The sequence below is a fragment of the Aliarcobacter faecis genome (assembly GCF_013201705.1).
Taxonomy (GTDB): Bacteria; Campylobacterota; Campylobacteria; order Campylobacterales; family Arcobacteraceae; genus Aliarcobacter; species Aliarcobacter faecis.
This window is the reverse complement of record NZ_CP053837.1, coordinates 1,672,476-1,787,818: the sequence shown is the minus strand read 5'-3', so window position 1 is coordinate 1,787,818 and position 115,343 is coordinate 1,672,476. Positions and strand designations below refer to the sequence as shown.

At 25.2% G+C, this 115,343-nt stretch carries 105 protein-coding genes, 1 tRNA gene and 3 pseudogenes (2 of these 109 cut by a window edge); 74 read left to right on the top strand and 35 right to left on the bottom strand.

What is annotated here, in order from left to right:
* Window positions 1-1,459, top strand: the 3' portion of a protein-coding gene (locus AFAEC_RS08985) for a translocation/assembly module TamB domain-containing protein (protein ID WP_026805263.1). It extends 1,310 nt beyond the left edge of the window; 1,459 of the gene's 2,769 nt are visible here — the last part of the coding sequence; its start codon lies off the left edge, out of view; it ends in the stop codon at window positions 1,457-1,459.
* Here the strand turns inward: AFAEC_RS08985 and AFAEC_RS08980 are convergent.
* The 7 genes from AFAEC_RS08980 to AFAEC_RS08950 form a co-directional block, all read right to left on the bottom strand.
* Window positions 1,456-1,611 (bottom strand): hypothetical protein, encoded by a 156-nt coding sequence (locus AFAEC_RS08980; protein ID WP_154656339.1) that lies wholly within the window; start codon window positions 1,609-1,611, stop codon window positions 1,456-1,458. The genes AFAEC_RS08985 and AFAEC_RS08980 overlap by 4 nt on opposite strands.
* A gap of 195 nt (window positions 1,612-1,806) precedes the next feature.
* On the bottom strand, window positions 1,807-2,451 hold the full coding sequence (locus AFAEC_RS08975; RefSeq protein WP_172658650.1) for a tetratricopeptide repeat protein: 645 nt from the start codon (window positions 2,449-2,451) through the stop codon (window positions 1,807-1,809).
* A gap of 170 nt (window positions 2,452-2,621) precedes the next feature.
* Window positions 2,622-3,647: a hypothetical protein gene (locus tag AFAEC_RS08970; RefSeq protein ID WP_172658649.1), complete on the bottom strand. Its 1,026-nt coding sequence runs from the start codon at window positions 3,645-3,647 to the stop codon at window positions 2,622-2,624.
* Window positions 3,648-4,478 carry a tetratricopeptide repeat protein gene (locus tag AFAEC_RS08965; protein WP_026806906.1) on the bottom strand — a complete coding sequence of 277 codons (831 nt, stop codon included), beginning with the start codon at window positions 4,476-4,478 and terminating at the stop codon, window positions 3,648-3,650.
* A gap of 15 nt (window positions 4,479-4,493) precedes the next feature.
* Window positions 4,494-7,682, bottom strand: coding sequence for a ligand-binding sensor domain-containing protein (locus AFAEC_RS08960; protein WP_172658648.1), 3,189 nt, complete (start codon window positions 7,680-7,682; stop codon window positions 4,494-4,496).
* Window positions 7,683-7,696: 14 nt separating this feature from the next.
* Window positions 7,697-8,725, bottom strand: a complete 1,029-nt coding sequence (locus AFAEC_RS08955; RefSeq protein ID WP_026806904.1) for a tetratricopeptide repeat protein — start codon at window positions 8,723-8,725, stop codon at window positions 7,697-7,699.
* A gap of 14 nt (window positions 8,726-8,739) precedes the next feature.
* Entirely contained in the window at window positions 8,740-12,408 is a 3,669-nt protein-coding gene (locus tag AFAEC_RS08950) for a ligand-binding sensor domain-containing protein (RefSeq protein WP_172658647.1), read from the bottom strand.
* A gap of 164 nt (window positions 12,409-12,572) precedes the next feature.
* Here AFAEC_RS08950 and AFAEC_RS08945 point away from each other — a divergent pair, with 164 nt between their 5' ends.
* The 20 genes from AFAEC_RS08945 to AFAEC_RS08855 all read left to right on the top strand — a co-directional run bounded on the left by AFAEC_RS08945 (window position 12,573) and on the right by AFAEC_RS08855 (window position 35,934).
* Window positions 12,573-14,090: a TssA family type VI secretion system protein gene (locus tag AFAEC_RS08945; RefSeq protein ID WP_026806852.1), complete on the top strand. Its 1,518-nt coding sequence runs from the start codon at window positions 12,573-12,575 to the stop codon at window positions 14,088-14,090.
* Window positions 14,091-14,107: 17 nt separating this feature from the next.
* Window positions 14,108-14,599, top strand: a complete 492-nt coding sequence (tssB, locus tag AFAEC_RS08940) for a type VI secretion system contractile sheath small subunit (RefSeq protein ID WP_026806851.1) — start codon at window positions 14,108-14,110, stop codon at window positions 14,597-14,599.
* Window positions 14,600-14,608: 9 nt separating this feature from the next.
* The gene (tssC, locus tag AFAEC_RS08935) at window positions 14,609-16,081 is read left to right on the top strand and encodes a type VI secretion system contractile sheath large subunit (protein WP_026806850.1); all 1,473 of its coding nucleotides are present in this window, start codon (window positions 14,609-14,611) and stop codon (window positions 16,079-16,081) included.
* Window positions 16,082-16,084: 3 nt separating this feature from the next.
* Entirely contained in the window at window positions 16,085-16,495 is a 411-nt protein-coding gene (gene tssE / locus AFAEC_RS08930) for a type VI secretion system baseplate subunit TssE (protein WP_026806849.1), read from the top strand.
* Window positions 16,496-18,268: a type VI secretion system baseplate subunit TssF gene (gene tssF, locus AFAEC_RS08925; protein WP_026806848.1), complete on the top strand. Its 1,773-nt coding sequence runs from the start codon at window positions 16,496-16,498 to the stop codon at window positions 18,266-18,268. It begins immediately after the preceding gene.
* 4 nt (window positions 18,269-18,272) lie between these two features.
* A complete protein-coding gene (gene tssG, locus AFAEC_RS08920; RefSeq protein WP_026806847.1) occupies window positions 18,273-19,274 on the top strand; it encodes a type VI secretion system baseplate subunit TssG in 1,002 nt (333 codons plus the stop codon).
* Window positions 19,264-21,789, top strand: coding sequence for a type VI secretion system ATPase TssH (tssH, locus tag AFAEC_RS08915; protein ID WP_051487661.1), 2,526 nt, complete (start codon window positions 19,264-19,266; stop codon window positions 21,787-21,789). The genes tssG and tssH overlap by 11 nt, the downstream gene beginning before the upstream one ends.
* A gap of 22 nt (window positions 21,790-21,811) precedes the next feature.
* Window positions 21,812-21,934 carry a hypothetical protein gene (locus AFAEC_RS12320; protein ID WP_257119366.1) on the top strand — a complete coding sequence of 41 codons (123 nt, stop codon included), beginning with the start codon at window positions 21,812-21,814 and terminating at the stop codon, window positions 21,932-21,934.
* Window positions 21,935-21,937: 3 nt separating this feature from the next.
* The gene (tagH, locus tag AFAEC_RS08910) at window positions 21,938-23,206 is read left to right on the top strand and encodes a type VI secretion system-associated FHA domain protein TagH (RefSeq protein WP_026806845.1); all 1,269 of its coding nucleotides are present in this window, start codon (window positions 21,938-21,940) and stop codon (window positions 23,204-23,206) included.
* A gap of 8 nt (window positions 23,207-23,214) precedes the next feature.
* The gene (gene tssJ, locus AFAEC_RS08905; RefSeq protein WP_026806844.1) at window positions 23,215-23,670 is read left to right on the top strand and encodes a type VI secretion system lipoprotein TssJ; all 456 of its coding nucleotides are present in this window, start codon (window positions 23,215-23,217) and stop codon (window positions 23,668-23,670) included.
* Between the two features lie 2 nt (window positions 23,671-23,672).
* The gene (tssK, locus tag AFAEC_RS08900; RefSeq protein WP_026806843.1) at window positions 23,673-25,001 is read left to right on the top strand and encodes a type VI secretion system baseplate subunit TssK; all 1,329 of its coding nucleotides are present in this window, start codon (window positions 23,673-23,675) and stop codon (window positions 24,999-25,001) included.
* Window positions 25,002-25,009: 8 nt separating this feature from the next.
* Complete coding sequence (gene icmH, locus AFAEC_RS08895) at window positions 25,010-25,855, top strand: type IVB secretion system protein IcmH/DotU (RefSeq protein WP_026806842.1); 846 nt, start codon at window positions 25,010-25,012, stop codon at window positions 25,853-25,855.
* On the top strand, window positions 25,855-29,193 hold the full coding sequence (gene tssM, locus AFAEC_RS08890) for a type VI secretion system membrane subunit TssM (RefSeq protein ID WP_026806841.1): 3,339 nt from the start codon (window positions 25,855-25,857) through the stop codon (window positions 29,191-29,193). The genes icmH and tssM overlap by 1 nt, the downstream gene beginning before the upstream one ends.
* Before the next feature lie 2 nt (window positions 29,194-29,195).
* A complete protein-coding gene (locus AFAEC_RS08885) occupies window positions 29,196-29,819 on the top strand; it encodes a protein kinase domain-containing protein (RefSeq protein WP_026806840.1) in 624 nt (207 codons plus the stop codon).
* Between the two features lie 22 nt (window positions 29,820-29,841).
* Window positions 29,842-32,112 (top strand): type VI secretion system Vgr family protein, encoded by a 2,271-nt coding sequence (locus tag AFAEC_RS08880; RefSeq protein ID WP_172658646.1) that lies wholly within the window; start codon window positions 29,842-29,844, stop codon window positions 32,110-32,112.
* On the top strand, window positions 32,112-33,149 hold the full coding sequence (locus AFAEC_RS08875; protein ID WP_051487612.1) for a hypothetical protein: 1,038 nt from the start codon (window positions 32,112-32,114) through the stop codon (window positions 33,147-33,149). The genes AFAEC_RS08880 and AFAEC_RS08875 overlap by 1 nt, the downstream gene beginning before the upstream one ends.
* Window positions 33,128-33,712 (top strand): hypothetical protein, encoded by a 585-nt coding sequence (locus tag AFAEC_RS08870; protein WP_026806285.1) that lies wholly within the window; start codon window positions 33,128-33,130, stop codon window positions 33,710-33,712. Before AFAEC_RS08875 ends, AFAEC_RS08870 begins: the two co-directional genes overlap by 22 nt.
* A gap of 144 nt (window positions 33,713-33,856) precedes the next feature.
* The gene (locus tag AFAEC_RS08865; RefSeq protein WP_051487610.1) at window positions 33,857-34,360 is read left to right on the top strand and encodes a lysozyme inhibitor LprI family protein; all 504 of its coding nucleotides are present in this window, start codon (window positions 33,857-33,859) and stop codon (window positions 34,358-34,360) included.
* Window positions 34,361-34,371: 11 nt separating this feature from the next.
* The gene (locus AFAEC_RS08860; protein ID WP_026806283.1) at window positions 34,372-35,001 is read left to right on the top strand and encodes a hypothetical protein; all 630 of its coding nucleotides are present in this window, start codon (window positions 34,372-34,374) and stop codon (window positions 34,999-35,001) included.
* Between the two features lie 12 nt (window positions 35,002-35,013).
* Window positions 35,014-35,934 carry a tetratricopeptide repeat protein gene (locus AFAEC_RS08855; protein ID WP_051487609.1) on the top strand — a complete coding sequence of 307 codons (921 nt, stop codon included), beginning with the start codon at window positions 35,014-35,016 and terminating at the stop codon, window positions 35,932-35,934.
* Between the two features lie 209 nt (window positions 35,935-36,143).
* Here AFAEC_RS08855 and AFAEC_RS08850 read toward each other — a convergent pair whose 3' ends face one another.
* From AFAEC_RS08850 to AFAEC_RS08840, 3 genes are all read right to left on the bottom strand, one after another.
* Window positions 36,144-38,015, bottom strand: a complete 1,872-nt coding sequence (locus AFAEC_RS08850; RefSeq protein ID WP_026806281.1) for a glycoside hydrolase family 17 protein — start codon at window positions 38,013-38,015, stop codon at window positions 36,144-36,146.
* Between the two features lie 8 nt (window positions 38,016-38,023).
* Window positions 38,024-39,259 (bottom strand): glutamate-5-semialdehyde dehydrogenase, encoded by a 1,236-nt coding sequence (locus AFAEC_RS08845; RefSeq protein ID WP_026806280.1) that lies wholly within the window; start codon window positions 39,257-39,259, stop codon window positions 38,024-38,026.
* A 64-nt stretch (window positions 39,260-39,323) separates the two neighbouring features.
* Complete coding sequence (locus tag AFAEC_RS08840) at window positions 39,324-39,557, bottom strand: hypothetical protein (RefSeq protein WP_026806279.1); 234 nt, start codon at window positions 39,555-39,557, stop codon at window positions 39,324-39,326.
* 282 nt (window positions 39,558-39,839) lie between these two features.
* Between AFAEC_RS08840 and AFAEC_RS08835 the strand changes: the two genes are divergently transcribed.
* Together AFAEC_RS08835 and AFAEC_RS08830 are read left to right on the top strand one after the other, a co-directional pair.
* Window positions 39,840-40,154 carry a hypothetical protein gene (locus AFAEC_RS08835; RefSeq protein WP_026806278.1) on the top strand — a complete coding sequence of 105 codons (315 nt, stop codon included), beginning with the start codon at window positions 39,840-39,842 and terminating at the stop codon, window positions 40,152-40,154.
* Between the two features lie 8 nt (window positions 40,155-40,162).
* Window positions 40,163-40,555 (top strand): hypothetical protein, encoded by a 393-nt coding sequence (locus tag AFAEC_RS08830; protein ID WP_026806277.1) that lies wholly within the window; start codon window positions 40,163-40,165, stop codon window positions 40,553-40,555.
* 142 nt (window positions 40,556-40,697) lie between these two features.
* Here the strand turns inward: AFAEC_RS08830 and AFAEC_RS08825 are convergent, their stop codons facing one another.
* From AFAEC_RS08825 to AFAEC_RS08795, 8 genes and pseudogenes are all read right to left on the bottom strand, one after another.
* Window positions 40,698-41,867, bottom strand: a complete 1,170-nt coding sequence (locus AFAEC_RS08825) for a tyrosine-type recombinase/integrase (RefSeq protein ID WP_026806276.1) — start codon at window positions 41,865-41,867, stop codon at window positions 40,698-40,700.
* Complete coding sequence (locus tag AFAEC_RS08820) at window positions 41,864-42,124, bottom strand: hypothetical protein (protein WP_026806275.1); 261 nt, start codon at window positions 42,122-42,124, stop codon at window positions 41,864-41,866. Before AFAEC_RS08820 ends, AFAEC_RS08825 begins: the two co-directional genes overlap by 4 nt.
* 105 nt (window positions 42,125-42,229) lie before the next feature.
* Window positions 42,230-42,538 carry a hypothetical protein gene (locus AFAEC_RS08815; protein WP_026806274.1) on the bottom strand — a complete coding sequence of 103 codons (309 nt, stop codon included), beginning with the start codon at window positions 42,536-42,538 and terminating at the stop codon, window positions 42,230-42,232.
* A 43-nt stretch (window positions 42,539-42,581) separates the two neighbouring features.
* Window positions 42,582-43,319 carry a hypothetical protein gene (locus tag AFAEC_RS08810; RefSeq protein WP_026806273.1) on the bottom strand — a complete coding sequence of 246 codons (738 nt, stop codon included), beginning with the start codon at window positions 43,317-43,319 and terminating at the stop codon, window positions 42,582-42,584.
* Window positions 43,320-43,391: 72 nt separating this feature from the next.
* Window positions 43,392-43,664: pseudogene (locus tag AFAEC_RS12440) on the bottom strand (hypothetical protein); the annotation flags it as partial.
* Complete coding sequence (locus tag AFAEC_RS08805) at window positions 43,610-43,849, bottom strand: hypothetical protein (RefSeq protein WP_026806272.1); 240 nt, start codon at window positions 43,847-43,849, stop codon at window positions 43,610-43,612. The gene AFAEC_RS08805 and the pseudogene AFAEC_RS12440, both read right to left, overlap by 55 nt.
* An 82-nt stretch (window positions 43,850-43,931) precedes the next feature.
* Window positions 43,932-45,254, bottom strand: coding sequence for an FtsK/SpoIIIE domain-containing protein (locus AFAEC_RS08800; protein ID WP_026806271.1), 1,323 nt, complete (start codon window positions 45,252-45,254; stop codon window positions 43,932-43,934).
* A gap of 167 nt (window positions 45,255-45,421) precedes the next feature.
* Window positions 45,422-46,360: a hypothetical protein gene (locus AFAEC_RS08795; protein WP_026806270.1), complete on the bottom strand. Its 939-nt coding sequence runs from the start codon at window positions 46,358-46,360 to the stop codon at window positions 45,422-45,424.
* 281 nt (window positions 46,361-46,641) lie between these two features.
* On the opposite strand from AFAEC_RS08795, the gene AFAEC_RS08790 reads away from it, so the two are divergent.
* Window positions 46,642-48,036: an NACHT domain-containing protein gene (locus AFAEC_RS08790; protein WP_026806269.1), complete on the top strand. Its 1,395-nt coding sequence runs from the start codon at window positions 46,642-46,644 to the stop codon at window positions 48,034-48,036.
* A 15-nt stretch (window positions 48,037-48,051) separates the two neighbouring features.
* Window positions 48,052-49,998 (top strand): NACHT domain-containing protein, encoded by a 1,947-nt coding sequence (locus AFAEC_RS08785; protein ID WP_026806268.1) that lies wholly within the window; start codon window positions 48,052-48,054, stop codon window positions 49,996-49,998.
* A 375-nt stretch (window positions 49,999-50,373) separates the two neighbouring features.
* Here AFAEC_RS08785 and AFAEC_RS08780 read toward each other — a convergent pair.
* Both AFAEC_RS08780 and AFAEC_RS08775 read right to left on the bottom strand, forming a co-directional pair.
* Window positions 50,374-50,457 (bottom strand) — tRNA-Leu (locus AFAEC_RS08780).
* 150 nt (window positions 50,458-50,607) lie between these two features.
* Window positions 50,608-50,919, bottom strand: a complete 312-nt coding sequence (locus tag AFAEC_RS08775; RefSeq protein ID WP_026806267.1) for a F0F1 ATP synthase subunit C — start codon at window positions 50,917-50,919, stop codon at window positions 50,608-50,610.
* Window positions 50,920-51,087: 168 nt separating this feature from the next.
* Between AFAEC_RS08775 and AFAEC_RS08770 the strand changes: the two genes are divergently transcribed.
* The 8 genes and pseudogenes from AFAEC_RS08770 to AFAEC_RS08735 all read left to right on the top strand — a co-directional run.
* Entirely contained in the window at window positions 51,088-53,151 is a 2,064-nt protein-coding gene (locus tag AFAEC_RS08770; protein WP_026806266.1) for a hypothetical protein, read from the top strand.
* An 86-nt stretch (window positions 53,152-53,237) separates the two neighbouring features.
* Window positions 53,238-54,590, top strand: coding sequence for an imelysin family protein (locus tag AFAEC_RS08765; RefSeq protein ID WP_026806265.1), 1,353 nt, complete (start codon window positions 53,238-53,240; stop codon window positions 54,588-54,590).
* Between the two features lie 9 nt (window positions 54,591-54,599).
* Window positions 54,600-55,964 carry a di-heme oxidoredictase family protein gene (locus AFAEC_RS08760; RefSeq protein WP_026806264.1) on the top strand — a complete coding sequence of 455 codons (1,365 nt, stop codon included), beginning with the start codon at window positions 54,600-54,602 and terminating at the stop codon, window positions 55,962-55,964.
* On the top strand, window positions 55,964-56,908 hold the full coding sequence (locus tag AFAEC_RS08755) for an imelysin family protein (protein ID WP_225442371.1): 945 nt from the start codon (window positions 55,964-55,966) through the stop codon (window positions 56,906-56,908). Before AFAEC_RS08760 ends, AFAEC_RS08755 begins: the two co-directional genes overlap by 1 nt.
* Before the next feature lie 2 nt (window positions 56,909-56,910).
* Entirely contained in the window at window positions 56,911-57,873 is a 963-nt protein-coding gene (locus AFAEC_RS08750) for a sterol desaturase family protein (RefSeq protein ID WP_051487607.1), read from the top strand.
* Window positions 57,812-58,939, top strand: a complete 1,128-nt coding sequence (locus tag AFAEC_RS08745) for a cytochrome-c peroxidase (RefSeq protein WP_026806262.1) — start codon at window positions 57,812-57,814, stop codon at window positions 58,937-58,939. The genes AFAEC_RS08750 and AFAEC_RS08745 overlap by 62 nt, the downstream gene beginning before the upstream one ends.
* A gap of 106 nt (window positions 58,940-59,045) precedes the next feature.
* A complete protein-coding gene (locus AFAEC_RS08740; protein WP_051487604.1) occupies window positions 59,046-60,128 on the top strand; it encodes a TonB-dependent siderophore receptor in 1,083 nt (360 codons plus the stop codon).
* A gap of 24 nt (window positions 60,129-60,152) precedes the next feature.
* Window positions 60,153-61,223, top strand: a pseudogene (locus tag AFAEC_RS08735) (TonB-dependent receptor); the annotation flags it as partial.
* Window positions 61,224-61,240: 17 nt separating this feature from the next.
* On the opposite strand, the gene nhaA reads toward AFAEC_RS08735, so the two are convergent.
* On the bottom strand, window positions 61,241-62,461 hold the full coding sequence (gene nhaA, locus AFAEC_RS08730) for a Na+/H+ antiporter NhaA (RefSeq protein WP_051487600.1): 1,221 nt from the start codon (window positions 62,459-62,461) through the stop codon (window positions 61,241-61,243).
* Window positions 62,454-62,828 (bottom strand): Fur family transcriptional regulator, encoded by a 375-nt coding sequence (locus tag AFAEC_RS08725; RefSeq protein ID WP_026806260.1) that lies wholly within the window; start codon window positions 62,826-62,828, stop codon window positions 62,454-62,456. The genes nhaA and AFAEC_RS08725 overlap by 8 nt, the downstream gene beginning before the upstream one ends.
* A 111-nt stretch (window positions 62,829-62,939) precedes the next feature.
* On the opposite strand from AFAEC_RS08725, the gene AFAEC_RS08720 reads away from it, so the two are divergent.
* The 3 genes from AFAEC_RS08720 (at window position 62,940) to AFAEC_RS08710 (ending at window position 66,595) form a co-directional block, all read left to right on the top strand.
* On the top strand, window positions 62,940-63,836 hold the full coding sequence (locus tag AFAEC_RS08720; RefSeq protein WP_026806259.1) for a metal ABC transporter solute-binding protein, Zn/Mn family: 897 nt from the start codon (window positions 62,940-62,942) through the stop codon (window positions 63,834-63,836).
* Window positions 63,833-65,296, top strand: a complete 1,464-nt coding sequence (locus tag AFAEC_RS08715) for a HoxN/HupN/NixA family nickel/cobalt transporter (RefSeq protein ID WP_026806258.1) — start codon at window positions 63,833-63,835, stop codon at window positions 65,294-65,296. Before AFAEC_RS08720 ends, AFAEC_RS08715 begins: the two co-directional genes overlap by 4 nt.
* Window positions 65,297-65,404: 108 nt before the next feature.
* The gene (locus tag AFAEC_RS08710) at window positions 65,405-66,595 is read left to right on the top strand and encodes an ATP-binding protein (RefSeq protein WP_026806257.1); all 1,191 of its coding nucleotides are present in this window, start codon (window positions 65,405-65,407) and stop codon (window positions 66,593-66,595) included.
* A 214-nt stretch (window positions 66,596-66,809) separates the two neighbouring features.
* Here AFAEC_RS08710 and AFAEC_RS08705 read toward each other — a convergent pair whose 3' ends face one another.
* The 3 genes from AFAEC_RS08705 to AFAEC_RS08695 are packed head-to-tail and all read right to left on the bottom strand — an operon-like array spanning window position 66,810 to window position 70,020.
* Window positions 66,810-67,364 (bottom strand): GNAT family N-acetyltransferase, encoded by a 555-nt coding sequence (locus AFAEC_RS08705; RefSeq protein ID WP_026806256.1) that lies wholly within the window; start codon window positions 67,362-67,364, stop codon window positions 66,810-66,812.
* A complete protein-coding gene (locus AFAEC_RS08700; RefSeq protein ID WP_026806255.1) occupies window positions 67,361-68,863 on the bottom strand; it encodes an aminotransferase class I/II-fold pyridoxal phosphate-dependent enzyme in 1,503 nt (500 codons plus the stop codon). The genes AFAEC_RS08705 and AFAEC_RS08700 overlap by 4 nt, the downstream gene beginning before the upstream one ends.
* Window positions 68,860-70,020: a PLP-dependent transferase gene (locus AFAEC_RS08695; protein ID WP_026806254.1), complete on the bottom strand. Its 1,161-nt coding sequence runs from the start codon at window positions 70,018-70,020 to the stop codon at window positions 68,860-68,862. Before AFAEC_RS08695 ends, AFAEC_RS08700 begins: the two co-directional genes overlap by 4 nt.
* A 121-nt stretch (window positions 70,021-70,141) precedes the next feature.
* Here AFAEC_RS08695 and AFAEC_RS08690 point away from each other — a divergent pair, with 121 nt between their 5' ends.
* The 9 genes from AFAEC_RS08690 (at window position 70,142) to folE (ending at window position 77,914) form a co-directional block, all read left to right on the top strand.
* The gene (locus AFAEC_RS08690; RefSeq protein ID WP_225442370.1) at window positions 70,142-70,849 is read left to right on the top strand and encodes a L,D-transpeptidase; all 708 of its coding nucleotides are present in this window, start codon (window positions 70,142-70,144) and stop codon (window positions 70,847-70,849) included.
* A gap of 11 nt (window positions 70,850-70,860) precedes the next feature.
* Window positions 70,861-71,226 carry a hypothetical protein gene (locus tag AFAEC_RS08685; protein WP_026806252.1) on the top strand — a complete coding sequence of 122 codons (366 nt, stop codon included), beginning with the start codon at window positions 70,861-70,863 and terminating at the stop codon, window positions 71,224-71,226.
* Between the two features lie 61 nt (window positions 71,227-71,287).
* Window positions 71,288-72,175, top strand: a complete 888-nt coding sequence (gene era / locus AFAEC_RS08680) for a GTPase Era (protein WP_026806251.1) — start codon at window positions 71,288-71,290, stop codon at window positions 72,173-72,175.
* 75 nt (window positions 72,176-72,250) lie between these two features.
* Window positions 72,251-73,123, top strand: a complete 873-nt coding sequence (locus tag AFAEC_RS08675) for a hypothetical protein (RefSeq protein ID WP_026806250.1) — start codon at window positions 72,251-72,253, stop codon at window positions 73,121-73,123.
* Entirely contained in the window at window positions 73,104-73,838 is a 735-nt protein-coding gene (locus AFAEC_RS08670) for a hypothetical protein (RefSeq protein ID WP_026806249.1), read from the top strand. Before AFAEC_RS08675 ends, AFAEC_RS08670 begins: the two co-directional genes overlap by 20 nt.
* The gene (locus AFAEC_RS08665) at window positions 73,810-75,165 is read left to right on the top strand and encodes a GspE/PulE family protein (protein WP_026806248.1); all 1,356 of its coding nucleotides are present in this window, start codon (window positions 73,810-73,812) and stop codon (window positions 75,163-75,165) included. The genes AFAEC_RS08670 and AFAEC_RS08665 overlap by 29 nt, the downstream gene beginning before the upstream one ends.
* Entirely contained in the window at window positions 75,162-76,349 is a 1,188-nt protein-coding gene (locus AFAEC_RS08660; protein ID WP_026806247.1) for a type II secretion system F family protein, read from the top strand. Before AFAEC_RS08665 ends, AFAEC_RS08660 begins: the two co-directional genes overlap by 4 nt.
* Window positions 76,350-76,366: 17 nt before the next feature.
* Entirely contained in the window at window positions 76,367-77,317 is a 951-nt protein-coding gene (corA, locus tag AFAEC_RS08655) for a magnesium/cobalt transporter CorA (RefSeq protein WP_026806246.1), read from the top strand.
* 24 nt (window positions 77,318-77,341) lie between these two features.
* Window positions 77,342-77,914, top strand: a complete 573-nt coding sequence (folE, locus tag AFAEC_RS08650; RefSeq protein ID WP_026806245.1) for a GTP cyclohydrolase I FolE — start codon at window positions 77,342-77,344, stop codon at window positions 77,912-77,914.
* A 20-nt stretch (window positions 77,915-77,934) separates the two neighbouring features.
* Here folE and AFAEC_RS08645 read toward each other — a convergent pair whose 3' ends face one another.
* Window positions 77,935-79,125: a peptidoglycan DD-metalloendopeptidase family protein gene (locus AFAEC_RS08645; protein ID WP_026806244.1), complete on the bottom strand. Its 1,191-nt coding sequence runs from the start codon at window positions 79,123-79,125 to the stop codon at window positions 77,935-77,937.
* Between the two features lie 80 nt (window positions 79,126-79,205).
* Here AFAEC_RS08645 and AFAEC_RS08640 point away from each other — a divergent pair, with 80 nt between their 5' ends.
* The 6 genes from AFAEC_RS08640 to AFAEC_RS08615 all read left to right on the top strand — a co-directional run bounded on the left by AFAEC_RS08640 (window position 79,206) and on the right by AFAEC_RS08615 (window position 88,722).
* Window positions 79,206-80,165, top strand: a complete 960-nt coding sequence (locus AFAEC_RS08640) for a L,D-transpeptidase family protein (protein WP_026806243.1) — start codon at window positions 79,206-79,208, stop codon at window positions 80,163-80,165.
* Between the two features lie 63 nt (window positions 80,166-80,228).
* Window positions 80,229-82,442, top strand: a complete 2,214-nt coding sequence (gene purL / locus AFAEC_RS08635) for a phosphoribosylformylglycinamidine synthase subunit PurL (RefSeq protein WP_026806242.1) — start codon at window positions 80,229-80,231, stop codon at window positions 82,440-82,442.
* A 77-nt stretch (window positions 82,443-82,519) separates the two neighbouring features.
* On the top strand, window positions 82,520-84,052 hold the full coding sequence (purH, locus tag AFAEC_RS08630; RefSeq protein WP_026806241.1) for a bifunctional phosphoribosylaminoimidazolecarboxamide formyltransferase/IMP cyclohydrolase: 1,533 nt from the start codon (window positions 82,520-82,522) through the stop codon (window positions 84,050-84,052).
* A 102-nt stretch (window positions 84,053-84,154) separates the two neighbouring features.
* Window positions 84,155-86,770 carry an ABC transporter substrate-binding protein gene (locus AFAEC_RS08625; protein ID WP_034216582.1) on the top strand — a complete coding sequence of 872 codons (2,616 nt, stop codon included), beginning with the start codon at window positions 84,155-84,157 and terminating at the stop codon, window positions 86,768-86,770.
* Window positions 86,771-86,773: 3 nt separating this feature from the next.
* Window positions 86,774-88,045 (top strand): adenosylmethionine--8-amino-7-oxononanoate transaminase, encoded by a 1,272-nt coding sequence (bioA, locus tag AFAEC_RS08620; RefSeq protein ID WP_026806239.1) that lies wholly within the window; start codon window positions 86,774-86,776, stop codon window positions 88,043-88,045.
* Window positions 88,046-88,053: 8 nt separating this feature from the next.
* On the top strand, window positions 88,054-88,722 hold the full coding sequence (locus AFAEC_RS08615; RefSeq protein ID WP_026806238.1) for an NUDIX hydrolase: 669 nt from the start codon (window positions 88,054-88,056) through the stop codon (window positions 88,720-88,722).
* Here the strand turns inward: AFAEC_RS08615 and AFAEC_RS08610 are convergent.
* Window positions 88,715-89,056 (bottom strand): DsrE family protein, encoded by a 342-nt coding sequence (locus AFAEC_RS08610; RefSeq protein WP_026806237.1) that lies wholly within the window; start codon window positions 89,054-89,056, stop codon window positions 88,715-88,717. The genes AFAEC_RS08615 and AFAEC_RS08610 overlap by 8 nt on opposite strands.
* 63 nt (window positions 89,057-89,119) lie before the next feature.
* Between AFAEC_RS08610 and AFAEC_RS08605 the strand changes: the two are divergent.
* Window positions 89,120-89,476: pseudogene (locus AFAEC_RS08605) on the top strand (methionine-R-sulfoxide reductase); the annotation flags it as partial.
* 441 nt (window positions 89,477-89,917) lie between these two features.
* Window positions 89,918-91,672, top strand: a complete 1,755-nt coding sequence (locus AFAEC_RS08600) for a site-specific integrase (protein WP_026806236.1) — start codon at window positions 89,918-89,920, stop codon at window positions 91,670-91,672.
* A gap of 92 nt (window positions 91,673-91,764) precedes the next feature.
* Here the strand turns inward: AFAEC_RS08600 and AFAEC_RS08595 are convergent, their stop codons facing one another.
* Complete coding sequence (locus AFAEC_RS08595; RefSeq protein WP_026806235.1) at window positions 91,765-92,010, bottom strand: helix-turn-helix domain-containing protein; 246 nt, start codon at window positions 92,008-92,010, stop codon at window positions 91,765-91,767.
* Between the two features lie 97 nt (window positions 92,011-92,107).
* On the opposite strand from AFAEC_RS08595, the gene AFAEC_RS08590 reads away from it, so the two are divergent.
* From AFAEC_RS08590 to AFAEC_RS08560, 7 genes are all read left to right on the top strand, one after another.
* The gene (locus AFAEC_RS08590; protein ID WP_034216580.1) at window positions 92,108-92,749 is read left to right on the top strand and encodes a tetratricopeptide repeat protein; all 642 of its coding nucleotides are present in this window, start codon (window positions 92,108-92,110) and stop codon (window positions 92,747-92,749) included.
* Window positions 92,746-93,333 (top strand): hypothetical protein, encoded by a 588-nt coding sequence (locus AFAEC_RS08585; protein WP_026806234.1) that lies wholly within the window; start codon window positions 92,746-92,748, stop codon window positions 93,331-93,333. The genes AFAEC_RS08590 and AFAEC_RS08585 overlap by 4 nt, the downstream gene beginning before the upstream one ends.
* A gap of 32 nt (window positions 93,334-93,365) precedes the next feature.
* On the top strand, window positions 93,366-93,743 hold the full coding sequence (locus AFAEC_RS08580) for a hypothetical protein (protein WP_026806233.1): 378 nt from the start codon (window positions 93,366-93,368) through the stop codon (window positions 93,741-93,743).
* A gap of 621 nt (window positions 93,744-94,364) precedes the next feature.
* Entirely contained in the window at window positions 94,365-94,730 is a 366-nt protein-coding gene (locus tag AFAEC_RS08575) for a hypothetical protein (RefSeq protein WP_026806232.1), read from the top strand.
* A 10-nt stretch (window positions 94,731-94,740) separates the two neighbouring features.
* Complete coding sequence (locus AFAEC_RS08570) at window positions 94,741-95,604, top strand: hypothetical protein (protein ID WP_026806231.1); 864 nt, start codon at window positions 94,741-94,743, stop codon at window positions 95,602-95,604.
* Window positions 95,605-95,669: 65 nt separating this feature from the next.
* Window positions 95,670-95,852: a hypothetical protein gene (locus AFAEC_RS08565; RefSeq protein WP_026806230.1), complete on the top strand. Its 183-nt coding sequence runs from the start codon at window positions 95,670-95,672 to the stop codon at window positions 95,850-95,852.
* Window positions 95,842-96,357, top strand: coding sequence for a hypothetical protein (locus tag AFAEC_RS08560; RefSeq protein ID WP_026806229.1), 516 nt, complete (start codon window positions 95,842-95,844; stop codon window positions 96,355-96,357). Before AFAEC_RS08565 ends, AFAEC_RS08560 begins: the two co-directional genes overlap by 11 nt.
* Before the next feature lie 11 nt (window positions 96,358-96,368).
* On the opposite strand, the gene AFAEC_RS08555 is transcribed toward AFAEC_RS08560, so the two are convergent.
* Window positions 96,369-96,833 (bottom strand): hypothetical protein, encoded by a 465-nt coding sequence (locus tag AFAEC_RS08555; RefSeq protein ID WP_026806228.1) that lies wholly within the window; start codon window positions 96,831-96,833, stop codon window positions 96,369-96,371.
* Between the two features lie 767 nt (window positions 96,834-97,600).
* Between AFAEC_RS08555 and AFAEC_RS08550 the strand changes: the two genes are divergently transcribed.
* Window positions 97,601-98,746 (top strand): replication initiation protein, encoded by a 1,146-nt coding sequence (locus tag AFAEC_RS08550; protein WP_026806227.1) that lies wholly within the window; start codon window positions 97,601-97,603, stop codon window positions 98,744-98,746.
* A gap of 388 nt (window positions 98,747-99,134) precedes the next feature.
* Window positions 99,135-99,623, top strand: coding sequence for a peptide-methionine (S)-S-oxide reductase MsrA (msrA, locus tag AFAEC_RS08545; RefSeq protein WP_034216579.1), 489 nt, complete (start codon window positions 99,135-99,137; stop codon window positions 99,621-99,623).
* On the opposite strand, the gene AFAEC_RS08540 is transcribed toward msrA, so the two are convergent.
* Window positions 99,616-99,954 (bottom strand): hypothetical protein, encoded by a 339-nt coding sequence (locus AFAEC_RS08540; protein WP_026806225.1) that lies wholly within the window; start codon window positions 99,952-99,954, stop codon window positions 99,616-99,618. The two genes, msrA and AFAEC_RS08540, sit on opposite strands and share 8 nt — an antisense overlap.
* Window positions 99,955-100,025: 71 nt before the next feature.
* On the opposite strand from AFAEC_RS08540, the gene AFAEC_RS08535 reads away from it, so the two are divergent.
* On the top strand, window positions 100,026-100,340 hold the full coding sequence (locus AFAEC_RS08535) for an MTH1187 family thiamine-binding protein (RefSeq protein ID WP_026806224.1): 315 nt from the start codon (window positions 100,026-100,028) through the stop codon (window positions 100,338-100,340).
* A gap of 56 nt (window positions 100,341-100,396) precedes the next feature.
* Complete coding sequence (ppk2, locus tag AFAEC_RS08530; protein WP_026806223.1) at window positions 100,397-101,293, top strand: polyphosphate kinase 2; 897 nt, start codon at window positions 100,397-100,399, stop codon at window positions 101,291-101,293.
* 16 nt (window positions 101,294-101,309) lie between these two features.
* Here ppk2 and AFAEC_RS08525 read toward each other — a convergent pair whose 3' ends face one another.
* Window positions 101,310-101,882 (bottom strand): ribonuclease HII, encoded by a 573-nt coding sequence (locus tag AFAEC_RS08525; protein WP_026806222.1) that lies wholly within the window; start codon window positions 101,880-101,882, stop codon window positions 101,310-101,312.
* Between the two features lie 120 nt (window positions 101,883-102,002).
* Between AFAEC_RS08525 and AFAEC_RS08520 the strand changes: the two genes are divergently transcribed.
* The 8 genes from AFAEC_RS08520 (at window position 102,003) to AFAEC_RS08485 (ending at window position 109,667) form a co-directional block, all read left to right on the top strand.
* Window positions 102,003-104,585: an ATP-dependent Clp protease ATP-binding subunit gene (locus AFAEC_RS08520; protein ID WP_026806221.1), complete on the top strand. Its 2,583-nt coding sequence runs from the start codon at window positions 102,003-102,005 to the stop codon at window positions 104,583-104,585.
* 73 nt (window positions 104,586-104,658) lie between these two features.
* Window positions 104,659-104,793 (top strand): 50S ribosomal protein L34, encoded by a 135-nt coding sequence (gene rpmH, locus AFAEC_RS08515; protein ID WP_024775877.1) that lies wholly within the window; start codon window positions 104,659-104,661, stop codon window positions 104,791-104,793.
* Window positions 104,781-105,116, top strand: coding sequence for a ribonuclease P protein component (gene rnpA / locus AFAEC_RS12435; protein WP_081754528.1), 336 nt, complete (start codon window positions 104,781-104,783; stop codon window positions 105,114-105,116). The genes rpmH and rnpA overlap by 13 nt, the downstream gene beginning before the upstream one ends.
* Window positions 105,113-105,445 (top strand): membrane protein insertion efficiency factor YidD, encoded by a 333-nt coding sequence (gene yidD, locus AFAEC_RS08505; protein ID WP_026806220.1) that lies wholly within the window; start codon window positions 105,113-105,115, stop codon window positions 105,443-105,445. The genes rnpA and yidD overlap by 4 nt, the downstream gene beginning before the upstream one ends.
* A complete protein-coding gene (yidC, locus tag AFAEC_RS08500) occupies window positions 105,438-107,018 on the top strand; it encodes a membrane protein insertase YidC (RefSeq protein ID WP_026806219.1) in 1,581 nt (526 codons plus the stop codon). Before yidD ends, yidC begins: the two co-directional genes overlap by 8 nt.
* A gap of 17 nt (window positions 107,019-107,035) precedes the next feature.
* Window positions 107,036-107,899 (top strand): Jag N-terminal domain-containing protein, encoded by an 864-nt coding sequence (locus tag AFAEC_RS08495; RefSeq protein WP_026806218.1) that lies wholly within the window; start codon window positions 107,036-107,038, stop codon window positions 107,897-107,899.
* Entirely contained in the window at window positions 107,874-109,244 is a 1,371-nt protein-coding gene (gene mnmE / locus AFAEC_RS08490; RefSeq protein WP_051487595.1) for a tRNA uridine-5-carboxymethylaminomethyl(34) synthesis GTPase MnmE, read from the top strand. The genes AFAEC_RS08495 and mnmE overlap by 26 nt, the downstream gene beginning before the upstream one ends.
* Before the next feature lie 12 nt (window positions 109,245-109,256).
* Window positions 109,257-109,667 (top strand): hypothetical protein, encoded by a 411-nt coding sequence (locus AFAEC_RS08485; RefSeq protein ID WP_026806216.1) that lies wholly within the window; start codon window positions 109,257-109,259, stop codon window positions 109,665-109,667.
* Between the two features lies 1 nt (window position 109,668).
* Here the strand turns inward: AFAEC_RS08485 and AFAEC_RS08480 are convergent, their stop codons facing one another.
* On the bottom strand, window positions 109,669-110,154 hold the full coding sequence (locus tag AFAEC_RS08480) for a SixA phosphatase family protein (protein ID WP_026806215.1): 486 nt from the start codon (window positions 110,152-110,154) through the stop codon (window positions 109,669-109,671).
* Between the two features lie 105 nt (window positions 110,155-110,259).
* Between AFAEC_RS08480 and AFAEC_RS08475 the strand changes: the two genes are divergently transcribed.
* A complete protein-coding gene (locus tag AFAEC_RS08475) occupies window positions 110,260-110,943 on the top strand; it encodes a TIGR02117 family protein (RefSeq protein WP_026806214.1) in 684 nt (227 codons plus the stop codon).
* Here AFAEC_RS08475 and AFAEC_RS08470 read toward each other — a convergent pair.
* The 3 genes from AFAEC_RS08470 to AFAEC_RS08460 form a co-directional block, all read right to left on the bottom strand.
* A complete protein-coding gene (locus AFAEC_RS08470; RefSeq protein WP_026806213.1) occupies window positions 110,917-111,579 on the bottom strand; it encodes a response regulator transcription factor in 663 nt (220 codons plus the stop codon). The genes AFAEC_RS08475 and AFAEC_RS08470 overlap by 27 nt on opposite strands.
* A gap of 15 nt (window positions 111,580-111,594) precedes the next feature.
* A complete protein-coding gene (locus AFAEC_RS08465; protein WP_026806212.1) occupies window positions 111,595-113,256 on the bottom strand; it encodes a sensor histidine kinase in 1,662 nt (553 codons plus the stop codon).
* Between the two features lie 113 nt (window positions 113,257-113,369).
* Window positions 113,370-114,833, bottom strand: coding sequence for a flagellin N-terminal helical domain-containing protein (locus AFAEC_RS08460; RefSeq protein ID WP_051487594.1), 1,464 nt, complete (start codon window positions 114,831-114,833; stop codon window positions 113,370-113,372).
* A gap of 268 nt (window positions 114,834-115,101) precedes the next feature.
* Here AFAEC_RS08460 and AFAEC_RS08455 point away from each other — a divergent pair, with 268 nt between their 5' ends.
* Window positions 115,102-115,343, top strand: the 5' portion of a protein-coding gene (locus AFAEC_RS08455) for a hypothetical protein (protein WP_148294539.1). Its footprint extends 157 nt past the window's final position; 242 of the gene's 399 nt are visible here — the first part of the coding sequence; its start codon is at window positions 115,102-115,104; its stop codon lies beyond the right edge, outside the window.

The window sequence follows — 115,343 nt, the reverse complement described above, 5'->3', positions numbered from 1 at the left end:
GGAGTTTAAAGAAAATCTCTCTTTAAATGCAGATTTAGTTTTAAATGACTCATTTTTTATAAATTCAATTTTTAAAACAAAAAAAGATAGTTTTGAAGCCACAGTAAAAAATAGTTCAATTGTTGCAAATATAGATAAAAATGAGGAAGTTACAAATATAAAAACTAATATAAAAGAGCTTAAAAATCTTGAAGTTGAACTAAATAAAATTTTGGAAATACCAGCTTTAAATCTTTTGGGTTCAGTTGATAGTAGTTTACAAATCTCTCCAAATAGTATAGATTTTGAACTATCTAGTCCAAAAATATCACAAGAAAATGAGAGTTTAGAAAAAATAAATATAAAAGGGAAACTAAAAAATGAAACTATTGTTTTTGATAAACTAGATTTTATTATAGGAAAAGTTTATGATATAAATTTAGAAAAAAACTTTACTCTTTTAAAACCTGCATTTTTTAATATCTCTAATTTTAATGGAAATTTTGAATTTGATAATATCCTACTAAAAACTTTAAAACAAGATAAAAATATACTTTTAAATATAGTTACAAAGAACTTATTTTTAGAACATAGCTCTTATGGAAATGGTTTTTTAAATTCAAATTTACATATAAATATAGATGAAGAGAGCAAAATTCTAATTTCAGGAGATATAAAAGTAGATAAACTAAAAGCTTTTTATAATATCCCAGCTCTTAGTATTAGTAAAGATAAAGATATTATTATAGTTTCAAAAAAAGAAAAATTAATAGAAAAAGATTATTTTTTAGAAAATATTGCTTTAGACCTTTCGATACAATCAGATGATATAAAATATAGTGTAAAAAATATTGATTTAAAAGCTAAAGTAGCTTTAAATATAAAAAAAGAGTTCTCAAAATCTCTTAGAATTTATGGTTCAGTTCACGATGTAGCAGGAACATTTAGTGAACTTGGAAAAACATATACTATTGATGATTCAAGTATCCATTTTAAAGGATTAGAGCAAATAGACCCAATTTTAGATATAAAAGCTTCTACAAAAGTTGAGGATATACAAATCTCTATTTTAATAAGTGGAACTTTGAGTAATCCAAGGGTTAATCTAAACTCAAATCCAATGATGAATCAAAAAGATATCTTATCTTATTTGATTTTTGGAACTAACTTTGCAAGTGATTCAAAAAATTTACAAAGTAAACAATCTCAAGCTTCACTATTTTTATTAAATGAACTATCAAAAGATTATGCAAAAGAGTTGGGAGTTGATATGATATATTTTCAATATGACCCAACAACTCAATATATTGAGACTCATATAGGAAAAAATATTGGTGAAAAAAATAAAGTTGTACTAAAAAATAAATCTCAAGGTGGACAAATAGTCTTGATGAGAGAACTCACAAAACTTTGGAATGTAGAACTAGGTTTTGAGGAAAAAACTCAAAGTTTAGATTTGATTTATAAAAGAAGATATTAATTTAAAATATCAGTATGAGACGGGATTTCTTTATTTGATATTTTTAAAACACTATTAACTATTTTAAATAGTACAATAGTGTCATTTGCAAAGTTTGCATAATCTATAAGCTTTTTATTCTTTTCATTTACAAGAATAATTTCTAAAGCCATATTTTATTTGATAATTTTTTATTTTAAATTATAGTTTTCATCATAAAAGCCTCTTTTCTTTTTATTGTCTATGTACTTTATTACATCTTCATAATCTTTTGTGGTAAAAATAGATAAATCTTCATTATTTTTATAAGGGAACTCATCTGAAGTTAATTGTAATTCTCTACCTTTTACAATATCTTCAACAGGAATTCACCAATTATAAGCTAATAATTCTACTACACTTGTAATATCAAAAACATTACCAACTCCAGCAATAGCCCAAGCACTAGCTTTTACATTATCTTTTAACTTATCATGATAGAAGTTTACAAGATTACTTACAGCTACATAATCTTTTGGGAAATCTTTTATAGCTTTTAAATAGTATTTTTCTGCTTCTTTTAAATACTCTTTATTTAAATTATCTATACCACTTAATTGGCTATACACCATACCCAAGTTTGTAGCAGCTCCATCTTGTTTTAGCTCATCTCCTTTTTTAAGCCATACAAGTGCATTTTCATAATCTTTATCTCTAGCATATACAACACCTAAACCAGCTATAGCTTTTTCATATCCTAAATCAACAGCTTGTTTGCACCACTTTATAGCTTCTTTAAAATCACGTTTTGCACTATATACTGTACAAGCTTGGTCTGAGTTTTTTCCTGTTGGTTTAATAGAGTTTGAATACTCTAACCACTCAATAGCTTTCTCATAATCTTTTAATTTTTCATAGTATGCCATTGCTATTTGCGTTGCTGCTTCTGGTTTTCCGTGTTGTACGGCTTGATACCAAAGATTATTAATTCCCATCTGTCTTAATTCATTATCTCTTTCAGCTGGTTCTTCCATATCAGTATGTTTAGGAAAATCTCTTTCCGCATCTTCTTTATGTTTTAAATAAGCTTTTCTTGTATTTTCTGGATTGGCATATTCTTTTTCTTGCTCACAAGCTGCAAAGTTTAAAGTTATTGTAATTAAAATTATTAGTTTAAATATATTTTTTATAAGATTTTTCCTTTTTATTTAAAGCTAGTTTGCTTAAAGTTTTTTATTTCATAATATTCTGATTGAGGATTTTTATTAATTGCATATAAATCATAATCATAAGAGTATTTATATTCAAACTCATATTTTAAATTTACCATTGAAGATTTTAAAATGATAGTATGAATTCCTTTATCATAGTATCTATATAAATCAAATAGAACATCATCATTATGCTTTATAAATAAATCTGAATTTTCTTTAGTATCAAAAGCTCTATTATCTAAAAATAGTTTAAAGCTATCATCAATTAATATTTTTGGGATTTTCAAATTAGTTTGTTTTGTAATATTTAAAGAAGATAGTTTTTTTCCTAAAGAAGTGAAATAAGAGTTCTTTTCTCTTAAGATTTTTTCATATTTTTCATCAATTTCCAACTTCATACCAACTAAAGTAGTATATAAAAACTGTAATTCATTTTTAAAAGCTAAATTAAATATATCTTTATTATCTTTATAGTTTTCTCCTATATAAGTTATTAGTTCTTTAGGAGTTGCTAATTCTAAATATATATTTTTATCACTATTCTTAAAAGCTTCATTTAAAAAATATGGTCTATATTTTGTTCTATCTACTGCTAATATTGTCCTATTTAAAAATATTACTAGTTCACTACTTTCTAGTAGTCCTCTTGCTATTAGTAATACTATTCCTACAAATATCAAAGGAGTAGATACAAATCCACCAATTATAATTAAAGATGAAGAGAAGAGTGTTAAATTTGTAGCTGTAAAATCTCTTTTTTCTTTATAATCAGCAGTTTCTAAAACAGTTATAATTACTTGCATAAATATATTTAATCTAATAGGATTTATTACATTTATAAATATATTTTTACCTTTTAATTTATTTATAACAGCTTTTATAAAATCACTCTCTTTCATACTATTTGATATTTTTAAAACACTATTAACTATTTTAAATAGTACAATAGTATCATTTGCAAAGTTTGTATAATCTATAAGCTTTTTATCTTTTACTATATCATTTAATGAAGACATTTATTTATTATTTTCTTGTTTCTTTTTTCTATAACTCTCTAATCTTTCATCGTAACCACTTTTATGTAGCATTCCTAATCTTCTTTCCTTTTGTTCATAGTTATAAGGAAATTCATCAGAAGTTAATTGTAACTCATATCCTTTTTGTAAATCTTCTAAAGGTATTTCCCAGTCTCCAACTAGCAATTCTGTAACACTTAAGGCATCAAATATATTATTAACTCCAGCAATAGCCCAAGCACTAGCTTTTACATTATCTTTTAAATCATTATGATAGAAGTGAATAAGGTTACTTACAGCTAAAACACTTTTTGGGAAATCTTTTACAGCTTTTTTATAATATTTATAAGCTTCTTCTTTGTTTCCTAATCTATTATATGCAAATCCTAAACTTGTAGCAGCTCCATCTTGTTTTAACTCATCACCTTTTTTAAGCCAAATAATAGCATTATCATAATCTTTTGCACTATTATATACTAAGCCAAGACCAGTAATAGATTTTTCATATCCTAAATCAACAGCTTGTTTACACCATTTTATAGCTTCTTTAAAATCACCTTTTGCACTATATACTGTACAAGCACTATCACTATTTTTCCCTGTTGGTCTTATTGTATTTGACCTTTTTATTAAGTGTAAAGCATCATCATATTTTTCTTGACGAATATAATTATCTACATCTCTTTTAATCCATTCTAAATCATAATTATCTTTAGCCTCTTTTTTTTCTGCTTCTTTTTTAGTTTTTTCTTCTATATAAACTTTATTTCCAAATATTACTAATGTACATAAAATAATTGTAATTGAAGTTATTGTAATTAATTTTTTCATATTATTTGACCTTTTTTATTTATTGAAATTTGTTTGTTTAAAATATTTTATATTTAAATAACAACTGCTCATTGGGTCAGTTGTAATATTTGTATCGTATATAAAACTATATTTAAGATTTACGATAGAAGATATTATTTCTAAATTAGCATTTTTTACTTTATTAGCATTTAATATATTTTTTTCAAAACTATTTAATTCAAGCTTATCTAAATCAAATAAATAATAATCTCTCTCTTTATTAAAATATTCTTTATTCTTTAAAAAAGAGAAATCATTTAATATAAGTTTGAATTTATCATCATCTACTAATAAAGCAGGAATTTTTAAGATAGTTTTTTTATAAAGTTTTTTTGTTACACCACTAACACTAATTATTCTATGAGTAACTCTCTCATCAATTTCCAACTTCATACCAACTAAAGTAGTATATAAAAACTGTAATTCATTTTTAAAAGCTAAATTAAATATATCTTTATTATCTTTATAGTTTTCTCCTATATAAGTTATTAGTTCTTTAGGAGTTGCTAATTCTAAATATATATTTTTATCACTATTCTTAAAAGCTTCATTTAAAAAATATGGTCTATATTTTGTTCTATCTACTGCTAATATTGTCCTATTTAAAAATATTACTAGTTCACTACTTTCTAGTAGTCCTCTTGCTATTAGTAATACTATTCCTACAAATATCAAAGGAGTAGATACAAATCCACCAATTATAATTAAAGATGAAGAGAAGAGTGTTAAATTTGTAGCTGTAAAATCTCTTTTTTCTTGATAATCAACAGTTTCTAAAACAGTTATAATTATTTGCATAAATATACTTAGTCTAACAGGATTTATTACATTTATAAATATATTTTTACCTTTTAATTTATTTATAACAGCTTTTATAAAATCACTCTCTTTCATACTATTTGATATTTTTAAAACACTATTAACTATTTTAAATAGTACAATAGTATCATTTGCAAAGTTTGCATAATCTATAAGCTTTTTATCTTTTTCATCTATTAAAAAATCTACTACTTTTAAAACTGCAAAAACATTTGAGAAGTTTTTTAAACTTGCTTGGTATTTTAATATAGTTTCGTGTTTAGTTTTAGATTGTTCATCTTTTAAAACTTTATCTAAAGCTTCTTCTACTTTTGAAGTAATACCCTCAACATTTTTTATAAATTCAAAACTCTCTTTCATTATCTTTATTTTTTCTACTTCTGCAAATCTATGAAGTTTTGGTTCATTTTGTTTATCTATTTCTTTTTCTATTTTACTTGCTTCTTTTTTATAAGTTTTTTCAAACTTCTCTGCATTTGCTCTAAACTCTTTTCCTTTTAGCATTGCAAATATATATGACTTTTGAAGTAAATAACTATGGGCTTGATTGATTTTATAATCTGTGATTTTTTTAACTATTGTATCTTCATCTAGTGTTTTAATTTGTTCTATAATATACTCTTCAAACTCCAATATATGTTTTAGTTCAGAACTAAAGATATTATTTACTTCTTGTTCTTCATCTATATTTAATCTCGAAGCACAAAGAAGATGGACTATATTTTTAAGTCCTAAAATATAGGATAGTTTTTCTTCATCTTTTTCATACTCTATCTCTTTATAGGTATTTAAGATATATTTTAATTCAGCACTTACAAGCAAAGCTTTTATCTCATCTAAAATCTCTTTTGGAACTCTAAACTCATTATTATCTTTTGCTTTTTTATAAAACTCTATTTCATTACCTTGTGAAAACCCAAATAGTTTTGATAAAAGGCTATTTTCTTTATCATTACTTTGCTCTTTTGTTGGAAAATGAAGGTAGTTTGATTTAAAGAGTTCTTTTACTATTTTTCCTTCTTGAGTAAATGAATTTTTTCTACAAACCAAATCCAATCTAGCATAATCATCTAAATAGCTATCTTTCCCATTATTCTCTTCTAAAGATAAGACCTCTTTATAGATTTCATTTTTATTTATCTCAGCTTTTAAATCTTCCTTTTTATCATCATTCAAATATGGAGTTGGTTTTAGTTTTTGTAAAATCTTATCTATCTCTTTTGCAAGATTTAATATCTCATTATTTAATAACTCATCAAACTTCTCACTAAATATTGTTGCAAATATTACACTTGCTAATAGTTCATTTGCATTATCTTTTATTAAAGTAAATTTTGAATCACTATTATCTAAAAATATAGTACTCTTTAGATAATCTTTTGAATTTCTTGTATGATAAGAGAAGTTATAACCTACGGCTTGAAATCTATTTTTATCAATTTTATAATAAGTACTCGGATTTTTATTTGCTGGATTTATCTCAAACTCTTCAAATAAACTATATTTTATTTGTTTAAACTTTAATATATAAGCTAATCCTGTATCAAACTCATCTTTTTCAAATATCCAATCAAGTTTTCCATTATCTTTTACAAATATATTTTTTATTATAGTTTCATCTGTAAGATATATCTCTACAACTCTTTTATATTTCTCTTCAAGCTCTTCTAAAAGTTTCTCATCTTTCTCTTTTAAATAAAAATAATCTAGTATTGATGTAATAGTTACAGGATAACTATTTATCTCTTGAACTTTTGATATATAACTATTATTTAGTTTATAAGCATATTTAAAACTATCTTCAAGTTCAAAATATCTATCTTCAATCTCTCCTAATATATCATCTATTACACAAAAAATATTTATGTTTTTATCACTCTTTAAATCTGGTTTATGATTTGAATAGCTTTTAAATATAGGTTCTTTTATATCTAAACTTTTAAAGTTTAATCTACTAGCTTCGGTACTATAAAAAGCTTTTTCTTTAATATTCCCTATATTTGATGGTTTTATAGTAGTTTTATCTAATTTATCTATTATAGATTTATCTTTAGTAATATTTAGTTTAAAATTACTATAAGATATTTTTATTTCACTATCTTTTTCTATTGGAATAAAATCTAATTTATGATTGTTTTCATCTATAAAGTATATATCAAGAAATGTTTCATTATATGCTTGTCCCTTGTATGCTACTTTATACTCTTTTATAATATTCTCTTGTGTAATATATAAATATGCAAATGTATGTGTATATACTTGATATGTAAGTAGTGTTTCTTCTTCTATTTGACTTGTCTCTTTTGCATTTCTAAAAGCTCTTGTTGGTCTTAAAGGTTTTAGTAAATCATTTAATGAAGACATTTTTAGTTTTTAGTTTATTTTTGTTGTTTTTCTTTTTCTTCTATATCTCTTTGAACTCTTTCATTAAACTCTTTTACAATTTTTCTTTGAGCTTCTTCATATTTTATAGTCTCTTGTTCTCTTTGTTTATCTTCTTTATACATTCTTAACCAACTTTCATAACCACTTTTTTTTATCATTGCTAAATTATTTTCACTATAGTTATAAGGAAATTCATCTGAAGTTAATTGTAACTGATGACCTTTTTGAATATCTTCTAAAGGTATTTGGAAATCTACAATTAATAAATCAGCTACACTATTAGCTAAAAATATATTATTAATTCCAGCAATAGCCCAAGCACTAGCTCTTACATTATCTTTTAAAAATTTATGATAAAAATGTATTATATTACTAACATTTACTATATCTTTTGGATAGTTCTTTATAGCTTTTAAATAGTACTCTTCAGCTTTTTTTAAATCTCCTAATCTACTGTAAACAAATCCTAAATTAGTAGAAGCTTTTGGTTGATTTAACTCATCACCTTTTATTAGCCATATTAGTGCATTATCATAATCTTTATTACTAGCATAAACAGTACCAAGACCAGTAATAGATTCTTCATATCCTAAATCAACAGCTTGTTTGCACCACTTTATAGCTTCTTTAAAATCACCTTTTGCACTATATACTGTACAAGCTTGGTCTGAGTTTTTTCCTGTTGGTTTAATAGAGTTTGAATACTCTAACCACTCAATAGCTTTCTCATAATCTTTTAATTTTTCATAGTATGCCATTGCTATTTGCGTTGCTGCTTCTGGTTTTCCGTGTTGTACGGCTTGATACCAAAGATTATTAATTCCCATCTGTCTTAATTCATTATCTCTTTCAGCTGGTTCTTCCATATCAGTATGTTTAGGAAAATCTCTTTCCGCATCTTCTTTATGTTTTAAATAAGCTTTTCTTGTATTTTCTGGATTGGCATATTCTTTTTCTTGCTCACAAGCTGCAAAGTTTAAAGTTATTGTAATTAAAATTATTAGTTTAAATATATTTTTCATAAGATTTTTCCTTTTTATTTAAAGCTAGTTTGCTTAAAGTTTTTTATTTCATAATATTCTGATTGAGGATTTTTATTAATTGCATATAAATCATAATCATAAGAGTATTTATATTCAAACTCATATTTTAAATTTACTATTGAAGAGTTTAAAATGATAGTATGAATTCCTTTATCATAGTATCTATATAAATCAAATAAGTAATAATCATTGTCGTTAGGATTTCTAAATAGCTTTCTATCTTTTACATCATATTTTCCACCATTCAGTAAAAACTCAGCATTCTCATCATCAATTAACATTTTTGGGATTTTCAAATTAGTTTGTTTTGTAATATTTCCTTCTTGAATTCTTCTTTCATCAATTTCCAATTTCATACCAACTAAAGTAGTATATAAAAACTGTAACTCATTTTTAAAAGCTAAATCAAATAACTCTTTCTTATTTTTATAATTATTCCCTATAAACTTTATTAACTCTTTAGAAGTTTTGAACTCTAAAGTATTATTAGGTTTCTCTTTAGTTTTAAAAGCTTTATCTAAGAAATAGGGATTATATACTATTTGATTATAGTTTTTATCTTTGTCTATATATGGACCATAAGCAATAAACTCCGTTGAAATACCAGTTTTAGCGAATATAGTTCTTTTTAAAAATGTAGTTAATTCACTATCTTTTATTAATCCTATTGATATACTAAAAATGATTGATGAGAGAGCAGTAACAATTACTACAAGCGTAGTAGGATTAGGGATTAATATTAGTAGAGCTAAAGAGACACTAGAAGCTAAGATAGTTAAATTTGTAGCAGAATAATCTCTTTTTTCTTTGTAATCATTTACTTCTAAAATAGTTATTATTGTTTGCATAAAAATATTTATTTTCATATAAGGAGCTAAATTAGAATAGATATTATTACCTTTTAATTTATTTATAACAGCTTTTATAAAATCAATCTCTTTCATACCATTTGATATTTTTAAAACACTATTAACTATTTTAAATAGTACAATAGTATCATTTGCAAAGTTTGCATAATCTATAAGCTTTTTATCTTTTTCATCTATTAAAAAATCTACTACTTTTAAAACTGCAAAAACATTTGAGAAGTTTTTTAAACTTGCTTGGTATTTTAATATAGTTTCGTGTTTTGTGTTTAAAGTGTCATCTTTTAAAACCTTATCTAAAGCTTCTTCTACTTTTGAAGTAATACCCTCAACATTTTTTATAAATTCAAAACTCTCTTTCATTATCTTTATTTTTTCTACTTCTGCAAATCTATGAAGCTTTGGCTCGTTTTCTTTTGCTATATCTTCTTTTATTTGATTTGCTTCTTTTTTATATTTTTCTGTAAAATTCTCTGCATTTGCTCTAAACTCTTTTCCTTTTAGCATTGCAAATATATATGATTTTTGAAGTAAATAACTATGGGCTTGAGTTATTTTATAATCTATGATTAATTTAGCTTTAAATTCTGTTTCTAAAGTATTTTTCTCTTTTATAATATACTCTTCAAACTCTAAAATATGTTTTAGTTCAGGATTAAAGATACTGTTTATCTCTTGTTCTTCATCTATATTTAGCCTCGAAGCACAAAGAAGATGGACTATATTTTTAAGTCCTAAAATATAGGATAGTTTTTCTTCATCTTTTTCATACTCTATCTCTTTATAGGTATTTAAGATATATTTTAATTCAGCACTTACAAGCAAAGCTTTTATCTCATCTAAAATCTCTTTTGGAACTCTAAACTCATTATTATCTTTTGCTTTTTTATAAAACTCTATTTCATTACCTTGTGAAAACCCAAATAGTTTTGATAAAAGGCTATTTTCTTTATCATTACTTTGCTCTTTTGTTGGAAAATGAAGGTAGTTTGATTTAAAGAGTTCTTTTACTATTTTTCCTTCTTGAGTAAATGAATTTTTTCTACAAACCAAATCCAATCTAGCATAATCATCTAAATAGCTATCTTTCCCATTATTCTCTTCTAAAGATAAGACCTCTTTATAGATTTCATTTTTATTTATCTCAGCTTTTAAATCTTCCTTTTTATCATCATTCAAATATGGAGTTGGTTTTAGTTTTTGTAAAATCTTATCTATCTCTTTTGCAAGATTTAATATCTCATTATTTAATAACTCATCAAACTTCTCACTAAATATTGTTGCAAATATTACACTTGCTAATAGTTCATTTGCATTATCTTTTATTAAAGTAAATTTTGAATCACTATTATCTAAAAATATAGTACTCTTTAGATAATCTTTTGAATTTCTTGTATGATAAGAGAAGTTATAACCTACGGCTTGAAATCTATTTTTATCAATTTTATAATAAGTACTCGGATTTTTATTTGCTGGATTTATCTCAAACTCTTCAAATAAACTATATTTTATTTGCTTAAACTTTAATATATAAGCTAATCCTGTATCAAACTCATCTTTTTCAAATATCCAATCAAGTTTTCCATTATCTTTTACAAATATATTTTTTATTATAGTTTCATCTGTAAGATATATCTCTACAACTCTTTTATATTTCTCTTCAAGCTCTTCTAAAAGTTTCTCATCTTTCTCTTTTAAATAAAAATAATCTAGTATTGATGTAATAGTTACAGGATAACTATTTATCTCTTGAACTTTTGATATATAACTATTATTTAGTTTATAAGCATATTTAAAACTATCTTCAAGTTCAAAATATCTATCTTCAATCTCTCCTAATATATCATCTATTACACAAAAAATATTTATGTTTTTATCACTCTTTAAATCTGGTTTATGATTTGAATAGCTTTTAAATATAGGTTCTTTTATATCTAAACTTTTAAAGTTTAATCTACTAGCTTCGGTACTATAAAAAGCTTTTTCTTTAATATTCCCTATATTTGATGGTTTTATAGTAGTTTTATCTAATTTATCTATTATAGATTTATCTTTAGTAATATTTAGTTTAAAATTACTATAAGATATTTTTATTTCACTATCTTTTTCTATTGGAATAAAATCTAATTTATGATTGTTTTCATCTATAAAGTATATATCAAGAAATGTTTCATTATATGCTTGTCCCTTGTATGCTACTTTATACTCTTTTATAATATTCTCTTGTGTAATATATAAATATGCAAATGTATGTGTATATACTTGATATGTAAGTAGTGTTTCTTCTTCTATTTGACTTGTCTCTTTTGCATTTCTAAAAGCTCTTGTTGGTCTTAAAGGTTTTAACTCATCTTTGCTTCTTCTTAATAAATATAGTCTATATTTTGTGCTATGTATCTTTTCAATATCTTCTTGTGAACTCTCTATAATATCTTTTTCAAAATCAACAACACTATTTTCAGATGTAGGAGTAGGTGGAATAGAAGAAGTATGCTGACCAGGATCTATAAGAACAATCTCTCTTCCTTTGTTAGATTTAAAACCATCTGTTCTTAATAAAAAACTGCTAGAACTATCAGCTACATTTTTCTCTGTTCCTAAACTTGTGATTGTAGATACTTTTGTGCAAGGATTATTACTAGGACAATTCTCTATAGTTGCCCCTAGTAAATCTTTCCAATATAGGGGTTTGGAATCTCCTATTACCATATTTGGTGAAGAAGATTTTAAAACAACCTTTCCTCCACAAGCACATTTTATAGAACCTTTCTCTACTACTTGATAAACATTCCCCATACAATTCCTATTTTAGTAATCTTTAAAATTATTGTATCGTATCTAAAAATAAATTAAAAATAATGAAAGTATGATATTATTTAATAATAAAATACTATATAAATAAATAGAATTAAAGGAATAAAATACTAAAATCATATTTAATTTTTTTTATTTAGGTAAAAATGGTAAGAGAATCAATTTTAGAAGAGTTATCTGGAACTATTGTTGGAAAAGATTGTAAGTATGAAGATAGATATTTACAAGTTGAGTTAGAAATAGATAAAATTTCAAGTGTTACGCAAGAAGCTTGTAATTTTAGACAGATAATTGAAAACTGTGAATATTTGCTTTCTAATGAGACAAAAGATTTTAAACTTGCTTCTTGGTGGTTTTATGCAAATTTTAAGATGAATGATATAAAAGGGCTAGATTATTCAATAGATTGTTTTATCAACTTTATAGATAAATTTCATACATCTTTCTATCCAAAGTTAAATAACTCAAAATTAAATATAATAGATTGGTTAGAAAGTAATTTTTCAAAGGATTTTGAAAATAGTTTAGATTTAAAGAATAGTATAAAAAATACAAATTTATATGAAAAGTTTTTAACTTTGTCTTCAGTTTTTGTAAAAGTGACTAAAGAAGATAGAGAATATTTTAAAGATGTTAAAAAATTTTTACAACCTTCTATTTTGGAAATAGTTGAAAAATTAGAAGAGAAAAAAGAGAATATAGTTGAAGTTACTGAAAAAAATATAAAAGAAGAGATTCCAAAACAAAATAGTGAACTTCAAATTGTTGAAATAACAACAGAATTCGAGGCAAATAAAGTTTTAAGGAATCTAAGAAAAAGTGCTTATTTGTTATCAAAATATTATAGAAAAAATGATTTCTCTAATTTTAAGTCTTTAAGAATTTCAAGATTTTTGTTTCTACTAGATTTTGAAGATATTCCTGCTTCAAATGGGAAAAGAACAGCTATTTATCCACCTTTAATAACGGAGATAGATCTTGTAGAGAGTTTAATAAAGCAAAATAAAAATGCTGAAGCATTAATTTTAGCAGAAGAGATTTTAGAAGATTGTCCATTTTGGATAGATGGTCATTTTTACACATATCAAGCTTTGAAAAATACAAATTTTCATAGACAAGCAGAAGAAGTAAAATCGAATCTTATCCATTTTATAAATATAAATAAGCAGATTCTAAATTTAACATTTATTGAAGACACTCCATTTGTATCTATAAAAACAAAAAACTGGATAGAAAAGGAGAAAAAAGAAAAAGAGTTACAAGTAGTAAATCAGAATATAGAAGTTAAAGAAGAGAGTAATTTTTTTGAGAAAATAGATAATTTTATCTCTGATAATAATATTAATGAGGCAATAAAATTTTTTGAAGAAAAAATTAGTTTATCAAAAAATTTTGAAGAAAAATTTAATTGGAGATTGAAATTCTCAGAATTTGCAATAGGAATTGGGAAAAAAGATATAGCAATAATATTTTTAGAAGAACTAATAAAGGAAATTGAATTTTTTAATCTTTTAGATTGGAATTCTAAATTAGCTTCAAAAGTATATGTTTTAGTTTTAAGTAATTTTTCATATTTGGAATATGAACAAGAGAAGATAAAAAATATCTATAAGAATTTATGTAAAATTGATATAAATAGTGCATTTGAGTTAAATTTAAATTAAAAAGGAGAAATAAATAAATGAAACAATCAGAATCCCCAAAAGAGAGAATAAATGTTACATATAAGCCAGCAATAGGAGATGCTTTAGAAGATGTTGAAATACCTTTCAAACTAACAGTTTTAGGTGATTTCAACCCAAATGAAGAAAAAAAATTGTTAGAAAATAAAAAAGCTATTAAGGTTGATAAAAATAACTTTAATGAAGTTTTAAAGGCTCAAAATATTTCACTAGATTTTAGTGTAAAGAATAAATTAAGTGAAGATGAAAATGATAGTTTAAATGTAGGATTAAAAATAAATCATATTAGTGATTTATCACCAGAAAAAATTGTTGAAAATGTTCCTGAACTGAAGAAGTTAATGGAATTAAGACAAGCTTTAGTTTCTCTAAAAGGACCTCTTGGAAATGTGCCTGCTTTTAGAAAATCTATTGAAAGTGCTATTTCAGATGAAGAACAAAGAAAAAAACTACTTAGTGAACTAAATTTAGTTTTAGATGATATTAAATAAGGAATAAATATGCAAGAACAATTATCTAGTCAAAATACTAAACATAATAATTCAAGCCTACTTGATAGTATAGTTTCTCAGACAAATATTACACAAAATGATGATGGATATAGTATTGTAAAATCTGGTGTTGAAGCTTTAATTCAAGAACTTATTAAAACAGATAATAAAGATGAAAAAATAAATAAATCTTTAATAGATAAATTAATAGCTCAAATTGATGAAAGAATTTCTTTACAAATGGATGAGATAATACATAATCAAGAATTTCAAGCAATAGAATCAAGATGGAAAGGTTTACATTTATTAGTTGAAAGAACTGATTTTAGACAAAACATTATAATGGAAATTATTAATGTTTCAAAAGAAGATTTAATGGAAGATTTTGAAGATAGTTTAGATATTACTCAATCTGGTCTTTATAAACATATTTATACAAGTGGATATGGACAGTTTGGTGGACAACCTGTTGGAACAATAATAGCAGATTATGAAATTTCTCCTTCAAATTATGATATGAAATTATTAAATAAAATATCTTCAATAGCTGCTATGGCTCATGCTCCAGTAATTACAGCAGCTGGACCAAAATTTTTTGGTTTAGATAGTTTTGAAGGCTTACCAGATTTAAAAGATTTAGATGATGTTATGAACTCACCACAATTTGCAGCTTGGAGAGGTTTTAGACAAAATGAAGATTCTAAATATGTAGGATTAACTCTTCCTAGATTTTTATTAAGACCGCCATATCACCCAGAAGATAATCCAATTTCAAAATTTGTTTATAAAGAAAATGTTAGTGCTAGCCATGAAAACTATCTATGGGGAAGTACTGTTTATGCTTTTGCAAGTAAATTAACAGAAAGTTTTGCAAGTTATAGATGGTGCACTAATATTATTGGACCAAAATCAGGTGGAGAAGTAAGAGATTTACCTGTACATACTTTTGAAAGTATGGGTGATATTGAGATGAAAATTCCAACAGAAGTTTTAATTTCAGATAGAAGAGAATATGAGCTTTCAGAACAGGGATTTATTCCATTAATTATGAGAAAGGGGAATAACTCAGCAGCATTTTTTGCAGCAAGTTCAGCACAAATTCCAAAAGTTTTTCCAGATACTCCTGAGGGAAATGTAGCTCAATTAAACTATAAATTAGGAACTCAACTTCCATATTTATTTGCAATTACAAGAATGTCACATTATATAAAAGTTCTTCAAAGAGAGCATATTGGTTCTTGGAGAGAAAGAGCTGATTTGGAAAGAGAGTTGAATAAATGGGCAAAACAATATGTTGCAAATCAAGAAAACCCAAGTGCTGAAATAAGAAGTAAGAGACCATTTAAAAATATGAATATAGAAGTTAATGATGTGGAAAATGATCCAGGTTGGTATAAAGTAAGATTGTCTTTAAGACCACATTTTAAATATATGGGTGCTAGCTTTGAATTATCATTAGTTGGAAAATTAGATAAAGAGTAATTTATGTATAAGGGAAGTTTATTTGAAAGATTATTACCAACTGAGTATGAAACTGTGAAAAATTTAGATTCTTTTTATAGTTCTATTGCAAATAATTTATCAAGAATTTTTTCAACAAATGCAGGAAGTGCACAAATTCTACTTGATTATGGAAAACCTGATTTAAATAATATAAATTTAAGTATGAAAGATTCTATAGAAAAGTTAGAAATGGATTGCGAAAGATGTATCAATAAATATGAACCAAGACTTATCAGAACTAGGGTTCGTATTGATAAAGATTCATTAAAAGCAAACAGAATGGATATTATAATAGATGGATTTTTAAAAATGTCTAGTAAAAATACAGAGCATATTATTTTTAAAGCAAATCTACTAAGTAATGGTAAAACAAAAATATATAAAGAAATATAGATGAAATTTAATGATTACTATAAAAAAGAGTTGATTTCTTTAAGAACTAAAGGATTAGAGTTTTCTAAAAAAAATCCTGGACTTTCTTCGTATTTATCAAAAGAGGGGCAAGATCCTGATGTTGAAAGACTTCTTGAAGGTTTTGCTTTCTTAACTGGAAATTTAAATCAGTTATTGGATCAGGAATTACCTGAGGTTGCACATACTTTAGTTCAAATATTGTGGCCAAATTATAACCGAGTAATTCCATCTTATAGCATAATACAATATGAAGCTAATAAAGATTCAAGCGAAAATATTTTAATAGAAAAAGATACAGAAATATTAAGTAAGGTAAAAGCAAATCTAAAACAGTGTACATTTAAAACAGTTTATGATACAAATATTTTACCAATAGAATTAGGAAATATTGAATATTTTACAAATAATAAAAAAAGTTCAATAGAGTTTTTTTTTAAAACTACAAATTCTTCTACCTTGAATGAAATTAACTTTGATAAATTAAGATTTTTTTTAAATGGTTCAAAATTTATAGCTTATGATTTATATCTATACTTAATAAAATATGTTGAAAATATTACAATATTATTAAAAGATAAAGATAATGAGACATTAAGAAGTATAAATATTGATAAAAATTCTATAAAATCTGTTGGTTTAGATGATAAAGAATATATGCTACCTTATTCAAAAAATCTTTTTAAAGGGTATATCCTATTTCAGGAGTATTATTGCTTTAGAGATAAATTTTTATTTGTTGATATAGAGAATTTAGAGCAAATTAAGAATATAGATGAAAGTATATTAAATAAATGTAGAAATTTTGTAATAAAGATTAATTTTTTAAAAACATTTACAAATCAAGAGATTCCTACAAAAGATAATTTTGTTCTATATGCAACTCCTATAATAAATATTTTTAATACAGATGCTGTTCCTATTAAAAAAAGCATTGAAAATGATGAATATTTAATAGAGCCTATTGAATTAACAAAAGAAGAAGGTGAAGTCTTTGCTGTTGAAAAAGTAAGAACTTGGTCTCATAAAACATCTTCTTATCAGGATTTATTACCTTTTGAAGAATTTGAACATTCATTACAAAATAAAGATTTTTATTCAATTAGAACAAAAACTTCAAATCAAGGAGATAGAACAAATAGTTATATTAGATTTTCAAATATAACAAGAGAGACAATTTTTTCAAATATAAATACAACAGTATCTTTAAAACTTCTTTGTACGAATAGAAATATACCAAGTAGTTTAGGAATAGGAGATATTAATATAGCAAGAATGGGAATAAATACTAAAAATAGAGCTTTTAAAAATATAAGTATTCCATCAATAAGTTATCCTCCTCCAATAGCAAAAGATTTTTTATGGAAAGTTATTTCAAATATGTCCTTAAACTATCTATCTTTAACTGATATAAATACATTAAGAAGAATTTTAGAAGTTTATGATTTTTATGGAGCTTATGATTTAAAGCAAAGAGAGAGAAATGCTAGAAACTTAGAAGGTTTAGTCTCTATTGAATATTCAAAATGTGAATATATAGATAAAGGTTTTCCAATAAGAGGAAACCATATAAACATTAAAATAGATAAAAATAAGTTTTCAACTCTTGGTGAAATATATCTATTTTGTAATGTTTTAAATGAGTTTTTTTCACTTTATAGTAGTATAAACTCTTTTCATAAATTAACTGTTGAAGTATTAAATGAAGATACTTTTGAATGGCCTATTAAAATTGGCAGTAAAAATATAATTTAAAAAAATGTTATTAGAAAAAGTTAATGATAAATTAAATAAGACTATAAAAAATATTAAATTAGCACAAGTTATTAGAATAGCTATTGTATTTTTAAAGCCTTTTTATCCAAATGAAACTGAGAAGGATTTATATAATAATTTAATTTTTAAAGCAAATCCAAGTTTATCATTTCAAAAATCAGATGTATCTAATATAGAATTTAAAGAAGTAGATAAAAAAATTGTTGTGGAAATAACTTTAAATTTTTTATCTATTTTTGGAAGCCAATCACCAATGCCATCAAATTATAGTGAGATGGTTTTAAGAAGTTATGAGACAGATAAAATTTTATATGATTTTTTGAATTTATTTAATCATCATTTACAAAAATTTATCTATCCAATCTGGGAAAAACATAGATATTACGTACAGTATCAAAAAGATTTAAGCGATACTTTTTCTAAATATATTCTCTCTTTTCTTGGTTTAAGAATGAATTTTATAGATAAAAAGTCAAAAATAAATTTGTCAAAACTTCTTTGTTATTCTGGGTTATTAAATATGCGTTTCCAATCAGTAAACAATATAAAATCTATTTTGGGACATTATTTATCACATAATGATTTAGAAATAGTTGAGTTTATTCCTCAAAAGTATAATATTCCAATTTGGCAAAAAGCCAAACTAGGATTAGAAAATTCTAAATTAGGGGAAGATTTTTTAATAGGTGATTATGTTGTTGGTAGAAATAACAAATTTAAAATATTATTAAATAATTCAAAGTTTGAAGATCTTATAGATTATAGTATTTTGGGAGAAAAAATTTATGAACTAGAAGAACTTATTAATTTTATGATGCAAGAACCTCTTAGTTATGATTTGGTTCTACAAATAAAAAAAGATGAGAAAAAAGAATTTATTTTAAAAGATGGAAGTGATTTTTATTTAGGAATTAATTGCTGGATAGGTCAAAAAACAATGGATGAAGAGATACTCATGATAAGAAGGGGCGATAATGAAAATTGAATTAAAAGAATTAATTGATAGTTTAGATATAAAAACAAAAAATTATTTAGAAGAAGGAGCAAAAAGATGTATATCTAGAGGTGGGAATGAGATTATACTTGAAGATATTTTTTATGTTATGTTAATAAATAAAGATAGTTTGCTCTCTAAACTATTTTTACAATATAAAATAGATGATAAAAAATTGTTAAATATATTAGAAAGTAGCTCAAAATTAGTAACAGAAAGTAATAATCCAATTTTTTCAATAGCTTTCATAAATTTTCTAGAGGAGTCATATTATACAGCAGTAATTGAATTCTCTACAAAAATAATAAATGAAGAGTGTATGATTTTGTCTTTTCTTGAGAATTTATTTAAATATTCTAATACTAAATATTTTGAATTTTTTAAACAAATTGATAAAGAAGAGGCAAAAAGTTTAATAAAAGGGCTTAAATTAAAAGATATTGAGATAGATAAATCAAAAAACAATATAAAAACAGAGCTTGAAAAATATACTACAAATTTGACACAATTGGCAAGAGACGATAAGCTAGATATAGTCTTATGCAGAGAAGAAGAGATAAAACAGGCTATAGATATTTTATTAAGAAGAAGAAAAAATAATCCAATTTTAGTTGGAGAAGCTGGTGTTGGAAAAAGTGCGATAGTTGAAGGTTTAGCTTTAAAAATTATTAATAAAGAAGTACCAATTGAACTTTATGATTCTGAAATATTAACTTTAGATATAGGTGCATTACAAGCAGGAACTAGTATTAAAGGAGAGTTTGAAAGAAGGCTTCAAATGATTATACAAGAGGTTCAATCTAGTTCTAAACCAATAATTTTATTTATAGATGAAGCTCATACTTTAATGGGAGCAGGTGGAAGTGAAGGAACTTCTGATGCTGCAAATTTATTGAAACCTGCACTTGCAAGAGGAGAACTTAGAACAATAGCAGCTACAACATGGCTTGAATATAGAAAATATTTTGAAAAAGATCCAGCATTATCAAGAAGATTCCAGAAAATTGATATTTTTGAACCTTCAATTGATGATACTATTACAATTTTAAGAGGTTTATCTAAAAAATATGAAGAAGTACATAATGTCTATATAGAAGATGAAGCTTTAAAAAATACAGTATATTTATCTGCTAGATATATAAATGGAAGACAACTACCTGATAAAGCAATTGATGTTTTAGATACTGCTTGTGCAAATGTAAAAATTAGTAAAACTAATATACCTTTTGAAATACAAAAACTAGAGATAAAAATTAAAGAGAAAAAAAGAGAGCAAGATTCTTTAGAAAGAGATGATAAAAATAGTATTAAAGATTATAAAAAATCAATTATAGAACTTAAAAGTGATATAGAAAGACTTGAAAAAGAGCTAGAAGAATTTACTAATAATTTTATAAAAGAGAAAGAGTTATTAGAAAAACTACAAAAAGAAGATGATAAAAAAATAAGAAAAACTCTTGAAAATGAGCTAGTAAAACTTCATAAAAAAAGTAAGTTTATCAAAGAAAGAGTTTCAAAAGATGAGGTGGCAAAAGTTATATCATCATGGACTGGTGTTCCTCTTGGAAGTATGATTAGTGAACAAATAAAAAATGTAATGGAACTTGAAAAGAATTTACAAAGTAGAGTTATTGGGCAAAATAAAGCAATTGAATATTTAAGTCAGTTTTTACAAATATTTGTATCTGGACTAAAAAAAGAGAATTCTCCTTCAGGAGTATTTTTACTTGTTGGACCAAGTGGTGTTGGAAAAACTGAAACAGCAAGAGCAATAGCTGATTTTATGTATGGTGGAGAAAATTTTTTAACAGTTATTAATATGACAGAATTTCAGGAAAAACATACTATTTCAAGATTAATTGGCTCTCCTCCAGGATATGTTGGATATGGAGAAGGTGGAGAATTAACTGATGCTGTAAGAGTTAAACCATATAGTGTTGTATTATTTGATGAAATAGAAAAAGCACACCCTGATATTTTGAATCTTTTTTATCAAATTTTTGATAGAGGGGAGATTAATGATTCAGAAGGAAGAGTAATTGATTTTAGAAATACAACTATCTTAATGACATCAAATTTGGCTACAGATTTAATAACAAATCTATATTTAAGTAATAAAAATATTAGTTTTGGAGAGCTTACAAATACAATTATTCCAACTTTATCAAACTACTTAAAACCAGCACTCTTAGGAAGAATGAATGTTGTTCCTTATTTAAATCTAGATGAAGAAGCTTTAAAAAATATTGTGAAAGTAAAACTAAAACATATTATTGAACAATTTGCTAAAAAAGAGATTGAATTAAAACTAGATGAAAATTTATTAAATCATATTGTATCTTTGTCAAATAGTATTGATACAGGGGCTAGAAATATTGATTTAATTATAAATTTAAATATTTTACCAAAGTTATCAAAGTTTTACTTAGAATCTATTGTAAGTAAGAGAAAGATTACAGCAATAAAAGTATCTATTGATAAAAATAAAGAGATTCAAGTTAGTTAATTTTATATTATAGGAGAAAAAAATGAAAAAAATTTGTTTAGTTATATTAATTACTTATTTTTTTTCAGGTTGTGCAAAAATGAGTGAAAATTATAAACCACTATATTTAGCAAAACCTGAGATTGAAAATGTAAAGGAAAAATAAATTATGGAATTAGTTTTAGAGATAGTTAAGGGTGAAAAACTATATATTAATTCATATAAATTTAATCAAAAAAGTGGTTTTGTTGGAAGATCAAATGAAGCTAATTTTACACTTGAAGATAAAAGTAGCCATATATCTTCCAAACATGTTTTAATAGAATATAAAGATAGTTTTTATTTTATAACAGATGTTAGTACAAATGGTACATATCTAAAGAATCCTTATAGAAAATTACCAAAAGATATGCCTATTAAAATAAATAATTCGGATATCTTTATTATCGGAGATTATGAAATAAAAGCCAGATTACTTGATAATGAAATTAATACTTTAGGTTTTAATAGTTTCAATCATCTTTTAGGAAATAATAGTGGATTATCTTCAAGAATGCTTATACCTGATGATGATTTTTTATCAGGAAATAATAGTATTATGAAAAATAGTTTTTTAAAAGAAGAGAAATTTGAACCATTAAATAATATTATGGATATATATGAACAAAAAGATAGTTCAATACTTAGTATGCTCAATAATACAACTTCTATGCAAAAAAGTGAAGAGATATTTATTGATGAAACTATTAATAATTTAAATGAACATATTGAAGAAAAATATTTTAATTTAAATGTTTTTGATGAAGGTTTAGAGTGTGAATTAGAAGATGAAATTGAAAACCCGCCACTCTTAAATAGTAGTAGTGTATCTTTTGAAATTTTAGAGAAAAGTTTGGGAATAAATATAAGTTCTTTACAAAAAGAGGAACAGGATAAAATATTAACTGAAATTGCTCAAATAGTTTTATATAGTATTAATTTCCTAAAAATATCTCTGGATATAAAAGATAAAATTTTAAATGATTTATCTTTAGATAAATCAGGTTCTAGTAGTGAAGCTTTAAATCCTATTAGAAGGGATAAAAAAGAGGCTTTAATGGTATTAAGTAATTCAAAGAATGAGGTAATACTAATATCAGAAGCTATTAAAAAATCATTTACAGAAATAGATAATCATAATCTTGCTCTTGCAAAATCTTGTGAAGTTTTAGTTAATTCTTTCTTAAAAGAGTTTGAAGTTGATAAGCTTGAAGATAGTTTTTATAAAAATTATAACTTTAAATCTTTTATTCCCAAAAAGTTTCAATTGTGGGATGCTTATATTTCAAATTATAATAAGCTTCTAAAAAATAATCAAGAAATGGTTTTAGCTTTAAAAACTGACTTATCAAAAGAGTATGAAAATCAAATAAATTGTTTTAAAACAATATCAATATAGGAGAAAAAATGTTTAAAAAATTTAGAAATTTAATGTTTGTATTATTTGTAATAGCTTTTGCAACAGGTTGTGCAAAAAATCCAACTCATTTAGAATTAGTAATAAAAACAACAGAAGATTTAAATAAAGATGTAGATGGAAGGTCTTCCCCATTAATGCTTACTTTTTATGAATTAGAATCTGCTGAAAAGTTTTCAAAGTTTGATTATTGGACTCTTCTTGAAAAGTCGGGTGATAATTTAAAAGATGATTTAGTTTCTCAATCAAAACATATAATTTTAACAGAACAAAAACAAAATTATAAAGTTTCTTTTGCAGATAAGACAAAATATTTAGGAATTGTAGCTAATTTTAGAGTAATTGATAATGATTATGTTTGGAAAGATGTAGTTGAATTAAAAAAAGGTTCTTACAATTATAGTGAATTTGAAATTAGAAAATTCAATATTGAAAGAGTTAAATAATTATGGAAAACAATAGAGTAGTTTGGAGAGAAGGGTTATTTATAAGACCACAACATTTCCAGCAAAATGATAGGCATTTTGATTTTGAAATAATGAATAGAACAAAAAGTTTAATATCAAATAATTGGGGTTTCTTTCAATTAGAATTAGATGAATATCTTTTAAATAGTGGGAAAATAGTTATAAAAAGAGCATCAGGAGTTTTTAAAGATGGAACAGTATTTGATATAAATGGATTAAATAATAGTTTAGTTTTTGATATTAAAGCAAACCATATAGGAAAAATTTTATATTTATCTTTACCTATTTATATAGATAGTAATGATGAAATACATTTTGAAGAGCAAAAAAATCTTCAAACAAGATTTAGGGCAAGAACAGCATCAAATATACCAAATATAAATTCTGGTGAAACTAGTAGTTGTGATTTATTACTTGCAAGTTATAATTTTAAACTCTCTTTTGAAGAAGAGAATGAGGCATATGTAACTCTACCTATTTGTAAAATTTCAGATGTTACAATAAGTGGAAGCATATCTTTAGATAAAGAATTTGCTCCCATATATTTATATTTCAACTATTCAGATTTACTTTCTTCACAAGTTAAAGAGTTAGTAAGCACAATTGTTTTTAGGGCAGAAAAATTATCAGAAAAGATTACAGATTCTTTGATGAAAACAACAGAAATAGGTGATTATTTATTACTACAATTATTAAATAAAACAGAAAGTCAATTAAATTTTTTATTAACTCAAGATAAAATTCATCCTGATAAAATATTTTATGTTTTAATATCTTTTGCTAGTGAGTTATCTGTTTTTATGAAAAAAGAGAAAAGGCTAGCTAATCAAATAAATTATAAACATGAAGAGCAATATGAAAGCTTCCAAAATATTTTAAAAGAAATTAAATCGATGCTTACAACTGTATTAGAGCAAAATAGTATCTCACTACCTATAAATAAAGTAAAATATGGAATACATATTTCACAAATAAATAATAGAGAACTTTTTGATAACTCTACTTTTGTATTCAGTGTATCTTCTGATATTAGTTCTGTAAAGCTTAGAGAACTTTTAGATGTTAGTTTAAAATTTGGTACAGTTGAAACTATTAGAAATTTAGTAAACTTTCATCTAGTAGGATATAAATTAAAACCTCTTTCAAATGCACCTAAAGAGATCCCTTATAAAGTAAATCATTTATATTTCAAATTGGAATTAACACAAGAGAACTTAGAAGAGTTAAAAAAATCTTCTGGTTTTGCATTTCATCTATCAACAGAAATTCCAAATATTGAATTTAGCCTCTGGGCAATAAAAAATAATTAAGGAAAGCTATGGAAAAAACACAAGTTATTACAAGAGATGTAAATAAAAATAATCTTACAAACTCCTCAAAAAGAAGAGAAAATAGTTTTGAAGAGTTTCAAAAACAGGAAATTGTAAAAAATCTAAATTTTGATAATAGTAAATATAATTCAAGTATAAATCCATTTATTACAGCTTCTACTCCATTATTTGAAGCAGTTTTAGATATAGAGGAAAATAGACAAAATTTAAATGTAGATCAAATTAGAGATGAATTTATATCAAGAGTTAATAGTTTTAATGAGAAATGTGTTGAAAATAAAACAGAGAATATGGAAATTTTAGTTGCAAGATATATTTTATGTACTTTTATTGATGAGAAGCTAAATGAGAAATTATCAGATAATGATAACTGGTTTAATAGAAGTTTATTAAGTGTTTTTCATAATGAAACTTATGGAGGAGAGAATTTTTTTCATTTACTTGATAAATTTCTGAAAACTCCAGCAAAATATATAAATATACTTGAACTTATGTATATATGTTTATCATTGGGTTTTTTAGGTCGATATAGAGTTGTAAATAAAGGGGAAATAGAGATAAGTAATATAAAAGAGAGTTTATATAGACAAATTAAGATTGTACAAGGAAGAGAACCTTTAACATTTTATAAAAAAGTTGAACCATCTCAAAATAAATTTAAATTGTTTAATAAAATTTCATACCCTTTATTAATCTCTTTAATAATCATTTTAATAGTTTTAATTTATCTATTTTTATCTTTTAAACTTTATGAAAGAAATATAAAAATATCACAAGATATAGATAATATTGAATTAAACAAAATAGAAAATATAAATAAGGAAAATAAATAATGAATGCTTTAAATTATAAAAAAATATTTTTATGGACAATATTGTCAGCGTTTATTTTGTCATTGTTCATTATTTTTGTAATGCCTTTTATTTCAGATAGCTTTAAAGAGTTGTCTTTTAGACTTTTAATTGCCTTTTGTATTTTTTTCGGTACTGTAATAATAATCTTATTAATATTATTATTTAGAAAAAAAGAGACTCAAGAAATGTTGAGAGAAAAGGCTCTAAGAAGTGAATATAAAAAGAGTATAGATAAAAAAGTAAAAAACCTAAAACAAAAATTTAATAAAGCTCTAAAAATTGTTAAAAGGGCATCTTTATATAAATTTAAATCAAGATATGAACTACCTTGGTATTTAGTTATGGGTGAAGAGAAAGAGGGAAAAACATCTCTAATTGAATATTCAGGACTTGACTTTCCAATAAATTATGAAGATAGATTTAGTGAAGATGATGAAAACTTTAAATGGTATTTTGCAGAAAAATCTGTTTTTGTAGATTTACCTGGAAACTATATAGAACAAACAAAGAATCCAGAAGACCCGATAATTTGGAAATATTTTTTAAATTTTTTTATAAAAAGAAGATGGAGAAGACCTATAAATGGGATTATTTTAACTATTAGTGTAGATACACTTTTAAATAAAAATAATAAAGATTTAGAAAATTTTGCAAAACAGTTAAGAGATAGATTTGATGAACTTTCAAGAGTATTTATGTCTAGTGTACCTATTTATTTGATTATTACCAAAAGTGATAAAATAAGTGGATTTAATGAATATTTTAATCTTTTAAATCAAGATGAAAAAGATGAAGTTTTTGGAATTACTTTTGAAAATGAAAATTTTGAAAAAGATAATATAAATGAGAAATTTGAAGAGTTAATAAAAAGGTTAAATAGTTCAGTTATTGATAAAATGCACTTTGAGTGGACAGAAAAAAAAAGAGGGAAAATATTTTTATTTACTGAAAAAACATCACAACTTCTCTCAAAAATTACATATTTTACAAATGTATGTTTTTCTGAAACTAGATATAGAAAACCTTTAATGTTAAGAGGAATATATTTTACTACTATTGAGAAAAATTATGGTTCAAATGAGAAAGCAAAGGCATTATTTGTTAAAAAACTTTTAGATGAACTTATTTTTCAAGAAGCTGAGATTAGTAAAATAGATGAGAATTATAGAAATAAAATGAAAAAAATACAAATTTTGAGTTATGTAGCTTCACTTTTGATTGTAGTTTTTGTTGGATTTTTTATGATTAATAGTTTTATTAATTCAAATGATAGTTTAACAGAGTATAAAAGTAAGATTGATGAATTAGTAAACTTAAAAAAGAGTGTAAATCAAAATAGTAGTTTTGAAGATATATCAAAAGTTTTAGAACAAGTAAATATTTTAAGTTTAAATGAAAATAAATTAAAAAATGAGAGTTTTTTCAATAAATATATCTTTAAATTTGAAGATAAATCAAAGCAGCTAAAAGATATTTACAACAATGAGCTTTTAACTTTATTATTAAATAAAAATGCAAGTCAAATAGAAAAAAAGATTACTAATGAATTAGGTGATTTCTCTAAAACTTGGGATAATACAAAAGCATATTTAATGCTTGAACTTGTTGAAAAAAGAGATAAAGAATTTTTACAAGATTATATGAAAAAAAGTTGGGAAAAAGTAGTACAAAATATTGAAACTCAACAAAAATTAGCAAAAAATTGGCAAAATTTACTAGATTTAGGATTTGATTCATATAAGATAAATCATTCTCTAATTGATACATCAAGGGCAAGATTAGTTGAATTAAGTGCAGAACAACTAACTTATGAAGATTGGAAGAGTAAATTTAGTTATTTAAATACAAAGAGCTTTTCATTTTCAGATATTTTAGGTGAGAATATATCTTTATTTGATGGCTCTGGATATAAGATAGATGGTCTTTATACAAAATCTGGATATGAAGCAGTATTAAAAGATGGGAAAAGAGTTTTAGATGAGATACTTTTAAATAATTGGGTAATAGGGAAAAAAGCAAATCTTACAAGTGATGAAAAAGAAGAGTTTTATGAAAAAATTATGCAATTTTATTTTTCTGATTATAGAAAATATTGGTATGAGGCTCTTTCAAATTTAAGTGTAGTTTCATATAATGAATTAACAGAATTAAATCATCAATTAGCTATTTTAACTTCACCTGAGTCCCCTGTTATTTCAATATTAAAGAGTTTAAAAATAAATACAAATTTATATTCTCCAACAGAACAAATACAAACAAATCTTCCTATTGAAAATAGATTAGTTGAAACTATTAGTTCAAAAATTCCTAAAGAAAAAATAGAGCAAATTGATATTGTAGATGTGAAGAGTGTACGAACTTTAAGAGAATTTTATAAACCGTATCATGAACTTTTAGATGATAATTATCAGCCTAGAGGAACACTTACTTCACTATTTAATGAATTTAGTAAAACTTATGAAATAATGAGTAACATAAATGGATCTGTAAATTCAGAAGAAGATGCTTTTAAAATAGTATCTAGTAGAGTTCATGGTAAATTAGCCCCTATGATTGCTCAGTTAAATTTGATGCCAATTCAAGTTAAAAGGTGGTATGAAAATATTATTCAAGGAAATTTAGGATTTATTGCAAAAGGTGCTAAAAACTATATTATAAAAAAATATAAAAAAGATGTAGTATCCTTTTATAATGAGAGACTAAAAAATAAATATCCATTAAATAAAACTAGCCAGGTAAATGTGAAATTAGATGATTTTAGTGAATTCTTTAGAAAAGATGGTATTTTAGATAGCTTTTATAATCAATATGTTGCTGGTTTTATAGAAATAGATTATCAAAAAGCTGTTGCTAAACCTAGAAGTATAGATGGGAATAGATTAAACTTCTCAAAAAACTTTATTGCTAATTTGATTAAGTCTGAACAAATAAGAAAAGCTGTGTTTAAAAATGATGGAACATTAGGAACAAATTTAGCAACAGTTGAATTAACTTATGATGCAAGTACAGTTCTTTATGAGCATGGTCCAATTTTAACAAAAAGAGTATCTTGGCCAAATAATTCAAGTGATGCAAGTGTAAAATTTAAACTATATGATATCTCAAATAAAATTGTAATTGAAGATTATATAGATAATGATGAATGGAGTTTATTTAAGTTTTTGGATCAAAATAGCTTAAGTAGAGGAGATAATGGTACTTTAAATATTACTTATGAAAAGTATGATTTTAAAAGTTCATTTCTATTAGATGGTTCAATTGCACCACTATTTTTAAATAATAATGGCTTTAGTTTTGAACTATCAGAAGGGTTGTAATTTTGGTAAATACTCTATTAAATAACAGATATTTTATAACACAAAAGCTTGATAATGGTGGGTTTTGTGATATTTATAAAGCATATGATATTTATGATGAGTATTTCAATAATAAGAAAGATATTGTTATTAAGATGCCAAATGAAGAACTTAAAAAAAAAGATGATATTCAAGAATTTATATATATGGAGTATAAAATTTTGAGGAAATTATCAAATGATAATATTATAAAAGTTTTTGATTTTGGAATTGATAATACTTTAAATATTTCTTATTTAGTTCTTGAATATTTAGATGGAATACTTTTAAGCGATATTAAAAAGAGTAGTTTAGATAAAAAACAAAAAGATGAAATTTCAGAAAGTTTGAGAAAAGCTTTAAGATATATACATAAAAAAAATATTATCCATGCAGATTTGTCTCCTAATAATATAATGATAGTTGAAAATAGAGCAGTTATTTTTGATTTTGGAGTATCTTTTGATATAAAAGATACTTTGAAATTAGATTACAAAGTAAATTCTTATATAAATAAAAACTATTCCTCAAAAAATATAAAATCTGGAAAAAAACCTAGTTTTGATTGTGATAAATATTCACTATCTTTAATATTAGATGAATTGTAATTAATTAAAAAAGGAAACCTAAATGATAAGTCAAATAAAAGATATCAAAGATACAATAATGAATAATCAAAAAGAAGTTCAAGAGATAAAAGCAAGGTTAAAACTTTTAAACTATAAAAGTAATGATTTATATGGGAATACAGATGGGAATTATTCAATCTATAATTTAGAAGGGAAAAGTGGAGTAAATAAAGTATATGAATATGAGATAACCTTTATAAGTAATGAAAGAATAGAAGTAGAAGATATAGTAGATACAGATGTAGAGATAGTTTTAGAGGATTTAGTAAATTTAAAATCTTGTAAAACAATCTTTGGAAAGATTTATAAAGCTAGTGAAGATAGTATAGTATCAAATAAATATATGTATAAAATAGAAGTGGTACATCCAATATACTATTTGGGATTAAATAATAAATATGAGATATATCATAGTCTAAGTGCAACAGATATTATAAATAAAATAGTAACAAGATATAGAGCCTTATTAAATATTTCATTAGAGATAAGAGTAGATAATATAAAATATCCAATAAAAGATTATACAACCCAATATAATCAAAGTGATTTAGAGTTTATCTTAATGCTTTGTGAAGAAGAGGGATACTCTTTAATATTTAAAGAAGATGATAATAGTAGCTTTAAAATAGTATTGTGTGAATTAAATGATTATGTAGAGAAAATAGATAGTAAGATATTGTGTACATATAATCATAAAATAGAGTTTAAAGCAAGTAAACATATAGAAGATTACTATGATAAGAATAATCCAAGCCAAGAGTATAAAATAGAGAAAACAAAGGTAGTAACTAGTAGTAAGATAAAAGATAATGCAAGTAGTAAACAATTAAGAAATGATATAGAAAAAGAGAGCTTTAGAGATAAACTAAACTTGTTAAATGAAAGCTTGTATGAAGATTTAAATAGATACACAAATATAGATACAAATAAAGAGTATAGTCAATCAAATATAATAGAAGCAGTTTCAAATGAATTAATAGTAAAAGATAGTTTAAATGCCTTAATAGTAAGTGAAAAAGAGAATAAAGAAGAAGATGTAATAATAATAGAAGTAAACTATAAAGCATACTTTCCAAATGCCTTAGAAGAGTATTCAAAACTAAATGATATAAAAGATATAAACTCAAATATGCAATATAGTGTAGAGTTTAAAGCAATCCCAAAAGATATAATATATAAACCCAAAGTTACAATAAAAAAACCAAAGATATATGGAGTACAAACAGCAATAGTAAGCTCTCAAGATGTAAATAACTCACCAATAAACCAAAATCAAAATAGTATAGATGTAGATGAAGAAGGAAGAGTAAGAGTTCTGTTTCATTTTGAAAGAAATAAAACAACCTCTTGTTACTTAAGAGTATCAAATCTATCTAGTGGAAATAATTATGGCTCACAATTTATTCCAAGAGTAAATAGTGAAGTAATAGTAAGCTTTGTAAATGGTAACCCAGATTGCCCAATAATAATAGGAACTTTGTATAATGGTGAGAATAAAATACCTTACCCACTCCCAGCTAATAAAACAAAAAGCTATATAAGAACATATACAACTCCTCAATATGAAAATGAGGAAGGATATAATGAAATACTCTTTGAAGATAAACAAGGAAATGAAGAGTTAAATATAAAAGCTCAAAAAGATATGAATACTCTAATACTAAATGATGAGACAAAAATAGTTAAACATAATCAAAGTAATCTAATAGAGAATGATAAAAAAGAAGATGTAAATAATAACTCAAACTTAAATGTAAAATCAGACTATACAATAAATGTAAATAAAAACCTAATACAAACTGTAGAAGAAGAGAAAATAACAACTGTAAATAAAGATTATAATATCTATGCTAATGAAGATTTAAATATAAGAGTAAAAAATACAATAAAACAACTAATAGAAAAGGATTTTATACAAAGAGTAAAAGGTAATAAGATTACTTATGTAGAAAATGATGTAAAACTAAAATACCTTCAAAATCTCTTTAAACAAATAGATAAAGATTTTAGAATTGATGTAAAAGAGAACTTTCACACTATTGCAAATACAATTAAAATAGAAGCCCAAACTATAGAGTTAATTTCAGATACAGAAGTAAACCTAAAAGGTGCTAATAATAATCTAATAGTAAATCCAAATGGTATTTTTATGAATGCTCCTTTGGTAAATACAAACTCTATTTACTTTGGTGCTTTTGCTAATGAAGTTGAAAAAGTAAATATAGATGAACCTATTAGAAAAAATCAACTTAGTAATTTAGGATTTGAATAATGTTAAAAAAAACTATTTATGAAAATATAACATTAGGTGTAGATGCAACATTTGATGATGGTAAGAAAATAAAAGGAAGTATTGCTTTTCTAACGAAAGATTATAATATAGAACTTACAGAAGATGAAAATAATAAACAATTTATTTTAGCTAAAGAGGAGTTTACAGTAGAAGTAAAAGATTATCGAGCAGAATATAAATTTATAATAAAAGAATTAATAGATAAATATAATATAAATCAAAAAGATATAACTTATGTAAAAGGCTGGATGGATAGCGATGGAGATGACAAATATAATAGGCTATATGATTTAGAAGTGTTTTTGGAAGTTTGTCAATGCTCGTTGAATGTTAATAAATTTATCGAAGAGTATAAAAAAGTACATCATAATAAAATAGGTTGGTATGAGAAAGACAAAGATACAAAAGAATTTCAAAAAACTAATATAAATACATTAAATAATATTTCTGAAAGTAATTTAAATAAATTAGTAAAACACTTAATAGATTACTACAAAAAATCTAATTATGTTTGTTCTATTGAAAAGCTTGCATATATACTAGCAACAATAAGATTAGAATCTTATCAGTGGAAAAATAAAGAATTTTACGGTATTACTAATGAAGACATATCTTATGAACAAGCAGAATTTGATTATGGTTGTGGAAATAAAGCTAAAAATCAAGAAAGAGCTAAAAAAAATGGTTGTGAAAAAGTTGGAGATGGTTATAAATATAGAGGTAGAGGTTTTGTTCAAATTACTTGGAAAATAAATTATAAAAAATTTAATGGTATAAATGGTATTAATTTTGAAAAAGAACCTGAAAAAATGTTAGATTTTAATACACAAATTGCAGTAACTATCGAAGGAATGGAAAAAGGTTTATTTTCAAAAGGAAATACTATATCAAAGTATATAAATGAAACAAAAAAAGATTATAAAGGAGCAAGAGCCATTATAAATGGAAATGATAAAGATTTTATTATAGAAGATTATGCAAAAGGAATAGAAGAATGTTTAAAAAAATCTATATAATTTTAATTATATTAATATTAAATTCTTGTGGTAAAGAACTAGAATTAACAGAACATGGAATATTTGAAAAAGATACAAGTAAATTAATAACTGAACAGATAAAGTTTAATGAAGCAGTTTCATATTCTTTTGAAATAATAAACAATTCACCAATTTATGGAAATTATATATTTTATGAAGAATTTAATAATTATAAAAAAAGTTGTTATATACCAATTATAAATTACGATGATTTATATACTATAAATAAAATTATTTGTTTTCAATTAAGTTTCCCTTATAACTCAACTCCTTATTGGTCTTCAACACAAATAGACTTAAATAAAAAATATAATTTGAATGAAATAGATATTAAAAATTTAATTGATAATCAAGATAAAGAAAAAGTACAAAGTGTTTATACTTATGATAGTAAAATAGATGAAAAACAATCCAGTATAAAATTCCCAAAATTAAGATTATATAATTCTAAAAATATTGTTATATCAGAAGAAGCTATTTTCAAAATAAAAATATCTAATAACTTAGTATACTTTAATATTGAAGATATGATTTTAAAATAATATTGTAACTATTAGAAAGAAATATTATTATGACTTGTCTTATGATGAAAAAGGAAATCCAAAAATAGATAAATTTGGTAGAAACCAATCAGTTTTTTATAAAGGTTTGATAAATAGAGTAAATACAGTTTTAGGAGTTAAATTTTGAGAATTAGAAAAACTATACTTGTAATTTTTGGAATACTTGTTTTTTGTGTTAGTTCTTTTGCTTTTGAACAAAAAGATATTAATGATTTAAAAAAATTAAGTGATTTTGAAACAGTTGAGCAATTTGAAGTTTATTATGAAGACTATACTCAAACTTGTTTAGATAATGGATATGGTGGAACAGACTCAATACCTTGTTTTATAACATATGAATTATGGGATAGAGAGCTAAATATTTATTATCAAAAACTATACGAAATATTGAATGAGAATCAAAAAAAAGAATTAAAAAAATCTCAATTAAAATGGCTTGAAGCTAGAGATTTAACAATAAATTTCAACTCTATTATGCTAGATAACTATTATCAAGATAAAGAAGGCACAATGTATATGCTTATGCGTGCTAGAGATGCAGATGATACAATTCATCATTTAGTAAAGGAAAGAGCATTATTCTTAAAATCATGGTTTGTACAAAAATCTGAACCAATTGAAAAGTAATTTTAAAATAAATGAAAAAACATTTAATATTTATATTTTTATTTGTATTAAATTTATTTGCAAATAATAATTTATTACTTTCTGGTAATTGGACAATGTCTGAATATACAGCTAATAGAATTGATATTCCATATCACTTATTAAATATGAATATTTCTATTGATAAAGAGAAGAATGTAACAGGTACATTTGAATATTATTATAAATGGACTACTCATATTGATGGGGCTGAATTTACTTCAAAACTAAAAAATAACTATTTTATTTTTTCGTTTGATAGTAATTTTGGCGGAGAAAATGGAAAAGTAAAAATTACAATAAATGATAATTGTAGTTTAAAATGGGATTTAATACAAGAACCAAATGGAGACTTTTTCGCACCTTATGAAGCTAATCTTGAAATTGAAAAATTAGAAGTTAATAGTTTTTGTAAATATAATAAAAAATCTAAAATCCAAATTGAAAAACAACCCTTATACAAAGAACCAAATGAAAACACAAAAACAAAGATGTATTTAATAAAAAATGATGTTGTAGAAATAATGGAAGAAAAAGAAGATTGGATTTATATTTTGTATATCACAAAAGATAATAAAGAGATAAAAGCTTGGATACCAAAAAATGCTTTGATAAATGACTAAGATATTTAAACTATGAAAAATGTAATAATAAGAAATAAGATATTTACATTATTATTTATAATCTTTTCAATAAATGTTTATGCAAATGATTTATATAATAAATTGTTATCAAATAAGAATGAATATTTTAGTATAGATATAGATATAAATAATGATGGGGTTTTAGATAAAATAATCAGTGGGCAACCTTATGAAAATAATGAAATATATTTTTTTATAAAAGAAAAAGAGGATTATAATTTATTTTTAAAAGGATGGAATTTTTCTGAAGATGGTGGAAACTATATTTATCAAATAGAAAAAACATCTGGAAATATGATAAAAATAGTTACTCTGTCTCAGAATGGAAACTATATAGAGGAATATTTTTTAAATTATGTTGGAGAAGATGAATTGTATTTAGATAAAGTTATTTATATCAATGATGATTATTTAGATCCAGATAGAAAAACATCTATTTGTATTGTAAAACAGAATATAAAATTAGTTGATATTTATGATAATAACTTAAAGATAAAAGTACCTGATTTATTGTCAAAAGAAGAAAAATGTAAGATTACATATAGTCTAAATAATATATCTTTAAATGAAATTAAAACTAGAATACAAAATAATAATCGAAACAATTTTTCAACAGTTAGTAGATATGAAGCAATATTAAATGAAATTCCTATTTCAATAAAAACTTTAACACAATACAACGATATAGCATATTATCTACAACAAGCAAATGCAAATGAAGAAGCTATTTTCCTTTTAGAAAAAATTATAGAAAAATACCCAAATAGAACAGTTGCATATCTAAATCTAGCAGATGCTTATCTTGGAAAAAATAATAAAGAAAAAGCAAAAGAAAATTATAAAAAATATATAGAACTAATGAAACAAGATAATAAAGAAGAAAAAATCCCAAAAAGAGTTTTAGAGTTTTAAAAGGGAATAATAAATTTAGAATATAAATATTTTATGATGAATAAAATAATATTTATATATAGTTAAAAAAAATTCTTTATTTATTGATTATTTAAATGTCAGATAAAGTGTAGGGATAAATTGAAAGAAAAGTTGAGCTTTAAAATTTAAGTTACTTTTATATGTAAATCTAGATTTATTTTTTAAGGAAGATAAAAATCTTCCTTTTTTTATTTTTTATATATTAGTTTTGAAATAGAATAACTTACAAGTATAAATGCAATACTTCCTAAGAAAGTATTTGTAAGAATAGTTGCAAATAAACTTATAAATAGAGCTAAAATTGTAAATTTCTTATTATTTAAAATTAGGCTTAAGATACCAAAAACTAAAGCAATAACTCCTAAATATCCAAAATAGATATATGACCACATAGAGCTTCTTAAAGCACAAGATAATCCACTTCCATCATTATTACAAGCAGTTGCTAGTTCATTGTTAGTGATAAGTCCATTTTTAAATAGAGTTATAAGAATAGCAAAAATTATAGTAAAGAAAATATACTCTTTTACTTTTAAAATTGACTCTTTCCCTACCATTAAAATAGCAGCAAAAACTAAAGTTATTATAAACCAAATATTTGAGAAAGTATTTAAAATAGTCTCATTATATAGAGTAATAACTGCATTTACTAATAGTGCTGAAGCTAAAATTTTTTCAAATAAACCAAAATGTAACTCTTTAAATTTTCCAAATAAAGTATAGATAAATCCTAAAGCTAATAAGATAAATCCATATATCTCAAAATTCTCATATCTTCCATTATAAGCTAAATTTGTAGAGATAATAAATACTAAAAAAGATGCTAGATAAAAAGCAATTTTAGGGATAAAATTATCTTTAGTTGTTTGTAAAATTTTGATAAGTACAAAATTATAAATATATAGACATAACCCTAAAACTATTATTGCCCAAGCAGTTTCAAAATGGTTTCTTGAAATTATGTAGTATTGCTCTATTTGAAGAGTTAAAAGTAGTGCAAAAATAGTATTTACTATACTAAAAGCAACTATTCTTGTTTTCGATAATTTTTTCTTTCTAAGCATTAAAGAGTTAACTAATACTAAAGCTAAAGAGATAAAAGCTAAATATAGATAATTTGGAAAGTTTGATACATCTCCTGCAAATACATTTTTATCTGCTCTATTTTCATCAAAAAGCCCCCAATAACCACCAACTGCACCTTCACTAACTCTTTTCCAAGGTTGATCAAATGCTTCAATAATATTGTAATTCCAGTTTTTTTCATTTGCTAGTTTTACAAATTCTCTTATATATTTTGCTTGATTAATTTTACTAGGAACAGCATCTTCTCTTGCTCTTCCTTCACTTGGCCATCCTGTTTCACCAATTAAAATATCAGAAGTTCCTAACTCTTTTTCAACTTTTACTCTAACATCTGCTAAGTGATTAATTGATTTTTCTATGCTCATTGGTAAATCTTCCCAATAAGGTAAAATATGAATTGTTACAAAATCTGTAATATTTTTCATATTTGGATGTTTAAGCCAAAATTCCCAAACATCTGCATATGTTACTCTTACATTTGGTAAAGCTTGTTTTACTTCAAGAATATATTCAGTTAGTTTTTTCTCACTTAAATCACCTCTTAAAAGTACCTCATTTCCTACAATAATAGCTTTTATAACTTCAGGATATTGTGAAGCTAATTTTTTTAAAGTATCAATTTCATCTCTTGATTGTTTTTCATCTTTGCTAACCCAAACACCCATTAACATCTCAAGATTAAACTCTTTTGCATATTTTGGGATTGCTTCAAGTCCAACTGTTGAGTAAGTCCTAATACAATTTGTATATTTTGAAAGAAGTTCTAAATCTTTTTTGATATTTTCCTCTTTTAAAATTAGTCCTTTATCAAATAAGAAAGGTGATTCATCTTTTCCAAATGGAGCATAAGATACACATTGTAGCTTTGAAAAATGATTTGAATCATCTTTTAAAATAGCTTTTTCTCCTAAAAAAAGCCAGAAAAACATAATAGCTAAAGAGCTAAGAAATGTTAAAAAAAGTCTAGTTGTCATAAAAATTCCTATTTTCTAGTTTGGCCATGGCCATAGATTTTATATTTAAAAGTTGTTAAGTCATTTATTCCCATAGGTCCTCTTGAATGAAGTTTATTTGTAGAAATCCCAACTTCAGCACCAAGTCCAAACTCTCCACCATCAGTAAATCTTGTACTTGCATTTGCATAAACACAAGCTGCATCAATTTCATTTAAAAATTTATTAACAGCTGTATAATTTTCACTTAAAATTGCTTCAGAGTGACCAGAACCATGTTTTTGTATATGGTTTATAGCTTCATCAATATTTTTTACAATTTTGATATTTAAAACATTATCTAAATACTCTTTATCAAAATCCTCTTCAATTACAGGAATAGCTTTGATATATTTTAGTGTTTCACTACAAGCTTTTATTGTAGTATTTTGCTCTTTTAAAGCTTCATCAAGACCATTTAAAATATGAGGTGCTATATCCTCATGGATTAATAGTGTTTCCAAGGCATTACAAGCACTAGGTCTTTGGCATTTTGCATTTATTACAATATCAGCTACCTTGCTAATAGCCGCATCTTGATCAATATAAGTGTGGCAAACACCTTTATCATGTTTTATCACAGGAATAGAAGAGTTTTCACTAATAAATCTAATAAGTGCTTCTCCACCTCTTGGAATTATTAAATCTACAAATTTATCTTCTTTTATTAGTTTTGCAACACCTTCACGGCTACTATCAGGAATCAAAGATATTACCTCTTTTGGAAGATTGTTTTTCTCTAACACAGTTTGTAGAATTTTTGCTATTGCTTGATTTGAGTTTTCAGCCTCTTTCCCACCTTTTAATACACAAACATTTCCACTTTTAAAACATAAAGCAGCTGTATCACTTGTAACATTTGGACGGCTTTCATAAATAATTCCAATAACACCAATAGGAATAGATACTTTTTGAATATTTAAGTTATCTTTTGTTATCCAACCATCAAGAATTCTTCCCACTGGTTCAGTTTGAGAAGCAATTTGCCTTATTGCATTTGCCATATCAAGAACTCTTTTTTCATTTAAAAAAAGTCTATCTTGCATAGCCAAACTTAAATTATTCTCTTTTGCAAATGTCATATCAAAGCTATTTGCTTCTAAAATCAAAGAGGTAGAACCTACAAGTTCATCAGCCATTTGAAGTAAGATGTCATTTTTTATTGCAGTTCCTAAAGTAGCGATAATTCGGCTACCTTGTTTAGCTTTTTGTAAAAAATCACGCATATATTTTCCTGTAAATTTTTTCTTAATATACAAAAAAAAGGCTTTGTTACGGCTTTTATAGGAATTATTTTATATTTAATTCTTCACAAATATTACTATTTCTTAGAAATATTTTTAAGTTTTCATATTCCATATTTAAAATATACAAATGTAGCCAAGATTTTACCCAATAAGGAACTCCTCTACTATTGTTTCCCCATGTATTTACACTTTGATATTTTAGTCCTAAAAGCTTTGAAAATGACGATTTTGTAAGCTTTGCTTTTTTTAAAAGCTCTTTAAACTCTTCTTTTTCCATATTGCTCCTAATTAATATATAAAAGTATATCATATTTTAATAAAATATATATAAATATATATTAAATTAAGCAAGAAATTAGTTTTATTTATATAAAATAAATTATTATTAAAGAAAGGATTTTTATGAAAATTAAAGCTTTTTTAGAAAGTGGAAGATTCGTTTTTATTAAGGTTTTTTGTTGTGAAGAGTTAAAAGAGTTAGCTGCAAAATATAAAAGATGGGAATACCTTTCGTAAATCTTTCTATGTTAGAATCTTTTTAAATTTTAAAAGGTAAAAAATGGGAATAAAAGATATTTTAAAAGAGAAATCAAAAGAGCTTGTAAATATAGCAAGTGAAAGTACAACTAAAATTTTTGACTATCCAAAAATAAAAAGTCAACAATTAAAAGATATGATAAGTTTAAAAATTAGAGAAAAAGCGATTATTGCAACAAAAGCAAGATTAATTGAAAATGGAAAAACTTTAAATGATTTTAGCGATGAAGATTTAGAGATAATTATTGCAGATGAAGAGAGAAAAATTGTTGATGATTTAAAAACAAAATCCTTAGTTGTAGCCCTTGCAGCTTTAGGAATAAACTTTTTTGTATAAGGCTAAAAATGTTTAAGCAAGTAAAATCTGCACTATTTTGGTACTATTTATATAAATTTAGGAAAAGAGCTATTTTAATCTTTTTTCTTCTTTTAGTTACTCTTTTCTCTGGGCTTATTTATGGTGATGTAGTTGAGTATTTAAAGCTTACACAAAATATAGAGTACTTAAAATATGTACTTTTTGCAAAATGGTTTATTATTATTTTTAATATACTTTTTTCTATTTACTTAATTTTAACAATTTTTAAAAAAGAGTCAGAAAAGAGTGCCAAAGAGAGAAAAAAAGAGGAAAGAAAAGATTTTAAAGTAGCAAAAAATGATGATTTTTCACAAAGAGAAAAAGAGCTTTTACATAAAAAAAAGTTAAAAACAAAAGTAGATATTTTACTTGAAAAATAATATAGATATATAAATTTAAGTTTATATGGTGCGGCTGACGAGACTTGAACTCGTACAGCTGTTGCCACTACCACCTCAAGACGGAGATTTCTCCATTAAATAGGTACTTTGACTACTACTGTGCAATGTGTGTGCAGTAGAATTATGCTAGTTTTGGTTTAAAATTTTCACTTTCAGTTTTAACCATCATATTAAAAATATTTTGTTGTTTCTGTGCATTCAGTTTATCGTGTTCAAGTTTTAAAATTCTTGGGTCAATGTAATGTTTTTCAGTAATTTTAGAACCTTTTGAATGTCCCATTACTTTTTGAATATCTTCTAAATTTTCACCACCAAAACTCATAACTGATTCATAAGACCTTCTTGTTGCATATAATGTTTTATACTCAACATTTATTTCTTTTAGTAATGGTTTTAAATGATAATCCACAATAGTCTTTGACTCCCTGTAATATCTACCATCTTTATTAATAAAAAGCCATTCATCTGATGGTCTTACTTCATAATAGTTTTTTAGTAGTTTTACTAAATCTGGGAAAAGTTGTATTTTTCTAAAATGATTTTTATTACTTAATGACTTTTCATTTTGTTCTGAAATGATACCTTTTGTTATACTTCTTTTAAGTGATAATTTTTCTGTTTCGAAATCAAAATCACTCCATTTTAAAGCCATACACTCACCAGTTCTAAGTCCTAATTTAAAAGATAGTTCCATAAAAATTTTAAACCAACCTTTTGCATTATTTAGAATAAGAGATATTTCTTCTGTTGAGTAGGCTTTAGTATTTTTTGGTATGTAAAATAAATCAACAGATTTAACACTTCTAGTTTGAACTGGATTTTTTTCCACTAAATCATTATCATATGCATAGTCAAATATAATATTTAAAATATTTTTTATTCTTTTAACTCTATCATTACAAACTTCTTTTTTTTGCTTTTCCAAAAGATTAACTATATCAAGAGGTTTAATATCTTTTAATGTAAATCTTTTAAAGCTTGGTAAAATTCTATTTTGGAAAAGTCTTTCTAGCTCTTCTTGACTAGATTTCTGCCTTCTTGAACTTGTGAGTTCTAAAATCATATTACCAAATTCTTCAAAGTTGATTGCTTTGTTAACATTTTTCTCTATATTTAAAAGCTTTGCAAGCTCTTCTAATGGATTAGCTTTTTTTATCCATTCTTTAGTTATTGGTGTTACCTTTTTACCTGTAGATTTTCTATAAAAAATTCCATCAATTGAACCATGAAGATAAATAACACTGTTTCTAATTTTAAAGACCCCATCACCTTTTATCTTAATATTACTCATTTTGAACTCCTCATCAAAATAGTAATTGCTACTTTCTGTGATACACATATTCTACCATTAGTAATCCAAAAATCAACTTCTGGTTCAAAATTGTTTATTAGAAATTGTCTTATAGATTGTCTACTTCTTCCTGTGATACTAGATAAATAGCTAATACTAGCTTTTTGAGGTGTCAGCATTTTAACCATATTAGTAAGTTCACATAACATATTTTTTATTTCTAAATATTCAATTGAATTTAAATTATTTTTATTCATTATATATCTTTTGTTTATTTTAAGTAGTTAGCAAAGATAAAAAATTATATCTTTGCTAAAATATAATTGCATAATATATTAAGCGTCGTCAAAAACTTTTTTATATTATGCACCTTTAATATTTTCAATTTTTACTAAACTAATATCAGGACAAGAATAGTAAGTATTAAAATCTACTTTAGAAACATTTACATTAGTAATCACAACATATTGATTAATAAACTTTTGTAAATCTTCTTCTCTCGAAGCTTCAACTTTTACATCAATTGTTTGAAGTCCTTTATTTGTAATTGTCGCAAATTGCAATTGAGCACCTTTTTTTTCTGAATTCTGATTAGCTGGGCGAATTGCAACAGCAACACCTTTTATTGTTGTTTCTATACTGAAACCTTTTTCGAATAGTTCTTTACTCACAATTTAATCCTTTTTAAATAAGTTTATATATTGTTACTATGCACTATTGCAGGGAGTTTGTTCTTATCCAGTCTTTTTTATTAAAAACTAAATCAAATTTTGAATTTGAATGATGTTTTTTGTATATTTGAAAGTTATTAAATTTATAGATATATCTTTTTTTGTTTTTTAACGTTTGTAAAAAAATCAATAGATAAAATCTAAATGTTATTTCTTTTAGTTGAAAACAATTAGTAGATAATTCTTGAGCTATAAAAAAATTAAAGTTATTATATAAATTGTATTTATTTAATTTTTGAATCAAAAATTTTAATTCAGAATTAAATACGTATTTTTGAATTTCAATTATTTTATGATTATCACAATTCTCAACAGTTTGTCTATTTTTTGAAAGGTTAACAATGAACATATCATCTTCATCAGATATTTTTTCTTTTTTAGTTATTTCACCAGTTACAGTATTTATTATTTGTTGATTGAGTTGAGTAAAATTATTTATCAATTTATATAAATTTTTTGTTTCAAACACATCAAATGAATCTTCATCAAATACAAAATTCTTTGAAAAATGAAAACTTATTTTGTTAAATAAGTCTCTTGAAATAAATTGTCTAGTAAAAGTATAAGCTCTAATTTTATTTGCAAGTCGCCAACCATAATAGACTTTAAAATTATTATTTGTAAAATCAAAACTCTTTTTAGCATACTTTAGAATATAAGAGGAACTTTTTGTAATATTTTCAATTATCTCTATTTTATAAATACCAATATTTTCATTCATTTTGATTTTATTTTTTAAATATTTTTCAAAAAGACTTAAGTGTTCTTTTTTTATATAAATTAAAGAATGTAAATGAGGTGTAAAATCTGCATGTGCTTCAAAAACACGTATAAACTCTATTTTTTCAAATTTATTATTAACTTTAAAATCTTTATATACAGATTTAAAAAATATATTTAATATTTTATATCCAAGATTTATCGAATTACCTTCTATATATTTATAATTTCTAATTAATTTTTTATTTCTATTTTCTTTAAATTGGTGAAAAGGACTATTAAGAGTTAATGTTAAGAATAATGTACAATAATTATTATTACTTTCAAATTTCTCCTGTAAACCAATAGAGTTAAATACAAGATAAAGATAATCATTTTTATCATATATTCAATATTATTATTTAAGTTTATTAATTCATTTTTCTCTAAATCTTTAATTCTTAATTTTGATAAATATGCATTTTTTACTTTCATTTTTTTGTTAAAAACATCTTTATAGTAATTAGCCATTTTTTTTATTTTTTTACTCATTTTTTGAACCTCGCGAACTTTTTGTATCTATTAGTCAAGAGTAAGAAAAAAGCAACAGAGTCACTTTTTTCTTACTAAATATTTATATTTCAACAATCTTTTTATATTCATAATAATCTATTAACGGAACTTGTATTAACATTTTTTCACTAGTAATTCCATTTTTTACTATTGCTCGTCCGAATGGAAATGAATCAGCATCTACTTTTGTGATTTTTGCTACTTGCTCTTTTGTGCCACATGTATTATTTATATTAAAATCACTATCCGTTCTCATTAATACACTTGATTGAATATTAGTTAGCACATTTGTAGGAATATTCACAGAATCAATCTTCTGAGAAAAAATTAGAAATATTATTTTTGATGCACGTCCTTTTTGTAGAAGTTCAGTTAAATTTGCAAATATTTCATCTTTTATTTTTTTATCATTTTGAGTGTTAATCGTTCCTATTTCATCGATAACACAGTAAATGTATGGGCCATCAAATTTTATAAGTTCTTTTTCAATCATATAGTCATAACGTTTTTTCATAATTTGATTTAATTCTTTAATTATTTTTAAAACATTATCAATATCTTTTACAAATGAAATTTTGTTTAATTTAGAATATCTGGCAAGCTCAACTCCTTTGAGATCTATTAAATATAAATGTTCAATTAAATCTAAGTTATATAAAGTAGAAGCCATCAATACATTTAAAAATGTGCTTTTACTTGATCCGCTTTCACCAGCAACTACAACCGATGTTTGTTCACTTAGAGGTAATGAATATTTACCATTTTTAGAATAGCCATAAAATAATTTACCTTTTTCAAGTTCTTTAATGTCAAAGTTTATTATTTTTGGTAATTTATAAAATTCTAATAAAACACCTTTCTGTCCATATCTAGTTACATCTAATTCATAATCAACTGGTAATTTTAAATATTGAATAATTTCTTCTTTCAAATTTTGATACTTTTCAATATCAATTGAAACGGAATTTGTATAAAAAATTTTATTATTTTTTAGTTTATTAAATTTATCATGACTAATTTTTACAGAATTTTTTTGCCACCAATAATTTTTAACTGATTGATAAAAGCTCAAAGAAAATGGTAAATTTATCTCTTTTCTAAAAATAATTGCTTTAAAAAAAGCATAAAAATTAATGTATATTAGGCCGAGAAAAAAGATTGTTAATACATAACTATTTTTAAATCCATTTATTAAAGATTCTAAAACTAAATTTAAATTTTGAGAGATAGAATTTGAGTTAACATATTGAGATAAACTATCAATTTGAATATTTTTTAAATTGCTATAATCTAAAAAGATTAGACCTATTGATACCAAAAATATACTTGTATATACAATACTCTTAAATAAACAATTTCTGATTAGATAATCTATAATTCCCATTTTTTGTTCCTTTTTTATTTTGATTTTTGAAATTTTAAGAGAATATGTTTTTTTTGTAAATGGCTTTAGAATGCTTATAATGTAGGGATGTGGTAAAATATAGCTTTTTTTACAAATGAATTTTAATTGAAATAAAAGCTATTTTTAGGAGTGGTGGTAATTTTTCTTTATTTTAAGAAATTTATATTTTTATTTAGTTTCTTTATATTTTTTGGATTTATTTCTATATTTCCAGTCATTGCAAATTTAGCTAGTTCATATTCATTGAATAAAATATGCATTATAAATTCTTCAATTGATATTTTATAATCAATTTGAGATATACATCGTTTGTATTTTTTTAATATATCATTTCTTATTTTAGTTAAGTTATTACTAATTCTTTTTTGTTTCATTACAATTGATTTATAAATATAAATTAAAATTAGTTCATATTTTTTGCAATAAAGAGTAATAATTTTAGAGTAATTTTCATTGTGATAATCTTCTTTATCCAATTTAATTTGTACACGTATATTTATTAATAAATTATTAAACTTTTCAATATAACTATATCTTTCATAGGTCATTTGCTCAAATCTAAAATTTGAAAATCTTCTATAATCTAATTCTTCTTGAATTAATTCTTTATATGTATTTATATCATTTATGATAGATACAAAATCTTTTAATAATAAATTATTTATTTCAAAAATAGAGTTTTTATGAATTGAAAAAGGGAGCATAAATTCATTTTGTGTATCAATATCCATATTCCATTCTATAGGATAATCAGTAATATCAAAAATATAAATAAATAATTCTGGATTTATTACAAGTAAATTAATAATTTCCCTTAAATAATATGATATATTTTCCAAAGAATATTTAACTTTATAAGATTTCCATAATGTAATATGACATGTTGTATTATCTTCTGATAATTTGTTTATATATGTATTTCCACCTCTAAATTTAATGATTTTGTCTATTTCTGGAAAATTACTATAATAAATAAAATTTTCTAAAAAAAGATTATGATTTACATTATATACAACTTTTAGAATTCTTTTAAATTCTTGCCAAATTTCTTTATCAATTCTTATAGCAATTCTTTTATTAGCCATAACTAGCCTTTTGAATAATAAATTTTTATATGAGAAGTTTATACTATTATTTGAATAAGTAGTTAAAATATTACATTTTGAAATATTATTTATTATATCACTTTAATGATTGAAACTAATTTTAATATAGTATTTTTCTATGTCTTGTTTCGTGTAGCCAGATCAAACAAATAATATTTGTATTTTAAAACATTAAAAATAATGATTCTTATAGGATAATATTGATATTATTAACTTAATTATATAAAATGTATTCATTATGAAGAAAAGGAATTTTAATTATGGGATTTTTAGAATATTTTGTTATACCGTACAGTGTAAGTTTATTTGCAAATAAAACAACAGATAAATTAAATAGTTTGTTTAGAGATAATGAAAAGACACTAAAAAAAATATTTGTAGAATCTTTTATTAAAGCACTTAAAAATGAAAATGTTGGAATTTTACGTGATAATAGTTATTATATAAAATTAATAGCTGAAATTAAAAAAGATGATGAAAAATTATTTAATGTAATAAATAATTTTTCAAATCAAAAGAATACGAATTTTTTTAATATAATTCAAAATGAGAATATCTCAGAAGAATTTTTAGAAATTATTTTTATTGAATATGGAATGGATTTTAATAAAATTCATAAGAATAGTATAGTTTATTTTTCTTTCAAGAATTTAATGAAACATTATGAAATATTATTTTTTAAAGATATTTCGTCTAATGATGCTATTTCAATAATTCTTAAAGAAACACTTAAAATAGACAACTTAGCAAAAATGATTAATGTTATAGCTGATAAAATAATTGGATTTGATAATATACAAAAGTTATTAGTATCTAACTATTTAAAAGATAATTCTTCTTATATGAAAAATAGAGTAGATTTCGATTCATTTATGATTAGAAAATATGAACTTTTGGAATTAGCAGGTTTTTCTCCAAAAATATCAGGGAAAGATATATACATGAAATTGACTGATATTTTTATACCTTTAAAAATTAACTCAAATAAATTAAAAAATAATATAGAAGATGAAACATATATTGTAGAAGATATTATTTTTGATGAAGAAAAATCTGAAAATAATTCATTATCTTTATTACAATCAATTATTAATATCTTAGATAATAGAGCTCTTGTAATATTAGGAGACCCTGGTTCTGGTAAATCTACATTATTAAAATATATTACAAGATTTATAGCAGATAATAGAGAAACCGATTGGCCTTATAACAATATCATTCCTATATTAATTAAAGTTTCTGAATACGCAGAGTGGTATGATTGTAATAAAAAGAATTTATTCGAATATATTATAAGTTTGGATTCTCAATATCATAATGTTATTATAGAAAATTTGGAACAGTCGAATTTGTTAATTCTTTTAGATGGATTAGATGAAATTACAGATAGTTCAATTCGAAATAAAATAGTTAAAAATATTATTGATTTAAAAGCAAGATATCCTTATAACAGATACATTGTAACATCAAGATTGATAGGATATAGAGAATCAAGTTTAAATGGATATTTTTTAGAATCGGAACTATTAGATTTCACACAAAAAGATATCAAACAATTTTCTAGTAAATGGTACAATGCGATTGCCTTCAATGAAATTAATGTAAAAAAAGATATAACAGAATTAGAAATTGAAGAAATTCATAGTAAATATTAAAGATTAGCAGAGGAATTGTTTTTATCAATTTCTAGAAATAATTCAGTTATAAAATTTGCCAAAAATCCATTATTAATGACAATAATTGCAATGATATTTTTTCAATCAAAGAAATTACCAAATAAAAGAGTTGAATTGTATGACATAGCAACAGAAACATTTCTTGATAATTGGGTTAGGGTTAGATTTCAAGAAAATAGTAAGTTTAAAGATAAGGGAACAATACTTGAAATATTACCTCATATCGCATTTGAAATTCATTCAAGAAGTAATAAAGGATTGATTGAAGAACATGTGTTTAAAGAAGAATTTATAAAACTTTATCAAGAGGTTAATGGAGTAGATTTACTTTTAGCAAAAAAGGAATTTGTTGAATTTAAAGAATTTTTAGAAAAATATACAGGATTTTTTTATAGAAAAGATATTGAAGGTGATTTATATGGATTTGTTCATTTGACATTTGAGGAATATTTGGCTGCATTGGAATTAAAATCAAAGTGGGATTTAAATTTGATTTCTCTAGAAAATTATGTTTTTGATGCTAGATGGAGTGAAGTATTAAGACTTGCTATTGCAAATATTAAAATATCAAATAAAGGAATTTCAGGTAGAGTAAAAGCAACAAATTTCATTACTGATATCTTGAATGTTAAAGATTGTTTCTCTGAATTTTACAGACTTTTACAGCTTGTATTATTGATATTAATTGATGATGTAGAGATTAATAATGATTTAAAATCCGAAATTATAGATAAATATTGTTTAATCTTAAAAAATCATGATGAAAAAAGTTTAATTCAATCTTTTTCAAAGATTTTTGGTGAGATTGTTTATAGCATATATAGAGATGCTTTTTTAGATAAATTTGAAGAGTTAATTAAATCAGAAAATGATGAGAATTTGCTAATTAATATTTATCAAATATTAATTTTTAATTCTAAAAATAAATTTATATTTAATTTTATTCAAAAATTAATTCATACATATAAACAAGAAAAATATTTTTTTAAAGCATTCATAAAAATAGGATTTGAAATAAGGAATAGTTTTAAAGAAAAATTTCTTATTAAATTATTTGATAATTTACTTAAAAATGATGAAAATATTGATGAAAAATTTGCAAATACAATAAGTCATTTTATAAGTATACATAATATTAGAAATGTTGGTATTGAAGGTCTTGTTAACAAAATTAATTCTGTAACTAATAAATATTTAAAAGAAAAATATTTGATTATTATTATTCAAGAATTTAATTTCAGAGAAAAAGATTTAATTCTCACTAAAATTGAATTAATTAATGATACGGACATAAAAGAAAGACTTAAAACAATAATAAATTTTCTTTCGGGTGATAATAAGAACAATGATTTTTTTAGAAATTATAATATGTATTCATATCAAGAAAAAAATATACTTACAAAATCTGATAAACTTGAAAGTATATGGGATTTTGAAAATTTAGAAGTTATTCATATAAATGATGCATTAATAGAAAAATTAAAGCAAAATGATGAATCTTTTTCTAATGAAATGAAGAAAAATATTTATAATTTATATGGTGAAAAATTATCTAATAAAATAGAAATTTATCTGAATTATGCAAATAGAAATGAAATATTTAATTTTTTTGGTTGGAAAAATTTTTCATTTAAGAATTTAAAAAATAATCCAAAAGAACTTTCAAAATTTGCATTAATAGAATATACACATAATCTTACTGATGGAAGGAAAAATTTTAATAAAGAAGAAGAGAAGTATTTACATGATTATTATGAAAATAAAGAATTTTTTAATAATCTAGAACCATATATTAAATTTATTATTTTAAAAGAATTGAAAATAGTAATAGATGAAAATTTGATTCTTGAGTGTTATAATTTGATGAATAAGTTTGAAAAAAGAGAAAGAGAATCTTTGTATAATCTTTTATTTGAATATTTAAATCCCTTTAATATTTAAGTTTAAAATAAATTTTTTCATTTTAGATTTTATCGATAATACTAATAGTAATAATCTATCTATATTTAATTTAAAATTTATTCTATATTATGGGCTTTTGTATTAGTAAATAGTTTAAATACTAAGATATTTTAATATAAAAGCAAATCTTTTTAGTAATTGTAATATTAAAAAAAACTTAAAATTTTGGGTATTTGAAATTATAAAATTAATAAAAATATGTGTAATAAGGTGTGCAATAAAGCTAACAAGATTGATACATTTTGACAATAAAAAATTAAATTAAGATTTTGAAAATTATAAAAGTTATATTATAAAATCACAGGTAGCAATTACATTAAAAATTTATTGATTAAGTTAGATGTTCCAATAAAATGGTGCGGATAACTGGATTTGAACCAGCACGAGTTTTCTCATGAGCACCTCAAGCCCACGTGTCTACCATTCCACCATATCCGCAATATCATAACTCAACACCACAACCTAAAAGTCACCTCAAGATAGCGTGTCTACCGTTCCACCACAGCCGCAAAAATTAAGAAGAAAAAAGGTCAAGAAGAAAACTTCTCGACCTTTATAGTTTTATCAAATCTGTTTGTGATTTAACTATTATAGGAATGGGTTTGCATATAATGCAATCATAGCAACAACAAGTGCATAAATAACTTGTGCTTCGATCATCGCTAATGCAATGAACATAGTTGTCATTAATTTTCCACCTAATCCTGGGTTTCTTGCAGTTCCAGCAATAGTTGCAGCTGCAGTATTACCCATACCAATAGCACCACCAAGAGCAGCTAGACCTAATCCGATACCAGCAGCTACTACAGAGTAAGCTTTTAAAGTTTCATTAACAACTGCTTCATCAGCAGCAAATGCAAAACCAGCAATAGCTAGCATTAAAAGAACGATTTTTTTCATTTCTTTTCCTTTTATAAATTTTTTCAAAGTAAATTCGGCTTGCGTATCCCTACTAAGTACTTTGACGGCTGTGATTATAAAAAAATCTTGCTAAAAATTAGCTAAAAATATAAAACTGTTATTTTTTATTTGTTATAATTTTCATAATTATTTAAGAAAAGGGGTTTTATGAAAAAGTTTTTTATTATATTTTTGATCTTAATTTTACTAATTATATCTTTACTCTTTGGAGTTTTATTTACAAATTATGGAAATTCAATAATTGCATCATATATTGAAAATAGAGTAAATAGTGAACAAGATAGAGTGAAACTAAAAGTTGAAAAACTAAAACTTACATTTAAAACATTAGATTTTAATGCAAATATAGATGATAACTCCTATATAAATGTAAATGGTGATTTTGAGCTTTTAAAAAAAAGAGTTGATTTAAAATATGATATCAAAATTAATGAACTTGAAAACTTAAAAAATTTAATAAATTTTGAATTAAAAGGTGCTTTTTTTACAAATGGAACTTTTGTAGGAGATGAAAAAAATTCTGTAATAAATGGAGTTTCTAATTTTGCAAGTGGAGAGACAAATTATAATATAACTTTAAATGATTTTAAAATAGATACTATTTTGTTAAATGCTAAAAATTTAAAAGTTGAAGAGTTTTTAAATTTATTAAATAAGCCAATATACTCTAAAGGAATTTTAAATATAGAAGCAAATATTAAGGATTTCAAATCACAAAATATAAGTGGAGATTTAAAAGCAAATATAGAGAAAGGGTTTTTTAATAATGAGGTAATAAATAAAGAGTTTAATCAAACACTATCTTCAAAAATAAATTTTGATACTTCAGTTAATAGCACTTTTTTAGAGAATAAAGCAGTTCTTAATATTGATTTAAAAAGCTCTTTATTAAATTTAGTTTTTGATAAGTTTGAGTTTGATTTAACAAATTATGATTATTTTGGAAAGTTTAATCTTTTTGTAAAAGATCTTGAGAAAATTGAAAGTTTTATAGGTAAAAAGCTTAAAGGAGAGTTTGAAAGCCAAGGAGTTTTAAAATCAACTAATAAAAATATTAATATAGAAGGAGCTTCAAATATTATAGAGAGTAAAACAAACTATAAAATTGAGATAAAAGATAGCTCTTTGAACGAATTAGAGTTTAGAATTGAAAGTGCAAAAATTGAAAAATTATTAAAACTTTTAGATGAACCAGTTTATGCTATTGGAGATTTAGAAGCATTTGGAAAGATAAAAAATTTAAAAGAGCTAAATGGAAATAGTATTGTAAATTTAAAAAATGTTAAGCTAATAAATGAGGTTATAAATGCAGTTTATAATCAAAATCTTAAAGAAAATATTATTTTAAATAGTAAAATTGATACAAAATTTGAAAAAGATAGTGCAATTTCAAAAATAACTACTCAATCAAATATTGCTAATTTTGATATAGATGATTTAGTTTTTGGTTTTAAAACTTCAAATTTAATAGGTAAATATCAGTTTATTGCAAATGATTTATCAAAATTTAAAGATTTTACAAAAATTGCTTTAAGAGGGGATATCAAATTAATTGGAGATTTAAAAATTATAAAAAATAAAATCTTTGTAGATGGAAAATCAACTCTTGCAAATGGAAATTTTGATTTTGTTTTAAATGATAATATATTAGATGTAAATTTAAAAGATGCAAGTATGAAAAAGTTATTATATTTAATGAACCAAAAAGAGAATTTTGATTCGAAAGTAAATTTAAAATTAAATTACAATCTTTTAGTAAAAAAAGGGGATTTAGTAGGGGATTTTGTAAATGGACATTTTTTGGAGAATGATTTTACAAAACTTGTAAATAGTTTTGCTAAAGTGGATTTAACAAAAGAGATTTATGAAACTTCAAAATTAAATACAAAAATTGAAGATAAAATTTTAATCTCAAATCTTTTAATGCAGAGTCCAAAAAGTAAAATTGAGATAAATAATTCTAAAATAGATTTAGAAAAAAATACTATATTTGCTAAAGTTGATACACAAATTAAAGATAATAAATTTTCTGTTGTTTTAGAAAATGATTTGTATAATCCAACTCTTTCATTTGATGTAAAAGATATTTTAGAAAAAAAATTGGAAAAAAATATAGATAAATTAGGTGAGAAATTAAATAAAGCTTTAGGGAAAGAAAAAGATAGTGATAATGGAAAAGAGATTATTAAGAATCTTAAAAATTTCTTATGAAAAATCTTGATAATTATTATCAATGCTAAGTGAAATTAAAGTTATATTTTGCTTTAATTTCAAAATTAAAACTAAAAGGAAAATTTATGAAATTTGGAAAAAGAATATTAATAAGCCTTTCAATAACTACGGCTTTAGCTTTAAATGTAACAGCTTCTCAAAAAGCTAATAATAGCGAACAAATAGCAGTTACAAAAAATTTATCTTTCCTTGAAAGTTATGCAAATATTGCACTTGACAACTATACACAAGCCTTAAATGATGCAAAACTTCTTCAAGAAACTATTAATAAATTTGTAGCAAACCCTACACAAGCAGGTCTTGATGAGGCTAAAAAAGCTTGGTTACAAGCAAGAGAGTCTTATGGTTCAACAGAGATTTTTAGACTTTCAAATGGTCCAATTGATGCAGAAGATGGGTGGATAGAGAAAGCTTATGGTGCTTTAGAGGGACAAATTAATGCTTGGCCTCTTGATGAAAATATGATAGATTATACTATTGATGCAGAAGGAAAAAGAACTTCGGGAAATATTATTGATACTGTTGGAAAGTTTAATCCAGGTGGAGAAGATGCAAAAGAGGTTGATGTTACAAAAATTACAGTAGAAGCTTTAACAGAACTTAATGAAAATGGTGGAGAAGCTAATGTAAGTACAGGATACCATGCTATTGAGTTTTTACTTTGGGGACAAGATCAAGATTATAATAATTTCTTAGAAGATAAGATTACAAATGGTGCTATGGTAGCTGGTTTAAGACCATTAAGTGATTTTACAACTGATGCTAATAAAGATAGAAGATTACAATATTTAAAAGTTGTTACAGAAAAATTGGTTGAAGATTTAAATGTTGTAAGTAGTGCTTGGGCAAAAGATATCAATGGAAATGCTGGGCTTTATAGAGCGGCTCTTTTAGGAAAAATTAAAGGTAAAAATAAAGATAGAAATATTGCAAAAAAAGAGGCTATGCAACAAATTATTGCTGGAATGGGAGTATTTATAAAATCTGAATTAGCAAATGAAAGAATTGCAGTTGCAGTTTTAACTCCAAGTGAAGAAGATGAACACTCTTGTTTCTCAGATAATACTCATAGAGATTTAGCAAAAAATTATGAAGGTTTTAAAAATATTTTAACTTCTACTTATAATGGTAAAAAATATGGTGAATCTTTACTTGACTCTTTAAATAAAGATGATAAAGATAGAATTTTAAAACTTATGAGTGATATTGAAGAAAAAATTGAAAGTGTTGATAAAATTGCGAAAACTGAAGTACATTTTGATTATCAAATTAGACCAGAACACTCTCAATCAAAAGTTTTAGTAAAATTAAAAAATGAGTTGAGAAAATTAGGAGATGAGATGATAACTGTTGCGAAAGCAAACAATATCAAACTAACAACAGATGATGTTACAGACCCTGAAGAGACAAAACTATAATAGATATAAATGTTTAAAAAATTAATACTACTAAAAGCCCTATTTGCAATTTCTTGCATAGGGCTTTTTGCTTCAAATATAGAAAAAAAATATATTTCTAATAATAAAGATTCTAAACTACTTTTAAAACAAATTGATGGCTTAAATGATGAAGAGAAAGATATATTTATGCTAGGAAGAAGCTTTTTTAATATTCCTTGGGTAAAAGCTCCTAGTGTTACAACGGCACGAGATGGTTTAGGACCACTTTTTAATGCAAATAGTTGTATCTCTTGTCATCCAAATAATGGTAGAGGTAAACTTTTTAATAAAGATTTAACAAATTCAAGGGCTTTACTTGCACGATTATCAGTCAAAAATGATAAAACAGATGAAAATAGAGAGATTTTTTTTAAGAAGGGTTTTATACCACACCCAGTTTATGGAGAACAATTAGCAATAAATGGAATTTTTGGAGTACCATTTGAAGGGAATATAAAACTAGATTTTGAAGAGAAGATAGAAGTTTTAGATGATGGAACAAAAGTAGTTTTACAAAAACCAAAATATAGTTTAGAAAATTTAAACTATGGAGAGGTCCGAGATGATACAAATATTTCATATAGAATCGCACAAAGTTTAAATGGTGTTGGATTGATATCTTTGATTTTAGATGAAGAGATATTAAAAAATGAGGACTTAGAAGATAAAAATAGAGATGGAATACGAGGTAAAGCAAATTTTGTCTATTCTCCTATTTCAAAAAAGTATGAACTAGGTCGATATACTCATAAAGCGAGTGTTGCAAAATTAAAAGAGCAAGTGGCATTTGCTGCTTCAAATGATATAGGGCTTACAACAACTATTGAGCCAAATGAAAAATGTACAAGTTTTCAAAAAGAGTGTTTAGAAGCTCCAAAACCAAAAGATAGTATAGATTTACCTGATAATAGATTAGATGCAATAAGTTATTATTTGAAAAATATAAAAACATATAGTACTAATAAAGATAAAAAAGAGTATAAAGAGGGCTTTGTTATCTTTGAAAAACTAGCTTGTGTAAAGTGTCATATAAGTGATTTTAAGACAAAATTAGGTTTTTCTATATCTCCATTTTCAGATTTTCTGCTTCATGATATGGGAGAAGATTTAGCTGATGGAAGAGTTGAGTTTAGTGCAAATGAGAAAGAGTGGAGAACAGCACCTCTTTGGGGATTGGCTTTACATGAAAAAATAAATAATGAATTGCCAAGACTTCTTCATGATGGAAGAGCAAGAACTTTTGAAGAGGCTATTTTATGGCATGGTGGAGAAGCAAAAGCAAGTAAAGAAGCTTATAAATCTTTAGATAAAAAAGATAGGGATAAATTAATTAAATTTTTAGAGGAGTTATAGTGAAAAAGATATTTTTAATATTTTTGTTTTTTATTGTAAGTTTAAATGCAGAGAGTTCAGTTTTTCAAAGTGTTATTAAAAATGTAGCATTAAAAGATACACAAAGTGCAATAAATAGTGCAAAAAAGTTGCAAGAGAATATAAATAGTGCTAATTTTACAGAGTTTTTACAAGATTGGAAAAGAGTTGAAGCTAATTATTTAGCAGGAGAAATAAATAGTGATTATTTAGATACTCCAAGATATATAGATGTTTTTAATAACTTAAAAGAGGATTTAAATTCTCAAATGCAAAGGGTAATAGATAGTCAAACTGATGTAAAAAAAGCTCTGTTTAAAAACTCATTTAAGACAGTAAATGCCTTAGAGTATGTTATTTTCTCTTCAAAAGAGTTAGATAGTAGAAAAAAAGAGATTGTAAAAGAGATTTTGAGTTCAATTATTTCAAAATTAGAAGAGATTAAAGAGGTTTATGAAACTTATTTAAAAAGTGGAGTTCCAAATGAACTAGAAGATAATGCAAAGTTGATAAATACATTAGTTGCTTCTTCATATAGATTAAAAGAGTGGAGAATTGGAAATCCTGCTGGATTATCTTCAAAATATAAAAATGATGCTAAAAATAGTAGAGCAGAGTATTTTTTAAGTCAAAACTCTTTTCTTGCAATAGATGCTATTTTAGATGCTCAAAAAGAGATGATTGCTAATCAAAACTATATAAATCTTCTAAATTTAGCAAAAAATAAGAATGCTGTAAGTGATTTAGAAGCTGTTGTTTTAAAAATTGATGAAGCAAAAAAAGAGTTAAAAGGTTTGCCACAAGATGATTTTACAAATGCAAAAAAACTTTTTGATTTGTCAGCACAAATTCATGATTTATACTATATTACAATAATTGAAAAATTAGGATTAAAACCTGAAATTTTAGATGCAGATGGAGATTAAAATTGGAGCTTCTTGCCCTTGATTTTTTAACCAATCCAAATAAAAGAGTATATTGGTTATATATACTCTCTAGCTTTTTTTTAGCTATTTTGTATTTTTATTTTACAAATAAAAATACAAAATTAATACTCTCTCATAAACTTTGGTTACATCCTAGTGCAAAGCTCGATTATATTTACTTTTTTTTATCAAATTTAGTAAATATTTTTTTAATAGTTCCTCTTATATTTAGTGCAAAGAGTGTTTCACTTTTTACAAATAAATTTTTATATCAGAATTTTGGTTTTATAGAAATTAATTATTTTACATATTTTGAGATAACAATTCTTTATACAGTTGCTATTTTTGTATTTAGTGATTTTACACGATATTGGTTACATAGATTTTTGCATACAATTCCATTTCTTTGGGAGTTTCATAAAGTTCATCATAGTGCAAAAGTTTTAACTCCTATTACATTTTATAGAGTTCATCCTGTTGAAAATTTCTTATTTGGACTTAGATATGCTTTTAGTGTAGGGTTTATAACAGGTATTTTTATATATCTATTTGGTGCAAAAATAAATATTTATATGGTTTTTGGAGTAAATATTTTGGTTTTCATAACTTCAATTTTTGGTTCAAATTTAAGGCACTCTCATGTTCCATTTGCTTATTTTTCTTTTATAGAAAAGTGGTTTTTATCTCCAAAACAGCATCAAATTCATCATGATAAGAAACATTTTAATAAAAATTATGGAGGATATATTGCTATTTGGGATAGAGTTTTTGGAAGTTTAGCTCTTTCAAAAGATGTAAAAATTCTTAAATTTGGGCTTAGAAAAAATCAAATGAGTGATTATAGTTCAATAAAAGATTTGTATTTACGACCATTTATAAACTTATTAAAAAAGAAAGGAATTTATGAAAAATTTAAAAAACATAGCTCTTTGCACACTTCTAGCATCGAACTTACTAGCAAATAGTATTTCAAAAGAGGATTTAGGAAAAGCTTTATTTTTTGATGTGAATTTATCAAAGAATAGAACTCAAAGTTGTGCAACTTGCCATAATCCAGAAGCTGGTTTTGTTGATGATAGAGATAATGGTATAAATAAAATGGCATCTTTAGGAGATGATTTAAAATCTTTAGGAGATAGACAAGCCCCAACAGCTTCTTATGCAAAATTTTCTCCAAAATTCCATTTTGATGAAAAAAAGGCTCTTTATAAAGGTGGACAGTTTTGGGATGGAAGAGAGACTTCTTTGGAAGGACAAGCTGGTGGTCCACCATTAAATCCAATTGAGATGGGAATGCCAGATAAAAAATCTGTTGTTGATAGATTAAAAGAGAATAGTTTTTATGTAGATAGTTTTAAATCTATGTTTGGAAATGATATATTTGAAGATAATGAAAAAGCTTATAAAGCTATGACAGAAGTTATTGCAAGTTTTGAAAAGACAGATGAATTTTCCCCTTTTGATTCAAAATATGATAGATACTTAAGAGGAGAATATGATTTAACTCCTCTTGAAGATTTAGGAATGTCAATTTTCTTTTCAAATAATAATAATTCCTGTGCTACATGCCATGTTTTAAAAGGTGAAGGAAAAGAGGGTGAAACTTTTACGAATTATGAATTTCATAATATTGGAGTTCCTGTAAATAAGGAGTTAAGAGATAAAAATGGTGTTAAAGAGAAAGATTTAGGGCTTTTAGCAAATACAAATGTAAAAGATAAAAATCAAATAGGAAAATACAAAACACCAACTTTAAGAAATGTAGCTGTAACTTCTCCTTATATGCATAATGGAGTTTTTAAAGATTTGCGAACAGTTGTAGAGTTTTATGATAAATATAATAATAAAGAAAGAGTTCTAAATCCTGAAACAAAAGAGCCTTGGGATGAACCAGAGCATAAAGATACAATATCTTTAAAAGAGTTAAAAGCAAATGCTCAAAATGATAGAAAAGTAGATGCTTTAGTAGCATTTATGAAGCTTCTAACAGATAAAAGATATGAATATCTTTTAGAAAAAAAAGAGAGATAATACTCTCTTTTTCTCAATATTTTTAAAAAATCTAATTAGGACATTTTTAAGACATTATTTCTTTGTATAATAATAGTGATTATTACAATAAAAATAAAGTAAGGAAATGAGAATTTTTAGAAAAAAGATAATACCATTATCTCTTTGCTTATCAATGATTTTAACTACACAAGTAGTGGCAAAAGAGACAATACTTCTTGATACAATAGAAGTTTCGGAGAATGAAAACTCTAAAAGTGGAAGTAGTGAAAATGGTTATGTTGTAAAAGAGCTTAAACAAGTTGGACCTTGGGGAGAAAAATCACTACAAGATACTCCATACTCTATGACAGTTATGCCTCAAGAACTTATTGAGAATTCTATATCAGGTGATATGGATCAAGTTTATAAAATGAATCCAATTATTCAAAACTCTGCCCCAACTTCAGTCTATGGAACACCTTATGCTGCATTTAGAGGCTTTCATAGTCAAGTAGGAATTATGGATGGATTAAGGCTTTCTTCTACTTCAACTGGTATTGCTATGGAAGAACTTGAAAGAGTTGAGATAATAAATGGGCTTACAGGATTTATGTATGGAGTTTCAGGAAGTGAAGGGATAGGTGGAACAACAAATTATGTACTTAAAAGACCAACTTATCAAAGACTTATAAACCTAACTTTAGGAAATTATGGAAATCAACAATGGTTTGGGCATATTGATTTAGGTGATAAAATAGATGAAAAGGGAAAATTTGCATATAGATTAAATGCGTCATATCAAAATGGAGAGACGGGAAAACAGAATCAAAATGTAGAAAGAAGTTTAATAAGTGGGGCATTAGATTGGAATGTAACAGATGATTTTCAACTTCAATTAGAAGCAGCACATACTTATTATAGAATTGATGGTATTGATTCTAGATTTTATGCTTATAAGGATAGTAATTATGGAGCATTAAATTATTGGATAAAACCTTTAAAAAATGATAAAACATATACTACAGATTGGACATATCTTGAAACAAAAACAGATAGATTTGGATTAAATGCAACTTGGAATATAAATGATATTTTTACATTTAGAAGTGCTTATATGTATAAAGAAGATAGACAAGAATCAATAAATATGTATCCTGCATATTTTGCTGATTCAGGTTGGGTAAATGGTTGGGTTTCAAAAAGTACACCATCTTGGAATATTGCATAAGGTGCATATGCTTATTTAGATAGTGAGTTTGATACAAAAGGTATTAAACATAAACTAACTTTTGGAGCTTCAGGAGATATTTTGGATGTAAAAAGATATGAAAATAATTCTAAGAGTGCAGGTAATTCTCCAGCATATAAAAATCCAAATGATATGATGAATTGGGCTAAACCAACAGTCTTAAGTCAAAGTTGGGATTATGGGAAAAAATATAAATCAAGTAAATCTACAAATTCAAATATAATTCTTGGTGACGATATAACTTTCACTGAAAATTGGAGTGCTTTAGTTGGTTATAACTATACAACAGTTGAAACTAAAAATTATAATAGTGATGGAAGTAAAGATGGAGAAGGTTATGACAAATCAGAATTTACTCCAACAGTTTCATTAATTTTTAAACCTTTCGAAGATTTAACAACTTATGTTACTTATATGGAAGGCTTATCTAAAGGAGATATTGTTCCTAATGATCCAATTGAATATAATGACCCAGGTAAAATTCTTGACCCATATATAAGTAAACAATATGAAGTAGGAGCTAAATATGCAGTTTCTGAGAGTTTACTTTTAAGTTCGGCTTTATTTAGAATAGAAAAAGCTAACTCTTATGAAGAAAGAACATCTAATGGTAAAATAACAATAAATCAAGATGGTTTACAAATTCATCAAGGATTAGAGTTAGTAGCAACTGGAAAAATAACTGATGATTTAACTGTTATGACTGGTGGAACTTGGATGGACATAGAAGTTGATAAAACAGACAATCCAGCTTTAAAAGGAAAGCGACCAACAGGAGTTTCTGATTTATTATTAAAACTTTATGCAGAGTATAATATTCCAATGATTCAAGGTTTAACTTTAACTGGTGGAGCATATCATTCTGGAAGTATGTATAAAGATAGTACAAATTTACAGAAAATTGATAGTTATACAATTTATGATGCAGGAGTAAGATATAAAACAAAAATAGATAAATACCCTACAACTTTTAATCTAAATGTAGCAAATCTTACAGATAAAGATTATTGGGTTGCTTCTTATGAGTTAGGAATACCAAGAAATATTGCATTTTCTATGAAAATGGAGTTTTAAAATAGTTTAAAGAGAAATTATTTTCTCTTTAAAATTAAAAGAGTTATACCAATAATAGCAGCACTAATAGAACTAGCAAAAATTCCAATTTTAACTGCACTAACTATTCTTTCATCACTAAATGCTAGATTAGAGATAAATATTGACATCGTAAATCCAATTCCACCTAAGAAACCAACTGCAACTATTTCACTCCAAGTTACATTTGCTGGTTTTGCTGCAATTTTTAGTTTTGTAGCAATATATGTAAATAGAAAAATACCAATAGGTTTTCCTATTAAAAGTCCTAAGGCAACTCCTAAAACTATCATTTTATGCTCTATAACACTTGAAAAATCTATGATAACTCCAGCATTTGCAAGTGCAAAAAGTGGCATAATCAAAAAAGCACTAAAGTTGTGTAGAGCATGTTCTAGTTTTTCTAAAGGTGAACTGTTTTCTTCTACTTTTATATCTTTTATCTTTTTATCTTTAAGTGGAATTGTAAAAGCTAATAAAACTCCTGCAATTGTTGAGTGAATTCCTATTTTATGAACAAAAATCCATAAAAACAGTCCTAAAACTAAATAAGGAAGAAGTTTTTTAACATTAAAATAGTTTAAAAGTAATAAAAGTGAATAAACAACAAAAGCATGAATAAAAAATAGATAATTTATCTCACTTGTATAAAATACTGCAACAACAACAATTGCACCCAAATCATCAACAACAGCTAAAGTTACTAAAAAGAGCTTTATTGACATACTTACACGATTTCCTAAAAGTAATAAAATACCTAGTGCAAAAGCGATATCTGTTGCCATTGGAATTCCAAAGCCTATTGGGTACTCTTTATTTAAAAATAGGTAAATTAAAGCTGGAATTATCATTCCTCCAATTGCTGCGATTATTGGAAAAGAGGCTTTTTTTACACTTGAAAGCTCTCCAATTAACATATCTCTTTTTATTTCAAGCCCAACAACTAAGAAAAATATAGCCATCAAAACATCATTTATCCAGTGAAGAGTACTCATTGAGAAACTATTTTCTCCAAAACCTATAGAAATAGGGCTTTTTAAAATATCAAAATAGAAATCAGAATAGCTAGAGTTTGCTATAATTACAGCAAAAACTGTAACAGCAAAGAGGATAAATCCACTTAAAGTTTCAATAGAGATAAAGTTTTTAATAAAGTTATATCGTTGTTTTAATTTTATAATTTGTGCAAAATGTCTTTTAGTAAAAAAGGAATTATTCATTTTTATTACACTCCTTACATTTTCCTTTTAGAATTATATTGTCTATTTTATAATCATTTAGGGAAAAATTTGGATTTTCATAGATACATTCAATTGCTGAACAGTTTGAGCAAATAAAATGTATATGTTCCTTATCTTTTATCTCAAAATATCTTTTTTTATCATTTGATTCAAAGGAGTTTACAATATTTTCCTCTTCAAAGATTGCTATGTTTCTATAAAAAGTTGCTTTGTCCATAGATATTTTATCTTTTATATCCTCATAACATAGGGGTTTTTTTGAATTTACTAAAATATCTAAGATAGATTTTCTAGCAACAGTTAGTTTTATATTTGAGAAATTATTTGTTTGTTTTAAATTATCCATGAAAATAGTTTATCTAAATAACTATTAAAAATGCTACTAAGTTGCATTAAAGCTTAATATGATTAAAATTCTTAAAAATTTTTGCAACTTAGTTGCATATAAGGAAAATATATGAAAAAAATATTATTAATAGTTACATTTTTGATGTTAAATTTATTTGCTTCAAAACCAGAACTTACAGTTACAATTTTACCACAAAAATATTTTGTACAAAAAATTGTAAAAGATAAATTTGATATCAATGTAATGGTGCCTCCAGGAAGCTCTCCACATAATTTTGAACCAAAACCATCTGCTATGAAAGCACTATTTAATTCAAAGGCTTATTTTACAATAGGAGATCCTAGTGAAAAAGCTTGGATTGAAAAATTTAAGCAAAATGCAAAAAATACAATTTTTGTAGATACAACTTTAGGAATTGAAAAAATAGAGATGTTAGCTCATGAACATCATGATGAAGGTGAACACGACCACGAACACCATGACCATTCACACCACAATCATTCTCATGGTGATGAAGATGCACTTGACCCACATATTTGGTTAGAGCCAAATTTAGTAAAAATTCAAGCAAAAAATATTTATGAAGCAATTATTAAAATAGATGAAGTAAATAGTAATTTTTATAAAGCAAATTATGAAGAGTTTTTAGATGAACTTACAAAACTTGATTTAAAATTACAAAATATTTTAGCACCTTATAAAAATAGAGCTTTTATGGTATTTCATCCATCATGGGGATATTTTGCTAAACGATATGATTTAGAGCAAATTGCTATTGAGATGCAAGGGAAAGAGCCAAAACCAAATGAGTTAGTAAATCTAATAGATGAAGCAAAAAAACATGATATTAAGGTACTTTTTGTAAGTCAGCAATTTTCACAAACAACAGCAAAAACAATCTCAAAAAATCTTAATGCAAATATTGTAATAATAGATCCTTTAAGTGAAGATTTTGAAAATGAATTGATAAAAACAGCAGAGGAAATAGCAAAAAGTTACAAATGATTAGATATTTTATAATTTTTCTTTTTTTAAAGAGCTTCCTATTTGGATGCGCTTTATGTTCAGTTTATACTCCAAAAACATATATTTATACAGATATAAAAGCCAATAATGAGAATATTGAAACTATAAATATAAAGTGGAAATTTGAAAAAGAGTTTACAGATGAGCTTCTACAAATATATGATTTGAATTTAGATAAAACTTTTGATAGTAAAGAGTTAAAGTTAATAGAAGATTCTTTAATTGATTATTTAGCTTCTAAAGATTTTATAACAAAAATCTATTATGACAACGATACAAAAGAGAAAAAATTGAATTTTGTAGTTAAAGATTACAAAATGAGTTTTAAAAAAGGTATTCTAGGGTTTGAGTACAATATATCTTTAAATCAAAGAATTTATGATAAAAGTAGTTTAAGAATTGCTGTTTTTGACAAAGATGGCTATTTCTTTACAATATTTGAAGCTAAAAATCAGACTTTTGATACTCTATATAAATTTAAGAAATCAATAAAAATAAATGAAGTTTCATATACTTTTGATGATATAAATTTATCTCAAAAACAAGAGATTAAAAAAGAGAATTTAAGTGATGAATTAAAGCAAGAGAAAAAAGAGAATATTGAGCCAACAATTGTAAAGGTAGATGAAAAGCCAAAAGGTTTGTTAGATAAATTTATAGAAAATATTAAAAAATCTTTGGTAGATATTGAAAATGGTGATAAATTTGCTTTAATATTTTTACTTATGGCATCTTTTTTATATGGAGTAATTCATGCTTTAGGACCTGGTCATGGAAAAGCTTTGGCATTTTCGTACTTTTCATCTCAAAAAAGTACTTATTTTGAAGCTTTTATAATCTCACTATTAAGTGCTTTTGTACATATAATAGGTGCTTTGTTTATAGTTATTTTTTCAGTTTTTATTCTTCAAAGTGTGTTAAATAATTTTTTAGAAAATAGTGTTTCATATATTACAGCTACTAGTGCAATAATAATTATGTTTTTAGCTTTATATATTTTATATAGAAAAATAAAGAAAAAAAATTGTTCTTGTGTCTCTTGTAGTGTAGAGTTAAAAACTACAAAGTTTGATTTAAAACCACAAAATCAAAATATAAGTTTTGTAAAAACATCTCAAAATAAACCTATTGTAGTTAAAAAAAGAAGTAAAAAACAAGATTTGATTTTTGTTTTAACTGCTGGAATAGTTCCATGTCCAGGGACTGTTTTACTTTTTGTTTATGCTTTTTTACTAAAAACTTATTTTGCAGTAATAATGGCTAGTATTAGTATAAGCTTAGGTATGGCAATAGTTATTTTTGCTTCATCATTTTTAGGAGTAAGTTTACATAAATTATCTTCAAAATCAAAAAATATTGTAAATATTTTAGAGATAGTTGCTCCTATTTTTATGTTTATTTTGGCACTTTTATTACTTTTAAGTTCTATAAAGCTATAAGATTTAAACTATTTGCTTATTCTAAGCAGCAAAAAAATAATAAAATTGCTTGTTTAAATAAGCAAAATATGTTAAAATTGCTTATTAGAATAAACAAAAGGTATAAGTATGGAGAATATTCAACAACTTTTTTATCAACTTTTACAAAAATTTGATGTTCCGTATGAAAGATATTTTTTCTCTAAAGTAAATTTTGATGAAAAATTAATTGGTATTTTAGGAGATAGAGGTATCGGAAAAACTACATTTTTACTTCAATATCTTAAAAAATCTTCTTTAAAATTGAATGAGAAACTATATATAAATGCCGAATATATAGAAATTAGCAGTAAAAATCTTTTTGAACTTGCACAAGAATTTTCGCAAAAGAGTGGAAAACTTTTGGTAATAGATGAGATACATAAACTTGATAATTTTGAAAAAGAGTTGAAACTAATTTATGATTATTTAGATTTAAAAGTTATTTTTAGTGGAAGTAGTGCTTTAAAACTTGAACATTCAAAAGCTGATTTAAGTAGACGAGCTATTTTATATAGATTCCAAGGTTTGAGTTTTAGAGAGTTTCTAGAGTTAAAACTAAATAAAGAATTTCCCAAATATACTCTTGATGAGTTAGTAGAAAATCATATGCAAATAGCTTATGATTTGAGTTCAAACTTTAAACCTTTTGAGTATTTCAAAGAGTATTTGGAGTATGGGTACTATCCTTTTTATTTTGATACACCCAAAGAGAATTTTTATATAAGGTTAAATGAAGTTATAAATACCACAATAGAGTTTGATTTAAGCCATATTTTCAATATTGAACCAAAGTTTATTATAAAATTAAAACAACTTGTATCTTTGATTTGTCAAAGTAAACCTTATGAGTTAAATTTATCAAAACTTGCACAAAAAATAGAGATAAATAGAAATACACTTTATCAATATATCTATTATTTAGGTCGTGGGAATTTGTTTAATATTATTTATTCAAAAACAAGAGGTGATAATATCTTTACAAAACCTCAAAAACTATATTTAGCAAATACAAATTTAAACTTTGCCTACTCAAATCAAAATGAAATAGGAACAATAAGAGAGACTTTTTTTGCAAATCAATTAAAAGAGCAATATGAAGTTTTATATCCAACAAGTGGAGATTTTTTAATAGATGAGAGATTTATTTTTGAAATAGGTGGAAAAAATAAAAGTTTTTCTCAAATCAAAGATATAGAAAATAGCTTTATAGTTGCTGATGATATAGAGATTGGTTCAAGTGGAAAAATTCCACTTTGGCTTTTTGGGTTTTTGTATTAAGGTTTTTGGTTTCTTTGGAACTAAGAATTTGTTACTAGCCTTTTCTGGAACTGCGACTTTAGGTCTATCTAAAGAGTTAATAACAACAATTCGTTTGTAAATTTATAAATAGTCGTTATTTTCACTTTTCTAAGGCTAATGTTTTTGTGCTTTAGAACTACCTTTCTCAACATTTGCTAAAGCAAAGTTTCGCTCTAATTTGAGTTCCAAAAAATTAAACTTCTTTTATCATATGATAAAAGTTAGTTCCAGATACTTCTAATGTATCATTTATACAAAAGCCCATTTTTTCATACAAACTTCTAGCTTTCTCTTTTTTATAATCAACCAAAAGTGAAGCTTTTTTAAATCCTTTTTGTTTTGCTAAATCAAAGAAATAGGTAAAAAACTCTTTGGCAATTCCTTGCCTTTGAAAGTTTTCATCAACACTTATTGTATCAAGATAGAACTCATTTGAAAAACACTCTTTTTCAAAACTATCTCTAAAAATTCCTTTGTTTTTTAGAACATCTAGTATTGGTTTATCCAAAGTTTCAACATCATTTGAAGAGTAAGCTATTAAAATTCCTACTATTTTTTCATCTTTTGTATATGTGTAAATATTGTTGTGTGAAAGACGGCAAATCTCCATTTTTATATACTTTTCTAAAGTATTTATAACCTTTTTTTCATCTTTTTCACCAGTTAGCGTGTTTGCTATATCATCTATTGCATTTATTATTAGTTTTGCAATATTATTTATATTGTTTTTATTTGCTTTTTGTATCAAATTAAATCCTTTACTCTTAAAAACTCTTTTTTTATCTCTTCTATATTTTCAGTTCCTACTGAAACTCTTATAAGATTTATAGGGAGTTCTATTTTTTCTAAAAATTCTCTACCTTTTTTGCTTATTATTAAATCATAATGAGCAAGATAAGTATAAGGCATAAGTAGAGTAAATTCAGTACCTAGACTAGGACCTTTTGCAAAATTTAGATTATTATAAATTTTTTCAAAATCTTTTTCTATATAAATAGATACTATTCCACAAAGTGAATTTTCATCAATAGTGAGTTTAGAATAAGTCTCAAAATTCTCTTTGTCTAAACAGGAATAAACCCTATTTATATATGGTAAAGTTGGTAAAAATTCAATAAGCTTTTTTGTATTTTGAGATATCTTTTTTACTCTTGTTTTGTAATTTACAATTTCTAAAGCTATTCTTTGCATATCTTTTATATATGGTTTATCACTATGATTAAAGAACTCATTTTTTATATGAGATATTTTAAAATTACTATTTAAAATAATAGCTCCCATTAAAACATCAGCATTTCCACACGCAAATTTTGTCAAAGATTCTACAAAAATATCAGCATAAGGTTTTAAGTTTAGATTATATGGAGTTGCAAAAGTTGAGTCTATTACTAAAACAATATTATAAATATCACAAAGTTCTCTTAATTTCTCCAAATTTGCAGTTTTTACAAGAGGATTTGTAGGAACTTCTGTAATAATTGCAAGAGTTCTATTTCTATTGTTTTTTAAATACTCCTCTAGAATTTCTAAATTCGTAACATCATAAAAAACTTTGCTCTCTTCAAAATAGTGGTTTACAATATTTGTAGTATCTAAATATAGCCATCCAAATTGGATTAAGATAGATTTACCATTTCTTGCTTGAATGCTTTTAAGAGCTTTTAAAACACTATAAATTGCATTCATTCCAGATGGAGTTAAGCAAATATTCTCTTTTTTTTCATTGTAGGCATCTGCAAGAGTTGATATGATAATATCTTCTGATTTTGAACTCTCTTCTAACTCTTCACAATGAAGCTTATCTAAAACACCAATTTTATATAAATAATCTTCAGCAAGTCTTGAACTAAGATTGTATCCAACATATTGGATAAATTTTAAAACTTTTTGATATTGCCGACCTTTTAATACTTTTATAACTCCAAAAGGTTCATTAAAAGGAAATTCATTATGTATAAAATATTTATCACTTACTACTTTTACAGCTTTTTGACTACTTAGTAAAATTAGTTCATATTCAGCTGGAATTTTATATTTTTCTTTTAAATATGAGGCTAATTCTTTTAAATAAGGGTGAATTACAAATCTGGGGTATGCAACAGTTATTTTTTCTAAAATTTCAGGAGTTTGTTCTTCATAATCTATTACATCTTGTAAAGTTGGCATTGAAGTTGAGACAGCGTGAATATTAGTTTGTGGAAGAGTCTCTCCACAAACTATTGGTTTAAAAATAGAATCTCTTATCATTTTATCGCTTGTAATAAATCTCTTTTTAAATCTTCAAAGTCTTCAAAACCAATAGCAAATCGTACTGTACTATCACTTATTCCAATAGCTTTTAGCTCCTCTTTAGAAAAACTAGCATGAGAGATTTTTGAAGGAATTTCGACTCTACTATCAGGACTTCCAAAAGAGCATTTTTCTCCAAATATTTTGCTATTTTCTATAAATTTTTCTGCTAATTCAACAGTTTTAAAATCAGCACAAAAAACTCCAGGAATTATTTTCATCTGTTTTTTTGCTAATTTTCTATTTTCGTGTGATTTTAAAGCAGGATGAGTTACTTTTGTAATAAAATCTTGCTTTTGTAAAAATTTTGCTAATTTAATAGAGTTTTTACTACTTGCTTTTGCTCTTATTTTTAAACTAGGAATTCCTAAAGATATTAGATGAACATCAAGTGGATTTTGATTGTGTCCATGAGCATTTGAGTAGTAGTGAAGTTTATCTGAGTTCTCTTTAGTTTTTGCAACAATTGCTCCAGCAATTACACTTCCATGCCCACTTATATATTTTGTAGTTGAAAATAGTGAAAAATCAGCTCCTAAATCAAGAGGTTTTTGGCTTATAAAAGTAGCAAGTGAGTTATCAACTGCAAAAAGTGAATTATATTTTTTACAAAGATTTGCAACTTTTTCTAAATCAATTATTTTTAATCCTGGATTTGTTGGGCTTTCGCAAAGAGTTAAATCTACACTAGAAGTTTTTAAAATATGTTCAAGCATTGAAAAATCGTGAAAATCTGCTTTTATTACTTCAATATTATATTTCTCTTTATAGATTTTTAAAAGTCTATTTGTTCCACCATAGCAATCAGCTTCTACTAAAATTGTAGAGTTTGCTTTTAAAACTGTTTCAAAAAGTAGATTTACACTAGCAATTCCTGTATGTGTACATACACAACCAGCTCCATTTTCAGCATAGGCAAAGAGATTTTCTAAGCTTTCTCTTGTTGGATTATCACTCCTTGTATAATCATAAATCTTTTCACCATTTTCACTACTTTGTTTTTTTAAGTCAAAAGTTGCAGTGTTATAAATAGGAAAATGTGATGAACCTGTAACATCTTTAAAAGGGGCAAAAGATGTAGGATGGCAAAGTGTTGTTTCAAGGCTATTTTTCATAAGTTTTTCCAGATTTTTTTATAATTTTTGTTAAATTGTACCTAAGAAATTGTTAATCTAATTTGATAGTAAAAAATGTTATAAATCTATTTTAGAATCAAAAGAATAAGGAATATAAGCATTGTTTAGAGTTTTGTTATTAGTTTTACTTATGGTTTCTCAACTATTTTCAAAAGAGAGTAAAGAGTCTTTAATTAAAATTGATGAGTTTATAGAAAAATTTTCTAAAATAAAAGTTTTTGATGAAGATAAATTTGTAGAAGATTTCTCAAAAATAGGGACAAAAATAATAGATAAATATACTCCAAAACTATCAACATTTAAAAAAGTTGATAATATTTTAAGTGAAACAGGCTCTTATGATAAGATAATAATTGATGTTGATTCATCAACAAATATTTTAAGTGTAAATGCAAAAGTTGATGATAAATTAAAACTTTTAAAAAGTTATAAAGTTTCAACTGCTAGAAAAGATATTAAAAAGCCTTTAGGAGTTGGCGAAATCACATCAATTACTCTAAATCCTGTTTGGTATCCAACAGCTGATACTATAGAGAGTTTTAGAAAAAAAGGGATAATTTTACCAAAAGTTGTAAAAGGTGGAGATAAACTAAACTATATGGGAAGTGCAAAGATAAATTTAAGTCATAAAGTTGATGGGAAAGATACCTTTAGAATACATGGAACTTTAAGTGAGAAAACTATTGGAAGTTATGAATCAAGTGGTTGTATTAGGATGAAAAATAGTGAAGTTGTTGAACTTGTAGGGCTTTTAAAGGAGTTTATCGAGTTTAAAAGTATGGAAGATATAAAAGTTGTATTAAAATAGGAAGGAAGAGTATGAATAAAATAGAGATAAATATAGATAAATTTGGTGGAAGTTTTAAACTTTTTTGTCCATTTACAAATGAAAAATTAGATCATGATAGTGGTTCTTTAGAAATTTATGAAGGTTCAGGAGAGTATATATTTTCTATGTGTGAGGATTGTATGTTTTTTGATGTTGGAAATAATAGTGAAATAGAAAAATATTGGAAAAATAGACCTTTAGAAGCTATTGAAAAATTTGTACAAAATCATAAAGATAAAAATATTTTAGTTATTGAAGTTACATTTAAAGATGAAAAATATTACTTTGGTTTTTTAAATGAAAAAAATATAGAGCTTAGTGAAGGTGAAATAGAAAAGAGATTTATAAAAGCATAAAAAGAGTAAATAGTAAAATTATGGTAATATAAAATATAAAATTAAAAAAAGGCAAAAAAATATGACAAAATGTGGATATGTTTCAGTTGTTGGTCGTCCAAATGCTGGGAAAAGCTCACTTCTAAATTGGCTTGTTGGTGAAAAAATTGCGATGGTTTCACATAAAGCAAATGCAACAAGAAGAAGATCAAATATAATTGTTATGCATGAAGATGACCAAATTATTTTTGTGGACACTCCTGGAATTCATGAGACTGAAAAATTATTAAATCAATTTATGCTTGAAGAGGCTTTAAAAGCTATGGGAGACTGTGATTTAATACTTTTTTTAGCTCCAGTTACTGATAGTTTAAAATATTATGAAGATTTTTTAGAGAAAAATAAAAAAAATACAAAGCATATTTTACTTCTTACAAAGATAGATTTTATTAATAGTGATGAATTAATGATAAAGCTAAAAGAGTATGAAAAATATAGTGAAAATTACGAAGCTATTATTCCTGTGTCAATTAAAAAAGCTACAAAAAAGGCTGATATTTTAGATGAGGTTGTAAAATATTTACCAGAACATCCATATTTATTTGACCCAGAAATTATGACAACAGAGCATTTAAGAGATATTTATAAAGAGTTTATAAGAGAGTCAATTTTTGAAAATATTAGTGATGAAATCCCTTATGAAACAGATGTTGTTGTAAATAAAGTTGAAGAAAAAGTAAATGTTGATGTGATAAAAGCTACTATAATTGTGCAAAAAGATACTCAAAAAGGTATGATTATTGGTCAAAATGCAACTGCAATAAAAAGAATAGGAAAAGCTGCAAGAATAAAAATAGAAAAATTAAGTGGTAAAAAGTGCTATTTGGAACTTTTTGTAAGTATAAAGAAAAACTGGACAAAAAATAAAGATGCCTTAAAATCAATGGGATATGATATAGAAATTCAATAATATAATTTAAAATATTATTTTAAGCTACAATTTTATAAACTTATTTTTTTAAAGATTCTAAAATATGAGCTTAAAATGGATAGTTTTTATAGCATTGAAGATATCGAAATCATAGAGATTGAAGCTAGTGAAGAGATAGAGAAGAAAAACTTAAAAAGTTTTATCTCTACTTTTTTAGAACTAAAATATATAAACCTTTCTAAAGACTCAAAAGTTATTTTAAACTACATAAATGAGTTGGGAATTTATCAACTTCTGATACTAAATAGTAATTTCAAACACCTCGAACTTGAACTATTTTCTAAAATTTATGAAGAGAATAATCAAAAAAATATAATAGCTTTCTTATATGGAAATTACTTTTTAATATTCAAAAATAGTAAATTCTACTATTTGCAAAAAATAGAAGAGAATATAAAAATAGTTGAACTTATGGGTTATTTAAATAAAAATTTTCAAATAGATTTACAAACTCTTATAACTATAGATAAAGAGAGTTTATATTTAAAAAAAGATGAATTCTTACAAAGTAAGAATAAGAATAGTATAGAGTTTTTTGATTTAAATAAAAACTACTCATTTTTTAGTTATATTTTTTATCTGTTGATTTTGACTATTTTTACTTTATTTTTTTATCCAAATGAAAATATAGAGATTAAAAGTGATGTTCAAAATTTTGATACAAGTAATATTCTTGAGAATTATAAATTTAATAGTTTTGAAGATAAAGCTAGAAAAATAATTTATAAATTAAATCAAAAAAATTTAAATTTAATAGGTTTTGAGTTTGATACAAATATCTTAAAATTAGAGGTAAATTCAAAAAACAAAGAAGATATTTATAAATTTTTAGAAGATAATGAGATAGTTTTTTCATCTTCAAATATAGATTTTATAGAGGATAAAAATATCTTTAAGGCTAGTTTAGATGTTAAAATATTTGAATGAAAAATTTATTTATAGTTCAAAAAAGACAAAAATTGAACTATATATTTTGCCAATGTTAATAATATCTTTACTCTTTATATTTTTTGATAAAACTCAAATTCAAAATGAAAATATAACTCCTAAAGTAGAAAATTATGAGCTTGGAAATAGAAAAATGAAAGAGAATATTTTAGAAATTATCTCAAAAATTGAAAATTTAGCAAAAGAGAACACAATTTTTATAATAAAAAGTGAGAAAAAAGAGCTAGAAATATTTTTAAGTTTTAGTGGAGAATTAAATAATATTTTTGAATTTATAGCTCAAATTGAGAGATTAAATAGTTTTAGTAATATTAAATTTATAAATTATAAAAAAGAGGAAAATAAGAATTTAGTAAATCTAAAAGTTGATTTTTCAAAATTCTTTATAAAAAAATTATCTACACAAACTTCATATGAAAGAGTATTTTTAAAAGATAATTTAGAATTTAACCAAAATAATCAAGAGATTGAAAAAGTAGAAAATAGTTTTGAAGAGATAGAAAAAATAGATTTTAAGATAAATGCAATTGTAGGAGATTTTGCATTTATAAATGGAATTTGGGTTAAAAAAAATGAAGAGATAAATGGTTTTAAATTAATAAAAATTTTTAGAGATTATGTGGTTTTAAAAAATAAAAATGAAGAGATAAAATTGGAGTTGTCTTATGCAAAATATCTTAAAAACCTTGATTAATTATTCACTTTTTACAAAGTATGAGAAAGGTTATTTTATAAAAAATAGAGTTGTTCCTATTTTAGAAGATTCAATTAGCTTAAAACTAGCTGTTTGTAAAAGTTCAAATTTACAAACTATAAAAGATGATTTTTCAAAAATCCTAAATTTTGTTGAAGTAAATGAGCTAGATATTCTATTTTTACTCTCTAATTTAGAGATTAAAATTGAGCTATTTTTGATTTTACAAAAGATAAATAGTGGTACAGATAGTTATATTAAAGAGTTTGTTGAAAAGATTTTACTTTTTGCAATAGAGAAAAGAGCTAGTGATATGCATATTGAGAAGTTTGAAAATAGAGCTCTCTTTAAATTTAGAGTTGATGGAAAATTAAAGATATTTTTTGTAATCGAATTTAGTTATTTCTCACAAATATCTTCTTATTTAAAACTTTTATCAAATTTGGATATTACCCAAATAAGGCTTCCTCTTGATGGAAGATTCTCTTTAAATATCAGAGATAAAAAGTATGATTTTAGGTTTTCTTCAATGCCTACAATAGAGGCTGAATCTTTGGTTTTAAGAGTTCTTGATAGTAAAAATATAGATAAAAGCCTTCAAACTTTGGGATTAAGTCAAAATATTTATGAAATTTTAATAAATAATTTACAAATAAGTTCAGGATTGATTTTAATTAGTGGACCAACAGGAAGTGGAAAAACAACAACTTTATACTCAATTTTGAAAGAGTTAAATAGTGAAGATAAAAAAATAATAACTATTGAAGACCCAGTTGAGTATAAAATTCCTTCTATAAATCAGATTCCAGTAAATAGCAAAATAGGGCTTAGTTTTGAACTTGCTTTGAAAAATATCTTAAGGCAAGATCCAGATATTATTTTTATTGGAGAAATAAGAGATAAATTTTCACTTGATATCGCTCTTCAAGCTTCATTAACTGGACATTTAGTACTTGCTAGTATTCATGCGAATAGTTCTCTTGAAACAATTACAAGATTACTTGATTTAAAAGCAGATCCTTTTTTAATTGCTACTAGTTTAAAGTTAGTTATGGCTCAAAGATTGGTTTTGAATTATTGTATAAAGTGTGCTTCAAATGGTTGTAGTTTTTGTAATTTTACAAAATATTATGAGAGAAGTTCTATTGCTGAGATATTAAAAATAGATGATGAACTATCTAGTTTGATTTTTAAAAAATCAAATAAACAAGAGTTTTTAAACTACTTAAAAAGTATAAATTTTCAAACTTTGAAAGATGATGGAATGCTTAAGGTAAGAGAGAATAAAACTTCTAAAGAAGAGGTATTAAAAGTGGTAAATATATGAAAAAATATAAAATTATTTATCAAAAAAATCAGAATATTAAAGAGCTGATTTTAGAGTGTAATGATATAAATATAGAAAAAAAGCCCAAAAATATTTTAAAAATTATTGAGTTAAAAAGAAGTTTTGATTTTAACTATTTTAAAAAGATAAGAGTTGATGATAAAAGTTTGAATTTACTATTTTATGAACTAAATTTAATGTTATCTTCAAATATAAATATAGCTGATGCAATAGATATTTTAATCAAAAATAAGAAAGATAAGAATGTTTTACTATTTTTAGAGAGTTTAAAAAATAGTTTTATAGAACAAAATAGTGTTAAAAATAATTTTGATAATTTTAGAATAAATCCTTTATTTAAACAGTTCTCAAAAATCTTATTCCAAGGAGGAGATATAGCTTTAAATATTGAAGCCATATCTAAACTATTAATAGAGATAAATGAGATAAAAAAGAGATTTTATAAAGCTATCTCATATCCAATTTTTCTATTAATTACCTTTTTTATCTCTTTATTATCAATTTTTCTTTTTGTTGTTCCAAATTTTAAAACTATATTTATGCAAAGTCAAAGTGAACTCCCATTGGCAACAGAACTTTTACTAAAATTTGAGTATTTTTTTGTAAACTACTATCTTCTTTTCATTTTGAGCATACTCTTTTTATCAATAGTTTTTTATTTTATTTATAAAAAAAGCTTAAAAGTAGAATATTTCATTGATAAAATATTGATAAATAATATTTTTTTACTAAAAGATATAAATTTATCTTTGCAACTTTATAAGCTATTTTTATTAATAGAGATTATGCAAAAATCACAGTTTGAGTTTCATAAATGTTTTAAAAGCTCTAAAGTTTTATTAGAAAACAAATATCTATTAGATAAAATATATATTATTGATAATTTTTTAGAAAATGGGAAATCTATAAATATCTCTTTTTGTGAATCAAAAATATTTGATGATATAGTTTTAAATTTAATAAATACAGGTGAAGTTTCAAACTCTTTACCTTTAGTTATTAGTGAAATTAAAATGATTTACAAAAATAGATTTGATGAGAGAGTAGGTTTTTTGATATCATTAATACAACCAACATTTCTTGTATTTATTATGATTTTAATACTTTGGATAGTAATAGCAATATTTGTTCCAATTTGGGATATGGGAAATATTATAAAATAGTTTTAAAAGGAGTAAGTTTGATTAGTTGCTATGTAAAAAAGGGAAATAGACTTACTGTTATAGAAGGTATGGAATATCTAAAAGATATAGAAGATAGAAAAAGTGTTATTTGGATTGATATGCTTCTTCCAACAATTGATGAAGTAAAGACTATTGAATCGATATTTGATATAGAGTTTCCAACAAAACAAGAGAGTGAAGAGATTGAGCTTAGTTCACGATATTGGGAAGAAGCAAATCGAATAGAGATAAATAGTTACTTCTTGATAAATGATAATAAAGATCCTGTAAATGAGACAGTTTCATTTATTTTACAAGGGGATTTATTAATATCAATTAGGTATAAAAAACTAGCAAGTTTTAATACTTCAATTAAAAAACTTCTCGCAAGTCCAAGAGAATATAAAACTGGGTACTCTATTTTTAGTCAGATTATTGATATTAGAATTGATGCAGATGCTGATATTATTGAAAATTTAAGTAAAGATATAGCCGCAATTAGAAAACAAGCTTTTGATGATGATGTTGATAATGAAGATTTATTGGAACAGATGTCAATATTTGAGAATTTAAATATGAAAATAAGAGAAAATCTTACAGATAAGCAAAGAATATTAAACTCTTTGCTAAAATCTCAAAGAGTAACTGAGGATAAAAGTGAACTTCCTATTATGTTAAAAGATATTAGGTCATTAATAGATCATACAAATTTTAACTTTGAAAGACTTGATTATTTACAAAATATTTTTGTAGGACTTTTAAGTGTTGAACAAAATAAGGTTATTAAAATCTTTACAATTGTAAATGTTATTTTCCTACCACCAACACTTGTTGCTAGTATTTACGGGATGAACTTTCATCTTATGCCTGAGCTTGATTGGGAATTTGGGTATCTATTTTCAGTCGGAGTTATGATTTTATCAGCTGTTACACCTTTGATAATCTTTAGAAAAAAAGGTTGGATATAAAAATTTTAAAAGGAATTATTTATTATGGATAAAGAGCTTGAATTTGAGAATTCAGTAAAAAATATATTAGAATATATAGGAGAAGATACACAAAGAGAAGGACTTTTAGATACTCCCAAAAGAGTAAGAAAAGCTTTTGAATTTATGTGTAGTGGATATAAACAATCTCCAAAAGAGATTATTCAAAAGGCATTATTTACTTCAACAAATGATGAAATGGTTGTTGTAAAAGATATTGAATTTTACTCATTTTGTGAACATCATATGTTACCAATAATTGGAAAAGCTCATGTTGCTTATATTCCAAATGGCAAAGTTGTTGGACTTAGTAAAATTCCAAGAGTTGTTGATGTTTTTGCAAGAAGATTACAGATTCAAGAGCAGATGACAGAGCAAATTTGTGATGCTTTAAATGAATATTTAAAACCAAAAGGTGTTGCAGTTATTATAGATGCAAGACATATGTGTATGGAGATGAGAGGAGTTGAAAAAATATGTTCAACTACTATAACTTCATCTTTAAGAGGACTTTTTAAAAGTGATAAAAAAACAAAAGATGAGTTTTTATCTATCGTTTCGGCATCTTTTCAGAAGTAAAATAGAACCTTTGTTCTATTTTACATCACATTAATTTCGCTTCTATCTTTTGTTCTTTCAAATTTATTTGGAAGAGTTCTATTTTCATTTGCTATCTCTTTTTCAAATCTTTTTATAATATTTTGAGAATTTGCCAAAAATGAAGCTTTCTCTTTTGCTTCAAGCCCATCAGTTTGAGGTTTTTTAATAACACTTAAGGCATCAATTGCAACACCATTTTTGTACATACCTAAATGTAAATGAGGACCTGAACTAAGTCCTGTTGAACCAACATAACCTATATGTTCCCCTTTTTTTATCATTTGACCTTGTCTAATTCCTTTTGCAAAGCCATTTTGATGACCATATAGAGTTTTATAGCCATTTTGGTGATTTATTATAATAGTTTTCCCATAACCACCTTGTGTTCCTACAAATTCAATTTTTCCATCTCCCGCAGCATAGATATTTCTTCCTGTAGGTGCTGCAAAATCTGTTCCTAAATGGGCTCTATATCGTTTTAAAACAGGATGATATCTTTTATTTGTAAAATGGCTAGAAATTCTTGAGTATGCTAAAGGGATTTGGAAAAAAAAAGTTTGAGTAAATCCAACACCCTTTTCATCATAGTATTTGTCATCTTTTGAATATTTAAATCTATAATAGGGTTTTTTATTTATTTGGACCATAGCTGAGCTAATTTCTGGCATTCCAAAAGGTTTACCCAAATAAGATTTTTGAGTATATTGTATAGCTATAAAATCACCTTTTTGCATCTTCCTAAAGTTTACATCACTCCCTTTAAATAGGGATTGAACTATTGCTGAAAGATAAGAGTTACCTGTAACTTTAAAGATATCGTTTGAAATTGACTCATTTATCTCTATGGCTACAAATTCTGAATTTTCAACATAATCTATTGGAAGAGTTTGGAATTTATAATTATTTGAGCTATCTTTGTAAATATGAAGTTGAATATCACTAGATACTGGAATTAGTACTTGATTTAAATCTCCATTATCTTCTGTATATAAAAAATAGTTATTTTCAGCTTGAATTTCACTACAAAGTTCTTTATCTTCTTTTTCAAGGTCATAGTATAAATTTAATGGAATTTTATATTTTTCTAAAAATGTTAAAAAAGTTTCTCCTCTTGGCCAGCTAAGTTCTTCAATTTGAGCACCAAGCAGAGTATTTATAAATAAAATAGTAAATATAATAACTTTTCTCATAATTTATCTCTTTTTTTATTAAAAAATTAGGGTATTGATTATACAATTTCGCAACTTAAAGAACAAATGGAGTAAGAAAATTGTTTAAAATTGTAGTTTTTTTAATTTTAGCATTGAGTTTAAATGCAAAAGAGTTGATGGATATTTATAGAATGGAAGGGATTAAAGCAGTTGAACAAGAACTTGAAAAAAACTTAAGAGATGTAAACTTTTGGAAAAAATATTTAGAAAAAAGAAATGTTGAGTATGGTTATTATGAGTACAATAAATATGTGATTCTTGCAGAAAAAGAGAATAAAGAGTTAAGTATATTTGAAAATTTGGAAGATGATTATAAATTAATCTCTAAAGAGAAAATGATAATTGGTGAAAATAGTGGTGATAAGCTTTTAGAAGGGGATAAAAAAACTCCTGAAGGTTCTTATGATTTACTTCAGAAAAAAACTGGACTTGATCAATTTTATGGACCATTTGCCCTAGTAACTTCATATCCAAATAGCTTTGATCAAAGTTTAAATAAAAAAGGCCATGGAATTTGGATACATGGGATGCCTTTAAATGGAGATAGAGAGAGCTTTACACAAGGTTGTTTAGCTATTGATAATGAGAGATTAAAATCTTTAGATAGTAATATAAATTTAAAAAAAACAGTTTTAATAACAAGTCATAATGAGTTAAAAAAAGCAACTAAAGATGATATTGCAATTATTTTAAGTTCGATTTATAAATGGAAAGATGCTTGGAAATACTCAAATATTGAAGAGTATTTATCATTTTACTCGAAAGATTTTAAAAGGGCAGATAGAAGTGATTTTAATACTTTTTCAAATCAAAAAAGACAAATTTTTGCAAAAAATGAAAATAAAACTATAAATTTATTTAATATTGATATCTCTCCTTATCCAAACTCTTTAGATAAAACTATGTATAGAGTTTTAATGGATGAAGAGTATGTTAGTCCTAGTGTTCAATTTTATGGTAAAAAAGAACTTTTTGTAGAAGTATCAAATAATAAACTACAAATCCTAACTGAAGATTAAAAACTTTTTTAACTCTTTTTAGATACAATCGCCTTAAAATATCGAAAAAATTTAAGGCGAAAAATGCAAAAAAAAGAGCTAACAGTAGAAGAGATAGCGCTTGCTCACTCTTTGACAAAAGAAGAATTTGAACATATAAAAAAAATCTTAGGAAGAGAACCGAACTATGTTGAAATTGGTATCTTTTCTGCTATGTGGAGCGAACACTGCTCATATAAATCAAGTAAAAAATATTTAAGTGGTTTTCCTACAAAAGCTCCTTGGGTTATTCAAGGACCAGGAGAAAATGCTGGAGTTATAGATATTGGAGATGGTTATGCTGCTGTATTTAAGATGGAATCACATAATCACCCAAGTTTTATAGAACCTTATCAAGGAGCAGCAACTGGAGTTGGAGGGATTTTAAGAGATGTATTTACAATGGGAGCTAGACCAATTGCTAGTATGAACTCTATAAGATTTGCTTCAATTGAAGGAGATAGCGAAACTGCTAAAAAACATAGATATTTATTAAAAGGTGTTGTTGCTGGAATTGGTGGATATGGAAACTGTATGGGAGTTCCAACTATTGGTGGAGAGACAACTTTTGAAGAGTGTTATGCTGGGAACAATCTTGTAAATGCTTTTACTTTAGGTTTGGCAAAAGCTGATGAGATTTTTTATGGAAGAGCTGAAGGAATAGGAAATCCAGTTATTTATGTAGGAAGTAAAACAGGTCGAGATGGGCTTGGTGGAGCTGTTATGAGTTCTGCATCTTTTGATGAAGATAGTGAAAGTAAAAGACCAACAGTTCAAGTTGGAGATCCATTTACTGAAAAATTACTTCTTGAAGCTTGTCTAGAACTATTTAAATCTGATTTAATTGTTGGTATCCAAGATATGGGAGCAGCCGGTCTTACATCATCTTCTTTTGAAATGGCTGGACGAAGTGGAAGTGGTATGATTATGCACTTAGATAAAGTTCCTGCTAGAGAAGAGGGAATGACTCCTTATGATTTTATGTTAAGTGAATCACAAGAAAGAATGTTGATTTGTGCTAAAAAAGGTTGTGAGCAAGCTATTATTGATATTTTCCAAAAATGGGAATTAGATGTTGCTGTTATTGGAGAGGTTACAAGTAGTGGGAATATGGAACTATTTTGGCATGGAGAAAAAGTTGCTGATGTTCCAGTTCAACCTGTGTCAGAAGAAGCCCCAGTTTTAGATAGACCAGTTAGTGAGCCAGAGTATTTAAAAACGATTACAAATATAACTTTAGATAAACAAATTTCAAATCAAATCGCTTTTGATGAACTTTTTTCAGATATGGAAGTTGTAGATAAATCTTGGATTTATACTCAATTTGACTCAATGGTACAAACAAATACAATAAAAGGTCCAGGAAGTCTTGATGGTTCAACTATTAGAATTAAAGAGACTGGAAAAGCTCTTTCTATGAGTGCTGATTGTAATACAAGATTTTGTTATATCAATCCTCAATTAGGAGCTGCTGCTGCAGTTATGGAAAGTGGTAGAAATGTAGCTATGAGTGGAGCTGTTCCAAAAGCAATTACAGATTGTCTAAACTTTGGAAATCCACAAAATCCAGAAGTTATGTGGCAATTTAAGGAGAGTTGTGAGGGAATTAAAAATGCTTGTAGAGCTTTAAATACTCCTGTTATTGGTGGAAATGTATCTTTATACAATGAAACAAATGGAGTAAGTGTTTTCCCAACTCCTTCAATTGCTATGGTTGGAGTAAATGAAGATGCTTCTAATGTACTTCCAGCTAAACTTCAAGAAAACGGAAATATTCTATATCTTTTAGGAGATACTTATAGTGAATTTGGTGGATCTTTATATCTTAAAAAACTTTATGGAAAAGTTGCAGGAGTTCATCCAAAAGTTGATTTTGAAAAAGAGTTAGCCTTATGGAATACTGTAATTGAAGCAAATAAAGCAAAACTTTTAAAATCTGCAAAAGATGTAAATCTTGGTGGAATTGCTATATCTTTATCAAAAATGGCTGTTGTTGGAAATATTGGAGTTGAAGTAAATATCTCTTTAGATGATAGTAAAGATATTTTTAGTGAGAGTTTAAGTCGAGCAATAGTTGAAGTAAATCCTAAAAATTGTGAGGCATTTGAAAAAGTAGCTTCTAAAAACGGTATTTCTTATATAAAAATAGGAAAAACTGGTGGAGATAAAGTTATAATAAACGATATTTTCAAAGAGTTAGATAAATTAAGTAAAGTTTACTTTAATCGATTTAAAGAAGTAATAGAGCAAGATCAATAAAAATCTTTGATTAGCCGAACCTATAAAGTTATGGGTTTGGCTTTTTTTATTTTTAAAAATTAATAAAAGGAAAAAGTTTGAGAGCATTAATTAGTGTAAGTGATAAAAGTGGAGTTGTAAATTTTGCAAAAGAGCTTGTGAAACTTGGTTTCGAGATTATTTCAACTGGTGGAACTTATAATAAATTAAAAGATGAAGGTGTTTCAGTTATCGAAGCAAACGAAGTTACAAAATTTCCAGAGTGTTTTGAAGGAAGAGTAAAAACTTTAAATCCATATATTCATGGTGGGATATTACATAGAAGAGATAAACAATCACATTTAGACCAAGCAAAAGAGCTAGGAGTGACTGGAATTGATTTAGTTTGTGTAAATTTATATCCATTTAAAGCAACTATAGAAAAAACTGATGATTTTGAAGAGATTATAGAAAACATAGATATTGGTGGACCAGCAATGGTAAGAAGTGCAGCTAAAAACTTTGATAGTGTTATTATTGTTACAGATGTTGCTGATTATGATTTAGTGTTAAATAACCTTAAAAATAATACAAATAGTTTAGAGTTTAGAAGAGATTTGATGATAAAAGCTTATGAACATACAGCTAGCTATGATTCAATGATTGCAAACTATATGAATAGAAGATTTAATAATGGTTTTGGTGCAAAACAGTTTATTGTTGGAAGTAAAGTATTTGATACAAGATATGGAGAAAATCCACATCAAAAAGGTGCTTTATATGAGTTTGATAAACAATTCTCAACTAAATTTAAAACGATAAAAGGTGAAGCTAGTTTTAATAATATGGGAGATATTTCTGGAGCTGCAAAAATTGCTGCTGCGTTTGGACAAGATAAAGCAGTTTGTATAGTAAAACATGGAAATCCATGTGGATTTGCTATAAAAGATACACTTTTAGACTCTTATATTGAAGCATTAAAGTGTGATCCAATTTCAGCTTTTGGTGGAGTTGTAGCAGTAAATGGAACGGTTGATAAAGAGTTAGCTGAAAAGATGAATGAGATTTTCTTGGAAGTTATTTTTGCTGCAAAGTTTACACCTGAAGCAGTAGCTGTTTTTGAAAGTAAAAAAAGAATTAAACTTTTTGAACAAGGAACTGAATATTTAGAATTATCAAATGATGAAATTGACTTTAAAAGAGTTGATGGTGGATTTGTATATCAAGATGCAGATAGAGTTGCTTGTGATGAAGTAAGAAATTCAAAACTTATGTCAAAAAGAGTTGCAACAGATCAAGAAGTAAAAGATATGGAGATTGCTTATAAAATAGCAAGTTTAACAAAATCAAATTGTGTAGTATATGTAAAAAACTCTGCAATGGTTGCTGTTGGTATGGGAATGACTTCAAGAGTTGATGCTTCTAAAGCAGCTTTAAGAAAAGCTAATGATATGGGGCTTGATGTTACTGGTGCAGTGCTTGCTAGTGAAGCATTTTTCCCTTTTAGAGATAGTATTGATGAAGCACAAAAAGCTGGAGTTAAATGTGTTATTGAACCAGGTGGAAGTATCAGAGATGATGAGATTATTGAAGCTGCAAATGAGTATGGTATGGCTTTATATTTTTCAGGAATTAGACACTTTTTACATTAAAAAATATTTATTTATGCCAAAATAATCTTTTGGCATAAATTATAGCTCTATTTTTAACAAATTTTTTGTATACTTAAATCAATTAACGAAAAGGTTATTTTTTTGAATTCTTTTTACAAATTAAAGTTATTTATACTTATAATTGTGTTTTTAGCTACAAATTTAAATTCAACAGAATTAAAAAAAGTAACTTTACAATTGGCTTGGTTTGACCAGTTTCAATATGCTGGTTATTATATAGCTAAGGAAAAAGGTTTTTACAAAGAAGTAGGATTAGATGTAGATATTTTACCATTTTCATTTGATAAGAAAATTATACAAGATGTAAATAATGGAAAAATAGACTTTGCAATTGGTAGAGAAAATCTTATTTTAGAAAAACTTAAATATCCAAATATTGTAGCTTTAGCAGCTATTTTTCAAGCATCTCCTTTGATACTTATTAGTAAAAAAGATTCAAAAGTAAAGATAGAAAGAATTGAAGATTTTGCAAATAAAAGAGTTATGACTACTAGAGATGATGCGGAAGAAGCTTCTTTAAAAGCGATGCTTGTCTCAAAAAAAGTTGATATAAAATCTTTAAAATTTATTCCACATTCACATAACATTAAAGATTTAATAGATAATAAAACAGATTTAATTTCAGCATATACTTCAAAAGCACCATTTTTTCTAAAAAAATCTGGTATCCAATACAATAGCTTCTCTCCAAAAGATTATGGTTTTGATATGTATAGTGATCTACTATATACAAATAAAGAGTTAATACAATCTGATCCAAATAGTGTAATATTATTTAAAAATGCGACTTTAAAGGGTTGGGAATATGCCTATACAAATATAAATGAAACAGTAGAACTTATTTTAAATAAATATAATAGCCAGAAATTGAGTAAAGATGAACTTACTTTTGAAGCAAATGAGTTAAAAAAATTATCCTATTATGAAACTACAAAGTTGGGTGAGATTAAATACGAAAAACTAAAAAGAATATATGATTTATATAATATTTTAGGATTAGTTGATAAAAGTATAGATTTAAGTGATTTTATATTTAATGCTGATAATAATTTTGTTATCTCTCCTATTGAAAAAAATTATTTAAATGAAAAAGATATTTTAAATATCTGTATAATTCCAAATACTATGCCATATAGTGATATTGTTGATGGAAAATTTATAGGTTTTATTGCAGATTATATAGCTTTGGTTGAAAATTTAATAAAAAAACCAATAAAACTTATTCAAACAAATTCGTGGAGTGAATCTTTAGATTTTATAAAATCTAAAAAATGTGATATCTTACCAATGGTAATAAAAACAAAAGAGAGAGAAGAGTACCTCTCTTTTACTAGAGCTTACTTAAATTTACCTTTAGTTCTTACAACAAAAAGTGGTGAAACTTTTATTGATGATTTAAAAAATCTAAAAGACAAGAAAATATCAATTGTAGAGAATTATGCTTTTTTTAATGAATTACAAAAAAAGTATAAAAATATAGAGTTTGTTACAGTAAAAAGTTTAGAAGATGGATTTAAAAAGGTTTTATCAAACGAATATTTTGCACATATTGATTTTATGCAAAACTCTTGGTATCAAATTCAGACAAATTATATGTCAAAACTTCAAATATCTGCAAAACTTGATGAAAATGAAAATATTCATTTAGCTGTTTTAAAAGATGATAATGTTTTAGCAAATATACTAGATAGAGCTGTTTTATCAATTGACAAATTAAATTCTAATGAGATTTTAAATAAATGGGTAATTAAAGAGAATAAAAAAGAGTTTAATTATATCTTACTTTTAGAGATATCATTTGTAGTTTTGATTATCTTTATTCTAGGGGTTTATAGACAAGTTTTATTGAATAAAGCTAATAGAAGATTAAAATATTTAGTTGATTTGAAGATAAAAAAGCTTCAAAATATAAATAAAAGATTATCAATAAGAATAAAAAAAGAGCTTGATAAAAGCCAAGAAAAAGATAGAATCTTAGCTCAGCAACAAAAAATGGTCTCTATGGGACAGATGATTGAGAATATAGCACATCAATGGAGACAACCATTATCTTTTATATCTACAAGTGCAAGCTCTATAAAAGTAAAAAAACAGATGGATTTATTACAAGATGAGGAACTTTTAAAGACAGTTGATAATATAGTTAATACATCAAAATATCTCTCTCAAACAATAGATGATTTTAGGTACTTTTTTAAACCACAAAAGTCTAAAGAGATTTTTAATTTAAACTCTTGTATACAAAAATGTTTAGATTTAATAAGTGAGAATTTTGTTCAAAATGGAATAAAAATTATCTATAAACCTAAAAATATAAATGTTTTAGGATATGAAACAGAATTTATTCAAGTATTAATCAATATTTTAAATAACTCAAAAGATGCCTTTATACAAAATAATATAGAGAATAAACTAATATTTATCTCTTTAGAAATGAAAAATAGTAAAGTTCTTTTGGAGATTTATGATAATGCTTTGGGTGTTAATAAAGAGATATTGGATAAAGTTTTTGAACCTTATTTTACAACTAAACATCAAAGTAGTGGTACAGGAATTGGGCTTTATATGTCAAAAGAGATAATTTCAAGACATATGGATGGAGAGGTCTTTATAACAAACTATGAGTTTAAGTATGAAAATATTAAGTATAAAGGTGCAAAACTAACTATTGTTTTAAAACCTGTAAAAAAGGATTAGTAATTGAACTATATAGAAATTGATAAAAATCATCTTTGGCATCCCTATAACTCTTTGCCTTCAAAAAGTCCTATTTGGGCTGTAAAAAAGACAAAAAAATCTAAAATCTATTTAGAAGATGGAACTGTTTTAGTAGATGGAATGAGTTCATGGTGGAGTGCAATTCATGGTTATAATAATAAAAAAATATATAAAGCATTAAAAACTCAAGCAAAAATTATGCCTCATATTATGTTTGGCGGATTAACTCATAAACCAGCTTCTATTTTGGCAAAAAAATTAGTAGATTTAACACAACTTAACTCAGTTTTTCTTTGTGATAGTGGCTCTGTATCAGTTGAAGTTGCTTTGAAAACTGCTATATTGTATCAAAAAGCAAAAGGAAGAGAAAAATATAAATTTCTAGCTTTAGAAAACTCATATCATGGAGATACTCTAGGTGCTATGAGTGTTTGTGATCCAAATAATTCAATGCACAGCTTATATGGGGATTATTTAAGTGAAAATATTTTTGTAAAAGCTCCAAATCTTGGGATTAAAGCAGATTTTGATGAAGCTTTGAAAGATTTAGAAGAAAAACTAATAAAGCATCATAAAGATATAGCAGGATTTATTCTTGAGCCAGTTGTTCAAGGTGCTGGTGGAATGAGAATATATAATCCAGAATATTTAGAAAAAGCCAAAGAACTTTGCCTAAAATATGATATTTTGACGATTTTTGATGAAATAGCAACAGGTTTTGGACATACAGGAAAAATGTTTGCATTTAATCATACAAATATCAAACCAGATATTTTAACTATTGGAAAAGGATTAACTGGTGGGACTCTTACTATGGCTGCAATGCTTACTACAAAAGATATAAGTGATGTAATCTCTTCTAGCTCTATAGGAGTTTTGATGCATGGACCAACATTTATGGCAAATCCACTAGCTTGTAGTGTCGCAAATGCTAGTATTGATTTACTTTTAAACTCTTCTTGGCAAAAAAGAGTATTAAAAATAGAAAAATATTTTAAGAAAAAATTAGAGATTCTAAAAACAAGCTCTTTAGTTAAAGATGTAAGATGTATAGGTGTGATAGGGGTTGTTGAACTAAAAGATGATACAAATGCAGCAAAACTTCAAGAGTTTTGTGTAGAAAATAAAGTTTGGTTAAGACCTTTTGGAAAACTTTTTTATTCAATAGTTGCTTATAATATAGGCAAAAAAGAGTTGAAAAAAATTATAAATACTATGATAAATGCAATTGAATATTTAGAAAAAGAGAAATAAAAATTAATATGGAAATAAAAAGTTTAAAAAAGCTTAAAAAATCTCTTCCAAAATATCCAAATATATTAGGTCGAGATAGGTTTTTTAATAGTGCAGTTCTAATTCCTCTTGTAGATATAGATGGAGTTATACATCTACTTTTCCAAAAAAGAGCTATAAATATTAAACAAGGTGGAGATATTTGTTTTCCTGGTGGAGGTTTTGATAAGAGATTTGATAAAAATTATAAAGATACAGTTTATAGAGAGCTTTATGAAGAGTTAGGATTAAAGAAAAAAGATATAAAAATAATTGGTCAATTAGATACTTACTCTACAACTATTGGAGTAATAATTGAACCTTTTGTAGGGAAAATCAAGAAAAAGGCTCTAAAAAATTTAAAAATAGATAAAAATGAGGTTGAAAAGATTTTACTTATTCCTTTAAAGTTTTTTAAAAAAACAAAACCAGAAATTTATACTTTAAAACATTTGGTAATTCCGTATGAAATAGATGAAAAGGGAGAAAAGATAGAGTATTTTCCAAGTAAGAGTTTAGGTTTACCAAAAACATATCATGAAGCATGGGGAGATAAAAATCATAAAGTTTGGGTTTATAAGTGGAAAGATGAAGTTATTTGGGGAATAACTTCTGTTATGATAAATGAAATTCTAAAGTTTATAGATAAAATTAGATAGTTAAAACACTAAATGTTTCATCTTTTAGAGCATTTGTAAGAAATTCTCCTGTATGTGTTACCTCTATTCCTAGTTTTTCTAACTCTTCTCTTGCCCCATAATCATCAACACAAACAACACAAGCACTCATCTTTACACCAGTTTCTTGTATTTGTTTAATTTTATCTTGAATATATTTATAATCTTTTACAAGTAAAATAGATGGACCCCAAAGCATTAAATGTGCTGTTTTCCAATACTTTCTCTCTAAAATTACACTTGAGTATAGAAGTGGAAATTTATTTGCAACATCTAAATCTCCATTTGTCCAAACAATAAGTAAATTCTCTTTCATTTAAAATGCCTTTGGTTATAATATTTAAAAGTTGTATCATACTATTTTAAAGGAAAAAAATCTATGAAATTTAATGAATTAAACGAACAAGAGAAGTATATAATAGAACAAAAAGGGACAGAAAGACCATTTACTGGAATTTATAATAATTTTTATGAGAAAGGAACATATCTTTGTAAAAGATGTAATACGCCATTATATAAAAGTGATGATAAGTTTAAGTCAAATTGTGGATGGCCTAGTTTTGATGATGAGATAAAAGGAGCTGTAAAAAGAGTTCCTGATGCTGATGGAAGAAGAATAGAGATAGTTTGTGCTACTTGTAATGCACATTTAGGTCATATATTTAAAGGAGAGTGGCTTACAGCAAAAAATACAAGGCATTGTGTAAACTCATTATCTTTAACTTTTGTTCCACAAAATGAAGAACAAACTATGAAAAAAGCTTATTTTGCAGGTGGTTGTTTTTGGGGAGTGTTCAGCAAAAAATGAGAAATAACCGATAAAATCGAACTTTTAGCCATATTTGTAAACACCCATCCCTGATTTGGGATACCAAAAAGGGATACTTTGTTTTAAAAATGGCTTAAATTGGGGATACTAATTTTTCAATCTTTAATTAAAAAAAAGGATTAAAAATTGAAAACTAAATCTTGCTTTCAAAAAAACGGGGTGTGGTATTTTAGAAAAAAGATACCATATAATCTAAATAAAAAAACGCCAATATTCAGAATTTCACTTATGAAATTATTATCAAAAAAAGGTTATTATAAGCACCTATTCAATAGTTCACTTTTTTTTATAATATCTTACGTAGATAATAAAATAGAACTGTTATTTTTATCTAGGGAGAACTTAACCTTGAAAGAGTTAAATGAGTATGTAATAGGTCTATTACAAAGATATGAAAATGAAGCTTTAAATCAAGATAATAACTATATAAAAGACATGGGAAGCTCTAGAGCAGATATTGAAAATAAAAGATATGAAGCCTTAGCTTATTATGATGATTTAGGTGTCAAATATGGTGGACATACTGAAACAGCTTTAAAAAAAGAATTAGAACAACTGGAAGAAGCTTTTAATAAAGACAATATAGGGCTTTATAGAAAAAAAGCTGATGATATTTTAAAAAGACAAGATATTATAAAAGCTGATGAAATTGAAAAAATACCTTATGATATGTTGCCTCTTTTTGCCGAAAATTTAGTTAAAAAAGAGATTGAAGTAATAAGAGCAGATATTGAAAAATACCAAAAACTAATGGGTAAAAAAGAGAGTTCAGTAAGTATTGGAAGTATAGAAGATTTTATTACTCAATATCCACAGCTTAAAAATATTATATATCCAAAAAGTGATGAAGATAACTGGGATTTTTTAATAGAAAAATTTTTATCTTATAAAAATCAAAAAACACAAGTAAATAGTATTCGTGGAAATAGGACAGATTTACAACAGTTTTGTTCTTTGATGTTAGGTGATGAAAGGTTTGGAGTTCCAAAACGAAAAATTATGGATTGTAGATTAGAAGATATAGAAGCTTTAAAAAAATTATATACACAAATTCCAGTTGTTCAACATCAAGATTTGACAGATTGGCGAGAAAAGGGAATGATTTATATTATAAATTTTACAAAAAATGATGTTGAAAAATATAAAAAACCAGTTTTATCAGGATTACAAGGAAAGATAAAAACAATAAAAAGATTTTTAAAAGACATAAAGTTGTATGACCCTGAAAAATACGAAAAATTAAACTTAGAGTTATGGGATAAATTAAATGTTGAATATAAAGATTTAACACCTGAAGCCCAAATTTTAACAGATAAAAATAAAAAGACATATCTATCTTCAGAAATTTTAAATAACTTTTTAAAAGATAGATATAAAAAAGAAGAAAATGACAGAGGACAAGCTGAACGAAATTTTACAAGACATACTAAAGCTTCACCTCATATTTTTTGGAGTGTTGTTTTAGCAATTTTCACTGGTGCTAGAGGTGGAGAACTAGCACAAATTAGGGTTAAAGATTTTAAAAAAAGTATTGTAAATGATGAAGTTATACACTCTTTAACTCTTAGAATTACAGATAAAGAGAAACAAAGCTTAAAAAATGAACATTCAAGCCGAACTATCCCAATAACTAACTTTTTGATAGATTTGGGATTTTTAAATTTCATTCAAGAAAGAATAGACAATAAAGCAGATTTTGTATTTGACCTAAAAGTAAATAAAGATGGAGATAGAAAAGATTTCCCACTCTCTTTTAATCAAGAGATAAAAATATATGTAAAAGATAATTATTCTGATATATATGAAGATTATAAACTCCCAGCATTCCACGATTTAAGAGCTTATTTTGTAGGTAAATTTTTGAATGGAGAAAATGATAATACAAATAAGCTTTTACAATTAAAACAGTTAATAGGACATACAACAAAAGACCTACATAAAGATATAACTATTCATCACTATTTCAGAGAACCAATCGAAATTTTAAAAGCCAAAGAATTAATCGAAAATTTAGATTTTGGAATAGAAGAGGGATATAACATTTTGAAAGAAAGAATGAATATAAAATATAATTTTCAAATTTTAAGAGAATTAAATATTTAGGCATAAAAAAACCCTCGGCTATATTTTTAAAATATAGGCTTACGAGGGAATTACATTAAAAGGATTATATTTTAAAATATATAAAAATAATATTATTTTTTAAAAAACTCACAAATATCTATATTTAGGATTTTTGCTATTTTATGTAGTTGAGCAATATTAAATTTTCTTTTATTCGCATATAGTTCAGCAGCAGAAACAAGGCTTGAAGATTTATTTCCCATTTCTAAAGATAGCTCTAATTGGCTCATATTGGCTTTACTTCTAAGTTTAGCAACATTTCTTCCAATTAATATATAAAGTTCATCAGAATTTAACTCATTTATTTCTTTATTCATTTTCTCCACACTACATTTGAAGTGTTAAGTATAGTTATGTAATAATTCATAATCAAGCTACAAATGTAGTGTATAAAATAACTAAAAAAGGGAAAATATGATTAAAAAACTTATATTAAGTTTAGGGCTTTTTGCTACTTTGTCTTTTGGGGCAACTATGGAAGAATCTTCTAAAATGGCATTAGATATTTTAGAAAAATTAGCAAATAATGGAAATGTAGAAGTTCAAAATAAGCTTGGTCTTATGTATACAAATGGAGAAGGTGTAAGACAAGATAAAAAAATAGCAAAAGAATGGTTTTTGAGAGCTTGTGATGGTGGACTTCAAAATGCTTGTGATAATTATAAGAAATTAAATGAACAAGGTATTGATTATATTTTACTTCTTCCTATAGTAGTAGTTATTATTATTTTAATATTTTTTTGTTATAAATATTTTAGTAAATCATCTATTAAAGAAGATTACTTTTCAGAAAAAGCATATATTGAAAGTTCAATTTCAATTCTTATTTCAGTATTTGTTACTTATAGTATTTATCTAATATCAATTAAAGGTTTGAATTTAGAAAATATTTCTCAAAGAAATATATTTGCTGAACTAATAATTTCTTCTATTTTTATGATTTTATCAGCTTTAATGATTATATATTTAACAACAAGAAAAGCTAAAATAGAAAGAGAATATACGAATAACTCTATAAAAACAACAGAAAAAGTTGATGAAAAAGGGGAGAAATGAAGAAAATATTATTAATAGTATTATTAATGCTAGGAGTTGTTTTTTCGGGGTGTGCTGGAAAACATGAAGATGGATTAAATGATAGCACATCAGGGTCGTTTGCTGGAAATCTTATAACAAGTGGAAATCCTGTTTTAATGGGTATAGGAGCTGTTGTTGGAGTTGCTACTATGCACGGTATTGAAGAAACAGAAATGAGAGAACAATATAACGCTTTAACAGATGAACAAAAACAGCAATATTTAGATTTTATGCGTCCTTGTATGCTAGATTTACATAAAATAGCTATGGATAAAAGATATGAAGGAGTAGAGTTAAGTGCTGATAAAAGAGAGTTCATATATGATAAAACAACTATGCATAGGCTAAATTTAGATATATTAAGTAAACCGTATGTTTGGCGAAAAGGGATAAAACATTATTCAGTTTATCGAAACCAATGCCACCCACAAGCTCTGAAAGAGATTCTAGGAACTGAACAAGTAGCAACTGCTCCCGTTTCAGAAACTCAAGAAACAACAGAAAATCAGGCAACTCAAAACCAAACTTCTATAAATAATGATGAAAAAGTAGAAGAAAAATAAGAAATAAAAAATTAGTTAAAAAAGGTTAAAAAATGCCAATTTGTAAAAGTTGTGGTAAAAAATATATATATCTTTCATTGGGAAATAGTAATTATTGTGAGAATTGTGAACCTAGAGAAGTTATTTATACAGATGAAGAATTTAATAATACAGTTAAAGGGATTAAGAGAAAAAGGCAAAAATCTATAAACACAAATCCTAATAAATCTAAAAATTCAGAAAAAAGTGAATGGTATATTATTTTTCCTTTGCAGGTTTTTCTCATTCCTTTTGTAATTATTTTTATGATTATAATAAGTATTAAAAATGATTATGATACACGATTCAAAGAAGATAAAATATATAACAGCCCTGAAATTCAAGCTCTTTTAAAGAAATCATTTGAAGAATCAAATAAAAAAGATAAATAAATATTTTATTTCTCTTTTTTATTCCTACTTCATCGCATTTTTGAAAACACTTATCTTTTAACTAAAAAATATCTTATAACAATATAAGCCCTTGAAAGGGCATTATATTTTTATAGGATACATTTATGAATAAATATATAATCACAAATTGAAAAACACTTTTTTATTGTTAAGCTAAAAGCAATAAAAAAAGTAAGTATGGGTGGCACCATATTTTTTAATTTTTGATTTTCAACTCGTGGGAGCTTCCTTATCTCTGTTTAAAAAATTAAACAGAGATAGGAAGCGATACAGAAAATTCACATTGTGAAAAGATATATCGATAAAATGGGCATTTAGCAATGCCTATTTTTGCTATATTTTGTATAAAAACACCCTAAAATCTTACAAATCTCAAACCATTCAAACACTAGCCAAAAACTTACTGCCCAGTTGAATTTTGAGTTTTTTTATTTCTACTTTTAACTTGCCTTTAAACTCTTATGTTTTGCTCTTGGCATTTCGTGATATTGCCATTTTATAAATAAATCACAGGTCTAAACCACAGTTAAGAAATAATTTATATTTTCTATATCTTCTAGGTATTCCGTATATATAAAAATACAAAGGAGTTATAAAAATATGTTTACAAATAAAAAAAAACAATATTACAGCAATATATTAGGATTTAAAAATTTAGATGATTTTGAAAATTTTGCTAAAAGATATTTAAAATATCTTCAAAATCAAACACTTACAAAAAATAGAGTAATGAGTGGTTTTTTCATCTTACTTGAAATTCAAAAAGAAACAATATCTAAGAATAAAACTCTTATAAATTTGGAAAATATAAAAAATCAACACATTAAAAAATACTCAACTCTAATTCTAGATTTAAGAAAAAATGGAAGTGGTAGCCAATCAATATCAAATTATTTATATGAAAATCACAGAGTTAAAATTTCAAGGGGAACTATCGAAAAATTTTATAAACAAAATAATCTTTAAGGTTTCTAATATGGCAAATCTAAAGGGAGGAACATTTCAAAAGCAAATTAAAGATGCTTTCCATAGATTGGAAGCTTTTGGAGTTTCAAGGGCTGGAAAAAGCGATAATTTAACTCATAGCGATAAACTAGCTGAAAAAAGGGAGATGTATTTAAGAGATATAACATCTTTTTTTAAATCTCAAAATCTAAATAATAAACTTAATACTCTTTTCACAAAGCAAAACTTAGATAACTTTTTTAATCAAAGATTAGAAAATCTATCTTCAAAAACTCAAGAAAACTATTTAAGGGGCTTCTCCAGTATGCTTCAAGGTTTAGAACAACAAAACATAACCATTCCATTATTTACAGAAGATAAAGAGTTCTTTAATGATAGAGTAAAAATCATAAAAGATGAAGCAGACATTATAATCGAAAATAGATATATTGAAAATGTTGATAATGTAATAAAAAGTTTATATGAAGATAGGGCTATATCAGGATTAATTGCCCAATGTCAGTATGATTTATCAATTAGACAATCAGAAGCTTTTGAACTTGTAAAAAATCCATTAAAATATCTTGATAATGGCTATGTTATGGATTTAGTAGGGAAAGGAAATCATAGATATATGGCTAAAGAAATATCATTTGAATTAGAACAGAAACTTTTAAATAATAGTTATGATTTAATAGATAAATCAACATATTATCAGGATTTAAAAAGTTATGATATATCTTCCCACGATTTCAGATTTACAGCTGCAAGAGATAATTTTGAAAATATGTTAAAAAATGGAATAAGCGAAAAAGAAGCAAAACTAAAAGTGAGTGAAGAACTAAACCATAAGAGAGAAGCTATAACGGATTATTACCTAAAAAGAACGGAATAACTTTTTTTTGATTTATATATTTTATTATTGTATAATTGGACAATAAAATCAATAAGGAGAAAACTATGGGATTTGTTATAAAAAATAATGAAGTTCAAAGAGCTAAAAAAATAGTTTTGTCTAAAAATGATAGAAAAATTATTTTTACTCAAACTACAAAACAAAAAGAGATATTAAAAGAAGCTATTGAAAGAAGAGCAAAAGCTGGAGTTGAAAGAGTAAAGGCTACAGCATTTTATGGTGAATGATAGATTTGAAATTGTAATTATAAAAAGTTCTAATCTTTTTTCTTTTTTTGAAGAATATAAGCCAAATATAGATTATCCAAAACTTGAAGAGATATTTAAAAGCACTTCTGAACTTTGTTATAATCAAGATGATGTTTCATTTACAAATGTTATTCATGCTTGTTTTGATAAAAAAGAAAAAAGATATTGTGCTTTTTTAAATGTAGGAACAACAGCAGATATTGATGACCTAATAAGTATAAGTATAGAATTTTTATTTGTTGAAAAAGATTACAGAAAAATAGAATTTGAAGAACTTGGAAATATTAAAATCTCTGAATTTTTACTTATAGATTATGTTGTCTTAAGTATGGGAGAAATAATAAAAAATCAAATTGGTATAAATAGTGTCGCAATTACTCCAGCAACTGATAAAATAAGAGAACTTTATTCTTCTTATGGATTTCAAACTATAAAAGGTAGTGGTTCAAAAGAAGTTGAAGATTGGATGATATTTAACTTATAAATAGCTAGATTTTAACTAGCTATTCTTTTCTTTTCATCACTTTTTAAAGTTTCACTTCCATATTTTGCTTTTATCTCTTCCATAGATTTTGGATTTGGATTTTTAGCTTTCATCTCTCCGTAATACCACATTTTCTTTTTAGAAGCCCATTTAAAACCTATCTCTTTCAATTTTTCTTTTATTTCTTTCGTATCCCCACTAACCCAAACCCAAGAGCCAATAAGTTCTATATTTATATTTTCAAAATGTAAAATTAAACTTATTATTTTTTCTAATTCAATATCAATTTTTGAAGAGTTAGAAAAATATATTTTATGCTCTATTAAATGGTTATATATTTCATTAAGTAGTTTAAATTCTTCTTCACTTCCTCCAATGTCAGGGTGTAATTTTTTGGCTAAAGTTTTATATATCTTTTTAGCTTCATTTATACCCTCTATATCTTGAAACTCTTTTAAAATCTCTTCTCTTGTCATCTTGTATCCTTTAAATTTTGGTTTTCATTTTTGAAGATTTGAGGGTTTGTTTTTTCTCTTCTTTTTTAATTTTTAAGAAGATTAAAATTAAATCCTTTTTTATTTCAAAAATTTTTCACTTTCGTTAGTTTTCGGGCTTTGTTAAGTGTGGAATATATATTTTTTCTTAGGTTAAAACTTAAAATTTTGAAAAAGGAGGGATAACGGAATGAAGTGAGTATATGCTCATTTGAGAAATTTTCAGTTTTGAGTAATAAAACAATATATCACACTTAAAACTTATAAAGCCAAAAACTAATGAGTAGCGATTAATGAATAGAAAAAAAGATTTAAGTATTTCTTCTGTCGCATTGCGAAAAATTAAAATAAAAGAAGAGTTATTTTAAAATCCATTCAAAAAAATACCTCTCTAAGCCCTATATAATGGCACTTTGAAGCCAAAAAAAAGTTTTTATGATTATTAAATATATATTCTTATTTATTTATATTTTCTAATCTTTAAAATTAATATTTATTTTTTATTCTCTCTTTTTTATTCTTAGTATTTGTTATCTTCAATTATCTTTTATTTCTTCATTTAGGTTGGGTTTTAAATAATACAGTAAGACCATCTAAGATGAACATTTTTTTTTACTTTTTTTTAAAGAATTTTTCATTTTTTTTACTAAATCTAACTTTTACAAAAAATCACTCTTATAACAATAAAAATATGTATTAAATTCTATTCCAACACCTTTCAGGGTTGCTCCAAAAAAAGGAGTAAGCCCATGACAATATTAAATAAATATAAAGATGAAGATGAACAACTAAAAGAGCTTTTATTAAAAAATCTTCCTAAAAGAACAAAAGCAGGTAATGAAAAACATTTATCAAATATATATGAATACCCAACGATAAAAGCATTAAACAAATATAAATTTATTAATTTTAACTCTAAAGAACAAATAAGTTTTTTAATATTTGATATAGATAAATATGAAGATAAAACAGCTAAAGAGCATTTTAAAAATATATATGTTTTTTTAGATTATATAACATCTAATATAGGGATAGAACCAACTTATATCCTGGAAACAAATAAGGGCTTCCATTTTGCTTATCATCTAAAAAATCATATATTTACTTATCAAAGAAAAGCTTTGAAGTATGTAATGGATATAAAAGTAGCTATAACGAGAATGTTAAAGTGTGATGAAATAGCTTCACATCGGCTTTATGGGGTATGGAGAAATCCACTCTTACATGATTTTTATTTTTCTCAAAAAATAAATTATGAATTAGATGATTTTAAAAAATATATTCCAAAATCTGAATTTACAAATACACCTTTGAAATTAAAAGTAAAAATTAATGAAGATGAACTAATAGAAGGACAAAGAAACAAAACTTTATTTAAATATGCCATGAAATTTGCTAAAGGTAAAACAACACTAACTAAAGATGATATATTAAACTTTTTAATAAATATAAATAATTCCAAAAATGTAGGTTTAGGAAATACAGAATTAATACAAATCTCAAATTCCACTTTTAAATACTGGCAAAATGGAAAAATTTTATTTGGAACAATGAAAGATGAAAATTTAAAAGTTGTAAACAGTGGTGTTATGGAGTTTGAAAAGATGAAAAATTTAAGTTATGATGAATACTTAGAAGAAACAAAACAAAGACAACAAAAAGCAGCAATAAGAACTTTAAAATTAAGAGATAAAGAGAAAAATAAAAAGCAATTATTAGAAGCAAAAGAAGATTATATTTCAAAATTACAAACACAAAAAGAAAATCTAGTAATAAATGCTATCTTAGAATTACAAGAACAAAAATTAAAAGTAAATATTGCTTCAATTTCAAGAGTTGCTAAGATTGACAGAAGAACTGCTAAAAAGTATTTTTTAGCCTATGAAAAATATTGATATATAAATAATAATTTGATAAAATTGTCCCTTATGTCGTAAGGGCATATTTAAAGCCAACGGATTTCGTTTTGGACGTTAAGCTAAAGGACATTTGGGCATTTAGCAAATAACCGTAAAATCTTGAGTAAAAGTATGTGGTCTTTTATTCACTTCTCTTTTTTTATAACCTTTATTTTTATATTTAATTCTTTCAAAATTTTAAATCAATATCTAATTTTAAATAATCAATGTATAAGAATAAATAAACTAAAATCTAACTCAAAGATTGAAAAATTTGGGATACCGAAAAGGGATATTAAAGCTAAAAAGTATCCCAAAAAGGGGATACTTTTGCCCTTTTTGTAAACACCTATCCCTGAAAAAGTAGTTAATAAAGGACGATTTTATGGGGCTTTCTAAAGCATATTTCGCCGCTGGGTGTTTCTGGGGAGTTGAGTACTATTTTCAAAGACAAAAAGGTGTAAAAAGCGTAGTTTCTGGTTATATGGGAGGATTTGTAGCAAATCCAAATTATGAGCTTGTAAGTAGTGGAAATAGTGGACATTTAGAAGTTGTTGAGGTTATTTTTGATGACAATATTGTAAGTTATGAAGATTTAGCAAAATTATTTTTTGAAATTCATGATTTTACTCAAACAAATGGACAAGGTCCAGATATTGGAAGTCAATATTTAACAGCAATTTTTTATACAGATGAAAATCAAAAAAATATAGCTCAAAAACTAATTATAGAGTTGGAAAAAATGGGATATAAAGTAGCAACAACATTATATCCTGAAGTTACTTTCTACAAAGCAGAAGATTATCATCAAAACTACTACAATAGGCATAATAAAATGCCATATTGTCATAGTTATAAAAAAATATTTAATTAGTACCTAATATATAGTAGATTGGTTTTTTATCCAATCTTTCTATATTTACTTTATATTTTTCTGCCCATTTCCAAATAGTATCATGGAACTCTTCAAGCATCTCTTTTGAATCATTTTCATCGCATTTAATTTTTAGATAATCAGTTTTATTTGATAATCCAACATAAGCATTCATTCTTTTTATTTGGTCATTTAAAGTTAATATATGTTTTGCAAACTTATCAAAATTTTTTGTAACATCAATTACTTTTTGTGCTTGTTTTAATGACTCATCACTTAATGAATAACCAAGTTGAGACAAAATAACTTCAGCAGAAACATCTAATTGCATATTTATCCTTTTTAATAAAATTTATATATACTAGCAAAACAAATTTGAAAATATGGTTTAGAGGATATAATATGTCAGTTTTAATGAGTTTGAGTATGTTTCCAACAAATACAGTAGGAAGTAAAAGTAAAGAGGTATCAGAGATTTTAAAAATAATTAAAGATAGTGGACTTAAATATCAATTAACATCTATGAATACAATAGTAGAAGCAAAAACATTAAAAGAGCTTTTAGATTTAGTAAATCTTTGTTATTTGAAGCTCGAAGAATTAGGATGTAGTAGAGTTTATGCAAGTATAAATTTTGATATAAGAACTACTGGAGAAGATAGGATAAATAGTAAAATAAAATCTGTTGAGAATCATATAGGTATAGTTTCTAAATAGTTTTAGTATAATAAAATAATTAAAATAATTAAAATAATTAAAATAAAGGGGTAATAATGGGATTTGATAAATATTATGATATAGATTTAGTAAATAAAACTAATATGAGTTTAGATGAGTTTAATGAAAAAATAAAAGAGGGAAATGGAAGTTTTATTAGTGAAATTCATTCAAAATTTCTTTATAGAACAAAAGAAGAGATTTTAAAACCATATCAAGTTGAGCTTATTAAACTTCAAGCACATCTTGAAAAAAATAATGAAAAAATGATTATTCTAATGGAAGGAAGAGATGCCTCAGGAAAAGGTGGAGCTATACGAAGAATTACAAGATATATGAATGAAAAACATTATAGAGTTGTAGCTTTGGGAAAACCTTCAGATGTTCAAAAAACTCAATGGTACTATCAAAGATATGTTGAGCAGTTTCCAAAAGGTGGAGAGATAGTTATTTTTGATAGATCTTGGTACAATAGAGCTATGGTTGAACCTGTTTTTGGTTTTTGTACACAAAAAGAGTATGAAGTTTTTATGAGAAGTGTACAAAGATTTGAAGAGGATTTAGTAGAGCATGGGTTTCATTTTTTAAAAATTTATTTATCTGTTTCAAAAGAGGAGCAAGCAAGAAGATTTGAAGAGAGAGAAGAAAACCCATTAAAACAGTGGAAATTAAGTGAAATTGATATGCAAATGCAAAGTCGTTGGGAAGAGTTTACACAAAAAAAATACGATATGTTGAAATATACAAATACAGAAAAATCCCCTTGGATAATTATAAGAAGTGATAGTAAATTTTTAGCAAGACTTAACTCTATAAAAGTTATTTTAAACTCAATTGATTATGAAGGAAGAGATGAGAGACTTGACTTTACAGTTGATAATGATATTGTTATTACAGCTGAAAAAGAGCTTGAATTAATGGATATGAAAAGAGTTGTTAAGTGGAAAGATTAAGGAGTTTTCCTTAATCTTAAAATAAAGATTTATAAATTTCTTTATCATCAATCCCTTTTATTTTATAAGAAACTCTATGAATATCACTTCTTCCAAATTTTTTTATAGCTTCGATGTGAGCTTTTGTTCCATATCCTTTGTGTTTTTTGAAATCAAATTTTTCATAATCTTTTGAAATCTCTACCATATATCTATCACGACTTACTTTTGCCAAAATTGAAGCTGCACTAACTTCACTATATTTTGCATCTGCTTTTATCTCTTTTTGTAAAGTTTGTATTCCAAAATTTGTATTTCCGTCCATTAGAAATGAACTTGAAAACTCTTTTAAATTTTCCATTATCTCTAAAATAGAGTTTTTTATACAAAAGCTAATTCCAAAATCATCAATCTCTTTAGCACTTTTAAAAACTATATGATATTTTGATTTTTCAATTATTTCATCAAAAAGTTTTTCTCTTTTTTTTTCACTTAATTTTTTTGAGTCATTCAGTCCAATAATCTCTTTTAAAAGTACAACACCAGCAACTACCAAAGGACCTGCAAGTGGTCCTCGACCTGCTTCATCTATTCCACATAAATTTTTCATAAAAACCTTTGAAATTTTTTAAAAAAGTATTATAATAGAAAATAGTTTTTTGTTAAGACTTGACAATACTTGACTAAAGTTATATAATCATAATTAGCAATTAAATATAAGGAGTGCTAAATGAATGATAATAATATTTTTGAACAAATGACGAATCAATTAAGAGAAGCAATAGATAGTGGTTTAAATCTAGCTTTACATAATAAAAATCAAGAAGTAGAAGTGGTGCATATTTTATGGGCATTACTCACAAATACAAACTCTGTTTTAAATCAATTATTAAATAAGATGAATGTAAATAAAGCAGCAGTAGAACTTGAAGCAAAATCAAATGCTAGTAAACTTCCAAGTGTAAGTAGTGTTACAAAAGAGAGTATTAAAATATCAAGAAATCTATATGAAAGTTTTCAAAAAGCTGCTGGACAAATGAGTAGTTTGGGAGATAGTTTTATCGCTATTGATAGTTGGTTAATTGCAAACTTTGATAACTCTACAATAAAAGAGATATTAGGAAAATATATAGATTTAAAAGAGGCAAAAAAAGAGCTTGAAGCTTTAAGAGCTGGAAAAAATATAGATAGCCAAAGTGGTGATGATAATCTTGAAGCTTTGAATAAATATGGTATAGATTTAAATAAACAAGCAATTGATGGAAAATTAGATCCAGTTATTGGAAGAGATGAGCAGATTAATCGAATGATGCAAATTTTGATTAGAAAAACAAAAAATAATCCTATTCTTTTAGGAGAACCAGGTACTGGAAAAACTGCAATTGCTGAAGGATTGGCTCAAAGAATAGTAGCAAAAGATGTACCTACAAGTTTACTTAACAAAAGAGTTATAGCTTTGGATATGAGTGCTTTAATTGCTGGAGCAAAATATAGAGGAGAGTTTGAAGATAGATTAAAGTCAGTTATTGATGAGGTAAAAAAAGATGGAAATATAATTTTATTTATAGATGAAATTCATACAATAATTGGTGCAGGTGCATCTGAAGGAAGTATGGATGCTGCAAATATTTTAAAACCTAGTTTAGCTAGAGGAGAACTTCATACTATTGGTGCAACAACACTAAAAGAGTATAGAAAATATTTTGAAAAAGATCAAGCAATGCAGCGAAGATTTCAACCTGTTAATGTAAATGAACCAAGTGTGAATGAGGCTTTACAAATTTTAAGAGGTATAAAAGAGAAACTTGAAACTCACCATAATGTAACAATAAATGATAGTGCATTAGTTGCAGCTGCAAAATTATCAAGTAGATATATAACAGATAGATTTTTACCAGATAAAGCAATAGATTTAATAGATGAAGCAGCAGCAGAACTTAAAATGCAAATAGAGAGTGAACCAACAGCACTATCTAAAATAAAAAGAGAGATTCAAACTTTACAAGTAGAAAAAGAGGCTCTAAAAATGGAAGAGAGTCAAAAAAACGAAGATAGAATAAAAGAGATTGAAAAAGAGTTGGCAAATAAGAGTGAAGAGAAACAAAATCTTGAAGCTAGATTTGAAAATGAAAAAGAGACTTTTAATGCTTCAAGTATTCTTAAAACAAAAATAGATGAACTTAGAACAAAAGCAAATATTGCTAAACGTGAGTCAAAATTTGAAGAGGCTGCAAAAATAGAGTATGGAGAGATTCCAGAATTAGAGAAAAAAGTAGAAGAAAATGCTCAAAAATGGGCAAGAATGCAAAAAGAGGGAACCCTATTAAGAAATAGCGTAGATGAAGAATCAATTGCTAGCATTGTTTCAAGATGGACTGGAATACCAGTTAATAAAATGCTTGATAGTGAAAAACAGAAAGTTTTAAGAGTTGAAGAGGTTTTAAAACAAGATGTTATAGGACAAGATGAAGCTATTAAAGCAATTAGTAGAGCAATTAAGAGAAATAAAGCAGGTCTTAGTGAATCAAATAGACCAATAGGAAGTTTTCTATTTTTAGGACCAACAGGAGTTGGAAAAACTGAAAGTGCAAAAACTTTGGCTAAATTTTTATTTGATGATAGTAAAAGTTTAATTAGATTTGATATGAGTGAATATATGGAAAAACACTCTGTTTCAAGATTAGTTGGAGCAGCTCCTGGGTATGTTGGATATGAAGAGGGTGGACAATTAACAGAAGCAGTAAGACGAAAACCATATAGTGTGATATTATTTGATGAGGTAGAAAAAGCACATCCTGATGTATTTAATATTTTACTTCAAGTTTTAGATGATGGAAGATTGACTGATAATAAAGGTGTTACAGTTGATTTTAAAAATACTATTATAATCCTTACTTCAAATATTGGAAGTAGTAAAATAATAGAGATAAGTGATAAAGAAAATAGAAGAAAAGAGGTTTTAAATGAGTTAAAACTTCACTTTAGACCTGAATTCTTAAATAGACTAGATGATATTATAATTTTTGAGCAGTTAAATCTTGAAGCAATTACAAAAATTGTAGATATTTTATTTAATAATATTAGAAAAAAACTTGAAGATAAAGATATTGAAATATCTATTACACAAGAGGCAAAAGAGCATTTAGCAAAAGTTGGATTTGATCCAGTTTATGGAGCAAGACCTTTAAAAAGAGCAATTTATGAAGAGATTGAAGATAGATTGGCGATGCTTATTTTGGAAGAAAAAATCTTTGAAGGTTCTAAAGTAGAGTTTGATTTAAGTAATAATGAGATAATTTCGAAAGTTTCTTAAAATTATAAAGATATTTTAAGTAAGATTTTTATACAATCCACAACTTATTTAGAAATTTTGAGGAAAAATTAAGATGAAAAGAACATATCAACCACATAACACTCCTAAAAAAAGAACTCACGGGTTCAGAGTTAGAATGGCTACTAAAAATGGTAGAAGAGTAATTAATGCAAGAAGAGCTAAAGGTAGAAAAAGATTAGCTGTTTAAGTAAAGACTATAGACTAAATAGTCAAAAAGATTTCTCAAGAATATATAAAAGCGGCAAAAGTTGGCATACTGCTAGTTTTGTCGCTTTTTTTATTCCAAATTCTTCATTAAAAATTGCATTTGTTGCTTCAAAAAAACTTGGAAATGCAGTAGAAAGAAATAGAGCAAAAAGAAGATTAAAAGCAGGACTTTTAACTTTTGAGGATAAATTTATTTCTGGAAATTATGTTTTTGTAGCAAAACAAACACTTGAAAATAGAGATTTTTTAGAGTTAAAAAAAGATTTCAATTTTGCACTAAAAAGATTAGAGCTTCTTAAATGAAGCAAATAATAAAAAGAATAATCAGATTTTATCAAAAATATTTATCAGTAATATCATATGGTTCGTGTAGATATTATCCAACTTGTTCTCAATATGCTTTATGGCAATTTGATAATAATGGAGTTTTTAAGGCGTTTTATTTTACAATATTACGCATTTTAAAGTGTAATCAACTTTTTGCTGGAGGATTTGATTATCCAGTTATTAAAAAGCTTGAAAAAACAAGTATCAATTATAAAAAAATAAAAATAATATATTGGTATATCCCAACTCAAAATGGGAAGTATTTAGTAGTAAAAAACAGGGAGTGGAAGAAAGAGAATGAGTAACTATAATCAAAATAGTGGTTTACAAAAACGAATGATAATAATGACTGTATTAGTTTTTGTATTTTTTATAGCATATGAATTTTTGGTATTAAAACCAAAGCAAGAAGAAAGAGCAGCTCAGGCTAAAATAGAACAAGAATCAAAGCAAAATGCAGCTCCAGAAGTTAGTCCAGTTGTAACACAAGATAGTAAAACAGCTATTGAAGCACCAAAATTTACTGATAGTAAAATTGTTACAAAAATAAAAACTCAAAATAATATTATTGAAATTGATAATTTAGGAAGAGTTGCACAAGTAACTTTACTTGAAGAAAAATATAAAAATGATAAAGGTGAACAGATTAAACTTTTCTCAGCAAATCAGCTAAGACCATTAGAGACTAGATTTGCAGATTCAAGTGTAAATGAAGAGGCTTTTAAAATAGATGTTGTTGCAAGTAACAGTGAAATTGATGCTAGTAGCTCTAAACAAGAGTTAGTTTTAACACAAACTTTAACTAATACAGTTTTAACTAAAAAGTTTACTTTTTATCCAGATGGACACTATGATTTAACAGTTAGCTCTACAAATGATAAGCAGTTTTTTATTACAAATGGATTTAGACCAGATGTAATTGCTGATATGTATGCAGTTCATGGATTTATGACTAAATTAAATGATGGTACTTTGAAAACTATTGAAGATAAAGATTTAAGCCATGAAGAGACTTTAACTGGGCTTAAATTTGTATCAAATTTTGATAGATATTATGCAACTGTTGTTTATAATTTTGAAAAATCATTGGCTATTACTTTAATGCCTGATAGCTCTAATAATCCACAATCATTTATTCATGCAAACTCAAATATTAGTTTTAGTGGATTTATGGGACCAAAAAACTATAATGATTTAAAAGCTTTAAATCCTGAATTAATTGATGTTATTGATTATGGATGGTTTACATTTATTGCAAAACCTATGTTTACTTTACTACAATTTATTCAATCTTATGTAGGAAACTGGGGTTGGACTATTGTTATTCTTACAATTTTAATTAAGCTTGTACTTTATCCTTTATCATATAAAGGTATGATGTCTATGCAAAAATTAAAAGATTTAGCACCAAAAATGAAAGAGATTCAAGCTAAATATAAGGGTGATAAACAAAAACAATCAGTTGCTATGATGGAACTATATAAAAAACATGGTGCAAATCCAATGGGTGGATGTTTACCTCTACTTTTACAAATTCCAGTTTTCTTCGCAATTTATAGAGTTTTAATTAATGCAATTGAGTTAAAAGGTGCTGAATGGATTTTATGGATTAAAGATTTAGCAGAGATGGATCCTTGGTTTGTATTACCAATTTTAATGGGTGCAACTATGTTTATCCAACAAAAAATTACACCAAATGCAATGCAAGATGAGATGCAAAAAAAGATTTTCCAATTATTACCAATAATTTTTACATTCTTCTTCTTATGGTTCCCAGCAGGTTTAACTCTGTACTGGTTTGTAAATAATCTGTTTACTATAGCTCAACAATATACTATAAATAGAATATTTGAGAAAAAAAGAGTCGCAAAAAACTAATCAAATAGGAAGAGTTTATGAAAAAGTTTGAAGCAGATAGTTTAGAAAAAGTTTATGACTTAGCAAAAAAAGAGTTTGAATGTTCAATTACAGAGCTTGTAATTGAGGTAATTCAACAACCAACAAATGGTTTTTTAGGTTTTGGAAAAAAGAAGGCTATAATTTGTGCATACAAAAAAGAGAATTCTACTTTGAAAGCAGCTGAAAGTAAATCTTATAAAAATAAAGATGTAAAGATAGAAGATGTATCTTCAAAAATAGAAAACTCTAAATTAGAAGAGAAAACTATTGTAAAAGAAGAGAAAAAAGAGATTTTAAAAGATGTTCCAAAAGTAGAGTCAAAAGAGCAAATTTTTGATAACTTTTATGGTGAAGAAAAAGGTGAAATCTCAAAAATATTTATTAGAAAAGATAAAGATATTGTTTTAAAAGAGGTAAAAGAGGGTTTAAATCTTTTATTTAATGAATCATGTTTTAATCTTGAAGATATAAAAGTTAGTTTTTATGATGATGAAACTCTGTTTATAGAGTTTTTAGGAGAAGATTCAGCTTTACTAATAGGTAAAGAAGGATATAGATATAAAGCTTTATCATATATTTTATTTAATTGGATAAATGATAAGTATGGTCTAATGCTTCGACTTGAAGTTGCAGAGTTTTTGAAAAATCAAGAACAAGCAATTTCATTATATTTAGAACCTGTAATTGAACTTATAAAAGAGAAGGGGAGTTTTAAAACAAAACCTCTTGATGGTATTTTAGTTCATATTGCATTAAAGAGATTAAGAGAAGAGTTCCCTTTAAAATATGTTGCAGTTAAAACAAATATAAAAGGTGAAAAATATGTACTTGTAAATGAGTACAAAGCTAGAGAAAATTGATTTGAATTTTGATGATACAATTGTAGCAATTGCTACAGCAAATGGAATAGGTTCAATTTCAATAGTAAGAGTTTCAGGGGCTAAAGCTCTTGAAATTGCCCAAAAAATCTCACAAAAAACTAAAATAATCCCACGATATGCAACACTTTCATACTTATATAATATAAATAATGAATTAATTGATGAAGCTTTAATTTTATATTTTAAAGCACCAAACTCTTTTACAGGAGAAGATATTGTTGAGTTTCAATGTCATGGTGGTATAGCTATTTCAAATTTAGTTCTTGATACTGCTTTAGCTCATGGAGCTAGAATGGCTATGGCAGGAGAGTTTTCTAAAAGGGCATTTTTAAATAATAAAATGGATTTAAGTAAAGCAGAAGCTATCTCTAAAATAATTGAAGCAAGAAGTAGTGATGCTGTAAAACTTTTAGCTCGGCAATTAAAAGGTGAATTGAAAGATTTTGTTGAAGATATAAGAGAAGATTTACTTTTTATGCTTGCATATACTGAAGTTACTATAGATTATGCTGAAGAGGATTTACCAACAGATATTTTTTCTAAAATTGAAGAAAAGATAGCAAAAATAGAGGAAAAACTTCAAAATACTCTTGAAGCTAGTCAAAGAAGAGAAGGTATGATAGAAGGTTTTAAAGTAGCAATTATTGGAAAACCAAATGTTGGGAAATCAAGCCTTTTAAATAAACTTTTAAATTATGATAGAGCAATTATCTCTGATATTGCAGGAACTACTAGAGATACTATTGAAGAGAGTGTTAGAGTAGGAACTCATATTATAAAAATAGTAGATACAGCAGGTATTAGAGAAGATACATCTGATGTTATAGAGCAAATTGGAATAGAAAAGTCTATAAAAGCTATTAGTGAAGCTGATATTATTGTAGCTTTATTTGATAATAGTAAAACTCTTGATAGTGAAGATAAAAAGATATTAGAGCTTTTATCTAGTACAGAAAGTAAAAATATAATAAAAGTTTTAAATAAATGTGATCTTGAAAATAGATTTGAAAAATCAATCTTAGGTGATTTTATAGAACTATCAACAAAAGATAATATAAATCCTCTTTTAAGAAATATAGAGAATATTTTAGATGAAAATACAAGTAGTGATGAATTAACTTTGGTATCTAAAAGACAGATTTTAAGTGTAAAAAATAGTTTAGAAAATATAAATTTGGCAAAGAATCCACTTTATAGTGGAGAGTTAGAGTTTTTTGCTCACCATATAACAGAAGCTTTACATGAGATTTCAAATATCACAAGACCTTATGAAAATGATGAGATGCTAGATGTTATGTTTGGTGAATTTTGCCTTGGTAAATAAGAGGAAATAGTAATGAAAAAAATTTTAGTTTTAGTTTTACTTTTAATATCTACAAATGTTTTTGCAGATAAATGGGATGATTTTTTAAAAGATAGTGGTTTTCCAAAAAAAGTAGTTGATAATGGAAGTTTAGTGACAGGTAAAATTTTAGATGCAACAGTTAGTTATCAAATTAAAAATAATGATGGAATAAAAGGAAACTTTGAAAATAGTGATAGTGCAAAAGTTATAATTAAAAACAAACAAGGTGAAATACTAAGTACTGAAAAGTTTTTGAATGTAGCGGAACTTAGAACTTGGGGAAGAGAAAACTTTTTTGAGATTTTCTCTTTTGTTGTTGGAGATAGAAAACTAGATTCTAAAACATTGACAGAGCTTACTTCTCTAGCACAAGCTGCTTTAATAAATAAAAATATAAGATAAGTTATACATCACTAGATTTTGTATAGCTTACTAGCTTTGCATTTGATTTATCAATATCTATCCAACTATTGCAATCAAAATCTATTTCCATAACTGCACCCTCTTCAAATTTCTCTTTAAATCCTACAAGAGTAACGGCAAGGGCAGTTAAAGATGGATTGTGTCCAACTATTAACATAGTATCAATACTATCATAAGTGTATGTGATAGTCTCTATTAACTCATTTACAAATGCCATATATAAAACTTCATTTAACATAATAGTTTTGTTATAAGCTAACTCTTTTGCAAATATTTCAGCTGTGTGTCTTGTTCTTACTGCTGGACTTGCAACTATTAAACCAATATTTGGATTTTTTGAAGCCAAATGTTTTGCCATTTTTTCTGCTTTAGTAATACCATCAGCAGTTAATTCAATATCATAATCGTACTCATTTAAGGCTTCTCTATCTTTTGTTGTATGCCTTGCTATAAAAACTTTTTTCATTTTTCCCTGCTTTTATAAAAAAATCTGAAATTATCAAAATTTTAACCTTATTTTTATAAATAAAATATAAAAATAACCGAATTGATTTACCAAAAAGTGGGCTTTATGATTAAAAATCTTTTAAAAAATATATTTCTTTTTTTTATTTTAATATTTTCTTTAATATTAATATTTTTTTTAAGTGAATTTATATTGTCAAGAATATCAAATGATTATAAAACTTATTCAAATTTAGAGTATGAAATATATTTAAAATCAAATGGAGTTCATACAGATATTGTTCTTCCACTTGATAACAATATCATATATTGGGCAAAGCTTTTCCCATTTGAAAATACAGTTAGTAAAAGTAAAAATTTTAACTATATTTCTATTGGTTGGGGAGATAAAGGTTTTTATCTTGATACACCAAGTTGGAGTGAATTAAAAGCTAGTACAGCTTTAGTTGCAGGTCTAGGAATTGGCTCAACAGCATTTCATATCACATATTATAAAGATATGCAAGAAGATGATTTGACTATAAAAGTACCAATTTCAAAAGAGCAGTATGCTTCAATAGTTTCAACTGTAAAGAAAAACTTACAATATGAAAATGGGCGTTCTATAAATATTAAAACAGATGCTCAATATGGAGAAAATGATGCTTTTTATGAAGCAATTGGGAGTTATAGTATTTTTCATACCTGTAATACTTGGACAAATAACACTTTAAAAGAAGCAAATCTTCCATCTTCAAAATGGTTAGTTTTTGATAAGGGAATTTTATATCAATATAAAAATCTCAAATAGGGTTATTTTATAAAATATCCCTCTTCTATAGACATTTGTATTATATTTTGGTACTTTTTTTCTTAATCTTTTTACTAAGCTTCTAACAGCATCTAAGCTTTTATCTTGTTTATTATATACAAAATCTTCAATTTGTGAGTGAGAGATAATTTGCCCTTTATTTTTTAAAAGTAGATAAAGGAAATCTCTTTCATATTTTGTCAAATTTACTTCACAACTATTTACAAGTAGAGTTTTGTTTAAAAGAGAAAATTGTATATTTTCTGCAAGATGTATGATATTATAGTTTTCAACTATCTTTTTAATTTTTAGAATAATCTCTTCAATATTAAAAGGTTTTTTTATATAGTCATCGCAACCTTTTTGATATGCTTCTTTTATCTGAGTAATATTAATATTTGCACTAATAATAATCACATTTGATTTTGGATTAATATTTTTAATGTACTCTAGTAGGGAAATACCATCTATATTTGGAGTATTTACATCAAAAATATATACAAAATATTCTCCACAAATATTTTCTAAAGCCACACTTCCATCATAAAAAGTATCAACAACAAAATTTTCTGCTTCTAGCATCTCTTTAATTGATTCATTTAAAGAGTAATCATCTTCTAATAAAAATATCTTCATACGGATATTTTACAATTATGAAATGTCAGCCACATGGCAATTTAAGTGATATTCAAAAATATTCTTATTTTTTGAATTTACATAGATTCTTATATTATATTTATCACAAATATCTTTTACAATTGAAAGTCCAAGTCCATGTCCACTAACAGAACTATTTTCTCTTGAATATTTTTTAAAAATATTTTTAGTATTGTTTATATTTTTTCCTGTTGAAATAAATTTAAGAATATTATCTTTTAATATAATTTTTATAGAACTATTGATAAAACTATATTTTATTGCATTTGAAAGATTATTATCTATCAATCTATTTAATTCAATTTTACTAATATGTATAAATAAAGTATTTGAAATATCTATATCAAATACTCTATTTTGAGTTTTTGCAATAATCTCAAAATATTTTATTCTATCAAGTAAAATCTCTTTTAAATCTAATGTTTCAATTTTATAATCTATATGCTCTTTTGTATGTAAAAAAGTCATATCTTCGTATGAATTCTCAAGAGTCCTTAAAGCACCTTCAATTTTCATAGAGTATTTATCTTCTCCCAAAAATTTATCTCTTAATTGAGAATTTATGCTAATGATAGATAAAGGAGTTTTGATTTCATGAATGGAATGTTCTATAAATTTATCTTTATAACTTAAAAGTTTCTCTTTATATCTTAATTTTGTAAGAATATATATTGAGATAATTCCTACTAAAGATACTAAAGAAATAATAATATTTAGATTATTTTTATATTCATTATAGCTTGTTTCATCAAAAGCTATACTATAAATAATTTTTGCATCATTAAAAATAGGACTTTCTTGAATAACATTTAGATATTTTATATTTTTGAGATTACTTTTTTCTTGAAAAGATGAGAGATAATTTTCTTGGCTTATATCTTTTAATAATTTCTTACCTTTTTGAATTTTCTCTTCAATCTCTTTTGGAGTTGGTTTTTTTATATTTGATAATTTAAATATAAAATCTGCAATAAATCCATCAGCATAAGCTACAAAAGTATTTGAGCTTTCAATCTCAAAATTTTCGTTAATGATATTCCTAACTCTTTCTAAATCATCTTCTAAATCATAGTAAGTAAAGCTAACTTGTAGAATTTGATTCCCTTTATTTATTGCTGAATCAGAATAACTAAAAAATTTTGAGTCATATATTTCAAAAATAGGTGCTGAAATACCTATTTTATTAGTTAATTTTCGCTGTTCAATTTCATCTTTTGCAAAACTTAAATCAAAACCTAAATCTGGAAAATATGTTGTGTTTTTTATAATTAGGTTTTCATCTGTAATATAAATATTGTAAGGTTTCTCTGGTAAACCTTCATTGATTTTTTCATAAATTTCATCTAAAGGGATATCTAAAGGTTTATTTTCTAAATATTTTAAAACCTCTTTATGTTTATCAAGTAAAATTTCTTTTTGTTTATCATATTTGTATAGAAGTTTTGTTAAGAGATTGCTTGTTTCACTTTGTAATTTATAAAAAATTATTTCTTGTTTTTTTAGATGATTATTTTCTAAATATTTTGATAGAAAAATATAACCTATAAAATTTAGAAGTAAGAAAATAATTATGGTAATAAATAGAAAACTTGAGAACTTAGGCATAAATAATAGTTTTTTATTGAATTTTATTATTGTTTTATCTATTTTGAACATATTTCCCCTATGTAATTAATCTATTATAGCAAAATAATTATTTATAAAAATTTTATAAACTATTCTTTACTATTTTTTTAATGTAAACTTTTATTTATATCATAAATTTTAAACTATTTTAAAAGTTGTGCTACCCAATTTTTCTCAACTTGACTAGCTTGTGATAATACAAAAGAACCAGCTTGTGCAATGATATTTGATTTATTGAAATTTGCACTCTCTTGAGCATAATCTACATCTCTTATAATGCTCTCGGCATTTTTTAGATTTACATAACCTGTAAGATTGTTTCTAGCACTTGATTCTAATTGATTTGTTCCTGCTCCTACATTTGCTCTTTGAGAATTTAATTGAGAAAGAGAAGCATCCACAACATCCATAAGTATTTGGGCTTGAACTTTTAGAGTTGGATTTGTATCATCTCTTACAAGTTGTATAGAATCACATGCACAACCTTGTTCATCAGGTATCGGTATTGAACCAATATTTTCATTATCTTCACTTTCCCATTCAGCTCCAACATCGTAAGAACCATTTCCATTTATAAAAACAACTAAGTTTTCGGTAACATTTGGAATCACTATTATTTCGTCATTAGCATTAAGATTAAAAACTTGATTACTCCCTTGTTTATCAATCCAATTTACTGTAGTACTTCCTAAAGCATCTTTTGTAGAGTTTAAAGGATATCTACTTATATCATCACTATATGTTGCCCCTATATTAAATTTATTTGGATATAAATATATAATATTTGCTGGTGAATAGCCATTATCCCAACTAGAATGTCCAGCTGGAGTTCCTGCTACATGGGTACCATCTTTCGTAAATATTTGAATAGTGTCATTCATACCATGGTCATTTAAATGAATAGTTAGATTTTTAGTTCCTGTAGGAATTTCTATCATAAAGTTTCCTGCAGGATTTGAACTATAATTAACTCTATTATTTAAATCATTACTTAAAACAATCCCATTCCCTGGAGTTCCAATAGTTGGTGGTGTTGGAGTAGTTGGTGTTGGAACAGGTATAGGAGCAAAACCACTTATAAAATTTTTTAGTTTATTTGGATCATCTAATCCCATTTGCCTAGCTTGTATATTATCTATTTCAACAGAGATTAAATCACTTGCATTATCAGCAATTTGAAAATCAAATGGGCTTGCACAACCAGTTAGAAGTGGAGTTTTATTGTAGTTTGTAGAGCAAGCAATTTTATCATAACTATCAATTAGTTTTAAAATATCATTTTTTATCAAAACTCTTCCATCTTCACTTGTTGTATCTGTATTCATTTGTATAGCTTTAGCTTTTATGGTATCTAGAATATTACTCATTTCACTTATAGCTTTGTCTGCAATATTCATCATAGCAATTGCACTATTTGCGTTTTCTATTCCTTGTTTTATTCCACTTGCTTGAGTTCTTAATTTATCTGAAATGGAAAGTCCTGAAGCATCATTGCTTGCTTTATTTATTCTTAATCCAGTAGATAGTTTCTCTAGTGAATTTGTAAGACCTTTATTATTATTTATTGTATTTTGTTGTAGTAAATTTGAAATTATTCCTATATGCAAAATATACCTTTTGGATAAATTATTTTTATATTCTAAATATTCTAACAAATAGAAATGTCAGCCACATGTCAATCACTTGTTAATTTAAATAATTTGTTATTTTTTATTAAAAAATTAAAATTGACATGTGGCTGACATTTCAGTTTTGTAAAATATAAAATAAGGAGTTAATCTGAAAACAATTTTTGAAGCAATTATTTTTTGGACAATAGTATATTTTGTTACTAATTATATATTTGATGATACAGAAGAAAAAAATCTTCATAAAGTGGAAGAAGTTAAAATTAGCAAGTCGGAAAATATATCACCAAAAGGTTTACTTTATGATTTGTATGTATTGGGTAGTGATTATACAGATGTACAAAGAACAAATATGATAAATGAATTAAATGGAAGAGTTGTTCAATGGAAACTACCACTTTATGAAGTTAGTAGAGAAAGACAAAATAAATATAGAATTCAAACTAGTTCGGGAAATTTATTTGGAGCAAATTATGTTAGTACTTTTGC

Excerpts from the sequence above, each read along its gene's own strand:
- AFAEC_RS08980 (WP_154656339.1), bottom strand. The coding sequence starts at position 1,611 with ATGGCTTTAGAAATTATTCTTGTAAATGAAAAGAATAAAAAGCTTATA.
- AFAEC_RS08975 (WP_172658650.1), bottom strand. The coding sequence starts at position 2,451 with ATGGAAGAACCAGCTGAAAGAGATAATGAATTAAGACAGATGGGAATT.
- AFAEC_RS08970 (WP_172658649.1), bottom strand. The coding sequence starts at position 3,647 with ATGTCTTCATTAAATGATATAGTAAAAGATAAAAAGCTTATAGATTAT.
- AFAEC_RS08965 (WP_026806906.1), bottom strand. The coding sequence starts at position 4,478 with ATGAAAAAATTAATTACAATAACTTCAATTACAATTATTTTATGTACA.
- AFAEC_RS08960 (WP_172658648.1), bottom strand. The coding sequence starts at position 7,682 with ATGTCTTCATTAAATGATTTACTAAAACCTTTAAGACCAACAAGAGCT.
- AFAEC_RS08955 (WP_026806904.1), bottom strand. The coding sequence starts at position 8,725 with ATGAAAAATATATTTAAACTAATAATTTTAATTACAATAACTTTAAAC.
- AFAEC_RS08950 (WP_172658647.1), bottom strand. The coding sequence starts at position 12,408 with ATGGGGAATGTTTATCAAGTAGTAGAGAAAGGTTCTATAAAATGTGCT.
- AFAEC_RS08945 (WP_026806852.1), top strand. The coding sequence starts at position 12,573 with ATGGTAAGAGAATCAATTTTAGAAGAGTTATCTGGAACTATTGTTGGA.
- tssB (WP_026806851.1), top strand. The coding sequence starts at position 14,108 with ATGAAACAATCAGAATCCCCAAAAGAGAGAATAAATGTTACATATAAG.
- tssC (WP_026806850.1), top strand. The coding sequence starts at position 14,609 with ATGCAAGAACAATTATCTAGTCAAAATACTAAACATAATAATTCAAGC.
- tssE (WP_026806849.1), top strand. The coding sequence starts at position 16,085 with ATGTATAAGGGAAGTTTATTTGAAAGATTATTACCAACTGAGTATGAA.
- tssF (WP_026806848.1), top strand. The coding sequence starts at position 16,496 with ATGAAATTTAATGATTACTATAAAAAAGAGTTGATTTCTTTAAGAACT.
- tssG (WP_026806847.1), top strand. The coding sequence starts at position 18,273 with ATGTTATTAGAAAAAGTTAATGATAAATTAAATAAGACTATAAAAAAT.
- tssH (WP_051487661.1), top strand. The coding sequence starts at position 19,264 with ATGAAAATTGAATTAAAAGAATTAATTGATAGTTTAGATATAAAAACA.
- AFAEC_RS12320 (WP_257119366.1), top strand. The coding sequence starts at position 21,812 with ATGAAAAAAATTTGTTTAGTTATATTAATTACTTATTTTTTTTCAGGT.
- tagH (WP_026806845.1), top strand. The coding sequence starts at position 21,938 with ATGGAATTAGTTTTAGAGATAGTTAAGGGTGAAAAACTATATATTAAT.
- tssJ (WP_026806844.1), top strand. The coding sequence starts at position 23,215 with ATGTTTAAAAAATTTAGAAATTTAATGTTTGTATTATTTGTAATAGCT.
- tssK (WP_026806843.1), top strand. The coding sequence starts at position 23,673 with ATGGAAAACAATAGAGTAGTTTGGAGAGAAGGGTTATTTATAAGACCA.
- icmH (WP_026806842.1), top strand. The coding sequence starts at position 25,010 with ATGGAAAAAACACAAGTTATTACAAGAGATGTAAATAAAAATAATCTT.
- tssM (WP_026806841.1), top strand. The coding sequence starts at position 25,855 with ATGAATGCTTTAAATTATAAAAAAATATTTTTATGGACAATATTGTCA.
- AFAEC_RS08880 (WP_172658646.1), top strand. The coding sequence starts at position 29,842 with ATGATAAGTCAAATAAAAGATATCAAAGATACAATAATGAATAATCAA.
- AFAEC_RS08875 (WP_051487612.1), top strand. The coding sequence starts at position 32,112 with ATGTTAAAAAAAACTATTTATGAAAATATAACATTAGGTGTAGATGCA.
- AFAEC_RS08870 (WP_026806285.1), top strand. The coding sequence starts at position 33,128 with ATGTTTAAAAAAATCTATATAATTTTAATTATATTAATATTAAATTCT.
- AFAEC_RS08860 (WP_026806283.1), top strand. The coding sequence starts at position 34,372 with ATGAAAAAACATTTAATATTTATATTTTTATTTGTATTAAATTTATTT.
- AFAEC_RS08855 (WP_051487609.1), top strand. The coding sequence starts at position 35,014 with ATGAAAAATGTAATAATAAGAAATAAGATATTTACATTATTATTTATA.
- AFAEC_RS08850 (WP_026806281.1), bottom strand. The coding sequence starts at position 38,015 with ATGACAACTAGACTTTTTTTAACATTTCTTAGCTCTTTAGCTATTATG.
- AFAEC_RS08845 (WP_026806280.1), bottom strand. The coding sequence starts at position 39,259 with ATGCGTGATTTTTTACAAAAAGCTAAACAAGGTAGCCGAATTATCGCT.
- AFAEC_RS08840 (WP_026806279.1), bottom strand. The coding sequence starts at position 39,557 with ATGGAAAAAGAAGAGTTTAAAGAGCTTTTAAAAAAAGCAAAGCTTACA.
- AFAEC_RS08835 (WP_026806278.1), top strand. The coding sequence starts at position 39,840 with ATGGGAATAAAAGATATTTTAAAAGAGAAATCAAAAGAGCTTGTAAAT.
- AFAEC_RS08830 (WP_026806277.1), top strand. The coding sequence starts at position 40,163 with ATGTTTAAGCAAGTAAAATCTGCACTATTTTGGTACTATTTATATAAA.
- AFAEC_RS08825 (WP_026806276.1), bottom strand. The coding sequence starts at position 41,867 with ATGAGTAATATTAAGATAAAAGGTGATGGGGTCTTTAAAATTAGAAAC.
- AFAEC_RS08820 (WP_026806275.1), bottom strand. The coding sequence starts at position 42,124 with ATGAATAAAAATAATTTAAATTCAATTGAATATTTAGAAATAAAAAAT.
- AFAEC_RS08810 (WP_026806273.1), bottom strand. The coding sequence starts at position 43,319 with ATGAATGAAAATATTGGTATTTATAAAATAGAGATAATTGAAAATATT.
- AFAEC_RS08805 (WP_026806272.1), bottom strand. The coding sequence starts at position 43,849 with ATGAGTAAAAAAATAAAAAAAATGGCTAATTACTATAAAGATGTTTTT.
- AFAEC_RS08800 (WP_026806271.1), bottom strand. The coding sequence starts at position 45,254 with ATGGGAATTATAGATTATCTAATCAGAAATTGTTTATTTAAGAGTATT.
- AFAEC_RS08795 (WP_026806270.1), bottom strand. The coding sequence starts at position 46,360 with ATGGCTAATAAAAGAATTGCTATAAGAATTGATAAAGAAATTTGGCAA.
- AFAEC_RS08790 (WP_026806269.1), top strand. The coding sequence starts at position 46,642 with ATGGGATTTTTAGAATATTTTGTTATACCGTACAGTGTAAGTTTATTT.
- AFAEC_RS08775 (WP_026806267.1), bottom strand. The coding sequence starts at position 50,919 with ATGAAAAAAATCGTTCTTTTAATGCTAGCTATTGCTGGTTTTGCATTT.
- AFAEC_RS08770 (WP_026806266.1), top strand. The coding sequence starts at position 51,088 with ATGAAAAAGTTTTTTATTATATTTTTGATCTTAATTTTACTAATTATA.
- AFAEC_RS08765 (WP_026806265.1), top strand. The coding sequence starts at position 53,238 with ATGAAATTTGGAAAAAGAATATTAATAAGCCTTTCAATAACTACGGCT.
- AFAEC_RS08760 (WP_026806264.1), top strand. The coding sequence starts at position 54,600 with ATGTTTAAAAAATTAATACTACTAAAAGCCCTATTTGCAATTTCTTGC.
- AFAEC_RS08745 (WP_026806262.1), top strand. The coding sequence starts at position 57,812 with ATGAAAAATTTAAAAAACATAGCTCTTTGCACACTTCTAGCATCGAAC.
- AFAEC_RS08740 (WP_051487604.1), top strand. The coding sequence starts at position 59,046 with ATGAGAATTTTTAGAAAAAAGATAATACCATTATCTCTTTGCTTATCA.
- nhaA (WP_051487600.1), bottom strand. The coding sequence starts at position 62,461 with ATGAATAATTCCTTTTTTACTAAAAGACATTTTGCACAAATTATAAAA.
- AFAEC_RS08725 (WP_026806260.1), bottom strand. The coding sequence starts at position 62,828 with ATGGATAATTTAAAACAAACAAATAATTTCTCAAATATAAAACTAACT.
- AFAEC_RS08720 (WP_026806259.1), top strand. The coding sequence starts at position 62,940 with ATGAAAAAAATATTATTAATAGTTACATTTTTGATGTTAAATTTATTT.
- AFAEC_RS08715 (WP_026806258.1), top strand. The coding sequence starts at position 63,833 with ATGATTAGATATTTTATAATTTTTCTTTTTTTAAAGAGCTTCCTATTT.
- AFAEC_RS08710 (WP_026806257.1), top strand. The coding sequence starts at position 65,405 with ATGGAGAATATTCAACAACTTTTTTATCAACTTTTACAAAAATTTGAT.
- AFAEC_RS08700 (WP_026806255.1), bottom strand. The coding sequence starts at position 68,863 with ATGATAAGAGATTCTATTTTTAAACCAATAGTTTGTGGAGAGACTCTT.
- AFAEC_RS08695 (WP_026806254.1), bottom strand. The coding sequence starts at position 70,020 with ATGAAAAATAGCCTTGAAACAACACTTTGCCATCCTACATCTTTTGCC.
- AFAEC_RS08685 (WP_026806252.1), top strand. The coding sequence starts at position 70,861 with ATGAATAAAATAGAGATAAATATAGATAAATTTGGTGGAAGTTTTAAA.
- era (WP_026806251.1), top strand. The coding sequence starts at position 71,288 with ATGACAAAATGTGGATATGTTTCAGTTGTTGGTCGTCCAAATGCTGGG.
- AFAEC_RS08675 (WP_026806250.1), top strand. The coding sequence starts at position 72,251 with ATGGATAGTTTTTATAGCATTGAAGATATCGAAATCATAGAGATTGAA.
- AFAEC_RS08670 (WP_026806249.1), top strand. The coding sequence starts at position 73,104 with ATGTTAAAATATTTGAATGAAAAATTTATTTATAGTTCAAAAAAGACA.
- AFAEC_RS08665 (WP_026806248.1), top strand. The coding sequence starts at position 73,810 with ATGCAAAATATCTTAAAAACCTTGATTAATTATTCACTTTTTACAAAG.
- AFAEC_RS08660 (WP_026806247.1), top strand. The coding sequence starts at position 75,162 with ATGAAAAAATATAAAATTATTTATCAAAAAAATCAGAATATTAAAGAG.
- folE (WP_026806245.1), top strand. The coding sequence starts at position 77,342 with ATGGATAAAGAGCTTGAATTTGAGAATTCAGTAAAAAATATATTAGAA.
- AFAEC_RS08645 (WP_026806244.1), bottom strand. The coding sequence starts at position 79,125 with ATGAGAAAAGTTATTATATTTACTATTTTATTTATAAATACTCTGCTT.
- purL (WP_026806242.1), top strand. The coding sequence starts at position 80,229 with ATGCAAAAAAAAGAGCTAACAGTAGAAGAGATAGCGCTTGCTCACTCT.
- AFAEC_RS08615 (WP_026806238.1), top strand. The coding sequence starts at position 88,054 with ATGGAAATAAAAAGTTTAAAAAAGCTTAAAAAATCTCTTCCAAAATAT.
- AFAEC_RS08610 (WP_026806237.1), bottom strand. The coding sequence starts at position 89,056 with ATGAAAGAGAATTTACTTATTGTTTGGACAAATGGAGATTTAGATGTT.
- AFAEC_RS08595 (WP_026806235.1), bottom strand. The coding sequence starts at position 92,010 with ATGAATAAAGAAATAAATGAGTTAAATTCTGATGAACTTTATATATTA.
- AFAEC_RS08590 (WP_034216580.1), top strand. The coding sequence starts at position 92,108 with ATGATTAAAAAACTTATATTAAGTTTAGGGCTTTTTGCTACTTTGTCT.
- AFAEC_RS08585 (WP_026806234.1), top strand. The coding sequence starts at position 92,746 with ATGAAGAAAATATTATTAATAGTATTATTAATGCTAGGAGTTGTTTTT.
- AFAEC_RS08580 (WP_026806233.1), top strand. The coding sequence starts at position 93,366 with ATGCCAATTTGTAAAAGTTGTGGTAAAAAATATATATATCTTTCATTG.
- AFAEC_RS08575 (WP_026806232.1), top strand. The coding sequence starts at position 94,365 with ATGTTTACAAATAAAAAAAAACAATATTACAGCAATATATTAGGATTT.
- AFAEC_RS08570 (WP_026806231.1), top strand. The coding sequence starts at position 94,741 with ATGGCAAATCTAAAGGGAGGAACATTTCAAAAGCAAATTAAAGATGCT.
- AFAEC_RS08565 (WP_026806230.1), top strand. The coding sequence starts at position 95,670 with ATGGGATTTGTTATAAAAAATAATGAAGTTCAAAGAGCTAAAAAAATA.
- AFAEC_RS08560 (WP_026806229.1), top strand. The coding sequence starts at position 95,842 with ATGGTGAATGATAGATTTGAAATTGTAATTATAAAAAGTTCTAATCTT.
- AFAEC_RS08555 (WP_026806228.1), bottom strand. The coding sequence starts at position 96,833 with ATGACAAGAGAAGAGATTTTAAAAGAGTTTCAAGATATAGAGGGTATA.
- AFAEC_RS08550 (WP_026806227.1), top strand. The coding sequence starts at position 97,601 with ATGACAATATTAAATAAATATAAAGATGAAGATGAACAACTAAAAGAG.
- msrA (WP_034216579.1), top strand. The coding sequence starts at position 99,135 with ATGGGGCTTTCTAAAGCATATTTCGCCGCTGGGTGTTTCTGGGGAGTT.
- AFAEC_RS08540 (WP_026806225.1), bottom strand. The coding sequence starts at position 99,954 with ATGCAATTAGATGTTTCTGCTGAAGTTATTTTGTCTCAACTTGGTTAT.
- AFAEC_RS08535 (WP_026806224.1), top strand. The coding sequence starts at position 100,026 with ATGTCAGTTTTAATGAGTTTGAGTATGTTTCCAACAAATACAGTAGGA.
- ppk2 (WP_026806223.1), top strand. The coding sequence starts at position 100,397 with ATGGGATTTGATAAATATTATGATATAGATTTAGTAAATAAAACTAAT.
- AFAEC_RS08525 (WP_026806222.1), bottom strand. The coding sequence starts at position 101,882 with ATGAAAAATTTATGTGGAATAGATGAAGCAGGTCGAGGACCACTTGCA.
- AFAEC_RS08520 (WP_026806221.1), top strand. The coding sequence starts at position 102,003 with ATGAATGATAATAATATTTTTGAACAAATGACGAATCAATTAAGAGAA.
- rpmH (WP_024775877.1), top strand. The coding sequence starts at position 104,659 with ATGAAAAGAACATATCAACCACATAACACTCCTAAAAAAAGAACTCAC.
- yidD (WP_026806220.1), top strand. The coding sequence starts at position 105,113 with ATGAAGCAAATAATAAAAAGAATAATCAGATTTTATCAAAAATATTTA.
- yidC (WP_026806219.1), top strand. The coding sequence starts at position 105,438 with ATGAGTAACTATAATCAAAATAGTGGTTTACAAAAACGAATGATAATA.
- AFAEC_RS08495 (WP_026806218.1), top strand. The coding sequence starts at position 107,036 with ATGAAAAAGTTTGAAGCAGATAGTTTAGAAAAAGTTTATGACTTAGCA.
- mnmE (WP_051487595.1), top strand. The coding sequence starts at position 107,874 with ATGAGTACAAAGCTAGAGAAAATTGATTTGAATTTTGATGATACAATT.
- AFAEC_RS08485 (WP_026806216.1), top strand. The coding sequence starts at position 109,257 with ATGAAAAAAATTTTAGTTTTAGTTTTACTTTTAATATCTACAAATGTT.
- AFAEC_RS08480 (WP_026806215.1), bottom strand. The coding sequence starts at position 110,154 with ATGAAAAAAGTTTTTATAGCAAGGCATACAACAAAAGATAGAGAAGCC.
- AFAEC_RS08475 (WP_026806214.1), top strand. The coding sequence starts at position 110,260 with ATGATTAAAAATCTTTTAAAAAATATATTTCTTTTTTTTATTTTAATA.
- AFAEC_RS08470 (WP_026806213.1), bottom strand. The coding sequence starts at position 111,579 with ATGAAGATATTTTTATTAGAAGATGATTACTCTTTAAATGAATCAATT.
- AFAEC_RS08465 (WP_026806212.1), bottom strand. The coding sequence starts at position 113,256 with ATGTTCAAAATAGATAAAACAATAATAAAATTCAATAAAAAACTATTA.